The sequence below is a fragment of the Pseudomonas frederiksbergensis genome, from assembly GCF_000802155.2.
GTDB classification, from domain to species: Bacteria; Pseudomonadota; Gammaproteobacteria; order Pseudomonadales; family Pseudomonadaceae; genus Aquipseudomonas; species Aquipseudomonas frederiksbergensis_A.
The window spans coordinates 1-114,739 of sequence record NZ_JQGJ02000002.1; the positions used below are offsets into that span (position 1 = coordinate 1).

The 114,739-nt window shown below is 62.8% G+C and carries 101 protein-coding genes and 1 pseudogene (1 of these 102 cut by a window edge); 62 read left to right on the forward strand and 40 right to left on the reverse strand.

All coding sequences use genetic code 11. The features are described 5' to 3' along the window. The 7 genes from JZ00_RS03110 to JZ00_RS03140 all read left to right on the forward strand — a co-directional run. A partial coding sequence (locus JZ00_RS03110; protein ID WP_039588296.1) for a type VI secretion IcmF C-terminal domain-containing protein occupies positions 1-445 on the forward strand: 445 nt, incomplete at its 5' end. After that, the gene (gene tssA / locus JZ00_RS03115) at positions 442-2,028 is read left to right on the forward strand and encodes a type VI secretion system protein TssA (RefSeq protein ID WP_039588297.1); all 1,587 of its coding nucleotides are present in this window, start codon (positions 442-444) and stop codon (positions 2,026-2,028) included. The genes JZ00_RS03110 and tssA, both read left to right, overlap by 4 nt. 22 nt (positions 2,029-2,050) lie before the next feature. After that, positions 2,051-3,820, forward strand: coding sequence for a type VI secretion system baseplate subunit TssF (gene tssF / locus JZ00_RS03120; RefSeq protein WP_039588298.1), 1,770 nt, complete (start codon positions 2,051-2,053; stop codon positions 3,818-3,820). Beyond that, positions 3,784-4,881: a type VI secretion system baseplate subunit TssG gene (gene tssG, locus JZ00_RS03125; RefSeq protein ID WP_039588299.1), complete on the forward strand. Its 1,098-nt coding sequence runs from the start codon at positions 3,784-3,786 to the stop codon at positions 4,879-4,881. The genes tssF and tssG overlap by 37 nt, the downstream gene beginning before the upstream one ends. Next, positions 4,862-5,398, forward strand: a complete 537-nt coding sequence (gene tssJ / locus JZ00_RS03130) for a type VI secretion system lipoprotein TssJ (protein WP_039588300.1) — start codon at positions 4,862-4,864, stop codon at positions 5,396-5,398. Before tssG ends, tssJ begins: the two co-directional genes overlap by 20 nt. A gap of 3 nt (positions 5,399-5,401) precedes the next feature. Beyond that, positions 5,402-5,848 (forward strand): type VI secretion system baseplate subunit TssE, encoded by a 447-nt coding sequence (tssE, locus tag JZ00_RS03135; RefSeq protein ID WP_039588301.1) that lies wholly within the window; start codon positions 5,402-5,404, stop codon positions 5,846-5,848. 107 nt (positions 5,849-5,955) lie between these two features. Next, positions 5,956-6,768 (forward strand): oxidoreductase, encoded by an 813-nt coding sequence (locus tag JZ00_RS03140; protein ID WP_039588302.1) that lies wholly within the window; start codon positions 5,956-5,958, stop codon positions 6,766-6,768. Between the two features lie 9 nt (positions 6,769-6,777). On the opposite strand, the gene JZ00_RS03145 is transcribed toward JZ00_RS03140, so the two are convergent. The 6 genes from JZ00_RS03145 to JZ00_RS03170 form a co-directional block, all read right to left on the reverse strand. Continuing rightward, positions 6,778-8,034 carry an NAD(P)/FAD-dependent oxidoreductase gene (locus JZ00_RS03145; RefSeq protein ID WP_039588303.1) on the reverse strand — a complete coding sequence of 419 codons (1,257 nt, stop codon included), beginning with the start codon at positions 8,032-8,034 and terminating at the stop codon, positions 6,778-6,780. Then, on the reverse strand, positions 8,031-8,267 hold the full coding sequence (locus JZ00_RS03150; protein ID WP_039588304.1) for a 2Fe-2S iron-sulfur cluster-binding protein: 237 nt from the start codon (positions 8,265-8,267) through the stop codon (positions 8,031-8,033). Before JZ00_RS03150 ends, JZ00_RS03145 begins: the two co-directional genes overlap by 4 nt. Then, complete coding sequence (locus JZ00_RS03155) at positions 8,260-9,375, reverse strand: NAD(P)/FAD-dependent oxidoreductase (protein ID WP_039588305.1); 1,116 nt, start codon at positions 9,373-9,375, stop codon at positions 8,260-8,262. The genes JZ00_RS03150 and JZ00_RS03155 overlap by 8 nt, the downstream gene beginning before the upstream one ends. Beyond that, a complete protein-coding gene (locus JZ00_RS03160) occupies positions 9,372-10,304 on the reverse strand; it encodes a 4-hydroxyproline epimerase (protein WP_039588307.1) in 933 nt (310 codons plus the stop codon). The genes JZ00_RS03155 and JZ00_RS03160 overlap by 4 nt, the downstream gene beginning before the upstream one ends. 109 nt (positions 10,305-10,413) lie before the next feature. Further along, positions 10,414-11,085: a GntR family transcriptional regulator gene (locus JZ00_RS03165; RefSeq protein ID WP_039588308.1), complete on the reverse strand. Its 672-nt coding sequence runs from the start codon at positions 11,083-11,085 to the stop codon at positions 10,414-10,416. A 91-nt stretch (positions 11,086-11,176) separates the two neighbouring features. Further along, entirely contained in the window at positions 11,177-12,343 is a 1,167-nt protein-coding gene (locus JZ00_RS03170; protein ID WP_039588310.1) for an MFS transporter, read from the reverse strand. A 132-nt stretch (positions 12,344-12,475) separates the two neighbouring features. Between JZ00_RS03170 and JZ00_RS03175 the strand changes: the two genes are divergently transcribed. Together JZ00_RS03175 and JZ00_RS03180 are read left to right on the forward strand one after the other, a co-directional pair. Beyond that, a complete protein-coding gene (locus tag JZ00_RS03175; protein WP_039588311.1) occupies positions 12,476-13,870 on the forward strand; it encodes an aminotransferase-like domain-containing protein in 1,395 nt (464 codons plus the stop codon). A 100-nt stretch (positions 13,871-13,970) separates the two neighbouring features. Next, complete coding sequence (locus JZ00_RS03180; RefSeq protein ID WP_039588312.1) at positions 13,971-16,103, forward strand: TonB-dependent siderophore receptor; 2,133 nt, start codon at positions 13,971-13,973, stop codon at positions 16,101-16,103. A gap of 56 nt (positions 16,104-16,159) precedes the next feature. On the opposite strand, the gene JZ00_RS03185 is transcribed toward JZ00_RS03180, so the two are convergent. Next, the gene (locus tag JZ00_RS03185) at positions 16,160-16,894 is read right to left on the reverse strand and encodes an SDR family NAD(P)-dependent oxidoreductase (protein WP_039588314.1); all 735 of its coding nucleotides are present in this window, start codon (positions 16,892-16,894) and stop codon (positions 16,160-16,162) included. Between the two features lie 238 nt (positions 16,895-17,132). Beyond that, on the reverse strand, positions 17,133-17,339 hold the full coding sequence (locus tag JZ00_RS03190) for a tautomerase family protein (RefSeq protein WP_039588315.1): 207 nt from the start codon (positions 17,337-17,339) through the stop codon (positions 17,133-17,135). 125 nt (positions 17,340-17,464) lie between these two features. On the opposite strand from JZ00_RS03190, the gene JZ00_RS03195 reads away from it, so the two are divergent. After that, on the forward strand, positions 17,465-18,388 hold the full coding sequence (locus JZ00_RS03195; RefSeq protein WP_039588316.1) for a LysR family transcriptional regulator: 924 nt from the start codon (positions 17,465-17,467) through the stop codon (positions 18,386-18,388). Positions 18,389-18,462: 74 nt separating this feature from the next. On the opposite strand, the gene JZ00_RS03200 is transcribed toward JZ00_RS03195, so the two are convergent. Next, a complete protein-coding gene (locus tag JZ00_RS03200; RefSeq protein ID WP_039588317.1) occupies positions 18,463-18,894 on the reverse strand; it encodes a nuclear transport factor 2 family protein in 432 nt (143 codons plus the stop codon). A gap of 114 nt (positions 18,895-19,008) precedes the next feature. Between JZ00_RS03200 and JZ00_RS03205 the strand changes: the two are divergent. After that, positions 19,009-19,689: pseudogene (locus JZ00_RS03205) on the forward strand (ADP-ribosylglycohydrolase family protein); the annotation flags it as partial. A 63-nt stretch (positions 19,690-19,752) separates the two neighbouring features. Here the strand turns inward: JZ00_RS03205 and JZ00_RS03210 are convergent. Beyond that, positions 19,753-20,649, reverse strand: a complete 897-nt coding sequence (locus JZ00_RS03210; RefSeq protein WP_039588318.1) for a LysR family transcriptional regulator — start codon at positions 20,647-20,649, stop codon at positions 19,753-19,755. A 96-nt stretch (positions 20,650-20,745) separates the two neighbouring features. Between JZ00_RS03210 and JZ00_RS03215 the strand changes: the two genes are divergently transcribed. The 4 genes from JZ00_RS03215 (at position 20,746) to nahK (ending at position 27,397) form a co-directional block, all read left to right on the forward strand. After that, the gene (locus tag JZ00_RS03215) at positions 20,746-22,020 is read left to right on the forward strand and encodes a glucarate dehydratase family protein (RefSeq protein ID WP_039588319.1); all 1,275 of its coding nucleotides are present in this window, start codon (positions 20,746-20,748) and stop codon (positions 22,018-22,020) included. Positions 22,021-22,278: 258 nt separating this feature from the next. Then, positions 22,279-23,463 (forward strand): porin, encoded by a 1,185-nt coding sequence (locus JZ00_RS03220; protein WP_039588320.1) that lies wholly within the window; start codon positions 22,279-22,281, stop codon positions 23,461-23,463. A gap of 198 nt (positions 23,464-23,661) precedes the next feature. Continuing rightward, a complete protein-coding gene (gene nosP / locus JZ00_RS03225) occupies positions 23,662-24,825 on the forward strand; it encodes a nitric oxide-sensing protein NosP (protein ID WP_039588321.1) in 1,164 nt (387 codons plus the stop codon). Continuing rightward, positions 24,755-27,397: a hybrid sensor histidine kinase/response regulator NahK/ErcS' gene (gene nahK / locus JZ00_RS03230; protein ID WP_082112028.1), complete on the forward strand. Its 2,643-nt coding sequence runs from the start codon at positions 24,755-24,757 to the stop codon at positions 27,395-27,397. The genes nosP and nahK overlap by 71 nt, the downstream gene beginning before the upstream one ends. A gap of 79 nt (positions 27,398-27,476) precedes the next feature. Here the strand turns inward: nahK and JZ00_RS03235 are convergent, their stop codons facing one another. From JZ00_RS03235 to JZ00_RS03260, 6 genes are all read right to left on the reverse strand, one after another. Continuing rightward, positions 27,477-28,142, reverse strand: a complete 666-nt coding sequence (locus JZ00_RS03235) for a response regulator transcription factor (protein WP_039588789.1) — start codon at positions 28,140-28,142, stop codon at positions 27,477-27,479. Between the two features lie 53 nt (positions 28,143-28,195). Further along, the gene (locus tag JZ00_RS03240) at positions 28,196-28,729 is read right to left on the reverse strand and encodes a PQQ-dependent catabolism-associated CXXCW motif protein (RefSeq protein ID WP_039588323.1); all 534 of its coding nucleotides are present in this window, start codon (positions 28,727-28,729) and stop codon (positions 28,196-28,198) included. A 145-nt stretch (positions 28,730-28,874) separates the two neighbouring features. Beyond that, positions 28,875-29,666 (reverse strand): ABC transporter permease, encoded by a 792-nt coding sequence (locus tag JZ00_RS03245; protein ID WP_039588324.1) that lies wholly within the window; start codon positions 29,664-29,666, stop codon positions 28,875-28,877. Continuing rightward, positions 29,663-30,394, reverse strand: a complete 732-nt coding sequence (locus JZ00_RS03250) for an ABC transporter ATP-binding protein (RefSeq protein WP_039588325.1) — start codon at positions 30,392-30,394, stop codon at positions 29,663-29,665. The genes JZ00_RS03245 and JZ00_RS03250 overlap by 4 nt, the downstream gene beginning before the upstream one ends. Continuing rightward, positions 30,391-31,380 (reverse strand): YVTN family beta-propeller repeat protein, encoded by a 990-nt coding sequence (locus JZ00_RS03255; RefSeq protein WP_039588327.1) that lies wholly within the window; start codon positions 31,378-31,380, stop codon positions 30,391-30,393. Before JZ00_RS03255 ends, JZ00_RS03250 begins: the two co-directional genes overlap by 4 nt. A gap of 26 nt (positions 31,381-31,406) precedes the next feature. Beyond that, positions 31,407-32,573, reverse strand: a complete 1,167-nt coding sequence (locus JZ00_RS03260; RefSeq protein ID WP_039588328.1) for an ABC transporter substrate-binding protein — start codon at positions 32,571-32,573, stop codon at positions 31,407-31,409. Positions 32,574-32,936: 363 nt separating this feature from the next. Between JZ00_RS03260 and JZ00_RS03270 the strand changes: the two genes are divergently transcribed. Both JZ00_RS03270 and JZ00_RS03275 read left to right on the forward strand, forming a co-directional pair. Continuing rightward, entirely contained in the window at positions 32,937-34,193 is a 1,257-nt protein-coding gene (locus tag JZ00_RS03270; RefSeq protein ID WP_039588331.1) for a HAMP domain-containing sensor histidine kinase, read from the forward strand. Further along, positions 34,190-34,828, forward strand: a complete 639-nt coding sequence (locus tag JZ00_RS03275) for a response regulator (RefSeq protein WP_039588333.1) — start codon at positions 34,190-34,192, stop codon at positions 34,826-34,828. The genes JZ00_RS03270 and JZ00_RS03275 overlap by 4 nt, the downstream gene beginning before the upstream one ends. 62 nt (positions 34,829-34,890) lie before the next feature. Here JZ00_RS03275 and JZ00_RS03280 read toward each other — a convergent pair whose 3' ends face one another. Further along, positions 34,891-35,535 carry a pentapeptide repeat-containing protein gene (locus JZ00_RS03280; RefSeq protein WP_039588334.1) on the reverse strand — a complete coding sequence of 215 codons (645 nt, stop codon included), beginning with the start codon at positions 35,533-35,535 and terminating at the stop codon, positions 34,891-34,893. Between the two features lie 145 nt (positions 35,536-35,680). Next, entirely contained in the window at positions 35,681-37,537 is a 1,857-nt protein-coding gene (gene exaA, locus JZ00_RS03285) for a quinoprotein ethanol dehydrogenase (protein WP_039588335.1), read from the reverse strand. A 251-nt stretch (positions 37,538-37,788) separates the two neighbouring features. Here exaA and pedF point away from each other — a divergent pair, with 251 nt between their 5' ends. The 10 genes from pedF to mqo all read left to right on the forward strand — a co-directional run bounded on the left by pedF (position 37,789) and on the right by mqo (position 49,425). Further along, positions 37,789-38,250, forward strand: a complete 462-nt coding sequence (gene pedF / locus JZ00_RS03290; protein ID WP_039588337.1) for a cytochrome c-550 PedF — start codon at positions 37,789-37,791, stop codon at positions 38,248-38,250. A 5-nt stretch (positions 38,251-38,255) separates the two neighbouring features. Next, positions 38,256-39,131, forward strand: a complete 876-nt coding sequence (locus JZ00_RS03295; protein ID WP_039588338.1) for a substrate-binding periplasmic protein — start codon at positions 38,256-38,258, stop codon at positions 39,129-39,131. Positions 39,132-39,140: 9 nt separating this feature from the next. Continuing rightward, positions 39,141-39,896 carry a quinoprotein dehydrogenase-associated SoxYZ-like carrier gene (locus tag JZ00_RS03300; RefSeq protein ID WP_039588339.1) on the forward strand — a complete coding sequence of 252 codons (756 nt, stop codon included), beginning with the start codon at positions 39,141-39,143 and terminating at the stop codon, positions 39,894-39,896. A 16-nt stretch (positions 39,897-39,912) separates the two neighbouring features. After that, complete coding sequence (locus tag JZ00_RS03305; RefSeq protein ID WP_039588340.1) at positions 39,913-40,851, forward strand: quinoprotein relay system zinc metallohydrolase 1; 939 nt, start codon at positions 39,913-39,915, stop codon at positions 40,849-40,851. A gap of 163 nt (positions 40,852-41,014) precedes the next feature. Then, positions 41,015-42,790, forward strand: coding sequence for a PQQ-dependent methanol/ethanol family dehydrogenase (locus JZ00_RS03310; RefSeq protein WP_039588341.1), 1,776 nt, complete (start codon positions 41,015-41,017; stop codon positions 42,788-42,790). A 268-nt stretch (positions 42,791-43,058) separates the two neighbouring features. Continuing rightward, on the forward strand, positions 43,059-44,579 hold the full coding sequence (gene exaC / locus JZ00_RS03315) for an acetaldehyde dehydrogenase ExaC (protein ID WP_030138944.1): 1,521 nt from the start codon (positions 43,059-43,061) through the stop codon (positions 44,577-44,579). Positions 44,580-44,716: 137 nt separating this feature from the next. Beyond that, on the forward strand, positions 44,717-44,788 hold the full coding sequence (pqqA, locus tag JZ00_RS29875) for a pyrroloquinoline quinone precursor peptide PqqA (RefSeq protein ID WP_003243383.1): 72 nt from the start codon (positions 44,717-44,719) through the stop codon (positions 44,786-44,788). A 129-nt stretch (positions 44,789-44,917) separates the two neighbouring features. Next, the gene (ercA, locus tag JZ00_RS03320; RefSeq protein ID WP_152668403.1) at positions 44,918-46,075 is read left to right on the forward strand and encodes an alcohol dehydrogenase-like regulatory protein ErcA; all 1,158 of its coding nucleotides are present in this window, start codon (positions 44,918-44,920) and stop codon (positions 46,073-46,075) included. After that, the gene (locus JZ00_RS03325; RefSeq protein WP_039588345.1) at positions 46,059-47,429 is read left to right on the forward strand and encodes an ATP-binding response regulator; all 1,371 of its coding nucleotides are present in this window, start codon (positions 46,059-46,061) and stop codon (positions 47,427-47,429) included. Before ercA ends, JZ00_RS03325 begins: the two co-directional genes overlap by 17 nt. A gap of 352 nt (positions 47,430-47,781) precedes the next feature. After that, positions 47,782-49,425, forward strand: coding sequence for a malate dehydrogenase (quinone) (gene mqo / locus JZ00_RS03330; protein ID WP_039588346.1), 1,644 nt, complete (start codon positions 47,782-47,784; stop codon positions 49,423-49,425). A gap of 73 nt (positions 49,426-49,498) precedes the next feature. On the opposite strand, the gene JZ00_RS03335 is transcribed toward mqo, so the two are convergent. Continuing rightward, the gene (locus JZ00_RS03335) at positions 49,499-49,948 is read right to left on the reverse strand and encodes an Rrf2 family transcriptional regulator (protein ID WP_039588347.1); all 450 of its coding nucleotides are present in this window, start codon (positions 49,946-49,948) and stop codon (positions 49,499-49,501) included. 133 nt (positions 49,949-50,081) lie between these two features. Between JZ00_RS03335 and JZ00_RS03340 the strand changes: the two genes are divergently transcribed. Continuing rightward, positions 50,082-50,981: an NAD(P)/FAD-dependent oxidoreductase gene (locus tag JZ00_RS03340; RefSeq protein ID WP_039588348.1), complete on the forward strand. Its 900-nt coding sequence runs from the start codon at positions 50,082-50,084 to the stop codon at positions 50,979-50,981. 3 nt (positions 50,982-50,984) lie between these two features. Here the strand turns inward: JZ00_RS03340 and JZ00_RS03345 are convergent, their stop codons facing one another. From JZ00_RS03345 to JZ00_RS03355, 3 genes are read right to left on the reverse strand one after another with little or no spacing between them, the layout of a single operon-like run. Then, the gene (locus tag JZ00_RS03345) at positions 50,985-52,292 is read right to left on the reverse strand and encodes a CitMHS family transporter (protein ID WP_039588349.1); all 1,308 of its coding nucleotides are present in this window, start codon (positions 52,290-52,292) and stop codon (positions 50,985-50,987) included. A gap of 51 nt (positions 52,293-52,343) precedes the next feature. Then, positions 52,344-52,667 (reverse strand): AtuA-related protein, encoded by a 324-nt coding sequence (locus tag JZ00_RS03350; protein WP_196304774.1) that lies wholly within the window; start codon positions 52,665-52,667, stop codon positions 52,344-52,346. Beyond that, on the reverse strand, positions 52,667-54,016 hold the full coding sequence (locus JZ00_RS03355) for an acyclic terpene utilization AtuA family protein (RefSeq protein WP_039588351.1): 1,350 nt from the start codon (positions 54,014-54,016) through the stop codon (positions 52,667-52,669). Before JZ00_RS03355 ends, JZ00_RS03350 begins: the two co-directional genes overlap by 1 nt. 101 nt (positions 54,017-54,117) lie before the next feature. Here JZ00_RS03355 and JZ00_RS03360 point away from each other — a divergent pair, with 101 nt between their 5' ends. Then, a complete protein-coding gene (locus JZ00_RS03360; RefSeq protein ID WP_039588353.1) occupies positions 54,118-54,984 on the forward strand; it encodes a LysR family transcriptional regulator in 867 nt (288 codons plus the stop codon). A gap of 38 nt (positions 54,985-55,022) precedes the next feature. Here JZ00_RS03360 and JZ00_RS03365 read toward each other — a convergent pair whose 3' ends face one another. Continuing rightward, entirely contained in the window at positions 55,023-55,874 is an 852-nt protein-coding gene (locus JZ00_RS03365) for a CAP domain-containing protein (protein WP_039588354.1), read from the reverse strand. Between the two features lie 195 nt (positions 55,875-56,069). Continuing rightward, positions 56,070-56,843: an L-iditol 2-dehydrogenase gene (locus JZ00_RS03370; RefSeq protein WP_039588355.1), complete on the reverse strand. Its 774-nt coding sequence runs from the start codon at positions 56,841-56,843 to the stop codon at positions 56,070-56,072. Between the two features lie 213 nt (positions 56,844-57,056). Between JZ00_RS03370 and JZ00_RS03375 the strand changes: the two genes are divergently transcribed. Beyond that, on the forward strand, positions 57,057-58,001 hold the full coding sequence (locus JZ00_RS03375; RefSeq protein WP_045156068.1) for an AraC family transcriptional regulator: 945 nt from the start codon (positions 57,057-57,059) through the stop codon (positions 57,999-58,001). A gap of 48 nt (positions 58,002-58,049) precedes the next feature. Here JZ00_RS03375 and JZ00_RS03380 read toward each other — a convergent pair whose 3' ends face one another. After that, entirely contained in the window at positions 58,050-59,822 is a 1,773-nt protein-coding gene (locus JZ00_RS03380; RefSeq protein WP_039588356.1) for a sigma-54-dependent Fis family transcriptional regulator, read from the reverse strand. Positions 59,823-60,106: 284 nt separating this feature from the next. On the opposite strand from JZ00_RS03380, the gene JZ00_RS03385 reads away from it, so the two are divergent. The 6 genes from JZ00_RS03385 (at position 60,107) to JZ00_RS03410 (ending at position 69,153) form a co-directional block, all read left to right on the forward strand. Beyond that, positions 60,107-61,579 carry a benzaldehyde dehydrogenase gene (locus tag JZ00_RS03385; RefSeq protein ID WP_039588358.1) on the forward strand — a complete coding sequence of 491 codons (1,473 nt, stop codon included), beginning with the start codon at positions 60,107-60,109 and terminating at the stop codon, positions 61,577-61,579. A 70-nt stretch (positions 61,580-61,649) separates the two neighbouring features. Beyond that, positions 61,650-62,417: a coniferyl-alcohol dehydrogenase gene (locus JZ00_RS03390; protein ID WP_039588360.1), complete on the forward strand. Its 768-nt coding sequence runs from the start codon at positions 61,650-61,652 to the stop codon at positions 62,415-62,417. Positions 62,418-62,481: 64 nt separating this feature from the next. Further along, positions 62,482-64,131: a DUF1302 domain-containing protein gene (locus JZ00_RS03395; RefSeq protein ID WP_039588361.1), complete on the forward strand. Its 1,650-nt coding sequence runs from the start codon at positions 62,482-62,484 to the stop codon at positions 64,129-64,131. A gap of 15 nt (positions 64,132-64,146) precedes the next feature. Further along, positions 64,147-65,508 carry a DUF1329 domain-containing protein gene (locus JZ00_RS03400; protein WP_039588363.1) on the forward strand — a complete coding sequence of 454 codons (1,362 nt, stop codon included), beginning with the start codon at positions 64,147-64,149 and terminating at the stop codon, positions 65,506-65,508. Positions 65,509-65,576: 68 nt separating this feature from the next. After that, on the forward strand, positions 65,577-66,680 hold the full coding sequence (locus JZ00_RS03405) for a WD40/YVTN/BNR-like repeat-containing protein (RefSeq protein ID WP_039588364.1): 1,104 nt from the start codon (positions 65,577-65,579) through the stop codon (positions 66,678-66,680). Positions 66,681-66,732: 52 nt separating this feature from the next. Next, the gene (locus JZ00_RS03410) at positions 66,733-69,153 is read left to right on the forward strand and encodes an efflux RND transporter permease subunit (RefSeq protein WP_039588365.1); all 2,421 of its coding nucleotides are present in this window, start codon (positions 66,733-66,735) and stop codon (positions 69,151-69,153) included. A 63-nt stretch (positions 69,154-69,216) separates the two neighbouring features. Here JZ00_RS03410 and mhpT read toward each other — a convergent pair whose 3' ends face one another. After that, the gene (gene mhpT, locus JZ00_RS03415) at positions 69,217-70,443 is read right to left on the reverse strand and encodes a 3-(3-hydroxy-phenyl)propionate transporter MhpT (RefSeq protein ID WP_039588366.1); all 1,227 of its coding nucleotides are present in this window, start codon (positions 70,441-70,443) and stop codon (positions 69,217-69,219) included. 313 nt (positions 70,444-70,756) lie between these two features. On the opposite strand from mhpT, the gene JZ00_RS03420 reads away from it, so the two are divergent. Further along, positions 70,757-72,061, forward strand: a complete 1,305-nt coding sequence (locus JZ00_RS03420; RefSeq protein ID WP_039588367.1) for an OprD family porin — start codon at positions 70,757-70,759, stop codon at positions 72,059-72,061. A 75-nt stretch (positions 72,062-72,136) separates the two neighbouring features. On the opposite strand, the gene JZ00_RS03425 is transcribed toward JZ00_RS03420, so the two are convergent. Further along, a complete protein-coding gene (locus JZ00_RS03425; protein WP_039588368.1) occupies positions 72,137-72,625 on the reverse strand; it encodes a MarR family winged helix-turn-helix transcriptional regulator in 489 nt (162 codons plus the stop codon). Positions 72,626-72,838: 213 nt separating this feature from the next. On the opposite strand from JZ00_RS03425, the gene JZ00_RS03430 reads away from it, so the two are divergent. The 4 genes from JZ00_RS03430 to JZ00_RS03445 all read left to right on the forward strand — a co-directional run bounded on the left by JZ00_RS03430 (position 72,839) and on the right by JZ00_RS03445 (position 78,057). Next, positions 72,839-73,669 carry a p-hydroxycinnamoyl CoA hydratase/lyase gene (locus JZ00_RS03430; RefSeq protein ID WP_039588369.1) on the forward strand — a complete coding sequence of 277 codons (831 nt, stop codon included), beginning with the start codon at positions 72,839-72,841 and terminating at the stop codon, positions 73,667-73,669. An 87-nt stretch (positions 73,670-73,756) separates the two neighbouring features. Continuing rightward, positions 73,757-75,205, forward strand: a complete 1,449-nt coding sequence (locus JZ00_RS03435) for an aldehyde dehydrogenase (protein WP_039588370.1) — start codon at positions 73,757-73,759, stop codon at positions 75,203-75,205. Positions 75,206-75,348: 143 nt separating this feature from the next. Next, a complete protein-coding gene (locus JZ00_RS03440) occupies positions 75,349-77,226 on the forward strand; it encodes a feruloyl-CoA synthase (protein ID WP_039588371.1) in 1,878 nt (625 codons plus the stop codon). 117 nt (positions 77,227-77,343) lie between these two features. Beyond that, on the forward strand, positions 77,344-78,057 hold the full coding sequence (locus tag JZ00_RS03445) for a GntR family transcriptional regulator (protein WP_039588372.1): 714 nt from the start codon (positions 77,344-77,346) through the stop codon (positions 78,055-78,057). Positions 78,058-78,088: 31 nt separating this feature from the next. On the opposite strand, the gene JZ00_RS03450 is transcribed toward JZ00_RS03445, so the two are convergent. The 3 genes from JZ00_RS03450 to JZ00_RS03460 form a co-directional block, all read right to left on the reverse strand. After that, positions 78,089-79,039, reverse strand: coding sequence for a PDR/VanB family oxidoreductase (locus tag JZ00_RS03450; protein ID WP_039588373.1), 951 nt, complete (start codon positions 79,037-79,039; stop codon positions 78,089-78,091). After that, positions 79,036-80,121: an aromatic ring-hydroxylating oxygenase subunit alpha gene (locus tag JZ00_RS03455; RefSeq protein WP_039588374.1), complete on the reverse strand. Its 1,086-nt coding sequence runs from the start codon at positions 80,119-80,121 to the stop codon at positions 79,036-79,038. The genes JZ00_RS03450 and JZ00_RS03455 overlap by 4 nt, the downstream gene beginning before the upstream one ends. Before the next feature lie 126 nt (positions 80,122-80,247). Further along, on the reverse strand, positions 80,248-81,153 hold the full coding sequence (locus JZ00_RS03460) for a LysR substrate-binding domain-containing protein (protein WP_039588375.1): 906 nt from the start codon (positions 81,151-81,153) through the stop codon (positions 80,248-80,250). Between the two features lie 156 nt (positions 81,154-81,309). On the opposite strand from JZ00_RS03460, the gene JZ00_RS03465 reads away from it, so the two are divergent. The 9 genes from JZ00_RS03465 (at position 81,310) to JZ00_RS03505 (ending at position 87,967) form a co-directional block, all read left to right on the forward strand. After that, positions 81,310-82,434: an NAD(P)/FAD-dependent oxidoreductase gene (locus JZ00_RS03465; RefSeq protein WP_039588376.1), complete on the forward strand. Its 1,125-nt coding sequence runs from the start codon at positions 81,310-81,312 to the stop codon at positions 82,432-82,434. Next, positions 82,424-82,753 carry a (2Fe-2S)-binding protein gene (locus tag JZ00_RS03470; protein WP_039588377.1) on the forward strand — a complete coding sequence of 110 codons (330 nt, stop codon included), beginning with the start codon at positions 82,424-82,426 and terminating at the stop codon, positions 82,751-82,753. The genes JZ00_RS03465 and JZ00_RS03470 overlap by 11 nt, the downstream gene beginning before the upstream one ends. Continuing rightward, positions 82,746-84,119, forward strand: a complete 1,374-nt coding sequence (locus JZ00_RS03475; protein ID WP_082112029.1) for an FAD/NAD(P)-dependent oxidoreductase — start codon at positions 82,746-82,748, stop codon at positions 84,117-84,119. Before JZ00_RS03470 ends, JZ00_RS03475 begins: the two co-directional genes overlap by 8 nt. After that, positions 84,116-84,466 (forward strand): RidA family protein, encoded by a 351-nt coding sequence (locus JZ00_RS03480; RefSeq protein ID WP_039588379.1) that lies wholly within the window; start codon positions 84,116-84,118, stop codon positions 84,464-84,466. Before JZ00_RS03475 ends, JZ00_RS03480 begins: the two co-directional genes overlap by 4 nt. A 159-nt stretch (positions 84,467-84,625) precedes the next feature. Next, positions 84,626-85,402, forward strand: coding sequence for an ABC transporter substrate-binding protein (locus JZ00_RS03485; protein ID WP_039588791.1), 777 nt, complete (start codon positions 84,626-84,628; stop codon positions 85,400-85,402). Between the two features lie 65 nt (positions 85,403-85,467). Continuing rightward, positions 85,468-85,893 (forward strand): GlcG/HbpS family heme-binding protein, encoded by a 426-nt coding sequence (locus JZ00_RS03490; protein WP_039588380.1) that lies wholly within the window; start codon positions 85,468-85,470, stop codon positions 85,891-85,893. 101 nt (positions 85,894-85,994) lie between these two features. Then, positions 85,995-86,831, forward strand: a complete 837-nt coding sequence (locus tag JZ00_RS03495; RefSeq protein ID WP_039588381.1) for an AraC family transcriptional regulator — start codon at positions 85,995-85,997, stop codon at positions 86,829-86,831. A gap of 54 nt (positions 86,832-86,885) precedes the next feature. Beyond that, entirely contained in the window at positions 86,886-87,488 is a 603-nt protein-coding gene (locus tag JZ00_RS03500) for a LysE family translocator (protein WP_039588382.1), read from the forward strand. Between the two features lie 152 nt (positions 87,489-87,640). Next, positions 87,641-87,967, forward strand: coding sequence for a four-helix bundle copper-binding protein (locus JZ00_RS03505; protein ID WP_039588383.1), 327 nt, complete (start codon positions 87,641-87,643; stop codon positions 87,965-87,967). Positions 87,968-88,031: 64 nt separating this feature from the next. Here the strand turns inward: JZ00_RS03505 and JZ00_RS03510 are convergent, their stop codons facing one another. From JZ00_RS03510 to JZ00_RS03520, 3 genes are all read right to left on the reverse strand, one after another. Further along, positions 88,032-89,483 (reverse strand): MFS transporter, encoded by a 1,452-nt coding sequence (locus JZ00_RS03510; RefSeq protein ID WP_046509009.1) that lies wholly within the window; start codon positions 89,481-89,483, stop codon positions 88,032-88,034. A gap of 147 nt (positions 89,484-89,630) precedes the next feature. Beyond that, entirely contained in the window at positions 89,631-90,584 is a 954-nt protein-coding gene (locus tag JZ00_RS03515; RefSeq protein WP_039588384.1) for a class I SAM-dependent methyltransferase, read from the reverse strand. A 108-nt stretch (positions 90,585-90,692) separates the two neighbouring features. Further along, positions 90,693-91,373 (reverse strand): murein L,D-transpeptidase catalytic domain family protein, encoded by a 681-nt coding sequence (locus JZ00_RS03520; RefSeq protein WP_039588793.1) that lies wholly within the window; start codon positions 91,371-91,373, stop codon positions 90,693-90,695. A 162-nt stretch (positions 91,374-91,535) separates the two neighbouring features. Here JZ00_RS03520 and JZ00_RS03525 point away from each other — a divergent pair, with 162 nt between their 5' ends. Next, positions 91,536-93,098 (forward strand): L,D-transpeptidase family protein, encoded by a 1,563-nt coding sequence (locus JZ00_RS03525; RefSeq protein WP_039588385.1) that lies wholly within the window; start codon positions 91,536-91,538, stop codon positions 93,096-93,098. A 12-nt stretch (positions 93,099-93,110) separates the two neighbouring features. On the opposite strand, the gene JZ00_RS03530 is transcribed toward JZ00_RS03525, so the two are convergent. After that, positions 93,111-93,743, reverse strand: a complete 633-nt coding sequence (locus JZ00_RS03530) for an NAD(P)H-dependent oxidoreductase (protein WP_039588386.1) — start codon at positions 93,741-93,743, stop codon at positions 93,111-93,113. An 86-nt stretch (positions 93,744-93,829) separates the two neighbouring features. Between JZ00_RS03530 and JZ00_RS03535 the strand changes: the two genes are divergently transcribed. From JZ00_RS03535 to JZ00_RS03545, 3 genes are all read left to right on the forward strand, one after another. After that, positions 93,830-94,459: a TetR/AcrR family transcriptional regulator gene (locus tag JZ00_RS03535; RefSeq protein ID WP_039588387.1), complete on the forward strand. Its 630-nt coding sequence runs from the start codon at positions 93,830-93,832 to the stop codon at positions 94,457-94,459. Positions 94,460-94,606: 147 nt separating this feature from the next. Next, positions 94,607-96,133 carry an alpha-amylase family glycosyl hydrolase gene (locus JZ00_RS03540; RefSeq protein WP_039588388.1) on the forward strand — a complete coding sequence of 509 codons (1,527 nt, stop codon included), beginning with the start codon at positions 94,607-94,609 and terminating at the stop codon, positions 96,131-96,133. 10 nt (positions 96,134-96,143) lie between these two features. Next, positions 96,144-97,751, forward strand: a complete 1,608-nt coding sequence (locus tag JZ00_RS03545; protein WP_039588390.1) for an alpha-amylase family protein — start codon at positions 96,144-96,146, stop codon at positions 97,749-97,751. Here JZ00_RS03545 and JZ00_RS03550 read toward each other — a convergent pair. Beyond that, complete coding sequence (locus JZ00_RS03550) at positions 97,740-98,723, reverse strand: SDR family oxidoreductase (protein WP_039588391.1); 984 nt, start codon at positions 98,721-98,723, stop codon at positions 97,740-97,742. The genes JZ00_RS03545 and JZ00_RS03550 overlap by 12 nt on opposite strands. Before the next feature lie 29 nt (positions 98,724-98,752). Then, positions 98,753-99,166: a CBS domain-containing protein gene (locus tag JZ00_RS03555; RefSeq protein WP_039588392.1), complete on the reverse strand. Its 414-nt coding sequence runs from the start codon at positions 99,164-99,166 to the stop codon at positions 98,753-98,755. Positions 99,167-99,714: 548 nt separating this feature from the next. Here JZ00_RS03555 and nirB point away from each other — a divergent pair. The 3 genes from nirB (at position 99,715) to JZ00_RS03570 (ending at position 103,182) form a co-directional block, all read left to right on the forward strand. Beyond that, entirely contained in the window at positions 99,715-102,276 is a 2,562-nt protein-coding gene (gene nirB / locus JZ00_RS03560) for a nitrite reductase large subunit NirB (RefSeq protein ID WP_039588393.1), read from the forward strand. Further along, positions 102,276-102,647 carry a nitrite reductase small subunit NirD gene (gene nirD, locus JZ00_RS03565; RefSeq protein ID WP_039588394.1) on the forward strand — a complete coding sequence of 124 codons (372 nt, stop codon included), beginning with the start codon at positions 102,276-102,278 and terminating at the stop codon, positions 102,645-102,647. Before nirB ends, nirD begins: the two co-directional genes overlap by 1 nt. Before the next feature lie 94 nt (positions 102,648-102,741). Further along, a complete protein-coding gene (locus tag JZ00_RS03570; protein ID WP_039588396.1) occupies positions 102,742-103,182 on the forward strand; it encodes a CBS domain-containing protein in 441 nt (146 codons plus the stop codon). 12 nt (positions 103,183-103,194) lie between these two features. Here the strand turns inward: JZ00_RS03570 and JZ00_RS03575 are convergent, their stop codons facing one another. Both JZ00_RS03575 and JZ00_RS03580 read right to left on the reverse strand, forming a co-directional pair. After that, a complete protein-coding gene (locus JZ00_RS03575) occupies positions 103,195-104,232 on the reverse strand; it encodes an AraC family transcriptional regulator (protein ID WP_039588397.1) in 1,038 nt (345 codons plus the stop codon). 9 nt (positions 104,233-104,241) lie between these two features. Further along, positions 104,242-105,156, reverse strand: coding sequence for a GGDEF domain-containing protein (locus JZ00_RS03580; protein WP_039588398.1), 915 nt, complete (start codon positions 105,154-105,156; stop codon positions 104,242-104,244). Positions 105,157-105,598: 442 nt separating this feature from the next. Between JZ00_RS03580 and JZ00_RS03585 the strand changes: the two genes are divergently transcribed. The 5 genes from JZ00_RS03585 (at position 105,599) to JZ00_RS03605 (ending at position 112,128) form a co-directional block, all read left to right on the forward strand. Further along, positions 105,599-108,121, forward strand: a complete 2,523-nt coding sequence (locus JZ00_RS03585; protein ID WP_039588399.1) for a TonB-dependent receptor — start codon at positions 105,599-105,601, stop codon at positions 108,119-108,121. A 103-nt stretch (positions 108,122-108,224) separates the two neighbouring features. Further along, the gene (locus JZ00_RS03590) at positions 108,225-110,090 is read left to right on the forward strand and encodes a phytase (protein WP_046509206.1); all 1,866 of its coding nucleotides are present in this window, start codon (positions 108,225-108,227) and stop codon (positions 110,088-110,090) included. 64 nt (positions 110,091-110,154) lie between these two features. Beyond that, the gene (gene tolQ, locus JZ00_RS03595) at positions 110,155-110,862 is read left to right on the forward strand and encodes a protein TolQ (RefSeq protein WP_039588403.1); all 708 of its coding nucleotides are present in this window, start codon (positions 110,155-110,157) and stop codon (positions 110,860-110,862) included. A 13-nt stretch (positions 110,863-110,875) separates the two neighbouring features. Further along, positions 110,876-111,322, forward strand: a complete 447-nt coding sequence (gene tolR / locus JZ00_RS03600; protein ID WP_039588404.1) for a protein TolR — start codon at positions 110,876-110,878, stop codon at positions 111,320-111,322. Beyond that, positions 111,319-112,128, forward strand: a complete 810-nt coding sequence (locus tag JZ00_RS03605; RefSeq protein ID WP_039588405.1) for an energy transducer TonB — start codon at positions 111,319-111,321, stop codon at positions 112,126-112,128. The genes tolR and JZ00_RS03605 overlap by 4 nt, the downstream gene beginning before the upstream one ends. On the opposite strand, the gene JZ00_RS03610 is transcribed toward JZ00_RS03605, so the two are convergent. Beyond that, entirely contained in the window at positions 112,121-112,597 is a 477-nt protein-coding gene (locus tag JZ00_RS03610; protein WP_039588406.1) for a response regulator, read from the reverse strand. The two genes, JZ00_RS03605 and JZ00_RS03610, sit on opposite strands and share 8 nt — an antisense overlap. Continuing rightward, positions 112,594-114,739 carry the 3' portion of an ATP-binding protein gene (locus JZ00_RS03615; protein WP_039588407.1) on the reverse strand. It continues 167 nt past the right edge of the window, so 2,146 of the gene's 2,313 nt are visible here — the last part of the coding sequence; its start codon lies off the right edge, out of view; the stop codon is at positions 112,594-112,596. The genes JZ00_RS03610 and JZ00_RS03615 overlap by 4 nt, the downstream gene beginning before the upstream one ends.

Genomic DNA, 114,739 nt, shown 5'->3' on the forward strand with positions numbered 1-114,739 from the left:
GTTGAGCTTCGAACTGAGTGGCAAAGGTGTGCGCGATGTGGTGCAGACCACGTTCATCCTCAATGGCGAAAAACATGAGTACTTCAACCAGAAGGAACGCTGGCAGCGCTTCGGCTGGCCGGGGCGCAGCGATTATCCCGGGGTCAGCCTGACCTGGACCAGCGTCCACACCGGCGAGCGACTGTTCGCCGACTACGCCGGCACCTGGGGGCTGATCCGCTTGCTGGAACAGGCCAAGTTCACGCCGCTGGACGATGGCGACAGCCGCTATCGCATGGTGCTCAAGGCCCCCGATGGCCTGGGCCTGACCTGGCACCTGCGCACCGAACTGGATGCCGGGCCGATGACGTTGCTCAAGTTACGCGGGTTTACGTTGCCGGGGCGGATATTTCTCACCGAGAACGGGGCAGCGGCGTCCTATACGCACAACGAGGCTTTCGAATGAGTCTGCAAAGCTTGATCACTCGTTGCCTGGGGCCACGCGACGCGGTAGCGATTGCCCGTGGACAGGCCGCACGCTGGCAAACTTGGTTGCAACCCATCAGCGAGGCCTCACCCGTCGGGGAAGATCCCGGCTATGACGATGACTTCCAGCGCATGCGTGAAGAAGTCGACAAGTTGTCCGGTGCCGATGCCGAGCAAGTGGCGCAGTTGGCCGAGAAGCTGCTGACCCGGACCTGCAAGGATCTGCGCGTGGCCACCTATTACGTGTGGGCGCGTTTGCACGGCGACGGAGAGGCGGGGCTGGCCGATGGCCTGGGCCTGCTGGCGGCGTTGGTGGAGCGGTTCGCCGATAGCGTGCTGCCGGTGCGCCCCAACAGTCGCAAGGTGGCATTGCAATGGCTGGCCGGTGGCAAGGTGCTGGACACCCTGTCGCTGTATCCGGAGGTGGTCAAGGCTGAAGCTGAGCGAACTGCGGCGGCGCTGGCCTGGCTGGAGCGAGGGCTGGACGCGTGGCCGGAAGATCAACGTCCTTGTCTCGCGGCTTTGCACGCCGCGCTGTCCGCGCGTCTGGCTCAATCCGGCGGTGTGGAAGCGGTGGTCCCGCAGAACGCGGCGAGCCAGGAGTCGAGTGCCCTGGCGGGAGCGTCGACGGTGCCCGCCATCAAGTCCGGTCGGGATCTGTTGGACCATGGACGGGCCCTGGCCGGTTATCTGCGCGATCAGCCCCAGGGCTGGCTGGCGGCCCATCGATTGATGAAAAGCCTGCGCTGGGACACGGTGCACCAGGCGCCACCCCAGGACGCCGCCGGCAAGACCCGGCTGATGCCGCCGAGGCCTGACTATCGGGCGCAGCTCAAGCGTTTGTATCTGCAGCAGGGTTGGAGCCAGTTGCTCGACCAGGTGGAACGGATCTATGCCGAAGGCGTAAATCATTTCTGGCTGGATTTGCAGTGGTACGTGTACCAGGCCTTGAGGCAGCAACCTGCGCCCCAGAGCGACTGGGCCGACGTGACCCAGCGAGACCTGGGCATGTTCCTTGATCGCTTGCCTGGACTGGAACTGCTGTGCTGGAACGACGGTACGCCCTTCGCCGATGAGACCACCCGTGAATGGATCGCCCAGCACGCCAGCGGCAACCGAGCAGGGCAATGGTCACCCGCTCCAGCGTCGGCGCCGGGCATCGGCGATGCCGACATGTTGTCGTGGGAAGGCGAAGCCCTGGCGCAGGCCGACAGGGAAGGGGTCGAGCAAGCGTTGGCCTGGCTGGCGGCGCGGCCGGACATCCAGGGTGGGCGCCAACGTTGGCTGCTGCGTTTGCTGATGGCGCGGGTAGCCGAACAGTTCGGCAGGACGGACCTGGCCATTCACTCGCTGGAGGCACTGGACGCCGCCGCCCAACACCACGACCTGCGTGGGTGGGAGCCCGATCTGTATTTCGAGGTAAAGGCTCGCCTGCTCAAGCTGCTGCGCCTGAAAGCCCAGCGCAATGACACCGATAAACCGGCCCTTGCCCGACGCATGGAAACCTTGCTGGCGGCGCTGGTGGCCATCGATCCGGTACGTGCCGCAGTGCTCTGCGGATGACAATCATCGAACAGGATTCTTTATGGACATGGACAATCTGACACTGCGCTATTTCGACGCCGAGATGCGCTACCTGCGCGAGGCTGGCAAAGAATTCGCCGAAGCGTTCCCGGACCGGGCGGCGCATCTCAACCTGGACAAGCCAGGCGCGCAGGATCCTTACGTGGAACGCTTGTTCGAGGGCTTTGCGTTCCTGATGGGGCGCCTGCGGGAAAAGCTCGACGATGATCTGCCGGAGCTGACCGAAGGCCTCGTGAGTCTGTTGTGGCCGCATTACCTGCGGACCATCCCGTCGCTGTCGATCGTCGAACTGGTGCCTGATCTTGCGCAGATAAAGCGCAGCGAACGAATCGCCAAGGGGTTCGAGATCCTGTCGCAACCCATCGGCCCCCAGCGCACCCGGTGTCGCTATACCACTACGCAAGACGTGACGTTGCAGCCGCTGGCGGTGACTTGCGTGGAACGTGACCATGAACCCGATGGCCGCTCGCTGCTGCGCTTGCGCTTTGCCCGTAGCGAATCCGTCCCTTGGGCGCAGATCGACCTGAGTTGCCTGCCGTTGTACTTGAATGCCGATGCACCGCTGGCCAGCGCCTTGCATCAAGCCCTGACCTTGAACAAGCAGACGATGTACGTGCGCATGGCAGGGCAGTCTGGCCGCCTGAACGTGGACGGCCATTTCGCGGCCAAGGGGTTTGCCGACGAAGATCGGCTGTGGCCCAAGGGCGACAGTGCCTTCAGCGGTTATCAGCTGCTGCTGGAGTATTTTACGTTCCGTGAAAAATTCATGTTCGTCACCCTTTGCGGATTGGACCAACTGACGATTGAATCCAATGCACCCTGGTTCGATCTTGAAGTGGTGCTGCGCGAACCCTGGCCTCATGCCTTCGACTTGGGCGTCGAACACATCCGCCTGCATGCCGTGCCAGTGATCAATCTGTTTGTGCTGGAGGCCGACCCGCTGGAGCTCGACCCTTTGCAAACCGATTACCTGCTACGTCCCATGCGTTTGCAAGATGGCCATCTGGAGATCTATTCCGTGGACCAGGTCACCGCATCGAAGGAAACCGAGCGCCTGGACTACGTGCCATTCACCAGCTTTCGCCACAAGGGCGGCATGCTGCGCGACGAAGCTCCGGAACGTTATTTCCACACTCGCTTGAAGCGGGCCGCCAATGGCTTGCATGACACCTGGCTGATCCTGGGCGGCGAAGGCTTCGACGAGGATCGCCTGCAGACCCTTGAACGCCTGTCATTGAGCCTCACCGGTACCCACGGCCAACTGCCGCGCAAGGCGTTGCAGGGCGCGGTACTCGATACGACGGTGCAGTCGACCCAGCTCGGCCTGCGGGTGCGTAATCTATGTGCCCCGACGTTGCCATGCTATCCGCCCAATCGTGACCGCTTTCATTGGCGCATTCTCAGCCACCTGGGCTCCAATTTCTTGCCGATGCTCGACAGTGCCGAGGTGCTGCGCGGGACGTTGGCGTTGTACGACTGGGCAGGCAGCGAGCTGAACCGGCGCCGCCTGGCGGCGATCGTCGAGGTCAAGCATCACCTGGTCCAGCGTTTCGAAAAGGGCTTCCTGATGCGTGGCGTGGACATCGAGATCACGCTGGATGCCAGCGGGTTTTCAGGGGAGGGCGATATCAGTCTGTTCGGTGAGATGCTCAACCGCTTCTTTGCGCTCTACGCGGACATCCACTTGTACACCCAGCTCACGCTGGTTCTTCAACCTACTGGAGCGTGCCTGCGATGGAGCGAGAACCACAGCCAGCGTATTCCCGGTTGAACGCCGATGATTTGCTGGATACGTTGCAGGAGCGGGTGGCCGAGGCCAGCGTGTACCGTTTTTGCCAGTTGCTGGAACAAGCGTTGCCCAACCAACCGCTGCTGGGCAGCACCGCGCGCCCGGCCGATGATCCGGTGCGTTTTCGACCCGATCCCGGCATGGGCTTTCCAGCGGGCGAGCTGAAAGGGATCGAGTTCGATCAGCAGAACCCGCGGCGTCCGGCGACGGTACGCACGCGCGTGCTGGGGTTGTACGGCGTCGACTCGCCGATGCCGACGGCGTTCGTGGATGACATCGCTCAACGCCGTGAAGGCCATGAAGCCCTGGAAGCTTTCCTGGACATTTTCAATCACCGGATCTTCACCCAGTTCTACCGGATCTGGCGCAAGTATTCCTACCCAGCCACTTTCGCGGCAGGCGGCACCGATGCGACGTCGCAATGCCTGCTGGGCCTGATCGGATTGGGTATTCCCGGAACCGCGCGGCACGTGGCTACGCCGATGTCGCGTTTCCTCGCGTTGCTCAGCGTCATGCGCCTGCCGACCCGCAACGCAGAAGGCATCGAGGCGCTGGTCAAGTTGCTGGCGACCCACACCCAAGCGCGAGTCAGCCCGCACTGGCCGCAAAAGATTGCCTTGCCGCAGCCGGCGAGTCTTCACCCGTCCCGCCCAGTAGGTTTGTCGGTGGGTACGCCGCTGGGCAGTGTCGGAAGAGACGTCAACAGCCAGTTGCGCCTGGTGCTGTCCACCAATGACGCTCGGGAGGCCAACGATTGGTTGCCCGGCGCAGCGCTGCACCGCGACTTGCTCGTACTGCTGCGCGTATACCTGGGGTGGCGTTGCAGTGCGACGCTCCAATTGACGGTCGCGGTGAGCAGCCTGCCGCCGGCAGTCCTGGGAAACCCCAGAATACGTCTAGGCATGACCGGTGTGCTGGGTTTGGGAACAGACAGCTGGCAGGCGAAAGAACACGACACGATCACCATCAATCTAGGTCGGTACCAAGGCCTCTCGACCCATTCTCGGAACAGGGAAACACAGCATGTCTCGTACTCTTTTTAATGTTTTGACACTGATGGCGATGGCCTTGGCGCTGGGCGGGTGTGGCTTGACCCAGACCGTCACGCAAGGCACCGCGTCCGCCGCCGAGAGTGTTTTTCATAGGCAGGTGAAAACCCTGCATCTGGATTTCAACGCGCGCGCGACACTGAACACCGACACTGCGGACATGAGCGCCTTGTCGCTGCCGACCCTGGTCCGGGTGTATCAGCTGCGCGACAGCAAAGCGCTGGACTTGGCCACCTACGAGGGCTTGATGAGCGGTGACGAGGGGCTGCTCGGCGGTGCATTGCTGGACAAGCGTGCCGTGGTGGTGAAACCCGGGGCAGGAGCGCAGTTGAGCGTACCGATGGACCCGCAGGCGCGGGTGGTTGCGCTAGTGGCCTTGTTTCGCAGTCCTGACGCCCAATTGGACACCTGGCGCTTGATGCTGACGCGCGATGACCTGGACCCGGATCGGGCCCGGCTCATCGAGATGCGTGACAACCAACTGACCTTGCGTCCCTTGGCGAAGGAGTGAGCCATGACTGAGCCCAACCCGTCGCTTTACGAAATGCTGTTGCAAAATTTTGCCGGTGAGCTGGATTTGCATCGGGTCAGCGAACAGGACTGGCACACACTGTCGGTCCTGGACAATCTGCAACGCATCCTCAATTGCAGGGCGGGAACGCTCAGTCATCTGCCTGACTACGGGCTGCCCGACATGGGGACGGTTTTGCAAGGGTTGCCTGCGACGGCCCACACCTTGATGAGGACGATGACCAATACCTTGCTCAAATACGAACCACGGCTGGCGGAGCTTTCCATCGAGCTGCTGCCGCAGGCCATGCCGGGGCATCTGGAGTGTGCCCTGGACGGACGATTGAAAGGAGGGCGGCGGGTGGTTTTCGGCACGACCTTGGGTCCGGAGGGCAAAGTCCTGGTGCGACATCTGGCGCAACAGAATTACCTGTCGATGCCCCTCAATTAGATGTCGATCAAAATCAAAACCGTTGACGGCAATGATTACGGTCATCATCATAGAGTCCCCCGACACGCATCGATGCCGGGTCCGACCCAACTGCCGAGGAAAATTTCATGACAACTCACAAGCCCGTAGCGTTGGTCACCGGCGCTTCGTCCGGTATCGGCGAAGCGATCGCCAAGGCGCTCGTGACGGCCGGCTATCAGGTATACGGCACCAGCCGGCGCGGGACCCGGGCCGATCACCAGACCTATGCGATGCTGGCGCTTGACGTGACCGATGACGCCTCCGTCGAAGCGGCCGTCGCGCAATTGTTGCGGTTGGAAGGGCGTATCGACTTGCTGGTCAACAATGCCGGTTTCGGGCTTGCTCCGGCCGCGGCGGAAGAGAGCTCGATCGAGCAGGCCAAGGCGATCTTCGATACCAATTTCCTCGGTATTGTGCGAATGACGCGCGCCGTTGTGCCTCACATGCGGCGCCAGGGCGTGGGTCGCATCATCAATATCGGTTCGATCCTGGGTGTCGTCTCCGTACCCTATGTGGCGCTCTATGTGGCCAGCAAACACGCGGTGGACGGGTATTCGCAGGCCTTGGACCATGAGCTGCGGACCCATGGCGTCCGGGTCGTTGTCATCGAACCCGGGTATACCAAGACAGCCTTCGAAAGCAACAGCCTTGAGGCTGATGCCAAGCTGGACCTGTACGAAGAGATTCGTGTGAAGGTCACCAAGGTCGTCAATCAAGCAATGGCGACAGCCGAGGGCCCCGATGTCGTCGCTGACGTGGTGCTCAAGGCCGCTCGCGCCGACCGTCCGAAGTTGCGTTACACCGCGGGAAAGGCCGCCGCCCAATTGCAGTTCATGCGCCGCTTCGCGCCCGCGGGTGTCTTGGATACGGGGATCCGCAAGGCGATGCAAATCGCATGAGCCCGCCCATCAGGGAGATGAGATGTCTCCCAGGCTCAGCAACGTTTCGATCCGCGCCGGACTGAAGGGTGGGCGAGGAATGGGCGGCGTCCAGCCAAACAAGTGTTCCAACGCAGCGCCGCAGACCCGGCCTTGGCAGGCGCCCATACCGCAGCGGCTGGCGAGCTTCGCCTCGCGCCAGTCGGCATGGCCACTCAATGCCTCGTAGGCCACGTCCTCGCAACGACAAACGACCGTATCGCCCTGGGGCAGGCCTTTCAAACGAGCGTCGAGGGCGAAGGCGTCGTTCAGCGCCCGGGCAAACCCCTGCCATCGCCCGCGACGCGTCCACAGGCGCTCGGCTGCCGCTGTATCACCGACGGCGGCGTGGCCGGCGATGGCGCCTTCCACCAAGGCCAGTTCGCTGCCGCCGAAACCGGTGCATTCACCCGCGGCGTAATGATCGCGGCGAGTGGTGGCCTGCCAGGCGTCGACTGCCAGGGCCTGGCCAGCGAGTTCGCAACCCAACGCCTGGCCCAACTGGGTATTGGGAATGAGACCGAAGCCGCAGGCCAACCGGTCGCAAGCCAATTCCACCGTCTGGCCTTGCTGCAGCAGGCGCACGCCTTCGAGCGTGTCCCGTCCCAGGGCCTCCAACACATGAGTGCCGGTGCGGTAACGGGCATCGAACAGGCTGAGCGCCTGCCATGATTTGCCCGGCCAGCGTGGCAGTTGCATGGCAAAACCCATGACGGCGGTGCGCCTGGCCTGCTCGGCGATGCGCAATACTTGGGCTCCGTGATGCCGCGCCGTGGCAGCGCTGGCCAGCAGCAGGGGGCCGCTGCCGGCAATCACCAGGCGTTCGCCGCGCACCGGCAGGCCGCCCTTGATCAGCACTTGCAAGCCACCGGCACCGGTGACGCCGGGCAGCGTCCAGCCGGGAAAGGGCAGCAGCAGTTCCCGGGCGCCGGTGCACAGGATCAAGCGGTCGTAACTGATCAGCCAACCCTGCTCGGCGTTTTCCACCAGCAAGGTCTTATCGGCAGCGCTGGCAATCACCCGGGTTGCCGTGTGACAGTGCACGTTGGCGCAGGCAAGCAAACGCTCGCGCATTCGTCGCGCCTCGACAGGCAAGTGGGCCTGTGGTCCGGCGCGCCAGATCTGTCCGCCGGGAGTCGGGTTGTCATCGAGCAACACGATGCGCACGCCGCTGTTCGCTGCAGCCAGGGCGGCGGCCATGCCGGCGGGGCCACCACCGATGATGAGAAGGTCGACGAATTCGGTCATGGTCGGGTGTCCACGTGCATGCCGTCGCGGCACAAGGTCTGGCAGGCCAGGCGCCGTCGGCCATCGATCATCACCCGGCATTCCTGGCAAACGCCCATGCCGCACAAAGGCGCGCGGCGCTGGCCGGTCACCGAGGTGCGACTGCAGCCATCGGCGCCCATGGCCAATGCCGCCGCTACGCTGGTGCCATTGACGACAGACAGCGCGCGGCCATCGACAAACAAATCAGGCATGGACCGGTGCTCCCAAAAAACGCTGCGGCAGATAGGGTTTTGCGGCCAGCGGCGCGGTTTCGTTGAACAGTTGCGCGACCAGCAGGTCGGCCGTTGCTGGCGCAGTCGTGACGCCAAGCCCTTCATGACCCACCGCCAGCCACAAACCCTTGCGCTGCGGATGTTGCCCCACCAGCGGCAAGCCGTCGGGACTCGCCGCGCGAAAACCGGTCCAGGCGCGAATGCCGTTGAGGTCCGCCAGCCCTGGCATGTAGTCCACGGCGCGCTTGAGCATTTTTGCCAGCATCCAACCTTCCACTTGCGGATCGACGTTGCCGAACTGCCGCGAAGCGCCGATGAACAGCTGTCCGGTCGGGCGCGGTTGGATGTTGCACGCCACCGACGGTCCGCTGGCGTTATGAGCGCTGGTGACGTAACCCAGCTCAACCAGGGTGTGGACGACAGTGGCGGGGTAGCGATCGGTGATCAACAGGTGGCCCTTCTTGGGTTCTATCGGCAGCTCCGGGCACAGCTCGGTGGCTTGGATGCCATTGGCGAGCACCACCGCTTCGGCGCTGAGCCAACGGCCATCGGCGAGGCGTACGCGGTCGCCGTCCACTTCGCTGACTTGCGCGTGTTGTTGACGAATATTGGTGTGATCGAGCATCCAGCGGGCGGCCGCTGGCGCGTAGAGAATACCGTCGCCCTTGATCAGCAGCCCACCTTCCAGGCCCGCCCGCAATTCCGGCTCGCGCTGCTGCAAGGTGGCGCGGCCAATCAGTTCGCAGGGCTCATCATGGGCCATCAGGTTCAGGTATTTGCTATGGGCGACAGTCATCTCCTCGGCATTGGCCGCCAGCCATAAAGTGCCGTTGTTGCGCCAGGCACAAGCATCGGGCAGCGCAGGCGCCAACTCCCTCCAGCGCCGCAAGGAATATTGACTCAGGGCCAGCTCCGCCGGGTTGTCGTCGAGCACCAGTAAATGCCCCATGCCGGCCGCCGTGGCGCCGTGCCATCCAGCGTCCAGCACCAGCACCCGCAAACCACGCCGTGCCAGGGCCTGGGCGCAGGCCGCGCCAATGATGCCAGCGCCGATGACGATCACGTCTGCGGCATGGCCTTCGTTCACGGGCGAATGCCCCAGGCGAAAGGATCGTCCGGCTCGATAATCAGTGTGCTCTCGGCGCTGATATAGGCCCGGCCGCGAATCGTCGGCACGATGCGCTCGCCCGATCGCTCATACGATCCTTCGAATTCACTGCCGATGACACTGGCCTGGCGCCAGACCTCCCCAGGTTGCAACTTGCCATCGGCCGCCAGGCACGCCAGTTTGGCGCTGGTCCCGGTGCCGCAAGGAGAGCGGTCATAGGCCTTGCCGGGGCAGAGCACGAAATTTCGGCTGTCGGCCTGGGGATCGTCGGCGAACAGCTCGATATGATCGATCAGCCCGCCGTCCTCGCCGCGAAAGCCTTGCTGCTCCAGGGCCTGCTGTACAGCGAAGGTATAAGCGGTCAATGCGTCGAGGTTGTCGCCCGCCACGCGCTGGCCGTGATCGGCGATCAGGAAGAACCAATTGCCGCCCCACGCCACATCGCCGGTCACCGGGCCGATGCCCGGCACCTCCAGGCGCAGGGCCTGGCGATATCGGTAGGCCGGCACGTTGCGCACACTGACCGAGCGATCTTCATGGAGCGTCGCCTGTACCGTGCCTACCGGCGTCTCGATACCATGCACGCCGGGACCGATTCGTCCCAGATGAGCCAACGATGCAACCAGGCCGATGGTGCCGTGGCCGCACATGCCCAGGTAGCCGCTGTTATTGAAAAAGATCACCCCGGCACAGGCGGCCGGGTCCACCGGTTCGCACAGCAACGCGCCCACCAGCACATCGCTGCCGCGAGGCTCCAACACGCTAGCGGTGCGCCAGGCGTCGTGTTGTTCGGCCAGGCGCTGCCTGCGCTCGGCCATGCTGCCCTGGCCCAGGTCGGGGAAACCGTCGGTCACCAGCCGGGTCGGTTCGCCGCCGGTGTGGGAGTCGATCACGGTGATGCGTTTCATGGCGCCACGTCCGTTCAGATGAGTGGACACAAGCGTGGCGCGCGCCGGGGGCTGTCGGCTTGATGGATTTAGCTGCTGTCGGTGACGAAATCAGCACAGCGCCATGGCGTCACCGGCTCGTCGGCAAGAACTCGAACAGCGTCTTGCAGACCCCGGCGATATGCTCGTCCAACAGTTTCACCGCACGCTCCACGTCCCCGGCGCGGCAGGCGTCGAGGATTTCACGGTGTTCATGATCGGCGCGCTCCTTGCCGGCCGACAGGCTCATTTGCATGCGCAGGTAACGCTCGAGTTTGTCGTGGACCGAGCGGATCAGGCTCACCATGAAGGGCCGCTGCGCGGGTTCGTAGAGGCAGGCATGCAACTGCCAGTTCAGCTCGGCCCAGCGACCGACGTCGTCCTCACCGATGAATTCCCGGCAAATGCTGTCGGCCCGGGTGAAGGTCGCTTCGGTCATGTTGGGAATTGCCAGGCGCAGCACCTTGTCCTCGAGCAGCATCCGCACCTCGAACATCTGCGCCAGCTCCGCCTCGGAGATCCGCGTGACCATCGCCCCGCGATTGCGCTGGAACATCACCAGGCCCTCGGCCTCCAGGCGCTTGAGCGCTTCACGCACGGGGATCTTGCTGACGTTGAACTGCCGGGCGATGTCGTCCTGGCGAATCGGCTCGTCCTCGGCGAAGTGCCCGGCCACGATGGCGTCGCGCAGGTGCCGAGTGATGATTTCCGAGGTGGATGGGGTGTTGCCCAGGTCGGGCAGGTTGAACTTGGATAAAGTCACGGCGGCGGTCGTTTGGCTAAGGTGGGGATATGGTATACGACCCGGCTATCGCGATGTCGAGTGACGTCTGCCGTTGTGGCGAGGGGATTCGTCAGCTGGGGGAAGGTTGGGCGACAAAGGCCTCTGTCCGGACGATGCGCACCCCGGTAATCGTTGCGCCTGCCAACAGTGCCAGGCCAAACACCGTCAGCGCCACGTCAGCGCCGAATTGGTCGGCCAACCACCCGGTCACGACGACCGGGATACTGAATCCAACATAGGCGAACAGGAAGAACCCGGCGCTGACCCGGGCTTTTTGCGCACCGGCCATGGCCGTGATTGCTGACAGTCCGCCCAGGTACAGAAAGCCGTAGCATGCACTGCTGGCGCCCAGCGCCCCGAGCAGCACGGCGGGCAGCGAACCCCGGCTTGCGCCCCAGGCGAGCAACGCATAGCTCAAAGGCAAGACGAGCAGGCCCAACCCCGTGGCCCTGGCCGGTTGCATGCGTTTCACCCAGGGCTGGAAGATCAATCCGCAACTGATGACGGTAAATGTCGACAGGCCGGACCAGCGCTGCAAGCCATGGGCAGCAAGCACCGAAGGCAGGATGGCGATGACCAGCCCCGACGTCGCCCAGGCCAGCAACATGGAGAAGCTGTAGGGCAGGCTGCCAGCGGGAAACAACGGCAGGCGCAACAGCGGCGCGTGGCTGAATCTCGGGGCAGGGTCCGGCAGCCGCGCCACCACGATCATCGCTAGGGCAGCCAACCCCAGCTGCAACCAGAAACTGCCTGGCGTAACGCTGTGATGGGCGAACAGGAAAAGGCTGGTCAGCGCCGCGCCCAGGCCAAACCCCAGGGAGGTGCTGGCCGTGACTCGGTTGGCCGGCGCCCGTGCGTCGCCGGTCGGCATCAGTTCCACCATGTAGGCGGTGGATGTCGCCGAGGCCAACCCGGTGCCGACGCCCATCATCAGGCGCGCCACGCCCAGCGCCGTCAGGTTCGGCCAGATCGAAGTGATCACCGTCGCCAGCATCGACAGGCAAAGCGCCGCCAGGATCAACGGTTTGCGACCCACGCGGTCGGCCAGTCCGCCGAACGCCAGCAACACCGGCAATACGCCCAGGACATAACCGGAAAACGCCACCGCCGTGGCGCCTGCGCCGTAACCGGAAAGCTGCGCATAGGTGGTGTAAAGCGGCGCCTGGAGGTTGACCGCCAGGGTGATCAGGCAAAGACCAAAGGCCAGTCCCCATGAATGTCGCTGCTGTGCGTCCAAGAGTGTTCCTTGCAAGTGAGAGTCTGGACGGACTATCAATGCCGCACCGCAGGCAAACAAGGAACAGAGCGGGGTCTTTTATGCTTAACTGTTCGCTCGAAATTCGAGAACACTTAGCCGAGATCCCGCGCCATGGACCTGAACATCGATCGAAACGCCACGGGATCCGTGGTCCGGCAACTGGTCGCCAGTGTCACCGAATGGATCCACAGCCATGGCATTCGTGCGGGCGCGCGCATGCCTTCGATCCGCCAACTGGCGACGGAAAACGGCCTGAGCCTGTCGAGCGTGATCAAGGCGTATGACCAGTTGGTCGCCGGCGGCGTCCTGGAGTCCCGGCATGGCTCGGGCTTTTTCGTGGCACAGCAGATGTCCCAGGCGTCGGCACCGCAGGCCGAGGATGAAGCAACCGCCTGGCCCTTGTTCGATAACGCATCGACCCAACTCAAGCTGGGGTGCGGTTGGCTGCCAGACGCGTGGCGCGACGACACCGACCTGGGCCAGGCGATCCGCCAGGTGGTGCGCAGCGACAATCAGGCGCTGTTCAACTACAGCACGCCGTTGGGCTCGGCTGATCTGCGCTCGCAGATCCAGAAACGCCTGGGCCTGATCGACATTCATGTCGACCTGCGCCAGATCATCACCACTCAGGGCGCCAGCCATGGCTTGGACCTGCTGGTGCGCACGTTGCTCAAGCCGGGCGACCTGGTTTTGGTGGAAAGCCCCGGCTACTACAACCTGTTCAACCTGCTGGAGCTGCACGGGGTCAAGACCCTGGCCGTGCCGAGGACTGCCCAAGGCCCTGACATCGCCCATCTGGAACGGCTGCTCGATGGGCACAAGCCGGCGTATTTCTTCATCAACAGCATGTACCAGAACCCCACTGGCACCAGCCTCGCGCCGAGCGTTGCCTATCGCCTGTTGCAACTGGCGACGTTGCACGACTTTCGCCTCATCGAAGACGATATTTACGCCGATTTCCAGAACGGCCCGACATCGCGCCTGGCGTCCCTCGACGCTTTGGATCGGGTGATCTACCTGGCGAGCTTCTCCAAGACCTTGTCCAGTTCGTTGCGCATCGGCTACGTCGTCGCGCAACCGGAAATCATCAAGCGCCTGGCGCACATCAAAATGGTCACCGGCATCGGCTGTTCACTGCTTTCGGAAAATGTCGTGGCAACCTTGTTGGCGAACGGCGCGTATCGCAAGCTGATCCAACGCCTGCGCGGGCGCCTGAACAAGCAGATGGCGAGCACGTTGCGCCTGCTTGATCCCAACCACTGGGAAGTGTTTGCCGAGCCCAGTGGAGGCTTGTTCGTGTGGGCGCGGCCTCGGCACGTAGCGTCCGAGCGGGTCCGGCAGATCGCCGAGCAGTTGCAAATCCAATTGTCCCAGGGCTCGACGTTCTTGCCGGAGGGGGAGGCATGCGACTGGTTGCGGCTGAACGTGGCGTACAGCCAGGACGTTCGGGCCCAGACTTTTTTCAGGCAAATCGAACAAGCATCAAAATTGGAACGGCAGTGCTAATGGGAATAAATGTCAAATAGGAATGAGTTGCTGTATCTTTCGCGACACATTCTTGCCGGCCTCCCTGGGAACGGCGTTCTTTCATTAGGATTGTGTGTCGATGCGTCGGATACTCGTTTCACTGTGTGTGCTCCAGGCTTATTCCATTTCCACCTGGGCAGAAGAACCCAGTTCCACGGCGAAGGCGCCGCTGGAGTTGCAAGCCACCGATATCGTTGGCACCTCGGACTTCGAGACGGCACAGGGTCCGGTGAAGGGCTACCACGCCACCCGTTCCGCCAGCGCCACGCGCACCGACACCGCCATTCATGAAACGCCGCAGTCGATCTCGGTCGTGTCCCGCGACGTCGTCGAAGACCTCAGCGCCACGCGCCTGCAAGATGCCCTGGATTATGCTGGCGGCGTCGGCAGGGGGAACAATTTCGGCGGCCAGGGGCTGACCACGTTTACCGTGCGCGGCTTCACCACCGGAGAGTTCTACCGCAACGGGTTTCCAATCAACCGCGGCTACCCGAACATGCCTGATGCCAACACCATCGAGCGCCTGGAGGTCTTGCGTGGGCCGGCAACCATGCTCTATGGCCGTGGCGACCCGGGCGGCACCTTCAACGTGGTGTCCAAGCAACCGTTGGCCGAGCGCACGGTGACCCTGGGCAGCCAGATCAGCGACCAGGGGATGCGTCGCGGCACCCTGGATGCGTCCGGCCCGCTGGATGATGAAGGCCGCCTGGCTTATCGCTTGAATGTGGTGGGCGAGGGCGGCGACACGTTTCGTGATCATGTCGAGACCGAACGTTATGGCGTCGCCCCTGTGGTCACCTGGCAAGTCAACGACACCACGCGCCTGACGTTCGAGGGCGATTTCATGCGCAACAATGCGCCGCTGGACCGTGGCCTGACGCACTACGCCGGCCAACGTGGCACCGCGTCGCGCGATACGTTCTTCGGCGAAAAGGACGCCGGCAAACTGCACAACGACAACAACATGCTGCAGGTGCGTTTCGAGCACATGCTCAACGACGACTGGACCCTGGCCGGTGGTACCCAGTGGCTCGACGGCACGTTGCAGGGCAACGCGGTGGAAGGCAATGGCATCGCCGCCGATGGGCGCACCCTGGGCCGTAACTTCAACTACCGCAAGTTGGAATGGACCGACCGTGATACCCAGCTCAACCTCACCGGGCATTTCTCCACGGGCGGGTTCGAGCACACGCTGCTGACCGGGATCGAGTACGAAGATTACGACTACAAGTCCATCATCCGGCGTTCCGCCGCCGGCACCGGCGCGTATCCGATCGACATCTTCGATCCGGTGTATGGCCAGCCACGCCCGGCGTTGACCCGCACGCCGACCCATGACGAGGAAAACCTCAAGACCTTCGGCGTGTTTATCCAGGACCAGGTGGCGTTGACCGAGCGGCTGAAGGTGCTGGCGGGCGCGCGTTTCGAGCGGTTCGAGCATGAGTACGAGACCTTCGTCCCCCAGGCGCGCCCCGGCAGCCGGAACTGGGACGTTACCGATAATGCGGCCACCCCGCGCCTGGGCGTGATCTACGACCTGACCGACACCGTGGCCGTCTACGCCAACACCGCCCGCTCGTTCAAACCGAACAACGGCGCCAGCCGCGAGGGCGGGGGATTCAAGCCCGAAGAAGGCAAATCCTACGAGGTGGGCGTCAAGTGGGAGGCGCTGGATCGCCAGTTGAGCGTCGATGCGGCGGTCTACCAGATCGAAAAACGCAACGTCTTGACCCCCGATCCACTGGACTCGACGTTCAACGTTGCCGCTGGCGAAGTGCGCAGCCGTGGTTTCGACTTGAACGTGGCGGGCAACCTGACGCCGGAGTGGCGCGTGATCGGCGGCTACGCCTATGTGGATGCCGAAGTGACCAAGGACGCCAGCATCCCCACCGGGACGCGTTTGCTCAACGTGCCGAAGAACACCGTCAGCCTGCTGAACGTCTATGAGTTCCAGGACGGCGGTCTCAAGGGGCTGGGCTTGGGCCTGGGCGCCAGGTACGTGGATGAGCGGGCCGGCAACACCGCAGCCACCACCTTCACCATGGACGACTACACGGTGGTCGACTTGCTCGGCTACTACAAGGTCAACGAGCGCATCCGCCTCAATCTGGACTTGAAGAACCTGTTTGACGCCGATTACGAAGAAGGCGCGTTTGGTGGCGTCTACGCTTACCCGGGCGCACCGCGGACGGTGCAGGCGGGCATCTCCTAAACGCTGTAGATTCAAGGCTGCATGAAAACCCCGAAGGTCTTGCCTTCGGGGTTTTTTTACCACTTGCCGGTGCTCATCCCGCCGTCCACCGGCAGGATCGCCCCGGTGGTGAAGTCGGCTGCCGCCAGGTACAACACGGCGTCGGCGATCTCATCGATGGTGCCGACCCGGCCGGCCGGGGCCAGATTGTTGAGGAAGTCGCGGTGCGCCGGGTCATGCATCGGTGTGTCGATGATGCCGGGTGCTACGGCGTTGACCTTGATGTTGTGGGGCGACAGTTCCAGTGCCAAGGCGCGGGTCATCTGGTTGACGCCGCCCTTGATCAACACGGGCAGCGCCGCCGGCACCTGGATGTTCGGTTGCAGGGCCACCGAGGCGGAGATGTTGATGATGAAACCTTGCTGGCGGCTGATCATGTGCGCGGCAGCTGCCTGGCTGGCATAGACGAGACCCTTGAGGTTGGTGTCGAGCAGCGATTCCAGGTCCTGCGGGCTGTATTCGACAAAGGGTTTGGGCAGGAAGAAACCGGCGTTATTGACCAACCCATCCACCGCGCCGAATGCCGCGATGGCTTTGTCGACAAGGGCGGTAGATGTCGCTGGATCGGCAATGTCGCCGGCCACGCCGATGAAGCTCGCTGGATGGCCCAATTGGCCGGCGGCATCGTCCAGGCCGGATTGGGAGCGGGCATTGCCCACCACGTTGTAACCGCGCGCCAGGAACGCCTTGACCAGGCCAAGGCCGATCCCGCTGGAAGCGCCGGTGATGATGACGGTTTTCTGATTGCTCATGATGTTGACTCCTGATCACGTTGAGTTGGAACCGCTGCGCCTGTCTGGGCGTTGGTTGTGATCAGGGTATTGATGCGCTTGGGTTTGATAAATGGGGGTTCTGGTACTTGAGTTGATACTCGGTGTAATCAATTATCGGAGCCCGCGCAGCTTCCTGTGGGAGCCTGCTCGCTCCCACAGGTTTATCAAGCGCATTAAAAAGCCCGGTCATTGAGGCCGGGCTCGGTAAGGTGAAGCCTTATTCCTTGGGTTTACTTCGATACTCGGTTGTCGTCATGCCCGCATAACCCCAGTTATCGGTGTCGACTTCCTCGATCACGATATGGGTCAGGTGCGGGTCCTTGCCCAACACGCGTCGCAAGGTTTCGGTGATTTCGCTAATGACCTGGGCTTTCTGCTCGCGGGTAACGCCATCGCGGGTAATACGCACATTGACGAAAGGCATGCTGCACTCCGGTGGGTGACATTTGCGCAGGAGAAGCCCGCGCAATCGAGGACGACTGTATTTATACGCCACGGCCTGATAAACAGGCATCGGGAATCTTCAGTTGATACGCGGTGTAATGAATCATGAAGCGTCACTTCGAAGACTTGCAGTTAGGCAGTATCGAACTGTTCTGCCTGGCGGCCGAGGCGGGCAGTTTCACGGCGGCGGCGCAGGTAGCGGGCGTTACCCCAGCGGCGGTGAGCCGTTCGATCTTTCGTTTGGAAGAGCGCCTCGGTTCGCGGCTGTTTGTGCGCACCACCCGCAGCATCCGCCTGACCGAGGCCGGCAGGACCTTTTTCGAGCAATGTCGTCAGGCGCTGACGCAACTGGTCGAGGCGCAACAGGAAGTCATGGGCGCGCAATCGGTGCCGTCCGGACAATTGCGCATCAGCGTGCCCACCACCTACGGCCATCACCGCATCCTGCCGTTGCTGCCGACATTTCGCGCGCAATACCCGCAGGTCACCGTTGATGTTCACCTGAGCAACCGCAATATCGACTTTGTTGCCGAGGGCTATGACCTGGCGATACGAGTGCGCGCCCAGCCGGATTCGTCGATGATCGCCCGGTTGCTCGAAGACGCGAAACTGGTGGTGGTCGCTTCCCCGGATTACCTGCGAAGAGTCGGCACGCCGCAAACCCTGGAAGACCTCGACCTGCATGAGTGCATCCAATTCGAACTGCCCAGCAGCGGTCGTCGTATCTCTTGGTTGTTCAATGTCGAGGGCAAGGAGAAAGAGGTGTTCGGGCAGGGCGGGTATTGCTGCTCCGACGATGTGCTGGGCGGAGTGACGCTGGCCAAGCATGGCGCCGGGCTATTCCAGACCTACCGATTCATTGTCGAACAGGAATTGGCGGACGGGCGATTGGTGGAAGTGCTGGCGCCGTTCGCGGGGCGCTCGCGTCCGTTTACGCTGCTGTATCCCCATGGGCGGTACGTGCCGCAGCGGGTACGGGCGTTTGTGGATTTCCTGTTGGAACACCGGCAACAGTGGGCGGCGGAGTGAAGTAAAGACCTGCCTCGACTGGATTCCCGTGGCGAGGGAGCTTGCTCCCTCGCCAATGAGGTTCTGTCCGAGTGTTAGAACCGGAACGCCTGACGCCCGATCAACAGCCATTTGCCGTTCTGTTTCTGCCAGATCTGGAAATTCTCGATTTCGGTCGGGACCACTTCGGTGCCCTTGAGCGCTTGGGCGGAGAAGTGGTTGCGCACCATGGCTACGTCGCCTGAGACGGTGATTTTCTGGTTCTTCATTTCCAGGGTCTTGAACGCGCTCTTACCGGTCTCGATGTCGGCTATGAAAGCTTTCTTGTCCTGGATATTGCCGCTGGAGTGGCCGTAGGTCAGGTTCTCGGCGGCCAAGGCCTGAAGCTGGGGAATGTCTTTGTGCAGCATGGCCTGGGTCAGGTGGTCGACTGCTTCGGCCACTTCCTTCTCGGCCGGTGCGGGGGCGGCTGCGACGTAGCCGCTGAAGAGGCAAACGAAACCGATCAGCAACGATGCTTTTTTCATGGGTTTTTTTCCTTGTTTTTGTAGGTATCTGGAGTTCGAGCATCTAGCTCGTCTGTCATCGTACAACTTGTCGTGGTGCGCGGGAATAGCCAAGTGGACGTGGGCCATGAATATGCGGCTGACCAAATGGGCCGATACCTCAACTGGTGGCATTGGGGTTACCTGAGTTCCACGGGTGCTTGCTTTGACATCGGCATGACCGTTCGCGACGCACTGGAGCGCTATCAGTCACATCGAGACCCATTCGCGGGTAGCACCCATCCTCAAACGGCTGGCAATGGCTCGCTCATGCGACTGGCACCGGTTGTGCTGTTCTTTTATCCGGATCGCAACCGTATCCGTGAGTTCGCCGCGCTGAGTTCGCGCACGACTCACGGGGCAACGGAGGCGGTGGAGTGTTGCCAGGTGTTGGCCGATGTCATCGGTAACGCATTGAACGGTGACTCAAAGATGGACGTGTTGCGTGTGTCGTCCGAGCAACTGACCGAGGCCAAGGTAATCGCGCTCGCCCAAGGCCAGTATCAGGGAAAAGCCCGCAGTGAGGTGTCGGGCACCGGCTATTCGGTCGAGTCTCTGGAGGCGGCGTTGTGGTGTTTTTTCCATACGGACAGTTTCGCTGAAGCAGTGCTGGCCGCGACGAACCTGGGCGACGACGCTGATACCACCGCCGCCATTGTCGGGCAGTTGGCCGGGGCGTTTTATGGAGTACAGGCTATTCCCTCCGATTGGTTGCAGAAGTTGTGGATGCGACAGGAGATTGAAACCATCGCCGATGCGCTTCATCTCAAGGACTGAATTGCTTTTCGAATCCTTGCCTAGTGCGGAGTCAGTCGGTAGCGCAAGCCTCTGGCTCCGTTTTCACATTCCCTCCCGAACCGCCCCGCGAATCCCCTCCAGCAACATCGAAAACGCCGGGTTGTCGTTGTCCTGACGCCATACCAGATGCAGTTCGCTCTGCACCCCTTCGCCCAAGTCGATCTCACGAAACACCACCTGTCGGAACGCCACGCTGGTCGCACAACGCGGCACCAGTGCCAGGCCCATGCCCGCGTTGACCAGCGCCAGGATGGTCAGCGAGGAGCCTAGCCATTGCACGAACTGCGGGGCGACCCGGGCCGAGCGCAGCATGCCGGTGAGCAGTTCGTTGAAGGGCGGGTAGGCGGAGTGGGCGTACATCAGGAACGGCTGTCCGTCGAGATCCTGCACGCCGACGGTCTCGGCGTTGGCCAGCGGATGGTCCGCAGGTACCGCCAGGACAAACGGTTCGCGCACCAGGCATTCGGTGACGTAGCCGGTTTCCAGCAGGGGCGAGCGGACGATGCCCAGGTCGATACGCCGGGCGCGCAGGGCTTCGTGTTGCTGGTAGGTGTTCATTTCCGACAGGACGATTTTGACTTGTGGTTGCTTGAGCCGTGCCTCGGCGATGACCTTGGGCAAGAACTCATACACTGCGCTGCCGACGAAGCTGATGGTGACCGAGCCGATGTCGCCCTGGGCAAAACGCTTGGCGGCCTCGGCGGCCTGCTGCGCTTGTTGCAGCAGGTTCTGCGCTTCGATGAAAAACGCTCGGCCGGCGGCAGTGAGGGCAACGCTGCGGGTGCTTCGGGTGAACAGTTCGACACCCAGGTGATGCTCCAGCAATTGGATCTGTCGGCTCAAGGGCGGTTGGGTCATGTTCAGGCGTTCGGCGGCGCGACGGAAGTTGAGTTCAGTCGCCACGGTGGTGAAGCAGCGCAGTTGGGCCAGCTCAAACATTGATTCAATCCAGGTATCAATCAAGTGCCAAGTTAGATTAGACGGTAACAATCGACGGCGTCCATCATCGGCGCGGAAAACTTCCGGAGCCTTTGCATGAAGATCAAACGCGTCACTGTGACCCCCATCGCTTTTCGCGACCCTCCATTGCTTAACGCCAGCGGCATCCATGAGCCTTTCGCGCTGCGCTCGATCATCGAGATCGAAAGCGACAATGGCTACATCGGCCTCGGTGAGAGCTACGGCGATGCGCCGGCCCTGGCGATCCAACAGCAGGTCAAGGATCAGTTGGTCGGCATGGATCCGTTCAACCTCAACCAACTGCGGACCATTGTCCAGGCCACCGTGGCGGCCCATAAGCCGGCCAGCGTTGCCGGAGCCGAGTTGGCGCCGGGTTCACACGCGAGCAAAGCCGTCAGCAATGCCTATTCGGCATTCGAGGTGGCCTGCCTGGACCTGCAGGCCCATTACCTGAACGTACCGCTGGTGGATTTGCTGGGCGGTGCGATTCGCGATGAAGTGCCATTCAGCGCCTACCTGTTTTTCAAGTACGCCGAGCACATCGATTCGCCGTACCCGGCGGACAATTGGGGCGAAGCGCTGAACGAACAACAGATCGTCGCACAGGCGCGGCGGATGATCGAGGAATACGGGTTCAAGAGCATCAAGCTCAAGGCCGGCACCTTCGAACCGGAGCATGAGGTGGCCTGCATCAAGGCGCTGAAGAAGGCTTTCCCTGGCTTCCCATTGCGTATCGACCCCAACGGTAATTGGTCGCTGGAAACCTCGATCCGCATGGCCGAGCTGCTCGGGGATGACCTGCAGTATTACGAAGACCCGACGCCTGGGCTGGAGGGCATGGCCGAGCTGCACAGGCGCACGGGCCTGCCACTGGCGACCAATATGGTGGTCACCGATTTCGACGAGTTGCGCCGCAGCGTGGCCCAGGACAGCGTGCAGATTGTCCTGGCTGATCACCATTATTGGGGCGGGCTGCGCGATACCCAGGTGTTGGCGAAAATGTGCGACACCTTTGGCCTTGGCGTGTCGATGCATTCCAATTCGCACTTGGGCATCAGCCTCATGGCCATGGCTCACGTGGCGGCGTCGGTGCCGAACCTGGATTACGCCTGCGACACCCATTACCCCTGGCAGGAGCCGGATGAAGAAGTGATCAAGGGTGGCAAGCTGCCGTTTATCGACGGCTGCGTGAAGATCACCCGGGCGCCGGGCCTGGGGCTGGAGCTGGACCGCGATCAGTTGGGCAAGCTGCATGAGCAGTTCCTCAGCTGCGGCATTCGCCAGCGCGATGACGTGCGGCAGATGCGGCGCTACAAGCCGGATTGGAAGACCGTTAAGCCGCGGTTCTGAGGAGACCGCGAGGGGCCTGCGCAGCAGGCCCAAACCAGCAACTCAGTTTGACTGCCCAATGGGTTGATCCTCCTGACCCACCCACCGGCCCACACCCAAAGTACCGCGCCCGGCGGCATCGGGGTCTTACTTCGAAACTGCCGCGCCGGGCCGGCGCTGCCAAAGCAGCCGACAATCACCTCCAAGGCAGCGTATGACGCGCCCGGGTGCCTTTCGATAATCGCCTCCGACATCCCGTCCCCTGTTGCGGAGCGCGCCATGCACAACAATAAGAATACCTGCCTGCGTTTTTTGCCTGCGTTCATCGCCGGCCTCTCGACCCTCGGCTCGATGCCTTGGGCCCAAGCCGAAATCATGCTGTACGACAAGGACCAGACGACTTTTTCCACCGACGGCTATATCAACGCTTTCTACGTCAACAGTGACGTCGACCGCGCCGGGGAACAGTTCGACCGGCGCCAGTCGCGCGTCAAGATGGGGTTCTTGCCCAACTACCTGGGCTTCAACATGGGCAAGCAGGTCGATGACCTCAAGCTCGGCGCCCGGGCCTCGTTCTGGGTGACCATCAACGACAGTGAAACCAACGGCACCGACACCGCGATCGACGTACGGCAGTTCTACGGCACCGTTGCCAACCCGGAGTGGGGCGAGGTGCTGATCGGCAAGGACTTCGGCCTGTTCGCCCGCTCCAACATCCTGCTCGATGAGTTGCTGGCCGGTTATGGCCAGGTCAGCGACACCCTGGGCCTGGTGGACGGTGGCGGCGTGTCGTTCGGCAATATCGGCAGCGGTTATCCGTACCCGTTCCCGACGTCGCAGATCACCTATCGCACCCCCATCATGGACGGGTTGCGCGTGGCAGTGGGCATCATGGACCCGGTGGACACCAACGACAGCAGCGCCACCGGCAAGGCCTACCAGGAAAACCCGCGCACCGAGAGCGAAGTCACCTACCAGTTCGACCTGGGTGGGGCGAAGATCTACAGCTGGCTGAACGGCAGCTACCAGACCTCCGACAACACCGATTCCAGCGTCGAGTCCGTCACCTCCAAAGGGCTGGGTTATGGGGTCCAGGCGAAGATGGGCGGGCTGTCGCTCACCGGCTCCGGTTTCCAGGCCAAGGGCATCAACCCGTTCTTCACCAACAATGCCGGCGAAGCCACGTTGCGCAACGTCGACAGTACGGGCTATCTGCTGCAGGGCTCCTACAAACTGGGCAAGAATCGCCTGGCGCTGTCCTACGGCAAGACCGAGGACGACGGCAACGGCGTGGTCGGCAGCGGCGCCGACTATGAGACGCGTGGAGTCGCGCTGTTCCACGACATCAATGACAACCTCAAGCTCGTGGCCGAGTACAACCAGTTCGAAATCAACGGCCATGACACCAGCGCGCAGGACGAAGACACCGACACCTTCGCGGTGGGGGCGGTGTTGACCTGGTAAGGACGCAGCGGCCCCGCCCCAACGGCGGTCCGGAGCAAATCCTGGGTTTTTTCGTGGCGGCCCCAACCGTGCGCATCGCGGCGGGGGGCGCCACGGTTCTCATCCCATGGAAGCGTCCACCCGCTACCCAAGTAGCATTCGTGGGCCCGACGCGGATTCGTACACTCAAGCCTCTATCACGCACCGTCGGAGGCGCAGATGCAGCAGGCCCAGAGCGAGGGTGTGGTCAGCGCCATGTCCCAGGCAACAGATGTCGAGCAAGTGGCCCAGGAACTGGCGCGACAGTTGTTGCACCCGTACCTGGGGTTCGTGCTGTTTTTCTGCTCCGCCGAATACGATTTGCCTGGCCTGGCCAAGGCGCTGTCCCAGAGCTTCGGCGGGATTCGCCTGGTGGGCTGCACCAGCGCCGGGGAAATCACCCCGCAAGGCTATGGCCGCAATTGCGTGACAGCGGTGGGGTTCGATCACCGGCATTTTTCCATCGCTGCCGAGCTGATCGGCGAGATGGAGCACTTCTGCCTGATCGATGCCCAGCAGATGGTCGAGCGCCTGGCGAGCGGCTGTCGCAGCAACGCCTTGGCGCCGATCAAGGGCCACAGTTTTGCCTTGACCCTGCTCGATGGCTTGTCCAGCCGCGAGGAAATGGTGCTGGCGGCGTTGAGCGCGGCACTGGGCGACATCCCGCATTTCGGCGGCTCGGCCGGAGATGACAACTACCTGACCCATACCCACGTCTACTTCGAAGGCCAGTTCCACAGCGGCGCTGCCGTGGTGGTGCTGATCAACACCTGGTTGGAATTCGAGGTGTTCACCACCCATCACATCTTGCCCCGGCAAGAAAAACTGGTGGTCACCGGCGCCGACAGCGCCTCGCGGCGGGTCTACGAGCTCAACGCCGAGCCTGCCGCCGAGGAATACGCGCGACACATCGGCGTGCCGGTGAGCGCGCTGGATTACCGGGTCTTCGCCGCCCATCCACTGGCGGTGCGGATCAACGACCAGTACTACGTGCGCGCCATTCAGCAGGTCCACTCGGACCTGAGCCTGAGTTTCTATTGCGCGGTCGAGAACGGCATCGTCCTCACCGCCATGAGCCCGGGGCCGTTGCTGCACAACCTGCAAAACCTGTTCGACGGGTTGCAGGCCCGCCTCGGGGATTTGCTGCTGACCCTCGGCTGCGACTGTTTCCTGCGGCGCCTGGAGCTGGAGGATCGCGATGGCCTGGAACAGATTGGCCAGTTCCTGCGGGAGCATCGGGTGATGGGGTTCAACACCTATGGAGAACAGTTCAATGGCATGCACATCAACCAGACGTTCACCGGAGTTGCCATTGCCCGCCATCGCGTCCCCGGCCATCGCTGAGCTGCAGGCGCAGCTCGCCGCCTTGCAACACGAAAACCACAAGCTGCGGCGCATCAACGACGCGCTGATCGAGCGGGTGGAATCCGGCGTGACTCGTGGCAACGACCCGTACGCAGCCTTCCAGCATTCGGTGGTGCTGGCCGAGCAGGTGCGTGAGCGTACCGATGCGTTGAACCAGGCCATGGCCGAACTCAAGGCCGGCAACCATTTGCTGGGGGAAGCGCGGCTGCGGGCGGAGACGGCCCATCGGCACTTGATCGATGCGATCGAGAGCATTTCCGATGCATTCGTGCTGTTTGACGAACAACAACGGATCGTCTTGTTCAACAGCCGTTTCAAGGCGTTCTGGGCCCACAGTCGGGTGCGGATCATCGCGGGGATGCGTCTTGCCGAGGTCAAGCGCCTGATGACCACCAACGGTTTGTTCAGCGAAGAAACCCGCGGCCAGCCTGACGAGCCGGTGCTGTATCGCTTGCAGAACGGGCGTTGGCTGCAGGTCAGCGAGCGGCCGACCCAGGAAGGCGGGCGGGTGATCCTGTTCACCGACATCACCGACGTCAAACTCAGTGAAACCGTGCGCCGCGAGCAAGCTGTCGCGCAGAAATCCCATCTGTTGCAGCGCGCCGTGGACAACCTGTCCCAGGGCGTGGCGATGGTCAACGCCCAGGGTGTGCTCGAGCTGTGGAACCGGCGCTTCCTGGAACTCAGCGGACTGGCGCCGGTGGCGGCCCATCGGCCGTTCAACGAGGTGATCGCCGACAGCGAGTTGCAACTGCTGACGCCGGCCAGTCGCGATGGCAATGGCCGGCTGATCCAGGAATGCGAGCAGCGCCTCAGCGATGGCCGGGTGCTGGAGATCCGCACCCATCCGCTGCCTACCGGCGGCTACGTCAACACTTTCACGGACATCACCGAGCGCTACCAGCACGCCGAGGCGTTGAGCGAGAGCGAGCGCTGGATTCGGCTGATCACCGACCATGTGCCGGCGCTGATCGCCTACCTCAATGCCGATCTGGTCTACGAGTTCACCAACAAGGTCTACGAGCAGTGGTATTGCTGGCCACGCGGCGTGATGCTCGGCCAGAGCCTGCGCGAAGCCCACAGCGAACAGCATTATCAGCGCCTGGAAGCGTACGTGGCACGGGCGTTGGCGGGCGAGAGCGTGACGTTCGAGTTCGCCGAGACCAACATCAACAACCAGGAGCGCTACATGTTGCGCTCCTATGTGCCGAACCGCTTGGCCAACGGCGAAGTGGTGGGGATCTTCGTGCTTATCCGCGACATCACCGAACGCCGTCGCACCGCCGAGGCGCTCCACCAGGCCTATCAGAACCTGGAACATCGGGTGCAGGAGCGCACCGCCGAACTGACCACCCTCAACGATCAGTTGCTGCGTGAGATCGACGAGCGCAGCCGGGTGGAGTTGCGCTTGCGCGAAGCCAAGCGCGAGGCCGAACGCGCTAACCTGTCGAAAACCAAATTTCTCGCGGCGGTCAGCCATGACCTGCTGCAACCGTTGAACGCGGCGCGGCTGTTCACCAGTGCCTTGCTCGAACGCCGCGAGCCGGTGGCGAACGCGCAACTGGTGCGCAACGTAAGCAACTCGCTGCAGGACGTGGAAAATCTGTTAGGCACGTTGGTGGACATTTCCAAGCTCGATGCCGGCGTGATCAAGGCCGATGTCGCGCCGTTCGCCTTGAGTGAGCTGCTCGATAACCTGGCGGCCGAATATTGCCAAGTGGCGCGCAGCGAAGGCCTCGAGTTGCGATTTGTGCCTTGCTCGGTGCTGGTGCGCAGCGATATCCAATTGTTGGCGCGGATCCTGCGCAACTTGCTGAGCAACGCGATCCGCTATACGCCGAAGGGCCGGGTGGTGTTGGGATGCCGTCGCCGCGGCAGTCGTGTGTCGATTGAAGTCTGGGATTCCGGCATCGGCATCGCCCAGGATCGCCTGGAAGAGATTTTCCAGGAGTTCAAGCGCGGTGACGTGCAACGCCCGGATCAGGACCGTGGCCTGGGCCTGGGTTTGGCGATTGTCGAGAAAATCGCCGGGATCCTTGGGCACCGGATCCAGGTTCGTTCATGGCCGGGCAGGGGCTCGGTGTTCGCCGTCGAAGTCCCTCTCAGCGCTACCGCGCCCAAGCCATTGCCTTGCCTGGAGATGAGCGAGCCGATGCTCGAACGCCTGCGCGGGGCAAGGGTCTGGGTGTTGGATAACGACGCGGCGATCTGCGCCGGCATGCGCACTTTGCTGGAAGGTTGGGGCTGCCGGGTCGTGACGGCGCTGTCGGAGCAGGACCTGGCGCGGCAGGTGGACGGCTACCGCGCCGACGCCGATCTGCTGATCGCCGATTATCATCTGGATCACGACCAGAACGGTGTGGATGCCGTGGCGCGGATCAACGCCTGCCGCCCTTCACCGATCCCGGCGCTGATGATCACCGCCAACTACAGCAACGAGCTCAAGCAGCAGATCCGCGAACGTGGGCATACGCTGATGCACAAGCCGGTGCGGCCGATGAAGCTCAAGATTGCGATGAGTCATCTGTTGGGCCAAGCAACCAGCGGTTGAGTCGAGCCGCTTTTCGTGGCGAGGGAGCAAGCTTCCTCGCCACAGGGGTGTTCACCCTGTCCCCGTAGCGTCCAGCCGTTCAACGCCGCAAGTACGCCCCGAAATCGATATCTCCGGCACTGAGAATCGCCTGCACCCGGTTGTGCACGTTGAGCTTGCGCAGGATTGCCGAGACGTGGGCCTTGACCGTGGTTTCGGCGATGTCCAGCGTGTAGGCGATCTGCTTGTTCGATTCGCCCTTGGTCATGCGTTCGAGCACCAGCAGTTGCTTGCGGGTCAGGGCCTGGAGCAGTTCGGGCGGGAACGCCGGGGTTTCGTTCAGGCGCCGGCCCGTCGGGCTTTTCTGGGTGCGGATGATGTCCGGCGGCAGGTACACGTTGCCATTGAGGATCTGCTCGATGGCGTCGGTCATTTGCGAGCGCGGCGACGACTTGGTGATGAAGCCCACCGCGCCATAGGTGATGGCCTGCAGGACGATTTGCTTGTCCTGTTCGGCGGAAACGATCACCACCGGGATGGTCGGCGCTTCGTTGCGCAGGTTGATCAAGCCATTGAGGCCGTGCATGCCGGGCATGTTCAGGTCCAGCAGGATCAGGTCCAGGTCGTCGTGTTCGCGGGTCAGTGCGAGGGCACTGTCCAGGTCGGCGGTTTCCATCACTTCGCTACCGGCGAAACCGTCGCTGATGACGTTGTGGATGGCTTCGCGAAACAGTGGGTGATCGTCGGCTATCAGGATTTTATACATGGCCATTCACCTCGTTATTGTCGTATTGGGGCAGTTGCACGCAAGTCGCTGCATCAGGGAAAAGGTTCGGGGCGGGCGGCTTGCAGGGGCAGGTTGGCCGCCTCCCAGGCATCGAGGCCGTCGCGGTACCAATACACCTCTTTATAGCCCATGGACGCGGCGCGTTTTACCGCGTTCCAGCTCAACCAGCAATCGGAGCGGCAGTAAAAGACCAATGGTTGATCCAGGCGTCCGGCGGTGGCCTTGCGCAGGTGAAAGGTGAAGTAATCCTGCCAGCTCGGTTCGAGCTCGCCATCGCCCGTATTGGCCAGCCACAGGCTGCCGGGAAGGTTGGCGTGGGGCTCGGTGTCGATGAAACGGCCCTGGACCCAGGGGCGCCGGTAGACGTCGATCAACACCGGGGCGGGTTTCTGCCCGAGCAAGCGCTGCAGGGCTTCGGTGTCGAGGGTTTGCGCGCCTTCGGCGCAGGCGGGTGTCGGGCTGCGGTATTGGGTAATGCGATAGCCCTGCGCAGAAAACAGCGTAGTGTCGGCCTGCGCGACATTCAGCGACAGGCCCAGCATGACGATCGCCAGCAAACGGGGCATGGGATTTATCCTTTTTGTTATGCGCCCATTACATGCCAGGGTGGAAGTCTTGTGAATGCGACCATAGACAGGAAAACCGGTACTAAAGTAGTAATTTGCGTCAGCGATCACACCGATCACCTGTGGGACCGTGTGTGTGGGCTGCTCAATTGGCCTTGCGCAACGCCGCATGCTGTGGATTGAACGTCCACACTGCCAGCAGCGCGAACACCAGCGTCAACCCTACGCACACGGCCATCGCCAGCGCGTTGAGCTGTCCATACAGCGCGAACCGCACCAGCTCCACGCCTTGGGTGAACGGGTTCACCGCGCACAGCCAATACAACCAGGGGCTGGCTTCGAGCATTTTCCACAGCGGGTACAGTGCCGAAGACAGGAAAAACATCGGAAAGATGACGAAATTCATCACCCCGGCGAAATTTTCCAACTGCCGGATCGCATTGGACAACAACAGGCCCAGGGCGCTGAGCATCAACGCCACCAACAGCAGGGCCGGCAATGCCAGCAGCAGGCCCATGGCCGGCGGCTGGACGCCGTAGAGCCAGGCGATGGCGAGAAAGGCGTAGACCTGCAACAGCGAGATCAGCGAGGTCGCAAGCAATTTGCTCGCCAGCAGGAAGGCACGGGGCAGGGGGCTGGTCAGGAGCACGCGCATGCTGCCCATTTCCCGGTCGTAGACCATCGACAGCGAGCCCTGCATGCCGTTGAACAACAGGATCATGCAGGCCAGCCCCGGCACGATGTACACCTCGTAGGGGATGTAGGTGTCGTAGGGCGCGATGATGGCGATGCCCAGCGCCGCCCGGAACCCGGCGGCGAACACCAGCAGCCACAGGAGCGGTCGGACCAGGGCGCTGAGCAACCGCGTGCGCTGCAAGACGAAGCGTAGCCATTCGCGCATCACGATGCCGCTGAAACAATGCCAATACGCGCTCATGCGGCGGCTCCCGAGGCGGTCAGACGATGGAAGGCCGAGCCGAGGTTGCCGCCGTGCTCCAGGCTGACGTCTTCTGCGCGACCGCTGGCGACCAGTCGCCCCTGATGCACGATCAGCAAGTCATCGCTGGGCTGCACTTCATCGAGCAGATGAGTGGTCCAGAACACGCTGATGCCCTGTTCCCGGCACAGCTGCCGGATGTGCTGTCCCAGGGCCTGGCGGCTGGCCGGATCGAGGCCGACGCTCGGCTCGTCCAGCAGCAACAGGCGCGGTTCATGGAGCAGCGCTCGGGCGATTTCGACCCGGCGCCGGTGCCCGCCATTGAGGTTGCGCACCGGCTCGTGGCGCCTTTGCGTCAACTGTTGGCGGGCCAGCTCGGCGTCGATCCGCGCGCTGCCCTGGCGCCGTGACATGCCATGCAGGGCAAGGTGATAACGCAGGTTCTGCTCAATGCTGAGGTCAAGGTCGAGGGTGCTTTGCTGGAACACCACGCCCAACTGGCGCAAGGCCTGGCGCGGTGACGCGCGCAGCGACTGGCCGCCGACGTGGATCTCGCCGCGCTGCACGTCGTACAGGCGCGTTAGCAGGGCGATCAGCGTCGACTTGCCAGCGCCGTTCGGACCGAGGAGTGCGGCGAAGTGTCCGGCGGGTACGCTGAAGTTGATCTGGCGCAAAGCTTCCCGGGCACCGTAGGCGAAGCTCAGGTCGCTGACCTCCAAGGCGTTCATGGCGTCACCACCACGCCCCACGGATAACGTCCCACCTTCACTGACTTCAGCACCTTGCGGCTCTGCACGTCGATCACCGAGACATCGCCGCTCACGCCATTGGTCGCCAGCAATTGTTTCTGGTCCGGGGTGAACGCCAGTTGCCAGACGCGCCGGCCCACCAGCAGGTAATCCAGCACTTCGAAGGTCCTGGCATCGATGACCGCCACATGGTTGGCCGGGCCCAGGGCAACAAACGCGAGCTTGCCGTCGGCGCTGAGCTTGATCCCCACCGGCTGGACTTTGTCCGGGTGCACGCCCTTGATCTTAAACGTCAGCGTCTTCAAGACTTGGCGGGTGGCGACGTCGAGAATCGTCAACGTCCCGCCGATTTCCGCCGAGGCCCAGAGCTGCGTGCCGTCGCGATTGAACTCGACGAAGCGTGGCCGTTGGTCCACCAGGGTGTTGTCCGCCAATGTCTGGGTACTGGTGTCGATCCAGTGCAGCATGTTGGTGGTTTCACTGGTATTGACCGCCCACTTGCCATCGGGGCTGACCGCCATGCCTTCGGGCTCGACGCCGACGCCGATCTGGCCGAGTACTTCGGAGGTCTGGGTGTCGATTACCGTGACCAAGGCATCGTCCTCGTTGGACACGTAGAGCCAGCGATCATTGGGATGCAGGGCGAATTGCTCCGGGTCCTTGCCGGAAGGCAACTCCTTGACGATTTTGCGGGTGGCGACGTCCATCACCTGGACGCGGTCCGAATCGCTGGCGCAGATGTACAGCAGCCGATTGTCATGGGACAGCAACAGGCCCCGGGGACGTTGGCCTACCGCCAAGGTATCGATGACTTCCAGGCTCTGCAGGTCGATCAGGCTGAGGCTGTTGTCTTTTTCGTTGGAGACCCAGGCGATGCTGGCAGCAGCGGGACCGGCAAGGAGCAGCGAGGCGCCCAGGGCGAGGGCTTGGCACAGCAGAGCCGGGTTTAGCAGGGGGCGGCGCATGGCGTTTTCCTTATTGTTGTTATCGATCAGGGGTAGCGACAGCTCACTTCGGGTCGGTCGAAGCCCAGGCTGTCCATTTCGTTGGAGGGGTGCAGGAAGCCGTCCTGGGGCGAGGTGCTGACCAGTGCCCGCGGCTGGACCAGGGGAATCGGCTGGCGCAACTGGCCATTCCAGGGGCGATAGCTGAGCTTGCGACCCTTGAATCCGTCCAATGGCAACTGGTCGCCGAGGGCCAGTTGGCGGATGGCGAACGGGTCGTCCTGGCGCAGTTTGCTGACGGCGGCGGCGATGCTGCGCACAGCGATCCAGGCGGCAAAGTCGCGGTCGTTCATCCAGCGGCCAGCCAAGGCTTCGAAGCGCTTTTGCAACTGCGCTGCACCGTAGGTCTCGACGGTCTTGTGCCAACCGGTGGGCGTCAGCCCCTGGGTGCCCGCGACCGGGCGCGGAAACCAGGTCTGGTAGGGCACGTATTCGCCGAAGTCGCCGCGCTCATCGGCCACCAGCACCACGTCGTATTCGGCGGTCTGGGTGAAGAGCGGCATGTCGGCCTGGGCGCTGCGGCGCTGGTCGTTGTCGAACTGCCAGGGTTTTTCGGCAACGATCTTCATGCCGAAGCGTTTCATCGCCCGGCGCAACGCGGCGGCGTAGGCCTGGTCTTCCGGTGTCTGGCCGACGATCAGCAAGGCCCGCTGCCATTTGCGCACGACACTGAATTGGACCAAGGCATCGGCGAGGGTCGCGCGGTCGGGCAGCGTGTGCAGCACGTTGCCCAGGCAGTCGCTGGTGCGCAGGTTGTCGTCGGGGCTGCCGGCGTTGAACAACAGGCTGTCGGGGAGGGCGGCGCTGAGCTGGCGAAGGCTGGCGGCAGGCGCATTCACCACGAACAGGCGCAGACCTTGCTCATGCTGGGCGCGGGCGGCCTGGAGCAGCGCTTCGGGGCTGTCGACGGTGGCGCTGTCGAGGCGGTAGTCGTGCTTGAGAAAGCGTCCGGTGCTGTTGCTGTCGATGATCGCCAGCTCGGCCCCGCGTAGCCCGGCGTCGGTGGGCTCGGCGATGACATTGGACAACAGCGGGCCTGGATCGGGACGGTAACCGAGGTAGCCGATGCGCACTTGCAATGGCACGGTATCGCCTGCCTGGGCGGTTGCCGCGGCCAACAGGTAAACCAGGGCGTAACTGACAAGCCGGCGCATGACGTCCTCCATTGCAGGTAGCGCCAGCATAGGAAGGCCCCGGCCCTGGGGAAATATGCAGAAAGTACCGCCGGGGCAGTACCAAGGTAGTAGCTCGGTCCGGGCGCCGGGGTTTTAGGATGCTTCCAATCGTCATTGATCAGGGAGCGAACAGGTCATGCGGATTTTCAAGACGCTGCTGTTGCCGTTATTGCTGATCCTGAGCTTGATTGGAGTGGATCGACCCAAAGTGTCCCCTGTGGGGACGCGCCTGCTCGCGAAAGCAGTGGTTCAGCCGGCCTTGATATTGGACGTGCCGCCGTTTTCGCGAGCAGGCGCGCTCCCACAGGGGGCCGGCGTGCTTCGTAGGTTGGAGCACTGACCATGTCAGCCTTCTGGCGAATCAACCTCTGGGTCTCAGCGTTCTTTGCCCTGGTCACCCTGGCCTGTGCAACGCTGCTGCTGCACCAGGCCACGGCCGATGTGACACGCGAACTGCAATCGGCCGAGTCGGTGGTGCATTACCTGCGCGAGACCGCCCAGCGCGATCCGGCCAGCCTTCAATCGCGGCTCACCGGCAGCCTGCGTCACGTGCGGGTGCGTTGGTTGGCCGCCGCAGAGCATTCGCCGGCCCAGGAGCCCGGCTTGAACGCCTGGCTGGGGCGTCGACTCTTGCACGACGGTCCTGTCGCCCAGGTCGTTGAATTGCAGGACGGTCGTCGAGCCTGGATCGCCGTTGACCCCGGGGATGAAGTGGATGAAATCCTCGATTCCCTGGTGCAACTGCTCGGTGTTTGCGCGATGGCCTGGCTGCTCAGCCTGCTGGCAATTCGTTGGGCGGTGCGCCGGGGCATGCGCTTGCTGGACGATTTGCTGCGGGCGCTGCACCAGGTGTCCGCGGGCGACCTGCACGTGAATCTGCGGACCGAAGGCCTTTCGGAAGCCCAGCAACTGGCGGAGCATTTCAATCGGATGACTGCCGCCCTGGCCCAGACCCGGGCGGACAATGCCCGGCTGACCCAGGCGTTGCTGGCGGTACAAGAGCAGGAACGCAGATCCCTTGCGCAAACCTTGCACGACGATCTGGGCCAATATGTGGCGGGCATTCGAGCGCGGGCCTGTCTGCTGCGGCTGGTAATCCATCAGCCGCCGGCGCTGGAGCAGACCGCCAGCGAGTTGGAAGAACACTGTGACCATTTGCAGCAAGGCTTTCGCGCCTTGGTCAACGACTTGTACCCCGTCGTGCTCCAGCATTTGCCGTTGGGCGAGGCCATCGAGTTGTTGGCCCGGCAATGGCAGGACAGCCACGGCATCGCCTGCCAGTTGCGGGTCGATGGCGCGATACCGCCATTGGCCGGGTCGGACAAAGCCCACCTGTACCGCCTGTTGCAGGAAGCGCTGACCAACATCGCCCGGCATGCCGACGCCAGCCAGGTGCGGATCCGCATGCAGCACCGCGCCGGTCGCCTGCGGCTATGGGTGCGCGATAACGGACGCGGTGCCAAGCAGCCCGCCCGGCCCGGCGTGGGCTTGCATTCGATGGCCGAACGGGCTCGCAGCCTCGGCGGTGAGCTGCGGGTCATGAGCCGGCCCGGCGCGGGTTGGGCGCTGGACTTGAACATTCCCCTGGAGGCGTCATGAACATTTTGTTGGTGGATGACCACGCCGTGGTCCGGCAAGGCTACGCCAGCCTGTTGCGGGCACTGATGCCGGAGCTGCAGGTTCGCGAAGCCGCTTCGGGCGAAGAGGCATTGAGCCAGGTGCAGGAGCAACTGCCAAACCTGGTGATCATGGACTTCGGCCTGCCGGGCATCAGCGGGCTGGAAACCACCCGGCGCCTGCGCCAACGCTTGCCGCAACTGCGGGTGCTGTTCTTCAGCATGCACGACGAATTGCCGTTGGTGCGCCAGGCGCTGGAGGCGGGCGCGGCGGGCTATCTGACCAAGAACTCGGCACCGCAGGTATTGGTGGAGGCGGTGCGGCGGGTGCTGGCCGGCCACGCCTACATCGAGCAGGCCCTGGCCACTCAGTTGGCCTGCGCAACCAACCGCCACGACAGCGATCCGCGCCTGCAATCAATGACCCAGCGGGAGTTGGAAATCTTCGTCATGCTCGCCAAGGGCACCCCCGCGCGGACCATTGCCGAACAGCTGTGCATCAGCGCCAAGACCGTGTCCAACCACCTGACGTTGCTCAAGAGCAAATTGCAGGTCAGTTCCCACGCCGAGTTGGTGCATTTGGGAATTGATATGGGGGTGGTGCGGGTGGCGGGGTGAAACCAGGCGATGAAGATAAATTGCGGTGAGGGGGATTTATCCCCTCGCCACGGGTAATGTGTTCAGCGCTCCCAAGACGTTGGGCACCCGACACACCCCTGCATATTCGCATCCTGGAAATTCCCGTAATGCTGGCGCGAACCCGTCAGGTTGGCCTGTTCCAGATTGCTTTCACCCAACTTGACCTCTTGCAGGTTGGCATCGCGCAAATCGGCGCCCTTGAGGTCGGCCTTGCTCAGCCAAGCCATTTCCAGGTCGGCGGCTTGAAGGTTGGCGTCGTGCAGACGGGCGCCGGACAAGCGGGCGAACTGGAGATAGGCCGCTGTCAAATCAGCGCGCTGAAATTGCGCACCCTGGGCAAACAGGCCCCAGCCCTGGATCGCCTTCAGCGTGGCACCGCTGAAGTCCGCCAGGCGCAGGTTGCTTTGTTGCAGGCTGGCGCGACTCAGGTTGGCGCCCTGTAGCTGGGCTTTTTCCAGATTGGCCAGGTCCAGTCGCGCGTGGCGCAGGTCGGCATCGCGCAGATCCGCGCCGGCGAGGTTCATCTTGCGCAGGTCCTGGTTGGCCAGTTGTGCGCCGCGCAGGTTGGCGCCGGGGCATTGGCTGGATTCGGCGATGGTGCAGCCGTTGATTGTCAGCGGGATATCAGTGTCGTCGGCATGGGCAACGGCGCCGATGAACAGAAATAGCAATGGCAGTGACTTCATGGCATGAACTCAGGCAAGTGTTGGAGCGGGCTTGCTCCGGGCGGCGATCCGACGAAGACGTCGGCACAGTCAGAATCCCTATCAACTGAACCACCGCTTTCACGAGCAAGCCCGCTCCAACTGGGGATGGGGTACAAGTCAGGGGTTATTTCTGCGCCGTCGCCTTATCCCAACTCGGGATCTTGAACACCCAGAACGACCCGCCCTGGGCCACCGGCTTGGTCAGTTCGGCCATGTCGCCGCCCCACAACGGCACGGCGCCGCCATAGCCGACGGTCACGCCGATGTACTGCTCGCCGTCCTGCTCCCACGTAACCGGCGGGGAGACGATGCCGCTGCCGGTCTGGAACTTCCACAGCTCCTTGCCGGTTTTCGCATCGAAGGCCTTGAAGAAGCCGTCACCGGTGCCGGTGAACACCAGGTTGCCCTTGGTTGCCAGCACGCCGGCCCACAATGGCAGTGGTTCCTTGTGCTCCCACACCACTTTGCCGGTGGTGGGGTTCATCGCCCGCAAACTGCCGACGTGATCGTCATACATACGCTTGATGCGGAAGCCCATGCCCAGGTAGGCCGAGCCTTTCTTGTAACTGACTTCCTCGGTCCAGTATTCCTCTTTCCACTGGTTGCCCGGTACGTAGAAAAGCCCGGTGTCCTGGCTGTAGGCCATGGGGTTCCAGTTCTTGCCACCGAGGAACGGCGGCGAGACTTCCACCGGTTTGCCCTTGGTTTCACCGGGCAGAGGCTTGGCCGGACGCTGGCCCGGGTTTTCCACCGGGCGGCCGGTCTTCAAGTCGATGTGGCTGGCCCAGGTGATGTTATCGACGAAGGGAAAGGCGTTCTGCAGCTTGCCGTTGTTGCGGTCCACCACGTAGAAGAAGCCGTTGCGGTCGGCGTGGGCGGTAGCCTTGACGACTTTGCCGTCCTTGTCCTTGTAGTCGAACAGCACCAGTTCGTTGTTGCCGGAGAAGTCCCAGGCATCGTTGGGCGTGTGCTGGTAGAACCATTTCACTTCACCCGTGCTTGGATTGACGCCCACCTGGCCCGAGGTATAGAGGCTGTCGTAGTCATGGGGATTGCCGTCCTTGGCCGTGCGCGCCCAGGTGTTCCAGGGGCCCGGGTTACCCGCGCCGACGATGATGGTGTTGGTCTCCGGGTCGAAGCTGGCGCTCTGCCAAGGCGCGCCGCCGCCGTGGCTCCAGGCCTCGACCTTGCCGGTCTCGGTGGTCTTGTCGTCAGGCCATGAGGGCGCCTTGACGTCGCCGGTCGGCGTGCTGTCCTTGCCATTTAGACGGCCCATGTGGCCTTCGACGAACGGGCGCATCCAGACTTCCTCGCCGGTGTCCGGGTCACGGGCGAACAACTGCCCGACGACACCGAACTCGTCGCCGGAACTGCCGTGGATCAGCAGGACTCTGCCGCTGGTCTTGTCCTTGATCAGCACCGGGGCGCCGGTCATGGTGTAGCCGCCGGCGTGGTCACCGAACTTCTTGTTCCACACCACTTTGCCGGTGTTCTTGTCCAGGGCGACAACCCGGGCGTCGAGCGTGCCGAAATAGATCTTGTCGCCGTAGATGGCCGCGCCGCGATTGACCACGTCGCAGCACGGGCGAATGTTGTCCGGCAGCCGGTGGTTGTAGGTCCACAAGCGCTTGCCGGTCTTGGCGTCGAGGGCGAACACCCGCGAATACGAGCCGGTGACGTAGACCACGCCGTCGCTGACGATGGCCTGGGACTCCTGGCCGCGCTGTTTTTCGTCGCCGAATGAATAGGACCAGGCCGGGGTCAGTTTGAACACGTTTTTGTCGTTGACCTGGGCCAGCGGGCTCCAGCGCTGGGCGTTCGTGCCCATGCCGTATTGCAGCACGTCCTTGGTGGTCAGGTGGTCGTTGGCAATGTCTTCCCAGCTAACGGCAGCGTTGGCCTGCGGGCCCAGGGACAGGCTGCCGGCCAGCAGCAAGGCAACGGTCAGGGAGGAGAGGGCAGGGAGCGTTTTTATTGTCATGGTGGGATTTCCCAGTGAGGTTTTGGCCTGACTAGGGTCGGTCTCATCACCCACGACCGATACGGAAAAAGTCCCGCCCTTGCCGGGAAGACTTCCCAAACCGCCTGTCTTTGCGACTTGCGTCGGATGGCCTGCTACCAAGGAACTAGACCCCGGCCACCAAAGCAGCATTCGGCTGGTGGCAAGCGGTTCCTAAGATGACGGCACGGCCTCTGCGAAGAGGTCTTGCGTGCAATTTCGAGGGCATAACAATGACAACAAAACGCAACGCCATCATCGCTACCGCATTGCTGATGGGGCTGACCGGCGCAGGCTCCGCGTGGGCCCATGGCAACGTGGTGCCCCAGGCAGTGGAAACCAAGGGACTGACCCCGATCAAGGACACCAACCTGCCATTGGATGCCGATGGCTGGGCCGCACAGAACCCCTATCGCAATTCTCCTGAGCGGGACAAAGCCGTGGAAATCGGCGCCTCGGCCTATAACCAGAACTGCGCGGCCTGCCATGGCCTGGAAGCCAAGTCCGGCGGGATCGCCCCGGACCTGCGCATGCTCGACGCCGCCGAAGCCGGTGACGAATGGTTCGTTGAACGCGTGCGCCACGGCGCGGTGCGCGACGGCCGCGTGTATATGCCGAAAATGGCCGATTACCTGAGCCAGGAAGCGCTTTGGGCGGTGCGGACCTATCTGGACAGCGTACACGTCGAGGAGTGATTGCCATGCGCCTGTTCGCGTGGGTGATGTGTAGCCTGCTGCTTTGTGGCCAGGCGGCGCAGGCGCAGGTCCGCAGTTACGACCAGATGATCGCCGACGGCGAATTGAAGGTGGCGGTCTACAAGGATTTCGCCCCGTACAGTTTCGAAGACCAGGGCGAGCCCCGGGGCGTCGATGTGGAATTGGCGCAGGCGCTGGCCAAGGCCATGGGCGTGCGGCTGAAATTGATGTGGGCACCACCCGGTGAAAAGCTCGACGATGACCTGCGCGACTACATCTGGCGCAGCAGTCCGCTGCACGACGGGCAACTGGCCGACCTGATGATGCGCGTTCCGTACGACCACGACTATGTGCAACGGCGCAACGACATCGGTGAGCTGGAAAATGCCCAGGTCGTGATGTTCGGGCCGTATCAGCAGGAGTGCTGGCAGGTGGCGTATGACCGCCGCCGACTGGATTCGGTGGGCAGTGTCGCGGTGTTCCAGCAACACCCGATCGGCGTCGAAGTCGACAGCGTGCCGTCGTTCTACCTGACCTCGGTGTTCAACGGCATGCTCAGTGCCAAGACTCGCCACTACCCCTCCGTCGCCAAGGCCTTCGGGGCGATGCAGGCTGGGGCAGTCGACGCTGTCATGGCGATGCGCGGGGAGGTCGATTGGCAGGTCCATGAAGCGGCGGATCCGCAATGGGCCCTCGCTGAGAACGCCTACCCGAACATGGGCAAGCAACGCTGGGACATTGGCATGGCGGTGCATGAGAGCAACCGTCAGTTGGCCTATGCCGTGGAAGAGGCGCTGGAGGGCTTGATACGCGATGGCAGCCTCAAGGCGCTGTATGCCCGCTATGGCCTGCGCTACGAAGTACCCGAAATGTACCAATAGGAGCGCGGGATGAACTGGCGAGCGTTTGGCCTGCTGTTGGGGTGCCTGCCGTTGATGGCGAGTGCCGTCGAGCCGGGAAAGGACCCGGTGCCGTCGGTAATGTGGGCCTTTTACCACAAACAGTTGCTGGCGGACGCGCCGTTCGTGTTCGACGAGCGGGTGCGTCTGTTGGCGCCACCCTTCGCCGAAGACGCGCGCCAGGTGCCGCTGGAAATCGATGCCCGGGCGTTCGCCGGCGATGTCGTGCGGATACTGGCCTGGGCCGAACTCAACCCGCTGCCCAGGATTGTCGATTTCCAGCCTTCGGAGCGGGTGCTGCCGTGGTTGTCGATCCGTATTCGTATCGAACAGGCCACGCCGTTGCGCGCCGCCGTGCAGACTCGCGACGGCCTGTGGCACGTTGGCTCGACCGTGATCGACGCGGCAGGTGGCGGTTGCACCGCGCCCAGCGTGGTGCGTACCCAAGCGGGTTGGGAGGAGCACCTGGGCGAGGTGTTGGGCGGGCGTTACCCGCGTGGGGATTCGAATCGCCTGCGCTTGCAGATCGCCCATCCCATGGACAACGGCCTGGTGAGCGGCATCCCTGAATTCTTCATCAACCAGGCGCAACTGTTCGACGCCGACGGCAAGCTGCTGGCGCGCCTGGAGCTATTTCCGGCGGTGAGCGAAAACCCCAACCTGGGCTTCGACATCCGAGGCTCGGGCCAGACCCGCCTGGTGCTGCGTGACAACAGCGGCAACCAGTTCGACGCGGCCATACCCTGACCACAAGGAGCGCGCCATGCGCTGGTTGCTGCTGATCTGTCTTGGGCTGTGCCTGCCGGCGTGGTCCGCCACCGATTACTCCCTCAAGCCGCGGCAGATCGCCGAGGGCACCTGGTTGCTGGAAGGCAGCACGGAAAATTTCGCCAAGGCCAACGGTGGCAATATCGTCAACACGGCGTTCATCGTTACCGACGCCGGTGTGGTAGTCATCGACACCGGGCCGTCGAAGCGTTATGGCGAAGCGCTGCGCCAGGCCATCGCGGCGACCACCGACAAACCGGTGATCCAGGTGCTGCTGACCCATCATCATCCCGATCACGTATTGGGCAACCAGGCCTTCAGCGACGTGCCCATTGGGGCGTTGCCCGGCACCGTCGACCTGCTGCGACAGCAGGGCGATGCGCTGGCGGAAAACATGTACCGGTTGGTAGGCGATTGGATGCGCGGCACCGAGGTGGTGCTGCCGACCCAGGCGCTGAACCCCGGGACGCTGAAGGTGGGCGACCATTCGATGCGCCTGCTGGCGTTGGCCGGCCATACCGGGGCGGACCTGGCGATCCTGGACGAAACCACCGGCGTGCTGTTTGCCGGCGACCTGGTATTTTATGAGCGCGCCCTGACGACCCCGAACAGCCCCGGCCTTGAGGTCTGGCTCAAGGACTTGGACACCCTCCAGGCGCTGCCCTGGAAGCAAATCGTCCCCGGCCACGGCCCGGTGGCGACCGACGCCCGGCCGTTTTCGCAAATGCACGACTACCTTGGCTGGCTCGACCAACTGATGCGCGACGGCGCCGCCCGCGGCGACGACATGGCCGAGATGATCCGCAGCCCCATCCCCGAGCGCTTCGCCGGGATCAGCTTGAGCCGGTATGAGTTGATTCGCAGTGTCAGTCATCTCTATCCGCGTTATGAGCGGGCGGGGATGAAGCGGGTGGACACCCACGATCCTGACTGAACACATCTGCCTCGCCACGGGGGGATTCGCTTACTTCCACATGTACCAAGGAACTAGAAAACTCAACACAGCGGGCAATTGTTGGCGGCGGCCCCTGGCCCAAGAATCTGTGGCAGACCGGGAAAATTTCCCGGGTATAACAATAACCGCAGAGGTAGCCGCCATGATTCATCCCGCACGTCGCCAGCCCTTCGCCGTGAACCTGCTGCTCAGTGCCATGCTGCTGTCCGGTTCGGCCTTGGCCGCCGTGACCGATCAGGAAATTCTCCAGGACCCGAAGAACCCGCAACAGATCGTCACCAACGGCCTAGGTGTCCAGGGCCAGCGCTACAGCCCGCTCGATGCCCTCAATGTCGATAACGTCAAGGACCTGCGACCGGTCTGGGCGTTTTCCTTCGGCGGTGAGAAGCAGCGCGGCCAGCAGGCCCAGCCGATGATCAAGGACGGGGTGATGTACCTCACAGGGTCCTATTCGCGAGTGTTCGCGGTGGACGCACGCACCGGCAAGAAACTCTGGCAGTACGATGCACGACTACCCGATGACATCCGTCCTTGCTGCGACGTGATCAACCGGGGCGTGGCCTTGTATGGCGACCTGGTGTTCTTCGGCACCCTCGACGCCAAGCTGGTGGCGTTGAACAAGGACACCGGCAAAGTGGTGTGGAGCAAGAAAGTCGCCGACCACAAGGAAGGCTACTCCATCAGTGCCGCGCCCATGGTCGTGAATGGCAAGCTCATTACCGGGGTGGCCGGGGGGGAGTTCGGCGTGGTCGGCCAGATCAGCGCGTTCGATCCAAAAAATGGCGCGTTGCTGTGGACCCGGCCGACCGTGGAAGGCCACATGGGCTACGTCTACAAGGACGGCAAGGCGGTGGAGAACGGCATTTCCGGCGGCGAAGCCGGCAAGACCTGGCCGGGTGACCTCTGGAAAACCGGCGGCGCGGCGCCTTGGCTGGGCGGCTACTACGACCCGGAAACCAACCTGCTGCTGTTCGGCACCGGCAACCCGGCCCCGTGGAACTCCCACCTGCGTCCTGGCGACAACCTCTATTCGTCCTCGCGCCTGGCCCTGAACCCGGACGACGGCACGATCAAGTGGCACTTCCAGAGCACACCCCACGACGGCTGGGACTATGACGGTGTCAACGAGCTGATCTCGTTCAACTACAAGGAAGGCGGCAAGGACATCAAGGCCGCAGCGACCGCCGACCGTAACGGCTTCTTCTACGTGCTCGACCGTACCAACGGCAAGTTCATCCGCGGCTTCCCATTCGTCGACAAGATCACTTGGGCCAGCGGCCTGGACAAGGACGGGCGGCCAATCTACGTCGACTCCAGCCGTCCGGGTGCGCCGGGCAGCGAAGCCAAGGGCAGCTCGGTATTCGTCGCCCCGGCATTCCTCGGTGCGAAAAACTGGATGCCGATGGCCTACAACCAGGACACCGGCCTGTTCTACGTGCCGTCCAACGAATGGGGCATGGACATCTGGAACGAAGGCATCGCCTACAAGAAGGGCGCGGCATTCCTCGGGGCCGGGTTCACCATCAAGCCGCTGAACGAGGACTACATCGGCGTGCTGCGGGCCATCGACCCCAAGACCGGCAAGGAGGTCTGGCGCCACAAGAACTTCGCGCCGCTGTGGGGCGGGGTCCTGACCACCAAGGGCAACCTGGTATTCACCGGTACACCTGAAGGGTTCCTGCAGGCATTCAACGCCAAGACCGGGGAAAAGGTCTGGGAATTCCAGACAGGCTCCGGCGTGCTCGGCTCGCCGATCACCTGGGAAATGGACGGCGAGCAGTACGTCTCGGTGGTTTCCGGCTGGGGCGGCGCGGTGCCGCTGTGGGGCGGCGAGGTGGCCAAGCGCGTGAAGGACTTCAACCAGGGCGGCATGCTGTGGACCTTCAAGTTGCCGAAAGAGCTGGTGGCCAAGCGCTAAAAGCTTGTCGAAAACCGTGGCGAGGGAGCTTGCTCCCGCTCGGCTGCGAAGCAGTCGCCAAAAGCGGGGAGTGCTGCGCACTCCAGCGGGAGCAAGCTCCCTCGCCACAAGGGCCTGCGCTGGCCTTGAACTTGCTCCTGTCGCTTGAAATCTACGACCAAATAACGAGAGAGCCCCTGCCAATGACGCATTCGTCCACCGCACGGGGCTCTCTACCATCGGCCTATCGCCTGTCCCGCGACAGGCATCGACCAGGCAGAGGCCCATCATGATCTACGCACAACCCGGAACCCCAGGCGCCGTCGTTTCCTTTAAACCGCGCTATGGCAATTTCATTGGCGGCGAGTTCGTCGCGCCGGTCAACGGCGAGTACTTCACCAACACGTCGCCGGTCAATGGCGAAGTCATCGGCGAATTCCCGCGCTCCAGCGCCGCCGACATCGACAAGGCCCTGGACGCGGCCCATGCCGCCGCCGATGCGTGGGGCAAGACTTCGGTGCAGGACCGTTCCCTGGTGTTGCTGAAAATCGCCGACCGCATCGAGCAGAACCTGGAAATCCTCGCGGTCAGCGAGACCTGGGACAACGGCAAGGCCGTGCGTGAAACCCTGAACGCCGACGTACCGCTGTCAGCCGACCATTTCCGTTACTTTGCCGGCTGCATTCGCGCGCAAGAGGGCGGGGCTGCCGAGATCAACGAGTTGACAACGGCCTATCATTTCCATGAGCCGCTGGGCGTGGTCGGGCAGATCATCCCCTGGAACTTCCCGCTGCTGATGGCCGCCTGGAAACTCGCCCCGGCCCTGGCCGCCGGCAACTGCATCGTGCTCAAGCCGGCGGAACAGACGCCGCTGTCGATCACGGTATTCATCGAGCTGATCGCCGACCTGCTGCCAGCCGGCGTGTTGAACATCGTCCACGGCTTTGGCCGCGAGGCCGGTGAAGCGCTGGCCACCAGCAAGCGCATCGCCAAGATCGCCTTCACCGGCTCGACCCCGGTGGGCTCGCACATCATGAAATGCGCCGCCGAGAACATCATCCCGTCCACCGTGGAACTGGGCGGCAAGTCGCCGAACATCTTCTTCGAAGACATCATGCAGGCCGAGCCGGCATTCATCGAGAAGGCCGCCGAGGGCCTGGTGCTCGCGTTTTTCAACCAGGGCGAAGTCTGCACCTGCCCATCCCGTGCCCTGGTCCAGGAATCGATCTACGCGCCGTTCATGGCCGAAGTCATGAAGAAGATCGCCAAGATCAAGCGCGGCAACCCACTGGACACCGAGACCATGGTTGGCGCCCAGGCGTCCCAGCAGCAGTACGACAAGATTCTTTCGTACCTGGACATCGCCCGGGAAGAGGGCGCCGAGTTGCTCACCGGTGGCGCGGCGGAGCGCCTTGAAGGGGATCTGTCGAGCGGCTATTACATCCAGCCAACCCTGCTCAAGGGCCACAACAAGATGCGCGTGTTCCAGGAAGAAATCTTTGGCCCGGTGGTGGGCGTGACCACCTTCAAGGACGAAGCCGAAGCCCTGGCGATCGCCAACGACACCGAGTTCGGCCTCGGTGCCGGCCTCTGGACCCGCGACATCAACCGCGCCTACCGCATGGGCCGGGCGATCAAGGCCGGTCGCGTGTGGACCAACTGCTACCACCTGTACCCGGCCCACGCTGCGTTCGGTGGGTACAAGAAGTCCGGCGTCGGTCGCGAGACCCACAAGATGATGCTCGACCATTACCAGCAGACCAAGAATTTGCTGGTGAGCTATGACGTGAATCCGTTGGGGTTCTTCTGACCCCTGGGCATTCACCGAGTGGCTCCTGTAGTACCAACGCACCCCAGCCATCGCTTCGAAAGTAGCATTCGGGCCCTGATCGCCCCGTGTATTAATGAACCTGCCGGAATCGCCCGGTACAAGAAGAGGAAAGACCCATGTGGACTAAACCCGCGTACACCGACCTGCGTATCGGCTTTGAAGTGACGATGTACTTCGCCAACCGATGAGTGCCGGCCCGGCCTGATGCATTCGGGCCGGGCTACCCATTGGTCGGATTGCATTCACGGCGGGATGCTTTAGGCTCAACGTATCCCACGACAATAACAACAGGCTTACCGATGAGCCCCCCTGGAAAAATGAGCCTCAGTCCGCTGCGCAAGTTCGTCTCCCCTGAAATCATGTTCGGTGCCGGCTGTCGGCACAATGTCGGCAACTACGCCAAGACCTTCGGCGCCCGCAAGGTGCTGGTGGTGACCGATCCCGGGGTCATCGCCGCCGGTTGGGTCGGCGATATCGAAGCCAGCCTGCAAGCCCAGGGCATCGATTACTGCATCTATAGCGACGTCTCGCCCAACCCACGGGTCGAGGAAGTCATGCTCGGAGCCGAGACCTACCGCGAGAACCATTGCGATGTAATCGTCGCGGTCGGTGGCGGCAGCCCCATGGACTGCGGCAAGGCGATCGGGATCGTGGTCGCCCATGGCCGCAGCATTCTTGAGTTCGAAGGCGTGGATATGCTGAAAGTACCCAGCCCGCCGTTGATCCTGATTCCCACTACCGCCGGCACGTCGGCCGACGTCTCCCAGTTCGTCATCATCTCGAACCAGCAAGAACGCATGAAGTTCTCCATCGTCAGCAAGGCGGCGGTGCCGGACGTGTCGTTGATCGACCCGGAAACGACCCTGAGCATGGACCCGTTCCTGTCCGCCTGTACCGGCATCGACGCGCTGGTGCATGCCATTGAGGCGTTCGTCTCCACCGGCCACGGGCCGTTGACCGATCCCCATGCTCTGGAGGCGATGCGCCTGATCAACAACAACCTGGTGCAGATGATCGCCAACCCGGCGGACGTCGCGCTGCGGGAGAAGATCATGCTCGGCAGCATGCAGGCCGGGTTGGCATTCTCCAACGCGATCCTCGGCGCGGTGCATGCGATGTCCCACAGCTTGGGCGGCTTCCTCGACTTGCCCCATGGCTTGTGCAACGCGGTGTTGGTGGAGCATGTGGTGGCGTTCAACTACACCTCGGCGCCGGACCGCTTCAAAGTTATCGCCGAGACCCTGGGCATCGATTGCCGTGGGCTCAACCATCGGCAGATCCGCACCCGGCTGGTGGAACACCTGATCGCCCTCAAGCGCACCATCGGTTTCCACGAAACCCTCGGGCTGCATGGCGTGAGCACCTCGGACATTCCGTTCCTGTCGCAACACGCGATGCATGACCCGTGCATCCTTACCAACCCTCGGGAGTCGAGCCAGCGGGATGTCGAGGTCGTCTATGGCGAAGCCCTCTGAGGAGCAACAAAAAGCCCTGGCCGGCTTGCTGGGGTTGGGCAATCACTCGACACGCAAGAGCCATTACCCGGAATTGGCGGCGCGCCTCGATGAGCTGGAGCAGGCCCGACAACACTTGCAACAGCTCAATGATCAACTGGAGCAGCGGGTGGCCGAACGCACCGATGCGCTGCTGGAGGCCAACCACAACCTGCAACAGCAGATCGCCCAGCGCGAGTTGATCGAACAACAGTTGCGCGATGCCCGTGACGCCGCCCAGGCCGCCAACCGCAGCAAGGACAAATACCTGGCCGCCGCCAGCCATGACCTGCTGCAACCGTTGAACGCCGCACGCCTGCTGATCGCGACCTTACGCGAGCGGCAACTGCCCAGTGCGGAGCATGTGCTGGTGGAGCGGACTCATCAGGCGCTCGAAGGCGCTGAAGATCTGCTCACCGACCTCCTGGACATCTCGCGCCTGGATCAAGCCGCTGTCAGGCCGGACCTGGCGCCTTATCGGGTGGATGAGCTATTGGCGCCGCTGGTGTCCGAATTCCAGTCGGTGGCCGGTGCCGCGGGCCTGGACTTGCGCGTGCGGTTTGCCGACGACGCGGTACTGACGGATTTGCGATTGCTCACGCGGATCCTGCGCAACCTGCTCAGCAATGCCTGTCGCTACACTGACCAGGGCGGCATCCTGCTGGCGGCCCGGCGACGGGGAGGGCGGTTGCGCCTGGAAGTCTGGGACACGGGACGCGGCATTGCTGCCGATAGCCTGGAGTCGATTTTCCTGGAGTTCAACCAGCTGGACGTCGGCCGTGCGGCGGATCGCAAGGGCGTGGGCCTGGGGCTGGCAATCGTTGAGCGCATCGCCCATATCCTCGGCTATCGGGTGCAGGTGCGCTCGCGACCGGGACGCGGCTCGGTGTTCAGCATCGAAGTGCCGCTGTCCGCCGAACGGCCGCTGCCCATGTCCCAGGTTCCGGTGCAGGCAGTGGCCGGCAATCCGCTGCCGGGGCGACGGCTGCTGGTGATCGACAACGAAGTGAGCATCCTGCAGAGCATGGCGGCGCTGCTGGAGCAGTGGGGCTGCGAGGTGCTGACCGCCACCGACGAAGCGGCTGCCCTCGACGTCCTTCAAGGCCGCGCCCCGGAACTGGTCCTGGCGGACTTCCACCTTGACCATGGCGTGGTCGGCTGCGAAGTGGTCAAGCATCTGCGCGAGCATTTCCAACAGGCGATCCCCGCCGTGATCATCACTGCCGACCGCAGCGACCAATGCCGCCGGGCCCTGCGCAAGCTGAACGCGCCGCTGCTGAACAAACCGGTGAAACCAGGCAAGTTGCGGGCGGTATTGAGCCAGTTGCTCGGCTAGCCAAGTTTCACACAGCCTCCACAAGGTTCATTTGTCGGCGTTTTTACCTTGAATGTAAAAATGCGCTTCGGTCTGCTTATTTCCTTAGGTAAACTCCCCCCGCTGCGACAATCGGGCACGGTCACTCCGGGCCCGCTCCAGACCGTTTTGCAGTGTCCCTCACCCAGCTGAAGCCAAGACCTACAAGAAGTCAGCGCCGGAGAGACATAAATGTGAGGCCGATACGCTCGGCCCTGTAGGTCCATCCTCCAGTCCACTCGATACCCGCCCGTCGGCAAAGCCGGAATGGGGTGCGGTTCATGCTTGAACGGAATTGGAGGACGGAATGGCGTTCCATCCTAGGGATACACACATGTTGAAGAAAACACACACGGCGCTCTTGGGCCTGGCGATGGCGATGGGTCTTGCGACCACGCACGCCGCCGAGCCGAAAAAAGTGGATGTCTTGCTCATTGGTGGCGGCATCATGAGTTCGACCCTCGGTATCTGGCTCAATGAGCTGGAGCCGGGCTGGACCATGGAAATGGTCGAGCGCCTGGACGGTGTTGCCGAAGAAAGCTCCAATGGCTGGAACAACGCCGGTACCGGTCACTCCGCGTTGGCCGAGTTGAACTACACCCCGGAAGACAAGAACGGCAAGGTCGACATCTCCAAGGCAATCGAAATCAACGAAGCCTTCCAGATTTCCCGTCAGTTCTGGTCCTGGCAGGTCAAGAACGGCGTGCTGAAGAACCCGCGCTCGTTCATCAACTCCACGCCGCACATGAGTTTCCTGTGGGGCGACGACAACATCGCGTTCCTGAAGAAGCGCTACGACGCACTCCAGGCCAGCCCGCTGTTCGCCGGCATGCAGTACTCCGAAGATCCGGCCCAGATCAGCAAGTGGGTTCCGCTGATGATGCAAGGGCGCGACCCGAGCCAGAAAGTCGCGGCGACCTGGAGCCCGCTGGGTACCGACGTGAACTTCGGCGAGATCACTCGTCAGTTCGCGGCTTACCTGCAATCCAAGCCGAACTTCTCCCTCAAGCTGTCCAGCGAAGTGCAAGACATCACCCGCAACGAAGACGGCAGCTGGCGCGTTTCGTACAAGAACCTCAAAGACGGTACCGAAACCGAGACCGACGCCAAGTTCGTGTTCATCGGCGCCGGTGGCGGTGCCTTGCACCTGCTGCAGAAGTCCGACATTCCGGAAGCCCGTGAATACGCCGGTTTCCCGGTGGGTGGCTCGTTCCTCGTGACCGAAAACCCGACCATCGCCCAACTGCACCTGGCCAAGGCCTACGGCAAGGCTTCGGTGGGCGCGCCGCCGATGTCGGTTCCACACCTGGACACTCGCGTGCTCGACGGCAAGCGCGTGATCCTGTTTGGCCCGTTCGCCACGTTCTCCACCAAGTTCCTGAAGAACGGCTCGTACTTTGACCTGCTGACCAGCACCACGACCCACAACGTGTGGCCGATGACCAAGGTCGGTATCGAACAGTACCCGCTGGTGGAATACCTCGCCGGTCAACTGATGCTGTCGGACGAAGACCGCTTCAACGCTCTGAAGGAATACTTCCCGGACGCCAAGCAGGAAGACTGGCGCCTGTGGCAAGCCGGCCAGCGTGTGCAGATCATCAAGCGTGACGAAGAGAAGGGCGGCGTGCTGAAACTCGGCACCGAAGTCGTCGCTTCCCAGGACGGCAGCATTGCCGGTCTGCTGGGCGCCTCGCCAGGTGCTTCGACTGCCGCGCCGATCATGCTGACCGTGCTTGAGAAAGTCTTCAAGGACAAGGTAGCCACCCCGGCCTGGCAGGAAAAACTGCGCCAGATCGTACCGAGCTACGGCACCAAGCTGAACGAAAGCCCTGAGCGTGTTGCGCAGGAATGGGCCTATACCAGTGAAGTGCTGCAACTGGATCCGCCACCGGCCATCGGCAAGGCTGGGACCGCTGTAGCGCCGGCACAACCGGCTGCTGCTCGGGAAGCCAATCCAGCGGCCGACATGGCGCTGTAAACCGGACGCTGTCTGGCCTGGTACAAAAACGCCGCTCAAATGAGCGGCGTTTTTTTATGTGTGCTCCCGCGGATTAGAGGTGACGTTCAACCTTGGGCCCACTGCGAAACCGCACATCAAAGTCCTCGGCCAACTGGGCCAACGTAATACTGCCCAGACGCTTGAGCAACAACGCCTGGGCTTCATCGAACGCATCCGTCAGCGCCGCATTCACCGCCTGTTCCACCAGGCATTGCGGATGATCGGTGGACAGGCCGATGGCAAAGATCGACGTGCTGCCCAACGCCTGATGAATGTCCAGCAGCGTCATCTCCGCCAACGGTTTAGCCAGGCTCCAGCCGCCGCGATGGCCTTTCTCCGAAGTGACGTAACCCTGTTCCTTGAGCAACGCCATGGTTCGGCGCACCACCACAGGGTTGGTGCCCAGCATTTGGGCGAGGGTGTCGGAGGTGGTCGATTGCTGGTGGCGATCCATATGAATCAAGACGTGCAGCATGCGCGATAGGCGGGTGTCGTTTCTCATGGGCGGGTCCGAAGGTGAATCTGCGCCGAGTATCGCCTGTAATTGCAAAAGTTACGAGACTGTTGACAGGCGCTTTTCAAGAAACTTACGATGTTTCGAGAAAGCCCACGCCTTCCAAACATGGAGATCGCCCATGGAACACGACGTCATCATTGCTGGCGGCAGCTACGCCGGCTTGTCCGCAGGTCTGCAATTGGCCCGCGCCCGCCAGAAGGTGCTGGTGATCGACGCAGGCCAGCGTCGCAATCGGTTTGCGGCTACTTCCCATGGTTTTCTCGGGCAGGACGGTCGCGCCCCAGGCGACATTGCCAGTGACGCCCGCGCTCAACTCATGGCTTACCGAACCGTGGAATGGTTGTCGGATAGCGCGATCCACGCCACCCGCGACGCGGACGGCTTTGTCGTCGAGACGGCCCACGGACAACGCTACCGTGCCAAACGCCTGCTGCTGGCGACCGGCGTGATCGATGAGTTGCCCGATGTGCCAGGGCTGACGGAGCGCTGGGGGAAAAGTGTTTTTCATTGCCCGTACTGCCACGGCTATGAATTGGAGCAAGGGCCGATTGGCGTGCTGGCGACGTCACCGATGTCGCTGCACCATGCCTTGATGCTGCCCGACTGGGGCCCGACCACTTTTTTCACCAATGGCGTGTTCGAGCCCGACCTTGAGCAACGGCAAAGCCTGGCGCAACGTGGTGTAACCCTGGTGCCGGAACGCGTCCAACGTCTAGAAGGCGAACGGGCCAACGTGGTGTTGGTGGACGGGCGGGTGATCGCCGTTGACGGACTGTTTGTCTTGCCGCATACCCGCGTTTCCAGTTCACTCGCCAGCTCCCTGGGTTGCAACTTTGAAGAGGGTCCGCTCGGCGCGTTCATTCAGGCCGACCCGATGACTCGTGAAACCAGCATTCCCGGGGTATTCGCCTGCGGCGACGCGGCGATGCCGTTCGGCTCGGTCGCGCTGGCCGTTGGCGATGGGGTGAGGGCGGGCTCGGGGGTGCATCGGTCGTTGATCTTCCAGGCCCACCCTTGACGTTCAGACTTGTACCGCGCCGGTTGCGACGGCGAAAGCGAGCATCACCAGGCTGACGCCCCAGGCCCAGAAAAACGTATAGGCCATGTGCTTGCGCAGTTCCACGCCGGACAGCGCAAGCGCCAGGTAAACGCTGGGCACTACCGGGCTAATGGAGAACCCGGTGTTTTCACCGATCAACATGGCCCGGGCGACGGCTTCAAGGGGAACGCCGGCTGCGGCGGCCACGTCCTTGATCACCGGCAGGAGCGCGAAGTAATACGCGTCCGGCGAAAAGATCATGCCCAGGGGCACGCCGAAGAAACCAACGATCACGTGCAGGTATTGGGCAGAACCCGCAGGCAGGATATCGATCAACGCCAAGGCCATGCCGTCGGACATCTTCGCGCCGGAGAGCACACCCAGCAGGACGGCCGCGGCCATCATCACCAGGACCATTTGCAGCGCATCGGACGCATGCGCCTTGAGGCGTTCGGCCTGGGCGTCCAGGGACGGGAAATTGAGCGGCAGGGCGATGCCCAGTCCCACCATGAAACAGGCGTACAAGGGGAAAATGCCTGTGAACAGGCACACCAGGATTGCCGCGGTGAGCCCGACGTTCAGCCAGTAGCGCAACTCCCGGGGAGAGAGGCTGAATTCGCGGCTTTGCGTTTGCAGATCGTCCATGTCGTACGTCGCGGCGGCGCCCAGCGACATCGGTTGGCGACGTTGGGCGCGCAGGCCCAGGATCGTCGCCACCCCGAGCATGCACACCAGGCCCACCATCTGCACTGGCAGCAAGCCCAGCCACAGCTCCGTGGCGTCCAGGCCCGACACCGCGGCGGCGCGGGCGGTCGTGCCGCCCCAAGGCACCATGTTGATGACGCCAGCCGTGGTGCCGACCAGGCACAGCAGCATCGCCGGGCTCATGTTCAGGCGTTTGTACAAGGGCAGCAACGCCGGGATGGTCAGCAAGAACGTGGCGGCGCCGACACCGTCGAGGTGCACCACCGAGGTCACCAGTACCGTCACCACCGCCACGGCCAGTGGCTTGCCGCCCGTGCTGCGGATCAGCAGGTTGACCAAGGGATCGAACAGCCCCCGGTCACGCATGATGCCAAAGAACAGGATGGCAAACAGAAACAGCGCGGCGGTCGGGGCCACCGTGATCAGGCCCGCCTTGATGAACTCGCCGATCTGGCCAAGATTGAAGCCGGCCAGCAGGCAAACGACCACGGGGAGGGTGGTGAACGCCACCACCGGGCTGATCCTGCGCAGCAATATCAATCCGATGATGGCCAACATCATCAGGAAACCCAGGGTTGTAATCATGTTGCAGCCTCTCTTTTTATTGTTGTCGGTGAGTTTGGGGCGATGGACCGGTCAGTCCTGCGGACCTGGCAGGCGCAAGGCCAATAGCAGGTAACTCAGGCTCTTGCCGTGGCGGTCCAGGCCGCAACTGCGGTTCACGCCGCCCTCCAGGGCATCCTCGAGGACGAAATTCAGCGCGTTCAGGTTCGGCAGTTCATAGCGGTGCACCTTGGAGGGGCTTCGCGTGGCGAATTGCTCGGCGACCCGGTCGCAGGTCAGCTCCTGCAGCATCCAGGCGTAGTGGGCCGCGTCGTGAGGAAATACCGCAATGCTGAGAATGTTGCCCTTGTCGCCGGCACGGGCGTGAGCGAAATCGGCGAGGGTGACGAGGTTCATCAGTACCACTCCAGGGTTGTGTGGATTTCATCGCGCGGCAACAGGAAACTTCGCGTGGTGACGGCCTCGACGAGGTGGCGGCGCACACCACCGCCACCTGCCGGCCCGTTGGTGTAGAGCGATTCCACCTCGGCCAACAGCGCTTCCACCAGCGGCCGGTCGGTGTGGGTCAGGCCGATGCGCACGCGCACGTCTTCCAGGGCCGGCGCCTGGGCCAATTGCTGTTGCAGGTACAGGCCGCCCTGATCGTTGAACAGGCTGGCGACGCCGGAAAGGTCGATCCAGGGCTGCACCCCTGGCGCCAATCGGTCGAAACGTTCCAGCAGGATTTCTCGCGCCAGTGCCGCACGCGCCAAGGCGCCGGGGCCGGCATAGGATATTTCCGCTTCGCCAAACCAGAGGCCGCGTACACCCGCCAAGCCCTTGAGGGTATCGGGGTGTGGATGGCCAAGCAGGCCGCTGATCTCGACGCGGTCTGCGCCCAAGTCCTGCACGCGCGCTTCGCCCAGATCCAGTACAACGTCGGGCGTCAGGTAGCGTCGAGGATCGTGTACTTCATAAAGAAGCTGTTCCTTCACGGTTTGCTCGCTGACCCGGCCTCCGCTGTGGCGGGTCTTGCCGATAATCAGGCGGCCGTCCTCGTGGATCTCGGCAATCGGACAGCCGAGATTGGCCGGGTCTGGAATGTCTTTCATGCCGGGGTGGGCAAAATAGCCACCGGTGACCTGTGTGCAGCACTCCAACAAGTGTCCAGCCGCCGTCGCCACCGCGATTTTCTGCCAATCATCGGCTTTCCAACCCAGCCCATGGCGGATCGCACCGACGGCCAGCGAGGGGTCGGCGACACGGCCGCACAGGACGATGCCGGCACCATCGTTCAACGCCTGGACGATACCGTCGGCGCCGGTGTAGACGTTTACGGATACAGGCTGTTCCTGCGGATCGGACGACAGCCATCGTGCGTAGCGCGCAGGTGTTTCGTCCAAGAGGTCGTCACCCAGCACGCAAGCGATCTTCAGCCCAGGGAAACGACCCGCCAGGGCGTGGCGCAATCGCTGGGCGGCTGCCCTCGGATTGGCGGCGCCGCCGTTGGTGATGATCGGGATCCCGGCTTCGATGCACAGGTCCAGCATGGGCTCGAGAAAATCGAAAAGCCGGGCGGAATAACCGGCCTGTGGGTCGAGACGCTTGCGCAATTGCGCTTCGGCCAGGGTCCGCTCCGCCAACAGCTCCAGCATGATGTAGCGCTGGCCGCTGCGTTGTGCCAGGTCCTGGGCCAGGCGCAGGGCGGCGTCAGGCCGGTCATTGGCGAAACCGGCGCCACACCCGACGAGAATTGTTTTTGTCATGTCCGTTTTCCACTGAAGGGTGGCCCTATAGTGGAGACGCTGGATTGTTCTGTGAATTTTAAAGGTAGAATCAATTGATCCATTAATTTTATGAGCGGGCCATGAACGTCTCCTTCCGCCAGCTTCGCGCCTTCATCCTGATCGCTGAAACCTCCAGTTTTACCCGCACGGCTGAACAACTGCACCTGTCCCAGCCGGCGCTGAGCTACAGCATCCGCAAACTGGAGGAGAGCATGGGTTTGCAGTTGCTCGCGCGTAACACCCGCAGTGTCGAGTTGACGCCCGCCGGTGAGCATTTCCTGCCCCAGGCCCGGCGTATGCTGCGGGACATGGACGACGCCGTGCGCGATGCCCGCGACACCCTCAGCCTGATCCGCGGCACGCTCCGGCTGGCGGCGCTGCCTACCGCTGCCGCGTCATTCCTGCCAGTGGTTATCGCCTCGTTCCAGCGTGAGCACCCAGGCGTGAAGGTGCATCTTCTGGATGGTCGCGCCGGGGAAATCATGGGTTGGGTGCAGGGCGGCGAGGTGGACGCCGGCATCAGTTCGTTGCCGGACGACTTGTCTGGCTTGAGCTTCGAGCGCCTGCTGGATGACAACCTGGTCCTGCTCAGCCACAAGGATCATCACCGCGACTGGAAACAGCAGCCCTATATCGCCCTGACGCCGGACACCAGCATCCGGCCTTTGGCCGATGCGGCATTGCGCTATTTAAACGTTGACCCAGCGCCAGCCTGGGAAGTGGCGCACATGAGCACGGCCACGGCGCTGGTCCGCGAGGGGCTGGGGTTTTCCTTGCTGCCGGCCAGTTGCACGGCGGTGTTCAACATCGGTGAACAGTGTGCGATCACCGCCATCGACCAACCGGCGAAACGCTCGATTGGCTTGCTGCAGCGCAAGCCGGTGGCTCCGTCGCCGTCGTTAAGCCAGTTCATGGGGCATGTGCGGCGGGTATTGCGCCAGGAATGAAGGCCCATGCGCGGCCTTCGCGAGCCCGCCCAGCACCGTCACTGAGTGCCAAACATCGCCGTCCAATAAATCCCCGCATCGCTCTTCGGGTCCACCGCATACCCAGCCCCCAGTTCGCGAAATTGCGGATTCATCAGGTTGGCGCAGTGCCCCGGGCTCGCCAGCCAGCCGTCCACCACCTTCAGTGCCGTGTCTTGCCCGGCGGCGATGTTTTCGCCGATGGCCTGCGCGAGGTAGCCCGCCAGCTCGGCGCGGTCGCCCGGCATGCGCCCGTCACGGTCCCTGTGATCGAAGAAGTTGTTATTGGCCATGGCGCGGGTGTGATTGACAGCGGCCAGGGCCAGGGTGGCGTTCCAGGCCAGTGGCGTCGTGGCGGTGAAGGCCTCGGTCCCGCAACGGCGCGGCTGCGCACGGGCGCTGTTGATCAGCTTGAGCAGTTTCTGGCCTTCGGCCTGCCAGTCACCGAGGCGCGCGGACAACAGTGGGCGGGCGAGCACAATACGCCATTCACGGTCCAGGCGGCTGACGCCGATGTCGACAAACTGCGGGTCCAGCACGACTTGGCAGAAGCTTTCTTGTACGGCTTTCATCGCGGCCTGGGCGTCGCGAGGTCCGGAAAGGCTGATGGCTTGCACATTGACCATCGGATAGGCCGCCCGGGCCAAGGCCTGTTGAAGATCGCCGATGCCATTGGCCGACAGGATCAACCGCGAATCCATCGCCAGCGGAGGCAACTCCAGGGACGCCTGGCCGGCGCAGCTTTGGGACTGGCTGCGGTAGAGGTTGATGGACTCGACCAGTTGCGTCTCTTCGGTGGCTGCGGCGCTGGCGGCAAAAGCCAGTCCCAGCGACAGCGCGGCAAGGCGCATGACGGAAAAAATGGCACGCATGTAAATCTCCCTTGAGCGGACGGCGCCTATGATGCGCAATTTTTGCCCCGCTGGGGCAACGGTATTCACGCTCTCTTGAAATCCCGTGCAACGGCACCGTTTGGTACCGTTTGGGATGATCCTCAAGTAGTCGGATCAATTTTCAAGCGAATAGGTCCATTTTCGTCGTCTCAAGGCCATAAAACTTCGAGCGCATCAGCTCATCCAGTTGCCTCCGTCGACGTTATAGGTCTGGGCCACCACGTATTCGCTTTCCGCCGAGGCCAGGAAAATCGCCATGCCGACCAGGTCCTGCGCCGTGCCCATCCGGCCATACGGGACCTGCCGTCCGACGAGACGTTTCTTTTCTCCCAATGGCAGGTTCTCGTGACGGGCGAACAGCGCGTCGACGCCGTCCCAGTGTTCGCCATCCACCACGCCGGGTGCGATGGCGTTGACGTTGATCCGGTGCTTGATCAAATCCAGCCCAGCGGACTGGGTCAGGCTGATCACGGCGGCCTTGGACGCACAATAGACCGCCACCAAGGCCTCGCCACGCCGGCCGGCCTGGCTCGCCATGTTGATGATCTTGCCGCCATGGCCCTGGGCAATCATCTGCCGCGCGGCGGCCTGCAAGGTGAACAGCGTGCCGGCGACGTTGATGGAAAACAGCCGCTCGAAGCTCTGTCGCGTGATCTCGACAATGGGCGCCAGGTCGAACAAGGCCGCGTTATTGATCAGGATATCCAGCTTGCCCGCACGGGCCACGACGGCCTCGATGGCGCTGTCGATCGATGCCTGGTCAGTCACGTCCATCCTGATCGCGTAGGCCCTGTCGCCCAGTTCAGTGGCGGTGGCTTGGGCGCGCTCGGGGTCGATATCGGCAATGGCAACCGTCGCGCCTTCATGAATGTAGGCCTCGGCGAACGTCCGGCCGATACCGCGGGCAGCGCCGGTCACCAGCGCGCTTTTTCCTTCCAGTCGTTTCATGGGGCTATTCCTGTTGTTGTAGGGCCAAATCGATTACAGCAGCGCCCGTGAAGGCTTACAAACGCAGGGAGGATTGCGCGCCGATACTTTTTTAACGCCGTCCAGAACGGCCGGCGGGTGTTAAAAAAGTACCGGTGGGCGGCCGGCACCGAGGCTGGCGAACCGCCGCGTGCTCGGCGTATGGTGCCAGCAGTCACGATAAAGAGGCGCGACATGCCTGATCACCGAACGCTCCTGTACGACCATCGGCCGGCCGAGCTGGAAGTCATCCTGCCCGAGCCCGAGCACAGTTTTCGCTGGTATGAGCACGACTATCCCTATTCGCTGGCGCGTTGGAACCATCATCCCGAGTTTGAAATCCACCTGATTCGACAGGGCAGCGGGCGGTTGCTGGTCGGTGACTACATGGGCCCGTTCGGGCCCGGTCATGTAGCGATGATCGGACCGGACCTGCCCCACGACTGGATCGGCGATGTTGCCCCCGGCGAATATCTGGCGGGGCGCGATGTGGTGTTGCAGTTCGATGGTGCCGTGCTGTTGTCGTTGCGCCGGACGCTGCCGGAACTGGGGGATTTGCAGCGATTATTCGAGCGGGCCCGACGTGGCCTGGCTTTTAGCGGCGGCACCGCGCGGCGTGCCGCGCAATTGCTTGAAGCGATCGGGCCGGCCCGGGGCCTGGCGCGACTGGCGCTGTTTCTCCAACTGCTCGACACGCTTGGCCGCGCCAGCGACAGCGAGGCCTCTTGCCTGGCAAGCCCTTGCTACGCGCCAGCCCTCGATGCGCGAAGCTCGGAGCGCATTCAGAAAGCCTTCGACTACCTGCATGCCGAACTCACCGGCGACTTGCGCGTGTCGGTGATCGCCCGGCAACTGGGCATGAGTGAACCTGGGTTCTCGCGCTTCTTCAAACGCATCACCGGGCATGGATTCATCGACCTGATGCGCAAGCTCCGGGTCCAGCGTGCCTGCCGGTTGTTGTCCCAAAGCGAAATGGCGGTGACTGACATCTGTTTTGAAGTCGGCTACAACAACCTGTCTAACTTCAATCGGCATTTTCGCGTCGAAATGAACCAGACGCCCAGCGACTACCGCCGCAGCCTCAGTGCCGACTCGCCTACGGACAGTGTTCCTGTGATGCAAGAGAAAACGCCGCCGTGATAGGCGGAATAGGCTTGGGGGGTATGACTCACCCAAACGGGTTTGTGTCTAGTCAGCCACATCGTGCCGGTGCTTTTTCAACCGATACGCGAACTGTGCTCGGCTCAGCCCCAGGGAGCGGGCGGCCGCCGCGAGGTTGCCGCTGGTGAGCTGCAACGCTTCGTTGATCAGCCGGGACTCCAGGCCATCGATGGTGAAATCCGCACCGGCCTGGCTCAGGGACAGCAGCAGCGGCGCGCTGGACGTCCCATCGCTTTGTGCCACGGCCGACGGCGAGAGTCCGCCATTGCCGTCGAGGGAATAGGCATCGGCGGGCAGTCGTTCATCGCGAAACAGGTGCATCAAGTCGATGGCCTGGCCTTCTTCGCTGGCGATCAAGCCCCGTTCGATGATGTTTTGCAGTTCTCTGACATTGCCGGGGAAGTCGTAGCGCAGCAGGACTTTCAGGGCGCGCATGGTAAGGCCCACCGACGTGCGGCCATATTCCAGGCAAAACCGCCTGAGGAAGGCGTTGATCAGCAGCGGTATGTCATCGCGGCGCTCGCGCAGGGGCGGAAGGGCGATGGGGTAGACGTTGAGTCGGTAGAACAGGTCTTCGCGAAAATCACCTTGCGCCACGGCTTTGCGCAGGTCGAGGTTTGTGGCCGCGACGACTCGCACATCGACCTTGATGCCATGGCCGCCACCGACTCGCTCGATTTCCCGCTCCTGCAATGCGCGCAGCAGCTTGCCTTGGCCGGCCAGGCTGAGGCAGGTGATTTCGTCGAGGAACAGGGTGCCGCCATGAGCCCGTTCGAAGCGGCCGGGACGTGAATGAGTGGCGCCGGTATAGGCGCCGCGCTCGACGCCGAACAGCTCGGCTTCGATCAGGTTATCCGGTATGGCTGCGCAATTGAGTGCAATAAAAGGCCCTTCGCGGCGCCGGCTGAGCTGATGCAACTGACGGGCGAACATTTCCTTGCCCACGCCAGACTCGCCGGTGACCAGTACGGTGGCCGGTGTCAGGGCAACCCGCTGCAAGGCCAACGTCGCCGCGTTGAATGCCGCGCTGGCGCCGATCAGCGGTTGTTCGCTGTCAGGCAGTGGATCGCTGGCAGCCATAGGGTTGGGCCTAGGGCTAGAAGGCAGGGCCGCGGGCGGCTGTGAGGCATTGAGGTAGCTCAGGTCACGCTCGATGTCGCCCCATTGCTCGGCGGTCTTGCCGACGACACGGCAGCGCTCATGCCCCATGCCCCGGCATTCCACTTCGCGAAAGACCACCAGTTGCCCGAACAACCCGCTGACGAAGCCGATCGCATAGCCCAGCTCGGTCCAGCACACCGGATCCTGCCCGGTGCCATAGGCGGCGACATGCTCATCCGCTTCGCAGGAGTGATGCCAGAGAAATTCCCCTTCGTAGAACCCCGATTCCGCATCGAACTTGAAGTGAAGCGGCTCGACCTTGGTCATGCCTTCGAGGGTATGCAGGTGCGTGCCTGCGCGAAATACCGCCGCGGCGTCGGCGTGGGGCCAGCGTTCACGAATCAGCCGCGCGTCCCGGGCGCCGGAGCAATAGCCGGTGCGGGTGAGCATGCCCCGGGCTTGCTCCAGCCCTTGGCGCTCGATGATCTCGCGGCGCAACGCGCCGAAGGATGAGCTGTGCAACAGCAACATGCGCTGGTCGTTGAGCCAGATACGCCCGTCGTCAGGAGAGAAGAACAGACAATTCGTCAGTTCCGCCGGGGTCGGCGAGCTGCTGTCGCTCAGCTCCTTACTGTCGCCCCGCGGACGAAAAGGCTCGGTCGTAGACCGCTCTGGCAGCGGACAGTGGGGATTATTCATTGTTATTGCCCCTGATGGCGGTAGTCGAAATGAGCACCTGGCTAGATAGTTATTAAGCATAACTTTGTCAAATGAACAAGTGGCGAACGGCCAGCGGTCAGGCCGGCGGATACACCACCGCCGCCTGGTCAGTCGAAGAACATTGACCCAGAGCCTTGGCCCACGTTTGTGCGGGCTGACGGGCGAAACCGGCACACGGCTTGCTCAGCCACTCGTACGGCGTTTTCGCCAGCGTCGGCAAGGCGTGGCAAACGATGACAACAACAACGAGCCGGGAGCTTTAAATGTCTGCATCCGAAAACCACCTGCTAGCCCAGGTGACTGCGTGCGAATGTGTCTTCAATGGGGATTGGGTGCCTGCCTCGGGCCCATTGCGGTCGATCATCGAGCCGGCCACTGGCGAGTTATTGATGCGCAGTGCCACGGCCGACGCCGCCGATATCGCCAAGGCCAGTCGCGATGCCGCCCTGGCGCAACCCGCCTGGGCGGCCCTCGGTCCACGGGAACGGGCCGCGATCTTTCGCAAGGCGGCCGATGTCGCCGAGCGCTCTTTCGCGGAACTGGCGTTGTATGTCGCCCGTGAAACCGGTGCGGCGCTGTTCAAGGGCCAGCATGAGGTGCGCGAAGCGATCGTGCTGCTGCATCAAGCGGCGGGCATGCTGTCCCAGGCCCACGGGGCAGTGCTGCCCAGCGCGGCGGGGCGCCTGTCTTATGCGCGGCGCCTGCCCCACGGCGTGATCGGGGTGATCTCGCCCTTCAATTTTCCCCTGGTGTTGTCCATGCGTTCCGTGGCGCCGGCCCTCGCAGCGGGTAACGCGGTAGTGCTCAAGCCGGATCCGCAGACTCCGGTCAGTGGCGGTTTTCTCATTGCCCGGCTGTTCGAGGCGGCGGGCTTGCCCAAGGGCTTGCTACAGGTGTTGCCCGGAGCGGCGGACGCTGGTGAAGCGCTGTGCCGCGATCCCAACGTGAAGATGATTGCTTTCACCGGATCGACCGGTGCCGGCCGCAAAGTGGCTGAAGTGGCGGGGCGAAACCTGAAAAAGGTCGCGTTGGAACTGGGCGGCAAGAACCCGCTGATCATCCTTGAAGACGCCGATCTGGACCTCGCTGCGCGGAACGCCGCCTGGGGCGCATGGCTGCACCAAGGGCAGATTTGCATGGCCACCGGATTGATTCTCGCCCATGAGTCCATCGCCCCGGCGCTGACCCGCAAATTGGTGGAAAAGGCCCGCGCCTTGAGCGTGGGCAACGCCGCCCGCGAGGAGGCGGCGCTAGGGCCGCTGATCAATCAGCGGCAGTTGCAACGCGTGCACGAGATCGTCAGCGACAGCGTACGCGCCGGCGCGACCCTTGAAGCGGGCGGTGAATACGATCGTTTGTTCTATCGACCGACTGTACTCAGCGGCGTGAAGCCGGGCATGCGTGCCTTCGAGGATGAAGTCTTTGGGCCCGTGGCGACTGTCGTCAGTTTCGCCAGCGACGAGGAAGCCATCGAATTGGCCAATCGCACCGAATACGGCCTGTCGGCGGCAATTATTTCGCCGTCGGTGGGAAGAGCCATGGCCATGGGGGAGCGGCTTGAGTGCGGCATGTTGCACATCAATGACCAGACCGTCGCCGACGAGTGCGTCAACCCGTTCGGCGGGCGCGGCGCCTCGGGCAATGGCGGCAGTGTCGGCGGTCCGTCGGATTGGGATGAATACACCCAGTGGCAGTGGGTGACGGTCAAGGCTACCGCGCCGATCTACCCGTTCTGACAGGCGGTTTTCTACAGGGGCCATGAGCCGAGGCCCCTGCGAGCGGACAAAAACAATAAGAGGACTCAACATGAAACTCGACAACAAGATTGTGCTGGTGACCGGCGTCTCGTCGGGCATCGGCGCCGCCACGGCGAGCCTGCTGCGTGCCCACGGCGCAAAGGTGATTGGTGTGGACCTCAAGGCGCCGCACATGACCCTGGACGGTTTTGTCCAGGGCGATCTGAGCAGCGCCGAAAACATCGACCGGCTGCTGCCGCAGCTACCCGCACGGTTCGACAGCCTGTGCAACATTGCCGGGGTGCCGGGCACCGCAAACCCGCAACTGCTGGCGCGGGTCAACTACTTTGGATTGCGCCACTTGAGCCAGGCGTTGCTGCCACGCATCAACGCGGGCGGCAGCATCGTCAACATCGCCTCGATCCTCGGTGCCGAGTGGCCGTTGCGCCTGGAACAGCACAAGGCGCTGGCAGGCATCGACGGTTTTGCCGCCGGACAAACCTGGCTGGCCGAACACCCCGTACCGGCCCCGACCTGCTACCAATACTTCAAGGAAGCCTTGATCGTCTGGACCTACGTCCAGGCCCAACCCTGGTTCCTGGAGCATTCGGTGCGGATGAACAGTGTCGCGCCAGGCCCGGTCTTCACACCCATCCTCGACGACTTCGTGAGCATGCTCGGGGAGGCGCGGACCCAGGCCGATGCCCATCGCATGAAACGTCCGGCGTATGCCGATGAGGTGGCGGCGGTGATCGCTTTCCTGTGCGCCGACGAGTCGCGCTGGATCAACGGCGTCAACCTGCCAGTGGATGGTGGATTGGCGTCCACCTACGTCTGAAGGGCTTATCCGTAGAACGCGGCGCAAGCCGCTATCCGAAAAATAACAATAAAGAGAAACCTCCATGGATAACCTCAAAGATTGCTTTGGTTTCAAGCAGTGCGCCCTGTTCCTGGCGTTATGCAGCACCGGTGCGATGGTCGAGACGGTCGAGGCCATGCAAATGGACCTGGGCGATTCCGACTGGAAACTGCGCTGGGACAACACCATCAAGTACAGCCAGGCCTGGCGGCTGCACGGCCAGGACAGCCGCTTGACCAACGCGCCCACCGCCAACGGCCTGTACCCCTCGATCCAGGGCCAGGGCGATAAAAACTTCAGCAGCGGCCTGGTCTCCAATCGCCTGGACCTGTTCTCCGAAATGGACCTCAGCCGGCAAAACTACGGACTGCGGGTCAGCGGCGCGGCCTGGTACGACGATATCTACAACCAGGACACCGACAGCAGCGAACAACCGCACTTTCTCAGCAAAACCCGCGAGCTCCATGGTCGCGACGCGGAGATTCTCGACGCGTTCGTGTTTTTGCGCGGTGACCTCGGTGACGACTCCCAAGGCGTGGCGCGGCTGGGACGGCACAGTCTGATCTATGGCGAAAGCCTGTTCTACGGCGGCAACGGCATCGCCAACGCCCAGGGCCCGACCGATGTGGTCAAGCTGCTCAGCGTGCCGGGTACTCAATTCAAGGAAATCCTGCGCCCGGTCAATCAGATCTCCGGGCAATTGCAGATCAACCCACAGCTGTCGGTGGGCGCCTACTACCAGTTCGAGTGGGAGCGTTCCAACCTGCCCGGCGCCGGCAGCTACTTGAGCGATGCCGATGCCATCGGGTACGGCAGTGGTCCGCTGCGCGAGGTGTTCGGCAACGACACGGTAAATGGCGGCGACCTGAAACCGCGAAACTCGGGGCAGGGCGGTATGCAGATCCGCTTCAAGCCAAGCGGCACCGAGCTGGAACTGGGGTTCTACGCGGCCCAGTACCATGACAAAGCCCCAATCGGCTTGTACGCCTATCTGGACGGGCCGGCCGCCGCAGCCAGCGAGTTGCCGATCCTGGGCTCCTATCGCCAGGTCTACGCCGAAGACATCAAGACCGCCGGCGTCAGCTTCTCCACCGCCTACGGTCCGTTCAACTTTGCCGGTGAAACGTCGGTGCGCTGGAACGCGCCGCTGGTGAGCAACCTGCAAGTGGTGACCCCCGGCATGGTGGCCGACGGTGGCGACAATGAGTTGTTCGCCAGGGGCAAGACCGCCCACGCCAACCTGTCGGCGATTTACTTGCTGTCGCCCAACGCGTTTTGGGATGGCGGCTCGGCCCTGGCCGAACTGGCCTGGAACCGCACCCTGAGCGTGACCAAGAACCCTGCCGCGCTGGACTCAAACACCACCCGCGATGCGACGGCGCTGCGGGTTCTGATGGAACCCGCGTACTTCCAGATCATCGACGGGATCGACCTGACCGTGCCCATCGGGATGGGGATCGTGCTCGATGGGCGCTCATCGGCGGTCAACAAATCCGGTTTCGGCAATACCCATTCCGGCGACTGGAGCGTCGGGCTCAAAGCCACCTATCTACAGCGCTGGGATGTCGGCCTCAATTACGTGAATTTCTTCGGCGCCCCGAAAGCCGGGCTGCGCGAGGACGGCAATTTCAGTTATGGGCAATCGCTGGCCGATCGCGATTTCGTCTCGCTCTACGTGAAAACCTCATTCTAATAAGGTGGATTCGCCATGCAGAACACAACTTTCCTGAACACCTGCCTGCTGACCCTTGCGCTGACCGGCATGAGCCTGGCGCAAGCGGCGGTATCGCCTGAACAGGCCGCGCGCTTGAAAACCGACCTGACCCCCCTGGGTGGCGAGCGCGCCGGCAATGCCGATGGCAGCATTCCGGCCTGGCAGGGCGGCTACACTCAGGTCGCGCCCGGTTATAAACCAGGCGACAAGCGCCCCGATCCTTTCGCCGGTGAGAAACCGTTGTATTCGATCAAGGCATCGAACATGGAGCAGTACGCCGGCGAACTGGCCGAAGGCACCAAGCTGTTGCTCAAGAAATACCCGGACTATCGCCTGGACGTGTACCCGACCCATCGCTCGGCGGCTGCGCCCCAGTGGGTGTATGACAACACCAGCAAGAACGCCACACGCGCCACCCTGGACGTGGGCAGCGAGAAGGTCTCCAACGCTTATGGCGGCATCCCGTTCCCGATTCCGGAAAACGGTGCGCAGGTGTTGTGGAACTATCGGTTGTCCTGGCAGGGCGGCGACACCATCAGCTCGCCTTTCGACACTTGGCTGATGACCGCCGGCGGCAAGAAAGTCCAGGCGACCCGAGCCCAGTACACCTACCAGTTTCCGTACTACGTCGAGGGCGGCAGCCTGGAAAATTATTCGGGCAAGTACCTGCTGGGCAAGCTCTTCACCGAGTTGCCGTCATCCAAGGCTGGCGAAGGCCTGATGACCCATTGGGACCTGGATCCGGGCAATCGGGCGGCCTGGCAGTACCTGGTCGGCCAACGCCGGGTTCGCCGCGCGCCCAACATTGCCTATGACACGCCTGACTTCGTGACCTCCGGCGTCGGTCTGTTCGACGAAGCGTTCATGCTGTTTGGCCCGACCGATCGTTATGACCTCAAGCTGGTGGGCAAGAAGGAGCTGCTCGTCGCCTACAACAACAACCGCGCCGCCCTGGCCAAGAGCGACGACCTGGTCAAGGCTAACTTCCTCAATCCTGATCTGGTGCGCTGGGAAAAACATCGGGTCTGGGTGGTCGAGGCCACGCTCAAATCCGGCAAGCGCCACGTCGTGCCGCGTCGCACTTACTACGTCGACGAGGACTCCTGGCAGATCCTGATGGCCGACGGTTATGACGCCCAGGGCAAGCTCGGCCGGCAAATGTATTCGTTGACGCTGCTGGCACCGGATCTGCCGGCCCTCACCGCGCAGGTGATGTGGGGCAGCTACAACCTCGATACCGGCGCCTATTTCCTCAACTCATCGAGCAACGACCTGACGGTCCAGTACCAAAAAGTCGCGAAGCCTTCGGCGTCCTATTTCACGCCGGATGCCATGGCCAACGAAAACATGCGCTGAACCTTGGCGACCGTGGCGAGGAGCGGTTTCGTCGCGGTCGCCGGCGACTTTCCAGGCGGAATAACGATATGAACGTTGAAAAAATCTTTGCGAGCCGTGCTCCGTCAAGGGCGATCTGCGCCTTGGTGCTGTGTCTGTTGGCGAGCGCGTCCTTGCCTGTGCAGGCGACGACATTGGCGGTGCTGCAGCTGCCGGCACTGCCGACCACCAAGGCCCAGCGTGCGGTATTGCTTGGGCTGGCCCGGGCCGGCGAGCGCCTTGTGGCGGTTGGCGAGCGCGGGATCGTGCTGCTTTCCGATGACGCCGGAACGAGTTGGCGCCAGGCCAAGGTGCCGGTCAGCGTCAGCCTGACGGCGGTGCAATTCGTCGACGCCGAGCAGGGCTGGGCGGTCGGTCACCTGGGCGTGGTGCTGCATACGCAGGACGGCGGCGAAACCTGGCAAAAGCAACTCGACGGCGAGCGTGCCATTGCCCTGGCGGTGCAGATCGCCGAGCGTGATGCCCAGCTACCTGGCGGTGCCACCCACTTGGAGCAGGCAAGGCGCATGCTGGCTGATGGACCGGACAAACCGTTTCTCGACCTGTATTTCAGGGATCACCTGCACGGCTACGTCGTCGGCGCCTACAACCAGATCTACCGCACCGATGATGGCGGGCGGAGCTGGCAGCCGTGGATGCAGCACCTGGACAACCCCCAGGGCTTGAACCTGTATGGCATCCGCGCCGTGGGCAACGATCTGCTGTTGGTGGGGGAGCGCGGCCTGCTGTTGCGTTCGACCGATGCCGGGCAGTCGTTCCAGGCTTTGGAGTCACCTTATGAAGGCAGCTTTTTTGGCCTGCTCGGCACCCGCGACGGGGCCTTGGTTGCCTATGGGCTGCGTGGAAACGCCTGGTGGTCCGACGATCGTGGCGACAGTTGGCACCGCCTACACACCGGGACCGAATCGACGCTGGCGAGCGCCCTGGAACTGCGCGACGGCGGCCTGCTGTTGGCCAGCCAGAGCGGCGAGCTTCTCTTCAGTCATGACCACGGTCGCAGCTTCGACAAACGCCAGAGCCGCAGCGGCGGGACTGTCGCAGCCGTGCAACAGGCGGTCGACGGCAGCCTGGCCAGTGTCGGCTTGAGCGGCGTGGCGGCTGACCAGGATCCGCGCGCCTGGGGCAAACCATGAAACTTCACGGTGTAGCGCTATCGGGCCGCGGCTCGTGCAACAGGAGTCAAACTTGAAAGACGACAAAACCCAAACCGTGATCGGCCGCCAGGAAGACTTCGACCGGACGTCAGGTAACTTCGCCGAGCGGGCGATCTTCAACCATCGACCCCTGGTAGTCCTGCTGTGCCTGCTGGTGACCTTGGTGCTCGGTTGGCAAGCCACGCGCATCGGCATCAATGCCAGCTACGAGAAAACCATTCCCACCGGCCATCCCTACGTCGCCAACTTTCTGGAAAACCGCAGTGAGTTGAGCGGCCTGGGCAACTCGCTGCGCATCGCCGTGGAGATCAGGCAGGGCAGTATCTTCACCATGGATTACCTCGACACCCTGGCCAAGCTCAATGACGAGCTCTATCTGCTGCCAGGTGTCGACCGTCCTTACATGAAGTCGCTGTGGACGCCGACCACGCGCTGGACCGCCGTGACCGAAGAAGGTCTGGACGGCGGTACGGTGATCCCTGACGACTACGATGGCTCGGCCGCCAGTATCGAACAGGTGCGGACCAACGTGGCCCGCTCCGGGGAGGTCGGCCAATTGGTCGCCGGCAACTTCAAATCCAGCGTGATCTTCGTGCCGCTGCTGGAAATCAATCCGCAGACGGGCAAGGCGCTGGACTATGGCGAGTTTTCCCGACAATTGGAGGCGTTGCGGGACAAGTACCAGACCGACGACTTGCGCATCCATATCACCGGCTTCACCAAGATCGTCGGCGATCTGATCGAGGGGATGACCCAGGTCCTGCTGTTCTTCGTGGTGGCGGTACTGGTGACGGTATTGGTGCTCTTCGCTTACACCCGTTGTGCACGCAGCACCCTGGTGGTGGTGGTTTGTTCGCTGGCGGCGGTGCTTTGGCAACTGGGCCTGCTGGCCTTGCTCGGTTATGAGCTGGACCCATATTCGGCGCTGGTGCCGTTTCTGGTGTTCGCCATTGGCATGAGCCATGGTGCGCAAAAGATGAACGGCATCATGCAGGACATCGGTCGCGGCACACATCGGGTGGTCGCTGCGCGCTACACCTTTCGCCGATTGTTCGCCGCGGGCATCACCGCCTTGCTGTGTGATGCGGTGGGCTTCGCCGTGCTGCTGCTGATCGACATCCGGGTGATCCAGGACCTGGCGATCACCGCCAGTCTCGGTGTCGCCGTGCTGATCTTCACCAACCTGATCCTGCTGCCGATCCTGCTCAGCTACATCGGCGTCAGCCCCGCGGCGGCGCAACGCAGCCTGAGTGCGGAAACCACCGAACAGCAGGCGCAGATCAAGCATCCGCTATGGCGTGCGCTCGATCTTTTCACCCAACGACGCTGGGCCATTGGTGCCATGTTGACGGGCTTGCTGCTGGCCGCGTTTGGGTTTGCCGTGAGCCTGCACCTGAAGATCGGTGACCTGGACCCCGGCGCCCCGGAGCTGCGTGCCGACTCGCGCTACAACCGCGATGCACTGTTCATGACGCAAAACTATGCGGCGAGCTCGGACATCTTCGTGGTCATGATCAAGACCCCGGAAGACCAATGCACCCGTTACGCCAGCCTGTCGGCGGTGGATGCGCTGGCGTGGCGACTGGAGCAATTACCCGGTGTGGAATCGACCAACTCGATGGCGGCGCTGAGCAAGATCGCCACGGCCGGTTATAACGAGGGCAACTTCAAATGGTATGAACTGATCCCCAATGACGGTGCGCTGGGGGCCGTGCAAACCCGCGCGCCGCGAGAGCTGTTCAACCAGGGGTGTTCGATGCTGTCGCTGTACGTCTACCTGGCCGATCACAAGGCTGACACCTTGAACCGGGTGGTGGAGGCCAGCGAGCAGTTTATCGCCGGGCATCAACTGCCGGAGGTCAAGTTCATGCTGGCGGCCGGCAGCGCGGGAATCGAGGCGGCGACCAACATCGTCGTGAAGAAATCCATGGGCGAGATGCTGTTCTGGGTCTACGGTGCGGTCAGCCTGTTGTGCCTGCTGACTTTCCGCAGCTGGCGCGCGACGCTGTGCGCGATGCTGCCGCTGATGCTCACCTCGATCCTGTGCGAGGCGCTGATGGTGGGGTTGGGCATGGGCGTGAAAGTTGCCACGCTACCGGTCATTGCGCTGGGCGTGGGCATTGGCGTTGATTACGCGCTGTATGTGTTGAGCGTGATCCTCGCCCGGATGCGCGCCGGCGACACACTGGCCCAGGCGTATTACCAGTCGCTGCTGTTCACCGGCAAAGTGGTGTTGCTGACGGGTATGACGCTGGCTGTGGCGGTGTCGACCTGGGCTTTCTCGCCGATCAAGTTCCAAGCCGACATGGGCATCCTGCTGGCCTTCATGTTCCTGGTGAACATGCTCGGCGCGCTGATCCTGTTGCCGGCGCTGGCGTGGTGGTTGCTGCCGCAGGAGGTCTTCGCAAAAAAGCCTGGGCTGAGCCGGCGGGAGCGGTGGGTGAGGGGATGAAGTGGTAAACCCCGTGGGTGCGAGCCTGCTCGCGCCCACAGGGGGGGCCGGGTGGACAGTAGGTCAGGATTTCTGTGCAACCGGTCCTGCCGTGTTCATCCGGGCCCCGTCAGAACGGCGAATCACGCTGAGGATGGCCAATGTCGCAACCACCAATCCGGGGGATGTCGCCAGCAGTACCGCTGTGGTACCGCCTCCGGCCGCAAGGATCTGGCCGGCCGCCAACGGGCCGGCCACCGAGCCCAGGCGTCCGATGGCCACGGCGGCACCGACACCGGTTGCCCGCACGGCCGTAGGGTAGGAGGGCGGCGCCGAGGCATAGAGCACCAACTGCGCGGCCATCACAAACAACCCGGCGGCGAACCCGGCAAGGCCCATCGGTACGATGCCCACCGACAAACCGACCCCGGCCAGCGCGCTCAACAGCCCGGCATAGACGAACAGTACGACCTTGATGGCGTTGTAGCGGTCCAGCAGCAGGCCACCAATCAACGAACCCAGGGCGCCGCCGATGTTGAACAGCATCTGCACCAGGCCGGCCTGGGGTTTGCTGAAGCCCTGTTCCAGCAGCAACGAAGGCAGCCAGTTGAGCAGCATGTACATCACCGTCAAGGTGAAAAAATAGCTCAGCCACAGGCCCAGCGTAGTCAGGCCCCGGCCTTCACCGAACAGCGCCTGGCCGGTCGAACCGCGGGTTTCACCACCCACCTGCTGGACTTGCTTGAAAGCGCTGGACTCCGGCAGCCACAGCAACATCAGCGGCACTACGAGCAAGGGCGCCAGGCCGCCGATGAGAAACGTCATTTGCCAATGTTCGCCAAAGGCCATCGCAACCACCGCCGCCAACGCGCCTCCCAGCGGAACACCGGCATACATCACGCTGATGGCCGTGCCTCGGCGTTGCTCGCCTACCGCTTCGGCACACAGGGCGATGAGGTTGGGCAGGGCGGCGCCCAGGCCGAGCCCGGTCATGAAACGCACCAACAGCAGGCTGGAGAATTGTTCGACATAAGCGGTGCCGAGGGAAAACACGCCGAACAGCAGGACGGCGGCGATCAGGATTTTCTTGCGGCCGATGCGATCGGCGATCCAGCCGCCGAAGAACGCACCCGGCAGCAGGCCGATGATCCCTGCGCTGAATACCCAACCCATCATTTTCGGGTCCAGGGCAAATGTCTGCCGCAGGCCGGCAGCGGCAGTCCCGGCGGATTGGAGATCAAATCCCTCGATCAGCGCGACGATGAAACACAAGGCGATGGTCAGCGTCGCTCGACGCGGCGGATGGTTCATGGCGAATCCTCTTATTGTTTTTGTCAGGACTGCGGTTCAGATGAAAACCGGCAGGTGCGATTAAGATTAACAAAGCTAACTAAAAAATGAATCGCGGCTTTTCCGCAGAAAAAATCTGCCAGTTCGCTTGAAAAATCAGATGCTTGCCTATCGAAAGCGGAATAACTGGAAAACTGGTTAAAAATATTAACGTTCGATTATCGGTCACTTCGCATTGACGAAGCCCCCTGGCCATTTCCATTCTCTGTCCGCGCGGCCCGTCATCCGGGTACCCGCCTCGATAGAAAACAACAACAAAAAATGGAAATCGAACATGTCGAACGTTATCCGGGACGTCCATGCCCCCGTTGCTTTGCCGATCCTCCAGCTGTGCGCCTGGGTCGGGCTGGGCTTATGTTCCACCGCGTCATGGGCCGAAGGCTTCGTCGAAGACAGCCACGGCACGCTGACCCTGCGCAACTACTATATGGATCGTGACTACAAAGACGGCGGTGCCAAGACCGCCGCCAGGGAGTGGGCACAGGGCATATTCATGAACGTGGAGTCGGGGTTCACCCCGGGGACGGTCGGGTTCGGGCTTGATGCACGGGGGTTGCTCGGCATCAAGCTCGACTCATCGCCAGACCGCAGCGGCACCGAGCTGCTGCCGGTGTCCAGTAGCGACAAGCGTGCGGCGGACGAGTACTCGCGTCTTGGCCTGACCGGCAAACTGCGTATCGCCCAGACCACCGTGAAAACCGGCGACGTGTCGATCTTCCTGCCGTTTGCCTTCGCCAGCCCGTCGCGCCTGCTGCCCCAGACGTTTCGCGGGACGACGCTCAGTTCCAAGGACATCGAAGGCTTGACGCTCAACACCGGTTATATCGACCGTATCGCCCGGCGCGATTCCACCGATTACCAACCCATGGCCATCGCCTCGCCCAATCGCCGTTTCAACGGCGCGGCGACCACGTCCCATATGGCGTACGTGGGAGGCGATTACCAGGTCAACAAAGACCTCGGCTTGCGCGTCTACCACGCCGAGGTGGCTGACCTGTACCAACAGAACACCTTCGCACTGCTGCACAACATGCCATTGGGCGGTGGCGTGCTGACTACCGACCTGCGCAGCTTCTTCAGCGACGACGACGGCGCCGCCAAGGCCGGCAAGGTGGACAATCGCAACGTCTCGGCACTGGTGGGTTATCGCTTCGGCGGCCATCGCGTGAGCCTGGGCTACATGCATTCCAGTGGTGATACCGCGACCCCGTATGTGTCTGGCACCGAGCTGATGGGCTTGAGCGAAATGACCATGAGTTCGGACTTCCTCAACGCCAAGGAGCGTACCTGGCAAGCGATCCACGACTATGACTTCGCGGCCGTGGGCGTGCCTGGCCTGCGAACCCGGTTGCGCTACGTGCGGGGCGATCACATCGAGCTGGCGGCTCTCAACGCCGAAGACCGCAAGGAGCGTGAGTTCCAGATGGAGCTGGGCTATGTGATCCAGAGCGGTCCGCTGAAGAACGTTGGGCTGCTGGCGCGCAAATCGATCTACCGCAATGACTTCCCCGGCACGGCGGCGTTTCGCGACGAGAACCAGACGCGGTTCCTGGTGACGTATAGCGTGCCGATTTGGTGAAGTAGTGAAGGGCGATGCAGAGCTTCTGCGGCGAGGGGATTTATCCCCTCGCCGCAAAGGCAGCCGCCAACCTGGCTACTGGTAAACCTTCTTCAACAACCGCAGCAGGTCCTCGCGCTCGGCGGCGGAAAGCGCGGCGGTGGAATCCAGATCACTTTCTTTGGCGATCTGCTTGAGTTCCTTGAGCAGTGTCTCGCCGGCCTTGCTCAGGAAAATCCCATAGGAGCGTTTGTCCGGCTTGCAGCGCACCCGCACGGCCAAGGCGCGGCTTTCCAGTTTGTTCAACAACGGCACCACTTGCGGAGGCTCGATGGCCAGCGCCTTGGCCAGGTCGGCCTGCATCAGGCCAGGGTTCTGGTCGATGATCGCCAGGGCCGAGAATTGGGCGGGCCGCAGGTCGTGAACGGCGAGACGGCCGATCAGGTTCTGGAACAGTTTCAACTGGGCGCGGCGCAAGGCGTAACCGATCAGGTCATCCAGGGCGGAATCCAACGGTGCCTGCGTGTCGTTACCGTCGGCAGGTGCGCCGGCGGCGGTTTCGGCAAGCTTGGAAGACTTGGCCATCGAAAGGAGCATCCTCAAGGTCAGTGATTAACAAGGCTATCCAGTTTGCCGAGGTTGCAAGGCGATGGCTACGTCCCTTCGCACATTTGTCGTCTGGGAGCGTTTACCGAGGCTCTGAAAATACTAGGTAAATCGATTAATAGTTAATTGACATAACTAATATTCAGGGTTAGTTTTTGATCATCTTCAGCCAAGAACAAGAGAGCACGCGCCATGAGCAATTACGAAGGTCGCTGGACCACGGTCAAGGTCGAGATCGACGATGGCATCGCCTGGGTCATCCTTAATCGCCCGGAAAAACGCAACGCCATGAGTCCCACCCTCAACCGCGAAATGGTTGATGTGCTGGAAACCCTTGAGCAAGACCCTGCTGCTGGCGTGCTGGTGCTCACCGGCGCCGGGGAAGCCTGGACTGCCGGCATGGATCTCAAGGAATACTTCCGCGAAGTGGACGCCGGGCCGGAAATCCTCCAGGAGAAAATTCGCCGCGAAGCCTCCCAATGGCAATGGAAACTGCTGCGCATGTACACCAAGCCGACCATCGCGATGGTCAACGGCTGGTGTTTCGGTGGCGGTTTCAGCCCGCTGGTGGCGTGTGACTTGGCGATCTGCGCCGACGAAGCCACCTTCGGTCTCTCTGAAATCAACTGGGGCATCCCACCTGGCAACCTGGTCAGCAAAGCCATGGCCGACACCGTGGGCCACCGCCAATCGCTGTACTACATCATGACTGGCAAGACCTTCGGCGGGCAGAAAGCCGCCGAGATGGGCCTGGTCAACGAAAGCGTGCCCTTGGCGCAACTGCGCGAAGTCACCGTGGAGCTGGCGCGCAACCTGCTCGAGAAGAACCCGGTGGTGTTGCGTGCGGCCAAGCATGGTTTCAAGCGCTGCCGCGAGCTGACCTGGGAGCAGAACGAGGATTACCTCTACGCCAAGCTGGACCAGTCGCGGCTGCTCGACACCGAAGGGGGCCGCGAGCAGGGGATGAAGCAGTTCCTCGACGACAAGAGCATCAAGCCGGGCCTGCAAGCCTACAAGCGTTGAAAAAACAGGGCGCCCGGGAGCTGTTCGCCCACGGCGCCCGGCGCTACTGTGAATGCATTCCGATAAAGACAATAAAGAGGAATCACCATGCTGGACGTGCCCCTGTTGATCGGCGGCCAGTCGTGCCCGGCCCGTGACGGCCGGACCTTCGAGCGCTGCAACCCGGTGACCGGTGAAGCGGTGTCTCGCGTGGCCGCCGCCACGTTGGAAGATGCCGACGCCGCTGTGGCGGCCGCACAAGCCGCTTTCCCTGCCTGGGCCGCGTTGGCGCCCAACGAACGTCGCACCCGCCTGCTGCGCGCCGCCGAGCAATTGCAGGCCCGCAGCGGCGAATTCATTGCCGCTGCCGGCGAAACCGGCGCCATGGCCAACTGGTACGGTTTCAATGTGCATCTGGCCGCGAACATGCTGCGCGAAGCCGCGTCCATGACCACTCAAATCAATGGCGAAGTCATTCCTTCGGACGTGCCGGGTAGTTTCGCTATGGCCTTGCGCCAGCCGTGCGGTGTGGTGTTGGGAATCGCGCCGTGGAATGCTCCGGTGATCCTCGCCACTCGCGCCATCGCCATGCCGCTGGCCTGCGGCAACACGGTCGTGCTCAAGGCGTCGGAAATCAGCCCGGCGGTGCACCGTTTGATCGGCCAGGTGTTGCAGGACGCGGGCCTGGGTGACGGCGTCGTCAACGTCATTTGCAACGTCCCGGCGGATGCCCCCGCGATCGTCGAGCGGTTGATCGCCAACCCGGCGGTGCGGCGGGTCAATTTCACCGGCTCGACCCATGTTGGCCGGATTGTCGGCGAACTGTCGGCCCGCCACCTCAAGCCGGCATTGCTGGAGCTGGGCGGCAAGGCGCCGTTACTGGTGCTGGACGATGCCGACCTGGATGCGGCGGTGCAAGCGGCGGCATTCGGCGCTTACTTCAACCAGGGCCAGATCTGCATGTCCACCGAGCGCTTGATCGTCGACGCGAGCATCGCCGATGCCTTCATCGAGCGGCTCACGAAGAAGATCGCCACCTTGCGCGCCGGTGACCCCGGGGCCAGTGATTCGGTGCTGGGTTCGTTGGTGGACGCCAGCGCCGGCCAGCGCATCAAGGGCCTGATCGACGATGCCCTGGCCAAAGGCGCGAAGTTGGTCGCGGGCGGGCAGTTGGATGGCAGCATCCTGCAGCCGACCTTGCTCGACGGTGTTACGCCGGACATGCGCCTATATCGCGAGGAATCCTTCGGGCCGGTGGCGGTGCTGCTGCGCGGCGAGGGTGACGAAGCATTGCTGCGCCTGGCCAATGATTCGGAGTTCGGATTGTCGGCGGCGATCTTCAGTCGCGACACCGGCCGTGCGCTGGCCCTGGCCCAGCGAGTCGAGTCCGGAATCTGCCACATCAACGGCCCGACCGTGCACGACGAAGCGCAAATGCCCTTCGGCGGCGTCAAGTCCAGCGGTTACGGCAGCTTTGGCGGCAAGGCGTCCATCGAGCATTTCACCCAGTTGCGCTGGGTGACGATGCAGAACGGCCCCCGGCACTACCCGATCTGAAAACCGTCGCATTGTGGGCGGTGTTCCGCGAAAGCCATCGCCCGATGCAGGCCAGACCTAACAATGACAAGGCCGCAGCCAGGTGCTGCCACGTTCCGCTCGCCCTGCGCGACCCGAGCGTGCCTTGATGGAGGAGATGTACCGTGAGTTCCGAGTTCAGATCATCCTCCCGGCCCGAGCCTGTGCGTTATCGCCAGGTGTCGATCGGTCACCCCGCCGTTGAAGTGAAGGAAGAGCAGGGCATCCTGCACATGCGCTCCCTGGAGCCCTTGGCCCCGTTGCCGTCACGCCTGCTGGATCGCCTCGTGCACTGGGCCGAGGTGCGGCCGAACCAGACCTTTGTCGCTGCGCGGGAAAACGAGGGCGACTGGCGTCATGTCAGTTACGCCGAGATGCTCGCCAGCGTAAGGGCCATCGCCCAGGGTTTGTTGAGCTATGGATTATCGGCGGAGAAACCCTTGGCGCTGCTCTCGGGCAACGACATCGAGCATTTGCAGATGGCCCTGGGCGCGATGTACGCCGGGATTCCCTATTGTCCGGTGTCGCCGGCCTATTCGTTGCTGTCCCAGGACTTCGCCAAGCTGCGGCATGTCTGTGATCTGTTGAGGCCAGGGCTGGTGTTCGTCAGCGATGCCGCGCCGTTCGAACGGGCAGTCAATGCCGTGTTGCCGGCGGATATTCCCTTGGTCACCGTGCGTGGAGACATACCGGGTCGGGCCAGGACAAGCTTCGCCAGCCTGCTCGCACAGCCGGCTGGTATCGAGGCCGACCGCGCATTCGCTGCGACCGGGCCCGACAGCATTGCCAAGTTTCTCTTCACCTCCGGCTCCACCAAGTTGCCCAAGGCGGTGATCACCACCCAGCGGATGCTCTGCGCCAACCAGCAGATGCTGTTGCAAACCTTCCCGGTGTTCGGCGAAGAGCCTCCGGTGCTGGTGGATTGGCTGCCGTGGAACCACACCTTTGGTGGCAGCCACAACGTCGGCATCGTGCTGTACAACGGCGGCACGTTTTATCTGGACGATGGCAAGCCCACCGTCCAGGGTTTTGCGCAAACCCTGCGCAATCTCAAGGAAGTTTCTCCCACGGCCTACCTGACCGTGCCCAAGGGTTGGGAAGAGTTGGTGAGCGCCCTGGAACAGGATGCGGACTTGCGCGAACGCTTTTTCAAGCGCATCAGCCTGTTTTTCTTCGCCGCGGCGGGCCTTTCCCAAAGCACGTGGGATCGGCTCGACAAAGTCGCCGAGCAACATTGCGGCGAACGGATCCGCATGATGGCCGGCCTGGGCATGACTGAAGCTTCGCCATCCTGCACCTTCACCACCGGACCGCTGTCCATGGCCGGCTACATCGGTTTGCCGGCGCCCGGCTGCGAAGTGCGGCTGGTGCCGGTGGACGGCAAGTTCGAAGGACGCTTTCGCGGGCCGCACATCATGCCCGGCTACTGGCGCTCGCCGCAGCAGACCGCCGAGGTGTTCGACGACGCGGGCTTCTATTGCTCGGGCGATGCCATCAAGCTCGCCGATCCCGCCAACCCACAACTGGGGTTGATGTTCGACGGGCGCATCGCCGAGGACTTCAAGCTGTCCTCAGGCGTGTTTGTCAGTGTCGGGCCGTTGCGCAACCGCGCGGTGCTCGAAGGCACGCCTTACGTCCAGGACCTGGTGGTGACCGCGCCGGATCGTCCGCACCTGGGCGCGCTGGTGTTCCCGCGCCTGCATGATTGCCGCCGACTCTCGGGCCTGGGCCCGGACGCCAGCGACGCCGAGGTACTGGCGAGCCCGCCGGTGCGCCAATGGTTCGCCGATTGGTTGCGGCGGCTGAACCGCGATGCGAACGGCAACGCCAGTCGTGTGGAATGGATCGCGCTGTTGGACGAACCCGCGTCCATCGACCGTGGTGAAATCACCGACAAAGGCTCGATCAACCAGCGCGCGGTATTGCAATGGCGCGCGGCCAAGGTCGAGGCGCTGTATCGGGGAGAAGACCCAACGGTCCTGCGCGCTGGATCGGCCGGCTGATAGCGCTTTTTGTGGCAACGGGCTTGCTCGCGAAACCCTCCGCTTTCGCGCGCACGCTCGCTCCCGGATATGATTGCAACTACTATGGCGGCTCTCTCTTCCCTGGATATCCCCTGAATGAGTAAGCCCGGCCAAACGGTGCTGGTCGCGTTGCGTCGAATGATCGCTTCAGGCGAACTGGCGGCCGGCGAGCGCCTGATGGAGATTCCCACCGCGCAGTTGTTCGGCGTCTCGCGCATGCCGGTGCGCATGGCGTTTCGCACCCTGGAGCAGGAAGGGCTGCTGGTGCGTTTTGGCGGGCGTGGTTTCCAGGTGCGCTCCGTCAGTGCCGATGAAATTGCCGGTGCGGTGGAAGTCCGTGGCGTGCTCGAAGGGCTGGCGGCGCGGCAAACGGCCGAACGGGGACTGTCCGAAGAGGCTCGTCGCGCGCTCGAACTGTGTCTGGTGCAAGGCGACGAACTGTTCGCCAAGGGCTATGTGACCGAAGAAGACCTGGAGGTCTACCACGACCTCAACATGCGCTTTCACCACGTGATCGTCGAAGGCAGCCACAACCCGGCCATCGCCGACGCCCTGGCGCGCAACGATCATCTGCCATTTGCCTCTGTCACCGCCCTGGCGGTCGATCGCCAGAACATGGCCGGCGAGTACCGCCGTTTCAACTACGCCCACATGCAGCATCACTCGGTATTCGATGCACTGGTCAATCGCCAGGGCGCCCGTGCCGAGGCGATCATGCGTGAGCATGCCAACGCCACCCTGCGCTACGCCGAAGTGTTTGGCTCGACATTGGCGGATGAGCGGATGAAGGTGATCCTGCGATCTGACTAAGGCGTACATATCCTGTCGGAGGCTGCCGGGCTCAGAGATCCAACACCAACAACGGCGTCCTGGACCTCGAACAGCACGGCGTGAACTGGTCGTTGCAGGCTTGCTCGGCCTCGGTCAGGAACATGTCCCGATGGTCCGGCACACCTTCCAGCACACGGGTCAGGCACGTGCCGCATATGCCTTGTTCGCACGAAATCGGAACCTCGACGCCGTGACTTTCCAAGACTTGGACCACGCTCATGTCCGCCGGTACTTCGAATACCTGACCACTGCGGGCAAGCTTCACCGAAAAGCGGCCATCGGCGCTGGTGTCGGCGGGGGCGGCGGCGAAGTATTCGCGGTGCAAGTTGGATTCCTGCCAGCCTTGGGCCTTGGCGGTGTCGAGGATGTGTTGCATGAAACCACCGGGTCCACACACGTATAAGTGCTGATCCTGGTCGGACGAGGCCAATACCCGCGCGGCATCCAGCGCCGTGGCGGGTTCTTCATCGAAGTGCAAAAACACCCGGTCGGCATAAGGCGATTGCTGCAAACGCTCCACAAAAGCCGCGCGATCCCTGGACCGGGCGCAGTAATGCAAGGCAAACGCAGCGCCGCTCTGGGCCAGGTGTTCGGCCATGCACAGGATCGGCGTGATGCCGATACCGCCCGCAAACAGCAGGCTGCGGCTAGCCTGCGGGGCAAGCGTAAAGAGGTTGCGTGGTTCGCTGATGAGCAGGCGCATGCCTGGCTGGATCTGCTCATGCAGGCTGCGCGAGCCTCCCCGTGAAGCGGGATCCCTGAGCACGCCGATGAGGTAGCGATGCCGCTCCTCGGGGTGATTGCACAATGAATATTGACGAACCAGCCCATCGGGCAAATGCACATCGATATGGGCACCGGCTGTAAAGGCCGGGAGTGGTTGGCCATCGACCGACGCCAGCTCGTAGCTGCAGATGTCCAGGGCTTCGTCGTTGCGCGCCGTGACGTGGACTTCGATCATGGCCGTTGCTCCGCGTGTTGCGGCTGGCGCGTGCTGGCAATCAACGCGGCCTCTTGCTCGCGTTCCCGGGCGATCCAACGCTCCAGCACCCGCCGCGATTGCACGCCGCCGGCGTCGATATTGAGCTTGAGCAGGTTGCGTTGTGGATGGTCCAGCAGGTTGCGCTGCTGGCGTTCGAGCATCTCCAGGTCTTCACTGAAAATCTTGCCCTGGCCTTCGCGGATGCTGGCGGTGAGTGCTTCGTCCCGGGGTTGGAAGTGCCGGGCCATGCCCCAGAAGTACCAGATGGACGTCTCGGTTTCCGGAGTGATGAAATCCACCACGATGCTCGACGCCTTGTACTGCGGCGCGGCGTGATAACCGCCGTGGCCGCAATGGGCCACGCCAACTTCGATCAGCACATGGCTGGGGGGGGTGAAGCGGCAGATTTGCCAGCGATCCACCGGCACATCATCGGCCAGGTTGTTGCCCCGCAGCGCCATGCGCCAGAACGGTGGGGCCATGATGTTCTCCATGTGCCGGGCGGTCACGACTTCGTCGCCTTCGACCGTGGTCACCGGGGGCGCCTCGTCAATTTCCTTCTGACCGATGCTCGACGCATGAACATAGGTTTCGTGGGTCAGGTCCATCAGGTTATCGATCATCAGGCGATAGTCGCAGTGGATGTGGAACAAGCCGCCGCCATACGCCCATTCGTCACTTTGCGCCCATTCCAAATGCGGGATCAGCGCCGGGTCGGCCTGCGCCTGTTCACCCGGCCAGACCCAGATAAAGCCGTGGCGTTCCTGCACGGCGAAGGTCTTGTTGCAGGGAAACCCGCGCACTCGTTGGCCGGGCATTTCGACGGTCCTGCCATCGCCACCCATCACCAGGCCGTGATAGCCACACACCAGGTTGCCATTGTCGACGTAACCCAGCGAGAGCGGGGCGCCACGGTGCGGGCAGAAATCCTCGACCGCCGCGACCTCGCCGCCATGCCCGCGGTAGAAAACCATTTTCTCGCCACAGATCTGTCGACCCAGCGGCTTGTCGGCGATTTCATCAGGCGTGCAGGCAACGTACCAGGTGTTCTTGGGGTACATGAGCGGATCTCCAGGCTGGTTTTGTTTTTATCTGTGGATCCATTAACTCTCTTAACTAATTTGCTTGTCAACGGTTTTGGTGGATCTGCTGATGACTGGCCACAACCAATGGATCCATTGGGTGGGCTAAAAGCGATAAGCCGCCGGCACCTGCACCTCGATGAACCGCTGCATGTGCTCCAGGAAACAGGCCTGCAATTTCGACAAGGGGCCCTGGATCGGCAGCAGCATGCTGAAGTCCATTTCGATCGCCGGCTCGAAGGCGCGAAAGACGATGCCGTCGCCCCGGTATTCGACCGCACTGATGGCGTCCACCAGCGCAACGCCAAGGCCCTGCTCGACGAAGGTGCACATGGGCTGGGAGAGCTGCGTCTCCAGCCGCAGCTCACGTTCCACGCCATGAGCGGCGAAGATCGCGTCGATGTGTTGGCGAGAGCCGATGGACTGCGGATAGGAAATGAACCGCTCGCCTTGCAGGTCTTCCGGGAAGACCGTCGCGCGATCCACCAGGCGATGGCCGGCGGGCAGGGCGCAGAGCATCCGCGTCGCCAGCAGTTTTTCGGCGCGGGGACTCGGATAGGTGTTGGGCAGCACGATCAAGCCCAAGTCGCAGCGTTGGCCCACCACCAGGTCCACGACTTCCCGGGAAGATTGCACCACCAGGGAAATCTGCACCTGGTCATGCTCGGCCATGAACGCAGCGATGGCTCGCGGCAGGAACGACAAGCCCATCGCCGGCGCACAGGCGATGTGCAGCGATCCGCGCTTGAGGTTGCGGATGTCCTGGGCGGTACGCGCGATGCGCTCAACGCCTAACAGCGAGCGCTGCACCTCTTGATACAGCGTCATGGCTTCGGCGGTGGGTTGCAGCCGGCCCTTGATGCGGTCGAACAGGCTGAAACCGATGTCTTCTTCCAGGCTGGCGATCAGCCGGGTCGCGGCGGGCTGGGAGATGTGCAGCATTTCGGCGGCGCGGGTCACTGTCTGTCCCAGGATCACTGCGCGAAAGGCTTCCAGCTGGCGAAGGTTCATAAGCTTAGCTATCCATAACAAAAAGACATGGGATGTCCAAAATAAAGCATTTTTCATGGCCGTGTCAGCGTCCTAGGATTTGCTCCATCAACTCATCAAGCCGAAATGTCGGGGCATCTACCGAGACATGACGGCTATGCAGAGCACAGAGCAGCCATGCAAAAAACTGATGTCATCATCGTGGGCGGTGGCCTGGTGGGTATGTCCATCGCTTATGGCCTGGCCTTGCTCGGACGCCAGGTGAGCGTGCTCGACGAGGGAGACGACGCCATTCGTGCCGCCCGGGGCAACTTCGGTTTGCTGTGGGTGCAGGGTAAGGGCTATGGGATGAGCCCCTATGCGCAATGGACCCGTGATTCGGTGGCGCTGTGGCCACGGTTTGCTGCCGCGCTGCACGCCGATACCGGGATCGATATCCATCTGCGCCAGGCGGGTGGTTTCCAACTGTGCCTGAGCGATGCGGAAATGGCCGAGGAGGCGGCGCGCCTGGGCTGGCTGCGCGAAGCCCTTGACGGTGATTACCCCTACGAGCTGCTGGATCCGGTGCAACTGCGCAATCGCCTGCCCGGCATCGGGCCCGATGTCGTGGGCGGTTGCTTCTCGCCCATGGACGGCCATGTGAACCCGTTGAAGCTGCTGCGCTCCCTTTACGCGGCATGCCAGGCCCGTGGTGTGAAGGTGATCAATGGTCACCGCGTCGAGGCGATCGAACCCGATGCCAGCGGATTTCGATTACAGGCCGGCGATCAACGCTGGTCGGCCCGGCAGGTGGTCCTGGCCGCGGGCCTGGGCAACCGGAGCTTGGGCGAACAGGTTGGCCTGGATGTACCGGTGCAACCGAACCGTGGGCAGATCCTGGTGACCGAACGCCTCCAGCCCTTCCTGGAATACCCCACCACTTACGTGCGCCAGACCGATGAAGGCACGGTGCAACTGGGCGATTCCCACGAGTCGGCCGGTTTCGACGATGGCACCGGCAGCCGGGTCATGGCCGCCATTGCCCGGCGGGCCGTGCAGTGTTTCCCACTGCTGGGTGACGTACGGCTGGTGCGGGCCTGGGGGGCGTTGCGGGTGATGAGCGCCGACGGGTTTCCGATCTACGAAATGTCCCAAGTCTGCCCGGGGTTGTCGGTTGTGAGCTGCCACAGCGGTGTGACGTTGGCCGCCGTTCATGCCCTGCGCCTGGCCCCCTGGATCGCTGGTGACTTCGACGACCCCGCCGTGAAGCCATTCGGCCTGCACCGCTTCAATTCCTCCATGGAGATGCGCCATGTCGGCTGACCGCCTTTTCCGGCCTTTGGCCGCCGCGCAGCACAACGTATTGATCGAATTCGACGGCCAGCCGTTGAGCGTGCCGGCCCACGTGTCCCTGGCAGCGGCGTTGCTCGCCAGCGGCGTGCGCCATACCCGCGAAAGCGCGATCAGCGGCCGGCCCGCGGCGCCATATTGCATGATGGGCGTGTGCTTCGAATGCCTGGTGCAGGTCGACGACCAGGCAAGCGTCCAATCCTGCCTGGTGCCCGTGCGTGCGGGCATGCGCGTGCGCCGTCAGTGTGGCGCTGCCGCCCTGATGCCGGTTGGGGAGGCGAATGATGAGTAACGTTGCGATCGACCTGATCATCATCGGTGCCGGCCCGGCCGGCATGAGCGCGGCGCTCGAAGCCCGCTCCCAGGGGCTGTCCGTGGTGGTGCTGGATGAGCAGGCCAGTCCCGGCGGGCAGATTTATCGCCAGGTCCTTCAAGCCGATGGTCGCAGCCGTGCCGTGCTGGGCGAGGACTACTACGCGGGCGCTGAACTGGCGGCGGATTTCATGGGCTGTGGCGCACGCTATCTACCCAACGCGGCGATCTGGCAGGTAACGCCGCAGCGTGAGGTCCACTACCTGGTCGAAGGCCAGGCACGCATTCTCCAGGGGCGACATTTGTTGATTGCCACGGGCGCCCTCGAACGTCCGATGCCGATCCCCGGCTGGACCTTGCCCGGCGTCATGACCGCCGGCGCGGGGCAAATCCTGCTCAAAAGCTCGGCGATGGTGCCGGCGGGTCCGGTGGTCCTGGCAGGCTGCGGTCCGCTGCTTTATTTGCTGGCGGTGCAGTACCTGCGGGCGGGTATCGTCATCGACGCGCTCGTCGATACCAGCCACCGACGTGATTTGCTCAAGGCCTGGCGTGCGATTCCTGGCGCGTTGCAGGGTTGGCGCGACTTGCTCAAGGGCGCGAGGCTCTTGGTTGAATTGAAGCGTGCCGGCATCCGCCATTTTCGCGGTGCCGCTCACCTGCGCATCGAGGGCGCGGATCGGGCCAGGGCCTTGAGCTTCGACAGCGAGGGGCAGCATCACCGGGTGCCCGCCGAGTTGATTCTGTTGCACCAGGGCGTGGTCCCGCATACACAGATCAGCCGCTCGCTGCGCCTGGAACATGACTGGAGCGCGTCGCAGTTGTGCTGGGTCCCGCGCCGCAATGGTTTTGGTGAAAGCAGCGCCGCTGGGATCTTCATCGCCGGTGACGGTGGGGCCATTGGTGGCGCCCAGGTTGCGCGGCTTGAAGGGCAACTGGCGGCGCTGGCCATCGCCGGACGTCACGGGCAGGCACATGGCGTCCGGAAGGCGCTGCGCCGCGCTCGCGCCGCGCGGCCGTTGATCGATGCCCTTTATCGGCCTCCGGCAGAGCACTGCGTTCCCGCCGACGACGTCATGGTCTGCCGCTGCGAAGAGGTCAGCGCTGGTGATATCCGCCGCTACGTCGACCTCGGCTGCCTGGGGCCCAACCAGACCAAGGCTTTCGGCCGCTGCGGCATGGGGCCGTGCCAGGGCCGCCAGTGCGGCTTGAGTGTTACCCAGATCATCGCCGCCCATCGTCGCGTGCCGCCCGCCGAGGTGGGCTACTACCGCATTCGTCCGCCCCTCAAACCCATCACGCTGGCGCAACTGGCCGGCGAACGCCACTCACCGGAGGAACTGTCATGAACATCCAACGTATCGAAAGCAACCCACGCTTGAGCCGCAGCGTCGTGCACAACGGCGTGGCCTGGCTCAGCGGCATCGTCGCCGCCGACTGCAGCCAGGACATCGGCGGCCAAACGCGCCAAGTGCTGCAACGGGTCGACGAATTGCTCGCCGCGTCGGGCACAGACAGGCGTCGCCTGCTTAGTGTGCAGATCTGGATGAAAGACATGGGCCGTGACTTTGCCCAAATGAATGCGCTGTGGAGTGAGTGGGTCGACGTCGCGAACACCCCGGCGCGCGCCACCGCACAAGTGGCTTTCGATGATCCGCAGATCCTGCTGGAGCTCATCGTCACCGCGGCGGTATAGCACCGGCATAGCACCGCCGGACCGCTGTTCTGCCGTTACCGGGCAAGACGACCACCAGAGCCGTCGCCTGCGCTTGTTCACGTTGCTGCTGCCATAACGGACGACTTTTCGCCGAGCGTCCGAACTCAATAACATCGCATCCGGAGCTAATGAATGAACATCAAACGCATCGCACTCAAGCTGGGTTTCGTCTCGTTGCTGGCGCTCGGCGCCAACCTGCACGCTGCGGAAAACTCATTGCGCATCGGCATCGAAGCGGCGTATCCGCCGTTCGCCTCGAAAACCCCGGACAACGCCATCGTTGGATTTGACTACGATATCGGCCAGGCCCTGTGCGCCGAGATGAAGGTTCGCTGCGACTGGAAAGAGCAGGAGTTCGACGGTTTGATCCCGGCGCTCAAGGTGAAGAAGGTCGACGCGGTGATTTCCTCCATGTCGATCACCCCGGAGCGGATGAAATCGGTCGACTTTACCGACCGCTACTACCGTATCCCGGCGCGCCTGGTGTTCCGCAAGGGCAGCGGCATCAACGAAATCCCCGCACAGCTCAAGGGCAAGCGGATCGGCGTGCAGCGGGCCACCAACTTCGATCGCTACGTCACTGACAAATTTGTCCCGGCCGGCGCCGAGGTAATCCGCTATGGTTCGCAGAATGAGATTTTTCTCGACCTGTTGGGCGGTCGCCTGGACGCGACGATGGCCAGCTCCGTGGTAATCGACGAAAGCTTGCTCAAGCGTCCGGAAGGCAAGGATTTTGAATTTGTCGGGCCGAATTTCGTCGAAGAACAATACTTCGGCACCGGCATTGGCATCGCCGTGCGCAAGAACGACCCGTTGGCGAGCCGCTTCAACCAGGCCCTGGCAACCCTTCGCGCCAATGGCACCTACGACCGGATTCGCCAGAAGTATTTCGATTTCGATATCTACGGCGAATAATCAGGCACTTTCCATGGCCAGCGGGTGCCGCCCCTGGCCTCATGTTCCATGACACGGAGTGATTCATGAAAACCAAAGCGGTACTCACGGAGCAGGACGTTGCCCAGCTGCTGGTCGCTGCCAAGGAACTGGCTCACCAGCGCCAATGGGCCGTATCGATCTGCGTGGTAGACGATGGCGGGCATCCCCTGGGGCTGTTGCGCCTGGACGATGCCTCGCCGTTGTCGACCTACATCGCCACCGAAAAAGCCCGCACCGCGGCCATGGGGCGGCGTGACAGCAAGGCCTTTGAAGACATGATCAACGGTGGTCGCCTGGCCTTCCTGAGCGCTCCGCACCTGCAAGGCATGCTTGAGGGCGGCGTGACGATCCGCCACGATGGCCAGTGCATCGGCGCCATCGGGGTTTCCGGCGTGAAGGCTGAAGAGGATGCGGAACTGGCGCGGTTGGCGGTGGAAACCGTGCTGCCGGTGATTACGCCGGATGCGTGATGCGGGGCACCCGATGAGCCCCCTCAATCTGCACAAATCTTCCAGACAGGCGCTTGGGCAGCAGTTAATCTGCCAGAGCACATCGACTAGACGGGTAAGGCATGACAGCGCGCAATTGGATCGATCTCAAGCAGGACGCCTCGTCCGGTATCGAGACCGTGCGCGCGCATTTCGAGGGCCATGCCTACGATCCGCATTGGCACGATGCCTACCTGGTGGGCGTGACGGAGCAGGGGGTGCAGCAGTTCCATTGCCGCCGCCAGCAACATAACAGCACGCCGGGCAAAGTGTTCCTGCTCGAGCCCGGCGAGCTGCATGACGGAAACGCACCTCACGAACAGGGCTTTACCTACCGCACCTTGTACCTCGAACCACACTGGCTGGAGCGCGAGCTGCGCTCGCTGTTCGAAGAAGCACCGGACAACGCCCAATTGGGTTTCGCCGCCACTCTGAATGACGACGTACAACTGGCGCGCGCCACCGCCACGGCCTTCCAGAGCCTGCATGAGCAGGACATCCTGATCGTCCGCCAGACCGCACTTGACACGCTGCTGTCCAACCTCACCCAACACCTGCACTGGCGTGCGCGGATCAATCCCGACCCGCGGCTGCCGCTGGTTGCACAGCAGGCCCGCGACTACCTGCACAGCCACCTGAGCGAAGACATCGGCCTGGGCGATTTGGCGCGGGCTACCGGTGTCGATCGCTTTCGCCTGAGCCGCGCATTCAAGGCCGCTTTCGGCCTGGCGCCCCATGCTTACCTGATCCAACTGCGCCTGGCCCGGGCGCGGCGCTTGCTGGCCCGTGGCGAAAGTGCCGTGGCGGTGGCCGCCATGCTTGGTTTTGCCGACCAGAGTCACCTGGGCCGCTGGTTCCAGCGTGCCTATCGCATGAGCCCCGCGGACTACCGCAAGCGCTGCTCAATTGTTCCAGACTGAGCATGTCAGCATCGGGATGATCGGTCCTACGATCACCCACCGAGAAATTGCTCCATGGACCAGTTGCTGCCGTTTGCCCTGTTTGCCTTTGTCGCCTCCATCACCCCTGGGCCGACCAATATCCTGGTGCTGAGCCACAGCTCGCGCTTCGGCCTGGCGACCACCTGGCCGATCATCCTCGGCGCTTGCGCGGCCGCTGCGTTGTTGGTGCTGTTGGTGGGCACTGGGCTGGGGGATGTATTGGCCCGGCATGCGACCATCCAAACGGCATTGTCCTGGGCCGGCATCGCCTGGCTGAGCTGGATGGCCTGGCAGATTTTCAGCGCACCGGCCGAAGCCATCGACCCGGACCGACCGGTTGAAGGCCCGCGGCTTGGCCTGGCCGGAGCTGCCGGATTGCAACTGGTGAACCCGAAGACGTGGATGATGGCCTTGGCGGTGGTCAGCGTATTCGCCGGTGCCGGGGCGGACCGTACGGCGCAGGTGCTCTGGCTGTCCCTTGCATTTTTCGCGATTTCCATTCCTTGCATGACCGCCTGGGCCTACCTGGGGCGCGGCGCCGCAAGGTTCTGCCGTTCCGCCGTGGCGATGGGGCGCTTCAACCGTGTCATGGCGGTGTTGCTGCTGGTGTCGGCGTGGTTGACGTTGCTGGTATAGCCCTGCACCGCAGCAGGAGTCGCGGTATTTCCTGGCTGACGAAAATGTAATTTTTCTTTCGAAACCCCAGGCGCGCGCGGCGAGTCGCACTCTTATACCTGCCCTGAAAAGGCGGTATGCCATTTTCTCGACCTTCGAAAAAGGAGAGTGCCATGAACCAACGTTATCAAGCCTGCATCGACGAATGCCTGGCCTGCGCCATGACCTGTGAGGCCTGCGCCAGCGCTTGCCTGCAAGAAGAAAACGTCCAGATGATGGCGCGTTGCATCGAGCTGGACCGCGACTGCGCCGACCTGTGCCGCCTGGCGGCGACATTGATGCAGCGTGACAGTCGGGTCGCCGCCGATCTTTGTATTGTCTGCGCGAGCATCTGCCGAGCCTGTGGCGAGGAGTGTGCTGGGCACGAAGCGGGTCATTGCCAGGATTGTGCCAAGGCATGCCGGTCCTGTGCCGAGGCGTGTGAAAGGATGGCTGCCTGAGATTGAACTGGACCGGCTTAAACGACAGGCATCGTTTGATGCCTGTCGTTAAAGCCCTGGGCTTTCAAGGGGCCGGATGGGCGGCGGAGTCGACTTTCGCCTGCTGTCCCATCGCGGTGCTTCGCAGCAGAAATCGCGCCAGTATCGCCGCAGCCAGCGCAAACATCGCACCGATCAGGAACGCCACCTGATACCCATCATTGAGTGCCACCAGCGGCGCAAGCTCGGGCGCGGCCGTCTTGGTCCGGTACGCGGCTATGCTTGCCAGCACCGCCAGGCCCACCGACCCGCCCATCATGAACGACGTGTTGACCACGCCTGAGGCCAGGCCGGAATCCTTGGGTTCCACTTCGCTCATCGCAGCCAGCAACATCGGGTTGAACGCCATTCCCGCCCCCAAGCCCAGTAGCAACATGCCCGGCAGGATGTCGCCGATGAATTGGCCGTCCAGCGGTGCCCGTGCAAACAACGCCAGGCCGATGGCGGCGAGTAACAGGCCCAGCGCCAGCGGCGTCCGGATGCCGTAGCGCATCACCAGTCGCGCCGACAGGCCCAGGGAGAAAATCGCCATGATCACGTTGGCCGGCAGGAACGATAATCCTACCTGCATCGGCGTATAGCCCAGCACTAACTGCATGTAGAGCGCCGACAGGAAAAACCAGGCGAACATCGACGCGGCCCAGAGCACTGCGAGCAGGTTGGCGGTGCGCAGGTTATGCAGGCGAAACAGGCCCATCGGGATCAAGGGATGGACAATCCGGCGTTCGATGACGATGAAGCCCAGCATCAACAAGGCCGAGGCTGCCAGCAGGCCCAGCGTGTGGAGAGACGTCCAGCCTTGTTCGTTGCCATTGACCACGGCATACACCGCGACCATCAGCGAAACCGTCGCAGTCACGGCGCCGGCAACGTCCAGCTGCCCACTGCCTTCGGCGTGCACGGCCGGCAACAATTTCAGGGACAGGGCCAAGACGACCAGGCCTACAGGCAGGTTGACCAGGAAGATCCAATGCCAGCTCAGCAGGTCAGTGAGCAAACCACCCAGCAACACGCCAATGCTGCCGCCCGCCGCGCAGACGAAACTGTAAACGCCCATTGCCCGCGCGCGTTCGCCAGGCTCGGTGAACAGATCCATGATCAACGACAAGGCCACCGCCGTGACCACCGCTCCGCCAAGCCCCTGGATGGCCCGGGCGATGATGAGCCAGGCTTGCGACGGCGCCATGCCGCAGGCCAGCGATGCGAGCGTGAACGCCGCCAAGCCAAGGGTGAACAGGCGCCGATGGCCATACAGGTCGCCCAGGCGGCCACCCAGCAGCAGGAAGCCGCCAAAGGTCAATAAATAGGCGTTGACGATCCACGCCAGGTCGGCGTCGTCGAATTGCAGGCTGTCCTTGATCGACGGCAGGGCGACGTTGACCACCGTTCCGTCGAGCACGATCATCAGCACGCCCAGGCACAAGACGATCAAGGCACGCCAGCGCTGGCGCGGGTCAGGGGGAGGTGATTGCGACATGGTTCTTCGATCCTTGAACAGTCCGGTTTCGGGGCTGCCGCAAGCGCGACCCAATCGGTTCGCGTTGCTGGCGCCGCGAGACAGTCTAGTCGCGAGACGATTCGCCAAGTAGAGGAAATTTGTAATTCTCAGGGAGCGCGCACAAGGCTATCCAAGAGCCGGGTCCTGGCGTTTGAACACCAGGGCCTTGAGGCCACAGGCCGGATCGGCGTCTGGAAATTCCGGAGGATTTTCCAACCGCGCTTCGAATGTCAGCCCAGGCGCTTCACGCATGACGCCGTCGATGAGGAAGTCCGGTCCGGTGGCCGGGTCGTTGCTGCAGGCCAGGACCGTGCCGTGGGCGCTCAGCAGCTCCGGCAGGCGGCGCAGTACGCGCTGGTAATCCTTGGTCAGCAGGAAGCTGCCTTTCTGGAAAGTGGGCGGATCGATGATGACAAGATCGTAGGGGCCGCTGTTGATGACCTTGCCCCAGGACTTGAACAAGTCGTGGCCGAGGAAAGTCACTTGGCCCAAGTCATGGCCATTCAAACGATGATTGTCGCGCCCACGGCTCAAGGCCGCGCGAGACATGTCCAGGTTGACCACGTGCTGCGCACCGCCGGCGATGGCCGCCACGGAAAAGCCGCAGGTGTAGGCGAACAGGTTAAGCACGCGCTTGCCACCGGCATTGGTCCGCACCCAGTCGCGCCCGTAGCGCATGTCGAGGAACAGGCCGTTGTTCTGCTTTTTGCCCAGGTCGATCCGGTAGCGCAGGCCACCTTCGGTCAGCGTCCATTCATCGATCGGCTCGCCCACCAGCCATTGGGTGAGACTGTCGGGCAAGTATCGATGCTGCAAGGCCAGGGTTTGTGCACCGCTGTGTTGCCAGGTGGGCGAGGCGGCCAGGGCTTGGAGCATCGACAGTAAATCCTTCAGTTGCGCCGCCTCCGGCTCCTTGAACAACGCGACCAGCACTACACCTTGCAGCCAGTCGACGGTGACCTGTTCCAGGCCCGGCCAGCAGCGCCCGCGCCCGTGGAACAGGCGACGGGTTTCGTTTGGTGCCGATGCCAGCGCCGTCAACAAGTGGCTGTGCAAGGTTTGGAGGGCTTGAGGGTTCATCAGGAAAAAACGCCAGCGACTCGAAAGGCCGGCATTTTAACCACCGGCGAACCTGGTGCAATCCCTTGATAGCGCAGCGTGGGGGACTCCCTCGTCACAAAGGTGCTGCTAGCCGCCGCTCGTCGCCAGGATGCTCGCCACTTGTTGCGGCTGGCAATTGAGATAGGCCGAGCGCTTGAGCCACGCCGGGTCGGGGTACCAGGAAAACATGAACTGCCCGCCCTTGAGCTTGTCGATCACTTGCCGCGCCACTTGCGGACGCACGGCGGGACAGCCCAGGCTGCGGCCGATGCGACCCTGGCGCACACTCCACAGCGGATTCACGTAATCGGCAGCGTGGATCACGATCGCCCGGTCCCGGGCCAGGTCGTTGAACCCAGGTTCCAAGCCATCCATGCGCAGCGAATAGCCGTGGGCGCCCTGGTAGCTTTCCTGGGTGCGGAACAAGCCCAGGCTGGACTGATAGCTGCCCAGGCGATTGGAGAATTGCGTGGCGAAGTTTTCCCCGGATTTCTGCCCATGGGCCACCAGATCGCGCAAGACCAGCTTCTTTTGACGCAGATCGAAGATCCACAGCCGACGGGCCGTGGACGGTTGCGAATAGTCGATCACGGCCAGGTGGCGGGCTTGTCGAGCGCCGTTGGCAACTGCGCACTGCATCGCACTCAGGGCACTTTTCAGCGCTTGGGGATTGAGTTCCGGCGCGGCGTGGGCGAGGCTGTTGTAAAGAGGCTGGGGCTTGGATTTTTCGGCCAACGCCGGGCTGCACAGAATGCCGAGGCCCGTCATGACCAGACAGAGTCGACGCAAGAAGGCCGATACCGGTGAAGGCCGCTTGCGATGGCGTTCGTTTGCGGCATCCCGTCCGGTTTTGTTTGTCTGCATGATGGCGGGTCGTACCTGTCGCAAAATTCACCGTCAACGAGACGGCCATGGATTGGAGTAAAGCAGTTGTTTAAAAAGCCCGCATGTTACCTGAGCCTTTTATTGCTCGTTGCGCCATTGGTCGCTACGGCCGAGGACGGCGATCCGGGGCAGGCGCAAACCACGCTGGCGCAGTTATCTGCCAACTGCCCTGAACTGGCTGCGAGCGTCGATTTTCCGACGGTCATGAGCCTGCAGTCGCTGTACCAGCAAAACGCAGGCCAGGCGATCTGGGCGGACGATGAGCGGTTACAGGCCTTGCTGCTCCAATTGCAACAATTGGCGGATGACGGGCTGGATCCGAACCGCTACCCCTTGCCGGGCGAAGGCGCCTACGCCAATGCCGCCTGTACCGACATCGCTATCAGCCAACGCTACCTGCATGCCCTGCATGACTTGCGTTTCGGCTATCTGCCACAGAACCGCCTGGAGTCGATCTGGAAAGCCAATCCCCAGTTGCCGGACCGTCAAGCCATGGTGCTGCATTTCGCCATCGCGGGCCTGCAAGACCCGGCCGAGGCTTTCGAACTGGCCCGGCCGAGCCTGACGCTCTATCGCAACCTGCGCGAGCTCTACGCCCGGCAACGGCAGCAACCCCTGGCGGACTGGCAGTCGGTGCCCGGCGGCCCGCTCTTGCAACCCGACAAGCGCGACGCCCGCGTACCGGCGCTCGCCCGGCGCTTGTTCAACGAAGGCTACCTGAGCGTGCCGCCACTCGACGCCGACGAGCACTACAGCCCGAGCCTCGTGGAGGCGATGAAGAGTTTCCAACTTCATCATTCGCTGCAAGCCGATGGGGTAGTGGGGCCCTGGACCGTCACCGAGCTCAACATTAGCCCAGCCATGCGTCGCGAGCAGTTGCGCATCAACCTTGAACGCATGCGCTGGCTGGCACAGGACCTGGAGCCCGATAGCGTGCTGGTCAACGTGGCGGCGGCGCAACTGACGGTTTACCAGGGCGGCGCGCCCGTGTGGCAAACCCGCACCCAGGTGGGGCGTGCCGAACGCCAGACGCCGTTGATCAAATCGCGCATCACCCGCCTGACCCTCAACCCCTCGTGGACGATCCCGCCGACCATCATGCGCGAGGACAAACTCCCCGAGATTCGCCGCGACCCGGAGTTCCTGGCGCGGCATAACCTGCGGGTCATCGATCGGGATGGCTTGCCGCTGGCAGTGGAGAATATCGACTGGGAACACCCCGGCGATCTCATGCTGCGCCAGGACCCTGGTTCGAAGAATCCCTTGGGTAAATTGGTCGTGCGCTTTCCCAACCCATTTTCCGTGTACCTGCATGACACGCCCAGCCAGGCGTTGTTCAGCAAAAGTCCTCGGGCCTTCAGCTCTGGCTGTGTGCGCATCGAGCAGGTCATGCATATGCGGGACCTGCTCCTAACCTCGGCAGAACGCAAGCGGACCGACACGCTGCTGGCCAGCGAACTGACCCATGAGTTCAGGCTGGCCAAGCCCGTGCCGATCCTGCTGGGCTATTGGACAGTGCAAGCGGACAGCCAGGGTCGGGCGGTGTATATCCCGGATATCTACCAACGCGATGTCGCCCTGTCGGCCGCTGACCGCCGTGCGCTCTGACTGCCGGGTCTTTCAGGCGCACTCGACTTCGGCTTCCATGCGGGCTGGCTCGCCGGCTGTCGAGAACAACCGCTGACCGAGGGCATGTGCCGTTTCCAGGTGGAGTTTCGGATCGAGGCTCTCCGATTCAAGCAATCTGTCGGAGCTCACCACGCGGGCGCCGCAGTATCCAAAAATCCCATGTTCGATTTGCGTGACCATCGCCTGGTCGTAGCCATGACGTTCAAAACTGCCAGCATCGGCGCCGCCGACGGCCACCAGATGAACCCGCAGGCGCTGGAGCTTCTGAACAAACGGTTGATCGGGTATGAAGTCGAACGCCCAGCCATTGGAAAATACCCGGTCGATCCAGCCTTTGAGCAGTGCCGGCATCGACCACCAATAAATCGGGTAGACGACGACCAACGCGTCGGCACGGTCAATTCGGGCCTGCTCGGCCAGGACATCGGCGGCCGGAGCTGCTTCGCGGTGATGAACCGCCGCGTCGGCAAAATCAAAACGCGGGTCGAACCCCTCGGCAGCGAGGTCGGCTATCTCGAAGGTATGCGCCGGATTGGCTTGAACGACCCCGTTGCCAATGGCTTGGGCAAGCGAATGGGTCAGAGAATCGGGGTTATGGTGAGCAACGACGATAAGGGCATGCATGTTGAAATTCCTTCTGGTGTCGCACAGTGTCAAGCGGGTATGCTTGGTTAAGTTACTGAACGTAAGTTACTACTGGTAAAGTTAGCATGTCAACCCATGAAGAAAATACGCGGCCCGATGCCGCGCCCCGTCGGCGTCTGTCGCACTTCGATCGGCATCGGCAATTGCTGGAGGTCGCCTGGCGCATGGTTCGCGAAGAAGGTAGCGAAGCGCTGACCCTGGCGCGCCTGGCGGATCAGGCTGGCGTGACCAAACCCATCGTCTACAACCACTTCATAACCCGGTCGGGGCTATTGGCCGCGCTTTATCAAGATTTCGATGTCCGCCAGACTGCCTTGATGGAGGCCGCGATTGACGCCAGTGAACCGGACCTGCAAAGCCGCGCGCAGGTGACAGCCGACTCCTTCGTGGAGTGCGTCCTGCTCCAAGGAAGGGAGATCCCAGGTGTCATCGCGGCCTTGAGCGGTTCACCCGAACTTGAGCGCATGAAGAGGGAATGTGAACGCAGTTTCCTGGAAAAATGTCGCTCGGTGCTTGAGCCCTTCGCCGGGACCGGGCACCTTTCCCAAGCGAGCCTGCGGGCGATGCTGGGGGCGGCGGAGGCCTTGTCCGACGCGGCGGCCAATGGGGAAATCAGCGCCCAGGAGGCCAAGCGCGAATTGTTCGTGATCATCGTTGCGATGGTCGAGCGCGCTGCTGGGAAAGCTTCAAGCTGAACCACCGCCATCGCTCCAACAGATTTCCCAACAAGAAAAACGAACCCCAGGCACCTTTTCCGGTTCTTAACTGATGTCCCTCGACAACAGGGGCATCAGGCGGGGCCGCGGTCTTGCCCACCAAACACTGCGATCAGAGGAGGCGACATGCCCAACTCCTTCCATTCGCCCTGGTGGAAGAACGCTGTGATCTACCAGGTTTATCCTCGCTCCTTTGCCGATGCCAACGGCGATGGCATTGGCGATCTTCCCGGTTTGACCGCACGCCTGGACCATTTGCAACGCCTGGGCGTCGACGCGTTATGGCTGTCGCCGGTGTACCGCTCGCCGATGTGTGACGCCGGCTATGACATTTGTGATTACACCGACGTCGATCCGCTGTTCGGCAACCTGTCTGACCTCGACACCTTGATTGCCAAGGCCCATGAACGCGGGTTGAAGGTGCTGCTCGACTTCGTGCCGAACCACACGTCCGACCAGCACCCCTGGTTCATCGAGTCGCGTTCCAGCCGCGACAATCCCAAGCGCGACTGGTACATCTGGCGCGACCAGCCCAACAATTGGCGGGCGTCGATCGATGGCGGCAGCGCCTGGACCTGGGACGAAAACAGCCAGCAGTACTACCTGCACTTTTTCCTGCCGCAACAACCGGATCTCAATTGGCACAACCCCGAAGTGGTGGCTGCCATGCATGAGGTTCTGCATTTCTGGCTGGAGCGCGGCGTGGACGGGTTTCGCGTCGACGTGGTGCATTGTGTCGGCAAAGACCAGGGTTTCGCCGACGACCCGCGCTGCATGGCCGGCGAAACCATGGTGAAGATCAATGACCAGCCCTACAGCCATGAAGTGCTGCGCGGATTGCGCCGCCTCGTTGACAGCTATCCCGGCGAGCGGGTGCTGATCGGCGAAGTGAACATTCGCTCCACGGCGCAGGTGGCGGCTTATTATGGCGCCAGTGACGAGCTGCACATGTCGTTCAATTTCCCTCCGCTGGACGCCCCTTGGGACCCGGTGGTGTTTCGCATGTGCATCCGCGAAGTGGAAAACGACCTCGGCCCCTTGCAGGCCTGGCCGACCTGGGTGCTGTCCAACCACGACAACAGCCGCCACCGCAGTCGCTACGGCGGCTCGCTGCGCCGGGCCCGGGCTGCGGCGGTGATGTTGCTGACGCTGCGCGGCACGCCTTTCATCTATCAAGGCGAAGAACTGGGGTTGGAAGATACCCAAGTGACCGCCCAGACGCGCATCGATCCTGGCGGGCGTGATGGCAGCCGGGCACCGTTGCCATGGACTGCACAAGCGCCACACGGTTGGTCGGGACAGGCGCCGTGGTTGCCGTTCGCCGCGAACGCCGACGTACTGTCGGTGGAGGCCCAGGAGAGGGCCGACGATTCGGTACTGGCGCTCTACCGACGTTTGCTGGCCTGCCGTCGCAACAGCCTGGCGCTGCGCCTGGGCGGCTGGGAAGAACTGCCGTCACACCCGCAAGTGCTCGCTTATCGTCGCCATTGCGAGGGGGACGAGCGCCTGGTTTGCATCAACTTTGCCGACAGCGAACACACCTTCCCCCTGGCCGACCCCTGGCGCGTGGAAGTCGCCAGCGACGGGGCGGATGAAGGCCAGCCGTTCAGCGGTCGACTGGCCGCGGAGCAGGCCGTGATCCTGTGTCGATAAGGAGTCACTGATGAACGCCAATTGGCACCGAAATACCTTGATCTATCAGATCGATCCTTCCTTGTTCTACGACAGCAACGGCGATGGCCGTGGCGACTTGAAGGGCATCATCCAGCAACTCGATTACCTGCAAGCGTTGGGCGTCGGTGCGCTCTGGCTGATGCCGCTGTATCGGTCGCCGTTCAAGGACGCCGGTTACGACGTCAGCGATTTCATGGCGCTGGACCCGCGCTTTGGCAGCGAAGAAGACTTGCGCCAGTTGATCGTGCAGGCCGGTCAGCGCGGCATTCGCGTCATCCTTGAACTGGTCGTGCAGCACACCAGTGACCAGCATCCCTGGTTCCTCCGGGCGCGGCGGGACAAGGACAGCGTCTATCGCGATTACTACCTGTGGTCCGACACGCCGGTGGACGACGGCAATCAGCCGATTTTTCCATCAGTGGAAGACAGCATCTGGCGCTGGGACGAACAGGCCGGCCAGTACTATCGTCATCTGTTCTACCGGCATGAGCCGGACCTCAACCTGGCGAACCCGCGCGTGGTCGAGGAAATCGAGCGCATCATGGTCCATTGGCTGGAGCTGGGCATCGCCGGCTTTCGCCTCGATGCGGCCTCGCATTTGGTCGAGCAGGCCGGAGGCGGCGATGAAGAGCAGGGCGTCTGGGTGCTCGACCGGTTCTACCAATGCATGACCGGCATCAACCCCGAAGGCGTCTTGATGGGCGAAGTGGACGTCGAGCCCGAGCGCTACAGCCATTACTTCGGTACGGGCGAACGCTTGGGCCTGGTTCTGGATTTCTGGGTGAACAATCATCTGTTCCTGGCGTTGGCCCGTGGCGAAGCCGAGCCGTTGCAGCGGGCCATCACCCGCCGGCCCGCGCCACCGGACGGCGCGAACTATGCCGTGTGGCTGCGCAATCACGACGAGCTCGACCTGGAGCGCTTGAGTGAGCAGGAGCGAGAGGAAGTGATGCAGGCGTTCGCCCCGGAGCCAGACATGCGCCTGTACGGCCGCGGCATCCGTCGACGCCTGGCGCCGATGCTCAACGGCGACGTGCGGCGCCAGGCACTGGCCCAGGCAGTGTTGTTGTCGCTGCCGGGGACGCCGATCGTGCGCTACGGCGAAGAAATCGGCATGGGCGACGACCTGTCCCGCCCCGAGCGCCTGTCGGTGCGCACGCCCATGCAGTGGAGCAACGAAGCCAATGCCGGGTTTTCCTCGGCCCAACGCCTGGCCGCCCCGGTAATCGATGAAGGGCCCTTTGCCTACACGCGATTGAATGTGGAAGAGCAGCAGGATGACCCCGATTCGCTGTTGGCTCGGGCCCGTCGATTGTTGTTGGCACGGACCCGGTTGAACGAAGTCGGCGATGGCCAGGCACGGCTGTTGACGGTCGATCATCCGGCGGTGTTCGCCATCGCGCATGAGTGCGAAGCCACCTCGGTGATGCTGGCGAACCTTGGCACGGAAACGGTCAGCGTGCAGTTGCGCGAACTGGATTTGCAGGGATACGAGCAAGTGCTCTCGGACAGTCCGTATCCAGCCACGGCCCCTTCGAAGCTGACGCTGAACGGTTACGGTTATCGATGGTTCCGACGCGCAGGCTCAGAAGAGTAGCAGCACGACCGCCAGCAACCCGCCGGTGGCCAACAGCAAGGCTGACACCTGTGTCGAGCTGAGCGCCAGCGCAGCGTCCCGCGAGCGACCGTTGAATCGCCCGCGGGTACGGTGCCCAGACTCCTGCGACTCGAACAGATTGTCCTGGCGCTGACTGTCGTCGTCCTCGTTGGTCATCTGCCCCGACCAGGCGTTACGGGCCAACAGCCGATCGAGCAGCCCAGGCATCAGGCACGTTCCGACAATGGCCTTGAGCGTGGCCGAACCCAGCCATAATTCCCGGGGCGTGCGCTTGACCACGCTGAGGATCGCCCGCGCGGCTACGTCCGGATCATGAATCGGCGGCACCGGTTGCGGGCGCTTGCCCAGCTTGTTGCGCGCCCAATCGAACTGCGGCGTGTTGATCGCCGGCAGTTGCACCATGCACACCTTGATGTTGCTGTGCTCGTGGAGCAGCTCGCAGCGCAATGAATCGGTGAACCCGCGCACCGCGAACTTGGCCCCGCAATAGGCGGCTTGCAGCGGAATGGCGCGATAGGCCAGCGCCGAACCGACTTGGATGATCACTCCACGGTTGCGTCGTCCCATCAGGTCCAGTGCGGCGAGCGTGCCGTGTACGGTGCCCAGGTACGTCACCTTCGTGACGCGATGGACTTCCTCGGCGGTCAACTGGCGGATCGGCGAAAACACCGTGACCATCGCACAGTTGATCCACACGTCGACAGGTCCCAGTTGGCGTTCCATCCGCTGCGCCGCTTCGAAGACCGCATCGGCGTCGGCAACGTCGACGCTGATCGCCAGGCACGTCGCACCCAATTGCTCCAGTTCTTGCGCCGTGTCCGCCAGGGCTCGTTCGCTCCGGGCCAGCAACCCGACGCGATAGCCGGCGGCGGCAAATCGGTGCGCGGTCGCACGCCCAACGCCGGCGCTGGAACCGCTGATCACGGCAACCGGTGGGGTTCGCTCATCCATTGCGCTCGCTCCGCAGCTCCTTTGGCGAATCAGTGAGGTTGCGCGACACCGCGCAGCAAGTTGGCGCTGACTTTGTCGGCGTTACAGCTGGCAACGTTGGCCAGGGATACCATGCCAACCAGTCGTTTATCGCGGTTGACCACGGGCAGGCGGCGTTTTTCGATCTGGGCCATGTTCTTGGCGACGTGGTCGATTTCTTCGTCATCGAAGCAATAGCGCACCTCATCGCTCATGATCCGGCTGACCGGGGTATCCATGTTCATACCTTCGGCCATGGCTCGAACCACCAGGTCGCGGTCGGTCACCATCCCCGCCATGCGGTCATTCTGATTGATCACCAGCGCGCCGATATCGGCCTGGCGCATGATCTGCGCAACCTCGCGCAGAGGGGTGTCGGGAGAGATCGTGCGGACTTCCCGACTCATGATTTCATTGATTTTCATCGTTGAATCTCCTTCGTTTCGGGTTGAACAGCAAGCCACTGCCTGGCGTCGCGAGTCGCTTGTGCGGCCACCTGACGGGCTCCTCACTTATTGTGAAAATCGGGCTTGGCGATGGTTCAGGATTTTTGCCGATGGGGTTGTTCAGGTGCACTTTTATGAAGCCGCAGGTGGGCTGCCGCACCATCGCAAGGCAGATGGTAGTGCTTGGCCGGCGCCGGTCAGCTTGAGGTGACTTGGCGGGCCTCTTAGCGGGCAAGCCCGCTCCCACAGGGGATTGGCGGTGACTATCGGGTTGTGGATCGGCTGCGGATAGGTGTTGGCACGCTCGCTGCAAGACCTTGCACAGGCCCACCGTGAACACAATCGAGTGGGCAGCCCCGTCGGTCAACGAAGATCGAGCGCCAGCAGGCCGGGGGATAACGGTAGATCAGGGCGCAGTCGCCGGGTCGATACCGCACAGAACAGGCAAAGACGCCTGGAACCGCAAGGTTTCAGGCGTCTTTTTTTTGCTTTCAAAAAACCGTGATGGGCTTTTGTCGGGTGCTTTTATGAATTCCAACGTTGCTTCCCTGAACAAGCTGCAAACGCTGATCGTGATCGGCAATGGCATGGTCGGCCACCACTGCGTCGAGCAACTGATCGAGCGCGGTGCCCTCAACCATTACCGTGTGCATGTCTTCAGCGAAGAGCCAATGCGGGCCTACGACCGCGTGCATCTGTCCGAGTATTTCTCCGGTCGGGATGCCGAATCGCTGGCCTTGGGCGAAGCCTCGTTGTACCAGACCCCTGGTGTCACGCTGCATCTGGGCGTACCGGTACTGGAAATCGACCGCCAGGCGCGCGAAGTGGTTACCGCCCGGGAGCGCATCCACTACGACAAGCTGGTGCTCGCCACCGGTTCCTACCCGTTCGTGCCGCCCATCCAGGGCGCCGAGGGCGATTCGTGCCTGGTCTACCGCACCCTCGAAGACCTTGATTCCATTCGCGCGGCGGCGAGCAATGCCCGTCGTGGCGTGGTCGTCGGTGGCGGCCTGCTGGGCCTGGAAGCGGCCAATGCCCTCAAGACGCTGGGCCTGGAAGCCCACGTGGTGGAATTCGCTCCACGGCTGATGCCGGTGCAACTGGATGAGCAGGGCGGGCTGGCCCTCAAGGCGCGCATCGAGAAACTGGGCGTCGGCGTGCATCTGTCCAAGGGCACCCAATCCATTGGCGCGGGCGAGCATTACCGTTATCGAATGAACTTCGGCAATGATGATTTCCTCGAAACCGACCTGATCGTGTTTTCCGCCGGTATCCGCGCCCAGGATGCCTTGGCTCGTCAATGCGAGCTGCAGATCGGCCCGCGCGGCGGCGTGGTGATCGACGATCATTGCCAGAGCAGCGACCCGGACATCTACGCCATCGGCGAATGCGCGGCGTGGAATGGCAGCATCTTCGGCCTGGTCGCGCCGGGCTACCAGATGGCCCGCAACGTCGCGGCGCGCCTGTGTGGCGAAGCCAGCGAGGCCTTCACCGGCGCGGACATGTCCACCAAGCTCAAATTGCTCGGCGTGGACGTCGGTTCCATCGGCGACGCGCACGGCAACACGCCGGGCTCGCGCAGCTTCCAGTTCATCGACGAAACCAGCGCCAGCTACCGTCGCCTAGTGATCGATGCGGACGGAAAACGCGTGATTGGCGCTGTCCTGGTCGGCGACAACAGTTACTACGACACCCTACTGCAGTACATGCAGAACGGCATCGCCTTGCCCAAGGACGCCGCCAGCCTGATCCTGCCGTCGTCCGAAGGCGCCCCGACACTGGGCCCGGCGGCATTGCCCGAGGCGGCGACCATTTGCTCGTGCCACAACGTCACCAAGGGCTCGATATGCTCGGCCATCGACGGCGGCTGCACCGATCTCGGCCAGCTCAAGTGCGACACCAAGGCCGGCACCGGTTGTGGCGGTTGCGCTGCGCTGGTCAAGCAAGTGTTCGAGCACGAACTGATTGCCCGCGGCGTCAGCGTCGACAAGAGCCTGTGCGAACACTTCGCCTACACCCGCCAGGAGCTGTATGCCCTGGTGCGGGTGGAAGGCATCATCAGTTTCGAAGAATTGCTCGCCAAACACGGTCGCGGCCACACCGGTTGCGATTTGTGCAAGCCCGCGGTGGGGTCGATCCTGGCGTCGTGCTGGAACCAGCCGATCATGGACCCGCACCTGGTGCCGTTGCAGGACACCAACGACACGTTCATGGCGAACATGCAGAAAAACGGTACCTATTCGGTGGTGCCGCGCATCGCCGGTGGGGAAATCACCGCCGACAAGTTGATCGCCATCGGCGTTGTCGCGAAAAAATACGACCTCTACACCAAGATCACCGGCGGCCAGCGCATCGACTTGTTCGGCGCGCAGTTGCACCAGTTGCCGGACATCTGGGCCGAACTGATCGAAGCCGGGTTCGAAACCGGCCACGCCTACGGCAAATCCACGCGCACGGTGAAATCCTGCGTTGGCAGCACCTGGTGCCGCTACGGCGTGCAGGACAGCGTGCAAATGGCCCTGACCATCGAGGACCGCTACAAAGGCCTGCGCTCGCCGCACAAGCTCAAGTTCGCGGTATCGGGTTGCACCCGCGAGTGCGCTGAGGCGCAGAGCAAGGACGTTGGCGTTATCGCCACCGAAAAGGGCTGGAACCTCTACGTGGCCGGCAACGGCGGCATGCGTCCGCGTCACGCCGAACTGTTCGCCACCGACCTGGACGATGCGACGCTGATCCGCTACATCGACCGCTTCCTGATGTTCTACATCCGCACCGCCGACAAACTGCAACGCACCTCGGTGTGGCGCGAAAGCCTGGAAGGGGGCCTGGATTATCTCAAGGACGTGATCATTCACGACAGCCTGGGCCTGGGCGCCGAGCTTGAAGCGCAGATGCAGCTGGTGGTCGACCGCTACGAATGCGAATGGGCCAACGCCTTGAAGGACCCGGAGAAACTCAAGCGTTTCCGGACCTTCGTCAACGACAAGCGCGGCGATCCGGACGTCCACTTCGTCCGCGAGCGCGGCCAGCGTCGGCCGGTGCATGCCCATGAACTTCACCTGATTCCCGTCACCGAGGAGGTGCTCTGATGAGCCAGTCAAACGTCGTTCGTATCGCTCAGCAACCCGTGCAGTGGCGCGTCCTGTGCAGCCGAGAAGACCTGGTGCCCAACTCCGGCGTGGTCGCCTGGCACGACGGCAGCCAAGTGGCGCTGCTGTACTTGCCTGAGCATGCGGAGAAGCCCTTGTACGCCGTCGACAACCGCGACCCGAAGTCCGGCGCCAATGTCATCGGCCGCGGTTTGCTGGGCAATATCAAGGGTGAACTGGTGATTGCCTCGCCCATGTACAAGCAGCATTTCCGCCTGGAGGACGGCCATTGCCTGGAATACCCGGAGCAGCGCCTGCGGGTCTGGCCGGTGCGTTTGAATGGGGATGTGGTGGAGATTGGCGAGGACTGACCGTCGCAATTGTGGTCTTTCGGTGCCCTTGTGGCGAGGGAGCAAGCTCCCTCGCCACGACAGCGGTCACTTTTGTTTGAGATGGGGATTAGGAATGAAAACCGCCGCCCAATTGGTAAGACTCAAGAGCGTGCAGAACCAGCAGGTCCATAGCATCGCACCGGACCAGACCGTACTCGAAGCGCTGCAGATCATGGCCGAGAAAAATGTCGGTGCGCTGCCGGTCATCGAAGGCGGGCAGGTGGTCGGGGTTTTCAGCGAACGGGACTATGCGCGCAAGATGGTGCTCAAGGGCCGCTCATCGGTGGGCACTACGGTGCGCACCATCATGAGCACGCCAGTGATCACCGCCGACAGCCAGCAGAGCATCGACCGCTGCATGGAAGTCATGACCGACAGCCACCTGCGACACTTGCCTGTGCTGGATAACGGAGAACTGATTGGCCTGTTGTCCATTGGCGACCTGGTCAAGGAATCACTCGTGGAGCAGGCGGACCTGATCCGGCAATTGGAGCATTACATTCGCGGGCATTGAGCCGCGCGAATCCTATCCCAACGCCAGCAACTGCCGGATCAGCTTCGGCGTGCTGCCGGTCCAGCGCTTGAATGACCGGCGGAAGTTCGCCGTGTCGTTGAAGCTCAGGTATTGCGCCACTTCCTCGTTGCTGAAGCCCTTGACCTGATACAAGTACAACGCCACGTGCATGTGCACGCGGTCCACCTGTTGTTGGAACCCGGTGTGGTGCTTGTGCAACTTGCGCTTGAGCGTGGCCGGGCTCATGGCGAAGGCCTGTGCGGTCTGTTCCAGGCTCGGCGTCTGTTGCACGTGGGCATGCAAATAGTCGTAGAGGCAGTCGAGGAAGCTCGACGCGAAACCCAACTGGTCGATCTGTTCGCGGGCTTCGATCCGCGCGACTTGGCCGGCGGTTGCCGAGGTGTTGGGCCAGGGTTGGGCCAGGCAATGGCGGGGGAGGCGCATCATATCCAGCGGTCGGTTGAACTGGCTGTGTTCACCCAGGTGCACCCAATATTGTTCGACGTAACGCGGTTCGTCGTGACGAAAGCTGCATTGCCAGGGCAAGCGTTCACCGCTGAGCCAGGCACTCATCGCCACCATCGACGTCATGCTGGCTTCCAGCACGAAACGCCATTGCTCATTGGCGCCGCAGCTGTCCAACCAGTGGATATACGCGTAATGCTCGTCCAGTAGCAAACGAGGCGCGGCCAACGGGCTGAGCAGCAGCTGATAGTCGATCAGCGTGTCCAGCGCCTGATGCAGATTCTGGGCGTGACGCAAGGCATGGCTGGCCGGCCCGTAGTGGCCGGGCAAGAGGCGCTGGCCGAACAGGAAACTGCTGTCGCTGGCATCCAGCAGGCGCCGGCTGTTATCGATCAGGCCGAGAAACTGTTGCGGGCTGATGCGGCTTCGGCCCGCGAGGATATCGTCGTGGAACAGGCCGGTGCCGCGCAGCAGGCGATGACTGTCAATGTCCCGCGACAAGGCCAGGTCGATCAGCGCCGCCGGTTGGTAGTGCCCCGCAATGAAGCGGTGATCGGATTCGCACCAATGGGTCTTCAAGGTCATCGGCCGGCCTCAGGCGCTTTTCGCCAGCGTGTGCCGGGTTCGGGCCAGCGTCAGGTTCAGGCGTTTGAGCAAGGCTTCCGGGGATTCGTCGAACGCCATCACCACCGCCGTGCTGGCCGCCAGTTGCAAGCGCTCGCCGTGTTGCCGGGTCTTGTGGGCCAGGCTGCGCACCGCCTGTTCCAGCTCCTCGGCCTGGCGCAGGGCCTGGCTTTCACCGGTGTCGGGCAGCAGCACCACGAAGCGGTCACCGGCGAGGCGGCATACCAGGTCCTGGCGGCGCAGATTCATCACCAGCAACTGACTGACCGCTTGCAGCACGGCATCGCCTTCGCCGTGACCAAAACGCTGGTTGATGGCGGCGAAATTGTCGAGGTCCAAGGCCAGCAGCGACAGGGGCTGTTGGCGGCGCCGGCTGTCTTCCAGGCTGGCGGTCAGCTCGTGCTTGAGAAAATCCGCGCCGCCCAACGGCGTGAGCTTGTCGAACAGGCGGTGCTCGCGGAACAGTCGCTCGCGCTTTTCCATCTGCCCGTTGATCGCCAGTTGCTCGCGGTGCCAATGGTAAATGCCCAGTGTCAGCAGAATCATGCCCACCGGCATCGGTCCTGATTCGAGCCAATGATCCCAGGTGATGGTGTCGGGCAAGTGGATGAACTCATCGAGACTGTCGATCCACCAGGAAAAGAAAATGCACCCCAGGCCCAGGACGAGGTAGTTGGTCACTCGGCCGGCGGGGCGGCTTTTCAGGACCAGGCCCAGCCATACCAAGGCCAGCAGCGCCGAGCCACCTTCGCCGAGAATGTCCAGCCAGATCCATTGCGCCACAGGTTTGATCGAGCCGTTGGCCAAGTGCAGGATCAGCCCGAGGTTGGCCGCCAGCAGTAGCAGGGCGAGTTTGACGCGATGCGGGCGGAGCGTGGAAAACATGGCCGGAATCCTTTGCCAGAAGCGGAATGCGGCCCAGCACAGCAGATGAATGTGACAGGGCTGTGACGGTGGGTGATGGGGTGGGGGAGGTCGAATTAGCTCATCGGTTATTCGGATTTTTTTCGGCAACACCGCCCCGTGGCGAGGGAGCTTGCTCCCGCTCGGCTGCGCAGCAGGCGCAGATGGTCTGCCAGGACCGTGGTGCTTGGTTTCGGGGGCGCTGCGCACCCCAGCGGGAGCAAGCTCCCTCGCCACGGAGTTTCCGAGCGCGGTTCCAGTAGGTCACTTCAGCTCATTCAGGCTCGCCAGCCCCCCTTAAACAGCTGATTGCAGCCCCTCCAGCCAAGCCCTGTCACAGAACCGTCATTCCCCACCCCTAGCGTGCCCTCCCAGTTGCCGGGCCGTTGCCTGGCGGATTTTCTGATTCCTGGGGAGGACCACCATGCAGCACCGTACCAGCACCGCCGGGCTCGTCGGTTTTACGCTCACTGCCTTGGCCATGGCCGTGGCCAGCGAGCGCTTGAGCGCTGCCGAGCCATCGGCCACCGAGCACGTCGAGGTAGTCGGCCAGGCCGCCAGTATCGACCAGGCCCTCAAGGAGCAACGCAGCGCCGACAGCATCAAGAGTGTGGTGCACGCCGACGGCGTGGCACAGCTGCCGGATGAGAACGTCGCCGAAGCGGTCCAGCGCCTGCCGGGCATCAGCGTCGAACGCGACCAGGGCGAAGGCCGCTTCGTCAGCGTGCGCGGGCTGGGGCCGGACCTCAACAGCGTGACCATCAACAGCACGCTGGTGCCCGCCCCGGAAAGCGAGCGCCGCGCGGTCGCCCTCGACGTGTTGCCCTCGGAACTGGTGCAGTCGCTGTCAGTGATCAAGACCCTGACGCCGGACATGGACGCCAACTCATTGGGCGGTACGGTGGACGTCAAGAGCCTCTCGGCTTTTGATCATGAGGGACTGTTCTACACCGGCAGCAGCGAAGCCAGCTATGACAAGAACACTGCCCAGACCAGCCCGAGATTTTCCGGCGCCATCAGTGATCGTTTCAGCCTGGGCGACGGCATCGACAACTTCGGCGTCGCCGCCGCGCTGAGCTGGCAGAAGCGTGACTTCGGTTCGGACAACGTCGAAACCGGCGGCGCCTGGGACTTCGAGCAAGGCTCACGACTCGAAGAACTCGAACAGCGCGACTACGACATCCGTCGCGAGCGTGCTGGCGGCGGGCTGAATTTCGACTACAAGCCTGATGACTTCAGTAGCTATTACCTGCGCACGCTGTACAGCCGCTACAAGGACAGCGAAACCCGCAACGCCGCCAGTATTGCCTTCGACGACCCACAGGCGCCGGGCGAGATCGGCCCTGCCGAGGGTGAGCGCAAGCTCAAGCAGCGCGAAGAGACCCAGCAAATCCAATCCTATGTGCTGGGCGGCGAGCGCTTGTTCGGTCTCTGGACGCTGAGTGGCCAGGCGGGCTACAGCGAGTCCAGCGAGGACAGTCCCGGCCACATCGCCGGCGCCACGTTCCAGGGCATCGATGGCATTGACGGTGGTTTCTACGACAGTGGCAAGCCGCGGCCGATCGTTGGCCCAGGCTTCTACGATCCGGCCAACTTCAGCCTCGACAAGGTGGACTGGGAACGGCAGAAAACCACCGACACCGAGAAGAACCTGCGCCTGGACCTGGCCCGTGACTATGACGTGAAAGGCTACGCATCCCAGGTGAAATTCGGTGGCAAGGTCAGCCGGCGCGACAAGGACAACGATCTCGACGCCTGGGTGTACGAGGATTTCGATGACCTGGGGTTCACCGACGAGCAACTCAGTCTTGGCCAGTTCCAGAAGGGCAACGTCGACTACCGCCTGGGCCGGTTCGGCCCTGGGATCAGTGCCAGTGCCATCAAGCAATTGCTGGGAGGCCTCGATCGCGACGAGTTTTTCGACGAGCAGGAGTCGCGGGTCAACGACTTCAAGATGAGCGAAGACATCAACGCCGCGTACCTGATGAATACCGTCGACATCGACGATTGGCGCTTCATTGCCGGCATGCGCTACGAAGGCACCGAGTTCGAGGCCAAGGGCACCGGCGCCACCGACGGTGTCTTCACCGACACCGATACCCGACGCCAATACCACCATTGGCTACCCGGCCTGCACGCACGTTATCAGTTGGACAAGAACACCCAGGTGCGCGCGGCCTGGACCAAGTCCGTGGTGCGACCAACCTTCGGCCAACTGGCTCCGGGTTTTGTCATCGACGATGACGAGGCCACCTTCGGCAACCCGGACCTCAAGCCCCTGGAATCGAGCAATCTGGACCTGGGCATCGAACACTTCATGGGCCGCGCCGGCACCGTCTCGGCTTTCGTGTTCTACAAGGACATACAGAACTTCGTCTATAACACCGACCTGGCCGGCACCGGCGCCTGGACCGATTTCGCCGAAGCCCACAGTTTCGCCAACGGCGACAGTGCCAAGCTCTATGGCCTGGAACTGGCTTACTCGCAAAAATTCGATTGGCTGCCGGCGCCGTGGAACGGCCTGCTGCTGGGTGGCAACGCGACGTTCAGTCGATCCGATGCGCAAATCGAAGGGTTCGACCAGGCCAGTGGCACCCAGCGCAAGCGCAGCATTGACCTGCCAAACCAGTCGGATACGGTCGGCAACCTCATGTTGGGTTGGGAAAACGACAAGCTCAGCCTGCGCCTGTCGGCCAACTACAAATCGGCCTACCTGTACGAATTGGCCTCCATCAGCGACCGCGACCATGACCTGTATGTCGACGCCCAGACTTTCGTCGACTTCAGTGCCCGCTATTCGCTGACCAAGAACCTGCAAGTCAGCCTGGAAGCCCAGAACCTCACTGACGAGCCGTACTTCGTCTACACCGGCCACCGTTCCTACAACGGCCAATTCGAGGAATACGGCCCGACCTACAAGCTGGGGCTGACGTTTACCCATTTCTGAATAGACCCCGATTCCCCGTGGCAAGCACTTCGATTCTGGTTCCATGACAAGGATTTTTCCGTTGAACACAAAGCTGTCTTTACCCAAGCATTACGTGTTGGCAATGATCGCCTGCCTGCTGGCCAGCCATGCACAGGCCGCTCCGAGCCTGAAGCTGCAACCCTGGACACAGGACCTGTCAGCGAACGCCGTGGCGTTCCTGCCCGGCGAGGCGGCCGGGCGGTTGTTGGCCGGGCGTGATGGGTTGCTGCTGCTCGATGACCAAGGGCGCGAACTGGCGCGTTTCAACGGCGCATTCGATGGCCTGGATACCCGCGCCCTGGGCGCAAATGCGCTGGTGACCAGCCTCGACAGCAGTCGTCAGCAAGCGTTGCTGGTCAGCCTCGATCCGCAGAAGCGCCAGTGGGGCACACCGCTGTATCTGCCGACGCGGGATTTTCCGGTGAACGGCCTGTGCCTGTACCGGGACGAGGCGAGCAATCTGTTCGTCTTCCTGGTCGGTGAAGAAGGCCGGGGCGAGCAATGGCTGGTAGGCCATGGCGAGCAACTCAGCGAGACCGCGCAGCGGGTGCGTGGCCTGCCGCTGCCGCCGGATGCCACGACGTGCCAGGTACAGGACGACGCCAACCAATTGTTCGTCAATGAAGAGCGGGTGGGTTGGTGGGCGTATCCGGCCTCGTCCGAGGCCGAGTCCGTGCGAGTGCCGGCGGCGATGCGGGCACCGTTCGGTGACATCCGCCACTTGGCCGGCGCCATGGCTGTGCTGCCGGGGGGCTTGCTCGGGCTGGACCCGCAAGCGGGGCAGTTGAATGTGTACCAGCAGCAAGGCCAGGCATGGGTTGCCAAGGGCGGCCTGCCGCTAACGGGGCTGAAGGAGCCGGAAAGCCTCGCCGTGCGCCTGACAAAAAACGGCGCTCAACTGCTGCTGCGTGACGATGAAAACGGCCGTCTCTACCAAGGCGACATCAATTGGCAGCCCACGCCGGTGCCGTTGGCGCCGAGGTTGCCCAATGTCGCCGCCATCGCCCAGAGCGAGCCGGTGGCCCGCCAAGGTGATGCGGCGGATGACCCGGCCATCTGGGTCCACCCGACCACGCCCGCCATGAGTCGGGTATTGGGCACCAACAAGAAGCAAGGCCTGCTGGCTTACGACCTGCAAGGCAAGTTGCTGCAAGAGCTGCCGGTGGGACGCCTCAACAATGTCGATGTGCGCAGCGGCCTCAAGCTGGGTTCGCAAACCATCGACCTGGCCGTGGCCAGCAACCGTGACCGCAACAGCCTGAGCCTGTTCAGCATCGATCGCGCCAGCGGTGAGTTGCGCGAAGCCGGCGAGATCGCGACGCCGCTCAAGGAAATCTACGGGATCTGCCTGTTCCAGCCCGACAGCGGCGAGTTGTATGCCTTCGCCAATGGCAAGGATGGGCAATTCCTGCAGTACCGCTTGCACGCTGCGGACGGCTCGATCAACGGCGAGTTGGTGCGTCAGTTCAGCGTCGACAGCCAACCCGAAGGCTGCGTGGCCGACGATCAGCGCCAACGCTTGTTTCTCGGTGAGGAAGACGTCGGCGTCTGGACCGTCGATGCCCGTGCCGACCAACCGGCCACCCTGGGCAGCGTGATCAAGGTCGGTGCGCAACTGCACGCCGATGTCGAGGGCATCGCCTTGTATCAAAGCGCCGGCCACGACTACCTGGTGATCTCCAGCCAGGGCAACGACAGCTATGTGGTGCTCGATGCCCAGCCACCCTATGCCGTGCGCGGAGCGTTCAGGGTCGGGCTGAACGCGGCGGCGAACATCGACGGGGCTTCGGAAACCGACGGCCTGGAGGTGGTTTCGGCCAACCTCGGGGGACCTTGGAGCCAAGGCATGCTGGTAGTCCAGGACGGGCGCAAGCGCATGCCCGAGCAAGCCCAGAATTTCAAGTTCGTGCCGTGGACCGACGTGGCGAAAGCGCTAGGCCTGCCTTGAAGGGCGCCGTCATCAACCGGTCACGAACATTTCATGCAATAGCAGTCCAACAGGAGTTCAACCCATGCAAGCCACACTGGAACACATGACGATCTGGGGCTTGATCAGCGACGCGAGCCTGCTGGTCAAGGCGGTCATGCTCACGCTGTTATTGGCCTCGTTGCTGAGCTGGTACCTGATCATCCAGCGCAGCACCGTGCTGCAGCGCAGCGAGCGCCAATTCAACGGTTTTCTCCAGCGCTTTCGCAGTAGCGCTGATCTGCTGCCGCTGTACCGCGAAACCGCCCAGGCGCGCGCGGAGGACGGCGGCGTGCTGCCGGTTTTCCATGCCGGTTACCAGGCGTTCATCCAACTGAACCTGCCTTCGGGCAGCCCTGCGGTGGTGCTCGAAGGCGTCGAACGCTCGCTTTACGTGGCCATCAGCGAACAAGAAATCCAGCTGGAAAAGGGCCTGCAGTTTCTGGCCACTGTCGGCTCGGTCAGCCCTTACATCGGCCTGTTCGGCACCGTATGGGGAATCATGAACGCCTTCCTGGGCTTGTCCCAGGTGCAACAGGCCAGTCTTTCCACCGTGGCGCCGGGTATCGCCGAAGCGTTGATCGCCACGGCTATCGGCCTGTTTGCCGCGATCCCGGCGGTGGTTGCCTATAACCGCCTGGCTGCGCGCGGGCAGACGCTGCTGACCCGCTACTACGCCTTTGGCAACGAATTGCAGGCCCGCTTGCATCGCAAGTTGCACGGTGCCTCGGTGAACCTGGCGACGGCCGCTTGAAGGGAGAGGGCAGATGTTAGTCAAGCCGCAACGCAAGCACGGGCCCAAGGCCGAAATGAATGTGGTCCCCTACATCGACGTCATGCTGGTGTTGTTGGTGATCTTCATGGTCACCGCGCCGATGCTGACCCAAGGCGTGAAAATCGAGCTGCCCAAGGTCGCCAGCGAAGCCTTGGCCAACGATGGCCGGCAGCGGATCCTGACGTTGTCGGTGAAAGCCGAAGGCGGCTACTACTGGAACCTCGGCGGCGAACTGGACACTCAGCACCAGACCGACAGCGCGGTGGACCTGGAGCAGTTGCGCGTGAAGGTGGCGCAGGTCGTCGCCGAGCGCAGCGATACCCAGGTCTACATCCGGGCTGATGGCCATGCCGATTACGCCCGGGTCGTTGCCGCCATGGCGGCCTTGCAGCAGGGCGGGGTGAGCAACCTGGGCCTGGTGACCGAGGCTGAACGATGACGGCGATGATCATGCACGGTTCGTCCATGGGATGGCCGGTGCCGGGCCGCGAGGGCTTCTGGAGAAATGGCTTGGCGGCGGGCGGTGCCGTGGCGTTGCACGCCGCCGTCGTCGTACTGCTGGTGGCCGGTTGGACGGTGGAGAAACCGTCGGTGGAGGCGCCTCGGGTCCTGCGTACGCAACTGGTTATCCTGCCACCGGCCCCGGCTCCCCAGGCGCCCGCGCCCGTGGCGGCTGTCACACCGCAACCGGTCGAAGCGCCTGCGCCGCAGGTCGAGGCTACCCGCCCCAAACCGGTCGAGGCAACGCCTGATCCGCAGCTTCAAGCAAGGAAGCTGGAGCAGGCTGCCTTGGCTCGCAAACGGGTCGAGGAGCGCAAGCGCGAACAACAGGCCGATGAGCAACGGCAGCGCCAGGAAAGTGAACGTCGTCGGCACGAAGCGGAGCAGCAGGCTGCGGAACAACAGCGCCAGGCCCAACAGGCCGAGGCGCTCGCCCGGCAACGCCGTGCCGAACAGGCGCGCCTGGCCGCCGACAGCCGCAGCTATCTGCCCCTGAGCAAAGAGGCACCGGACTATCCGCAACGGGCGTTGGACAAAGGGCTGGAAGGTGATTGCACTGTGGAGTACAGCGTGACGCCGGATGGACGGATCGAGAACCCGAAGGTGCTCGATGGCTGCCACCCCTTATTCATCCGACCGTCCCTGGCGGCCGCCCAGACATTCCGCTACCAGCCGCGGATCGTCGACGGCAGGGCGGTCACGGTGCCGGCGGTGAGGAATACCTTTCACTACCGAATCAAATAGTCTGGCGGACATCGGCGGTGGGCCGGTGCTGGCGCAACAGCTCGATCTGTTTGGCGGGAATCAAGGTGCGCAACGATTTATAAAGCGCCCGGGTCTCCAGCAGGTTCCAGACGCGCAACATGGTTTCCAGCGCATCGAGGGGCTTGCTGATGAAGTCCCTCGCGCCCAATGCCAGGGCCCGCAGGCGGGTGTCGCGGGTGGCGTCGGCGGTCAAGACCAGGATCGGCAGGTAGTCATTGGCCGGGATCCGCCGGTTGAGTTGCTCCAGCACCGCGAAGCCGTCGAACACAGGCATGTGCAGGTCCAGGATGACCAGGTCCGGCTCGAAACTGTTGAACAGGTCCAGGGTGCGCAGCGGTTCGGTGCTGCTCAGTACATTGTGCAACCCTTCGCGGGCCAGCAGTTGTTCCATCAGGTCGAGGTTGGGGCGCTGATCGTCAATGATCAGGATGCGCAAATCGCGATTCATGCGGACTCCGGTAAATAACGTTCCAAGTGGCCAAGGAAGGCCTGGATATGAATGGGTTTGGTCAGGATCGCGGTGGCGCCTGCGTCGCGCAGGGCGCGGTGGGCCAGGTCGCTGGCATCGGCGGTGATCATCAGCACTGGCGTCGACGCCGTGGCTGGGGATTGGCGCAGGCGGCGAAGAACTTCCAGGCCTTCCAGGTCAGGCAAGGTCACGTCCAGCAAGATCAACTGTGGCGTGTGCTGGCGAGCCAGGTCCAGGCCCATCTGGCCTTGCATGCTCGACAACAGCTGGATGCCCGGACGGCGTTGCATCAGGGTTTCGATCAGGGCCAGGCTCGACAGGTTGTCTTCGATGCACAGCACCTTGGCGTCGAACTCGGTGCGCGGACGCGCCACTTCCAGTGCAACCATCGGCGGCAGATGAGACCCGGACACGTGGGCGCAGGGCAGTTGCAGGGTGAAGCAGCAACCTTGTCCCGGATCACTGCGCACTTGCAGGTGGCCTTGCATCATCTCCAGCAGGCTCTTGCTCAGGGAAAGTCCGAGTCCGGTGCCTTCGACCTGTGGATCGGCGCCAAGGCGTTCGAATGGCTTGAACAGGCGGCCCAACAGCTCGGGGGCGATGCCATGACCGGTGTCGCTGATGGCGATGCTGACGTGGGGGGCTTGGACAATGACCTCGATGCGCACCTCGCCGCCCGGCCGGTTGTATTTGATGGCGTTGGACAGCAGGTTCAACAACACCTGGACCAGGCGTTGGCGGTCGGCAAGCACGCCGCTGCCGTCGGGCAGCAAGGGAAGCTCGGCCAAATGGATACCGGCGTCGGCGGCCATTGGCGATACCAGGGTCAAGGCTTCGTGCAGCACCGCCGGCAGGCCGATCGGTTCGATGTTCAACGGCAGTCGACCCGCTTCGATCCGGGCGATGTCGAGCACCTCGTTGATCAACGCCAGCAAGTGCTGGCCCGCCCGGAGGATGTGACTGACCTGCGGGCGCTGGCCAGCGATGGAATCCATGTCCAGCAGTTGCGCGAAGCCCAGGATGGAGTTCAACGGCGTACGCAGTTCGTGGCTCATGCGTGACAGGAACTCACTCTTGGCGCGACTGGCGCTTTCGGCTTCCTCGCGGGCCGTGCGCAGGGCTATCTCGGCGGCACGCCGGTCGGTAATGTCGCGGGTGATCTTGGAGAAGCCGCGCAGGGCGCCGGTGCCGTCGTATTGGGCGGTGATCACCACGCTGGCCCAGAACCGACTGCCGTCCTTGCGGCATCGCCAGCCTTCTTCCATGTAGTGACCGTCGCGGGTGGCCTCGAGCAGGGCCATGTCCGGGTGCGCCGGGCATTCTTCGGCGAGGTAGAACAGCGAGAAATGCCGGCCAAGCACTTCCTGTTCGGTATAACCCTTGATCCGCTCGGCGCCGACATTCCACGTGATCACATGGCCCTGGGCGTCCAGGGCGAAAATCCCATAGTCCTTCACGCCGTCGATGATCAGTCGCAGGCGTTCTTCGTTATCGCGCAAGGCTCGCTCGCGCTCGGCCAGCAATTGCCCGGCCTCCACCAGGCGCGTGCCCAGTTGGCCGATTTCATCCCGCTCCGGTGGTTGTGGCAGCAGCGGTTGGCCCAACGCCAGGCGCTGGGCGTTGCCTTGTACCTTCTGGACCCTGGCAACGATGCCCTTGGACAGGAACAGCACCGCGACGATGGCGCCAAACAGCCCGCACACCGCCGCCAGCAGGGTCGCGAACAACAGGCGCATGCGCGTGGCCGAGGCGGCGGCGCTGCGCTCGGCGAGCAAGGCGTCTTCGCGGATGCGCATGGCGCTGATCTGTTCGCGCAACACATCCAGCACTTGTTTGTTTTCGATCAGGATGGCGGTAATGGTCGCGGTGTCATCGCCCTTGCCTGTGCGCAGGGCGACCAGCCCCTTGAGTTTTTCGCCGATCAGCGGCGTGATGGTCTTGAGATGCTCGCGCATCCTGGCGTCGCGGATGTTGTGATCCAGGCGTTGCAATGCGGCCTGGATCTTCGGTGTGGCCTGTTCATAGCCAGGCAGGAAATCTTCGCGACGGGTCAACAGATAGCCGCGCACGCTGGCGGCCGCTTCGGCCAGCAAGGTGTGCACCGCCTGGATGTCGCCCTGC

Bases quoted from the DNA above. Each gene is read 5' to 3' on its own strand.
- tssA (WP_039588297.1), top strand. From the start codon at position 442: ATGAGTCTGCAAAGCTTGATCACTCGTTGCCTGGGGCCACGCGACGCG.
- tssF (WP_039588298.1), top strand. From the start codon at position 2,051: ATGGACATGGACAATCTGACACTGCGCTATTTCGACGCCGAGATGCGC.
- tssG (WP_039588299.1), top strand. From the start codon at position 3,784: ATGGAGCGAGAACCACAGCCAGCGTATTCCCGGTTGAACGCCGATGAT.
- tssJ (WP_039588300.1), top strand. From the start codon at position 4,862: ATGTCTCGTACTCTTTTTAATGTTTTGACACTGATGGCGATGGCCTTG.
- tssE (WP_039588301.1), top strand. From the start codon at position 5,402: ATGACTGAGCCCAACCCGTCGCTTTACGAAATGCTGTTGCAAAATTTT.
- JZ00_RS03140 (WP_039588302.1), top strand. From the start codon at position 5,956: ATGACAACTCACAAGCCCGTAGCGTTGGTCACCGGCGCTTCGTCCGGT.
- JZ00_RS03145 (WP_039588303.1), bottom strand. From the start codon at position 8,034: ATGACCGAATTCGTCGACCTTCTCATCATCGGTGGTGGCCCCGCCGGC.
- JZ00_RS03150 (WP_039588304.1), bottom strand. From the start codon at position 8,267: ATGCCTGATTTGTTTGTCGATGGCCGCGCGCTGTCTGTCGTCAATGGC.
- JZ00_RS03160 (WP_039588307.1), bottom strand. From the start codon at position 10,304: ATGAAACGCATCACCGTGATCGACTCCCACACCGGCGGCGAACCGACC.
- JZ00_RS03175 (WP_039588311.1), top strand. From the start codon at position 12,476: ATGGACCTGAACATCGATCGAAACGCCACGGGATCCGTGGTCCGGCAA.
- JZ00_RS03180 (WP_039588312.1), top strand. From the start codon at position 13,971: ATGCGTCGGATACTCGTTTCACTGTGTGTGCTCCAGGCTTATTCCATT.
- JZ00_RS03185 (WP_039588314.1), bottom strand. From the start codon at position 16,894: ATGAGCAATCAGAAAACCGTCATCATCACCGGCGCTTCCAGCGGGATC.
- JZ00_RS03190 (WP_039588315.1), bottom strand. From the start codon at position 17,339: ATGCCTTTCGTCAATGTGCGTATTACCCGCGATGGCGTTACCCGCGAG.
- JZ00_RS03195 (WP_039588316.1), top strand. From the start codon at position 17,465: ATGAAGCGTCACTTCGAAGACTTGCAGTTAGGCAGTATCGAACTGTTC.
- JZ00_RS03200 (WP_039588317.1), bottom strand. From the start codon at position 18,894: ATGAAAAAAGCATCGTTGCTGATCGGTTTCGTTTGCCTCTTCAGCGGC.
- JZ00_RS03210 (WP_039588318.1), bottom strand. From the start codon at position 20,649: ATGTTTGAGCTGGCCCAACTGCGCTGCTTCACCACCGTGGCGACTGAA.
- JZ00_RS03215 (WP_039588319.1), top strand. From the start codon at position 20,746: ATGAAGATCAAACGCGTCACTGTGACCCCCATCGCTTTTCGCGACCCT.
- JZ00_RS03220 (WP_039588320.1), top strand. From the start codon at position 22,279: ATGCACAACAATAAGAATACCTGCCTGCGTTTTTTGCCTGCGTTCATC.
- nosP (WP_039588321.1), top strand. From the start codon at position 23,662: ATGCAGCAGGCCCAGAGCGAGGGTGTGGTCAGCGCCATGTCCCAGGCA.
- nahK (WP_082112028.1), top strand. From the start codon at position 24,755: ATGGCATGCACATCAACCAGACGTTCACCGGAGTTGCCATTGCCCGCC.
- JZ00_RS03235 (WP_039588789.1), bottom strand. From the start codon at position 28,142: ATGTATAAAATCCTGATAGCCGACGATCACCCACTGTTTCGCGAAGCC.
- JZ00_RS03240 (WP_039588323.1), bottom strand. From the start codon at position 28,729: ATGCCCCGTTTGCTGGCGATCGTCATGCTGGGCCTGTCGCTGAATGTC.
- JZ00_RS03245 (WP_039588324.1), bottom strand. From the start codon at position 29,666: ATGAGCGCGTATTGGCATTGTTTCAGCGGCATCGTGATGCGCGAATGG.
- JZ00_RS03250 (WP_039588325.1), bottom strand. From the start codon at position 30,394: ATGAACGCCTTGGAGGTCAGCGACCTGAGCTTCGCCTACGGTGCCCGG.
- JZ00_RS03255 (WP_039588327.1), bottom strand. From the start codon at position 31,380: ATGCGCCGCCCCCTGCTAAACCCGGCTCTGCTGTGCCAAGCCCTCGCC.
- JZ00_RS03260 (WP_039588328.1), bottom strand. From the start codon at position 32,573: ATGCGCCGGCTTGTCAGTTACGCCCTGGTTTACCTGTTGGCCGCGGCA.
- JZ00_RS03270 (WP_039588331.1), top strand. From the start codon at position 32,937: ATGTCAGCCTTCTGGCGAATCAACCTCTGGGTCTCAGCGTTCTTTGCC.
- JZ00_RS03275 (WP_039588333.1), top strand. From the start codon at position 34,190: ATGAACATTTTGTTGGTGGATGACCACGCCGTGGTCCGGCAAGGCTAC.
- JZ00_RS03280 (WP_039588334.1), bottom strand. From the start codon at position 35,535: ATGAAGTCACTGCCATTGCTATTTCTGTTCATCGGCGCCGTTGCCCAT.
- exaA (WP_039588335.1), bottom strand. From the start codon at position 37,537: ATGACAATAAAAACGCTCCCTGCCCTCTCCTCCCTGACCGTTGCCTTG.
- pedF (WP_039588337.1), top strand. From the start codon at position 37,789: ATGACAACAAAACGCAACGCCATCATCGCTACCGCATTGCTGATGGGG.
- JZ00_RS03295 (WP_039588338.1), top strand. From the start codon at position 38,256: ATGCGCCTGTTCGCGTGGGTGATGTGTAGCCTGCTGCTTTGTGGCCAG.
- JZ00_RS03300 (WP_039588339.1), top strand. From the start codon at position 39,141: ATGAACTGGCGAGCGTTTGGCCTGCTGTTGGGGTGCCTGCCGTTGATG.
- JZ00_RS03305 (WP_039588340.1), top strand. From the start codon at position 39,913: ATGCGCTGGTTGCTGCTGATCTGTCTTGGGCTGTGCCTGCCGGCGTGG.
- JZ00_RS03310 (WP_039588341.1), top strand. From the start codon at position 41,015: ATGATTCATCCCGCACGTCGCCAGCCCTTCGCCGTGAACCTGCTGCTC.
- exaC (WP_030138944.1), top strand. From the start codon at position 43,059: ATGATCTACGCACAACCCGGAACCCCAGGCGCCGTCGTTTCCTTTAAA.
- ercA (WP_152668403.1), top strand. From the start codon at position 44,918: ATGAGCCTCAGTCCGCTGCGCAAGTTCGTCTCCCCTGAAATCATGTTC.
- JZ00_RS03325 (WP_039588345.1), top strand. From the start codon at position 46,059: ATGGCGAAGCCCTCTGAGGAGCAACAAAAAGCCCTGGCCGGCTTGCTG.
- mqo (WP_039588346.1), top strand. From the start codon at position 47,782: ATGTTGAAGAAAACACACACGGCGCTCTTGGGCCTGGCGATGGCGATG.
- JZ00_RS03335 (WP_039588347.1), bottom strand. From the start codon at position 49,948: ATGAGAAACGACACCCGCCTATCGCGCATGCTGCACGTCTTGATTCAT.
- JZ00_RS03340 (WP_039588348.1), top strand. From the start codon at position 50,082: ATGGAACACGACGTCATCATTGCTGGCGGCAGCTACGCCGGCTTGTCC.
- JZ00_RS03345 (WP_039588349.1), bottom strand. From the start codon at position 52,292: ATGATTACAACCCTGGGTTTCCTGATGATGTTGGCCATCATCGGATTG.
- JZ00_RS03350 (WP_196304774.1), bottom strand. From the start codon at position 52,667: ATGAACCTCGTCACCCTCGCCGATTTCGCTCACGCCCGTGCCGGCGAC.
- JZ00_RS03355 (WP_039588351.1), bottom strand. From the start codon at position 54,016: ATGACAAAAACAATTCTCGTCGGGTGTGGCGCCGGTTTCGCCAATGAC.
- JZ00_RS03360 (WP_039588353.1), top strand. From the start codon at position 54,118: ATGAACGTCTCCTTCCGCCAGCTTCGCGCCTTCATCCTGATCGCTGAA.
- JZ00_RS03365 (WP_039588354.1), bottom strand. From the start codon at position 55,874: ATGCGTGCCATTTTTTCCGTCATGCGCCTTGCCGCGCTGTCGCTGGGA.
- JZ00_RS03370 (WP_039588355.1), bottom strand. From the start codon at position 56,843: ATGAAACGACTGGAAGGAAAAAGCGCGCTGGTGACCGGCGCTGCCCGC.
- JZ00_RS03375 (WP_045156068.1), top strand. From the start codon at position 57,057: ATGCCTGATCACCGAACGCTCCTGTACGACCATCGGCCGGCCGAGCTG.
- JZ00_RS03380 (WP_039588356.1), bottom strand. From the start codon at position 59,822: ATGAATAATCCCCACTGTCCGCTGCCAGAGCGGTCTACGACCGAGCCT.
- JZ00_RS03385 (WP_039588358.1), top strand. From the start codon at position 60,107: ATGTCTGCATCCGAAAACCACCTGCTAGCCCAGGTGACTGCGTGCGAA.
- JZ00_RS03390 (WP_039588360.1), top strand. From the start codon at position 61,650: ATGAAACTCGACAACAAGATTGTGCTGGTGACCGGCGTCTCGTCGGGC.
- JZ00_RS03395 (WP_039588361.1), top strand. From the start codon at position 62,482: ATGGATAACCTCAAAGATTGCTTTGGTTTCAAGCAGTGCGCCCTGTTC.
- JZ00_RS03400 (WP_039588363.1), top strand. From the start codon at position 64,147: ATGCAGAACACAACTTTCCTGAACACCTGCCTGCTGACCCTTGCGCTG.
- JZ00_RS03405 (WP_039588364.1), top strand. From the start codon at position 65,577: ATGAACGTTGAAAAAATCTTTGCGAGCCGTGCTCCGTCAAGGGCGATC.
- mhpT (WP_039588366.1), bottom strand. From the start codon at position 70,443: ATGAACCATCCGCCGCGTCGAGCGACGCTGACCATCGCCTTGTGTTTC.
- JZ00_RS03420 (WP_039588367.1), top strand. From the start codon at position 70,757: ATGTCGAACGTTATCCGGGACGTCCATGCCCCCGTTGCTTTGCCGATC.
- JZ00_RS03425 (WP_039588368.1), bottom strand. From the start codon at position 72,625: ATGGCCAAGTCTTCCAAGCTTGCCGAAACCGCCGCCGGCGCACCTGCC.
- JZ00_RS03430 (WP_039588369.1), top strand. From the start codon at position 72,839: ATGAGCAATTACGAAGGTCGCTGGACCACGGTCAAGGTCGAGATCGAC.
- JZ00_RS03435 (WP_039588370.1), top strand. From the start codon at position 73,757: ATGCTGGACGTGCCCCTGTTGATCGGCGGCCAGTCGTGCCCGGCCCGT.
- JZ00_RS03445 (WP_039588372.1), top strand. From the start codon at position 77,344: ATGAGTAAGCCCGGCCAAACGGTGCTGGTCGCGTTGCGTCGAATGATC.
- JZ00_RS03450 (WP_039588373.1), bottom strand. From the start codon at position 79,039: ATGATCGAAGTCCACGTCACGGCGCGCAACGACGAAGCCCTGGACATC.
- JZ00_RS03455 (WP_039588374.1), bottom strand. From the start codon at position 80,121: ATGTACCCCAAGAACACCTGGTACGTTGCCTGCACGCCTGATGAAATC.
- JZ00_RS03460 (WP_039588375.1), bottom strand. From the start codon at position 81,153: ATGAACCTTCGCCAGCTGGAAGCCTTTCGCGCAGTGATCCTGGGACAG.
- JZ00_RS03465 (WP_039588376.1), top strand. From the start codon at position 81,310: ATGCAAAAAACTGATGTCATCATCGTGGGCGGTGGCCTGGTGGGTATG.
- JZ00_RS03470 (WP_039588377.1), top strand. From the start codon at position 82,424: ATGTCGGCTGACCGCCTTTTCCGGCCTTTGGCCGCCGCGCAGCACAAC.
- JZ00_RS03475 (WP_082112029.1), top strand. From the start codon at position 82,746: ATGAGTAACGTTGCGATCGACCTGATCATCATCGGTGCCGGCCCGGCC.
- JZ00_RS03480 (WP_039588379.1), top strand. From the start codon at position 84,116: ATGAACATCCAACGTATCGAAAGCAACCCACGCTTGAGCCGCAGCGTC.
- JZ00_RS03490 (WP_039588380.1), top strand. From the start codon at position 85,468: ATGAAAACCAAAGCGGTACTCACGGAGCAGGACGTTGCCCAGCTGCTG.
- JZ00_RS03495 (WP_039588381.1), top strand. From the start codon at position 85,995: ATGACAGCGCGCAATTGGATCGATCTCAAGCAGGACGCCTCGTCCGGT.
- JZ00_RS03500 (WP_039588382.1), top strand. From the start codon at position 86,886: ATGGACCAGTTGCTGCCGTTTGCCCTGTTTGCCTTTGTCGCCTCCATC.
- JZ00_RS03505 (WP_039588383.1), top strand. From the start codon at position 87,641: ATGAACCAACGTTATCAAGCCTGCATCGACGAATGCCTGGCCTGCGCC.
- JZ00_RS03510 (WP_046509009.1), bottom strand. From the start codon at position 89,483: ATGTCGCAATCACCTCCCCCTGACCCGCGCCAGCGCTGGCGTGCCTTG.
- JZ00_RS03515 (WP_039588384.1), bottom strand. From the start codon at position 90,584: ATGAACCCTCAAGCCCTCCAAACCTTGCACAGCCACTTGTTGACGGCG.
- JZ00_RS03520 (WP_039588793.1), bottom strand. From the start codon at position 91,373: ATGACGGGCCTCGGCATTCTGTGCAGCCCGGCGTTGGCCGAAAAATCC.
- JZ00_RS03530 (WP_039588386.1), bottom strand. From the start codon at position 93,743: ATGCATGCCCTTATCGTCGTTGCTCACCATAACCCCGATTCTCTGACC.
- JZ00_RS03535 (WP_039588387.1), top strand. From the start codon at position 93,830: ATGTCAACCCATGAAGAAAATACGCGGCCCGATGCCGCGCCCCGTCGG.
- JZ00_RS03540 (WP_039588388.1), top strand. From the start codon at position 94,607: ATGCCCAACTCCTTCCATTCGCCCTGGTGGAAGAACGCTGTGATCTAC.
- JZ00_RS03545 (WP_039588390.1), top strand. From the start codon at position 96,144: ATGAACGCCAATTGGCACCGAAATACCTTGATCTATCAGATCGATCCT.
- JZ00_RS03550 (WP_039588391.1), bottom strand. From the start codon at position 98,723: ATGGATGAGCGAACCCCACCGGTTGCCGTGATCAGCGGTTCCAGCGCC.
- JZ00_RS03555 (WP_039588392.1), bottom strand. From the start codon at position 99,166: ATGAAAATCAATGAAATCATGAGTCGGGAAGTCCGCACGATCTCTCCC.
- nirB (WP_039588393.1), top strand. From the start codon at position 99,715: ATGAATTCCAACGTTGCTTCCCTGAACAAGCTGCAAACGCTGATCGTG.
- nirD (WP_039588394.1), top strand. From the start codon at position 102,276: ATGAGCCAGTCAAACGTCGTTCGTATCGCTCAGCAACCCGTGCAGTGG.
- JZ00_RS03570 (WP_039588396.1), top strand. From the start codon at position 102,742: ATGAAAACCGCCGCCCAATTGGTAAGACTCAAGAGCGTGCAGAACCAG.
- JZ00_RS03575 (WP_039588397.1), bottom strand. From the start codon at position 104,232: ATGACCTTGAAGACCCATTGGTGCGAATCCGATCACCGCTTCATTGCG.
- JZ00_RS03580 (WP_039588398.1), bottom strand. From the start codon at position 105,156: ATGTTTTCCACGCTCCGCCCGCATCGCGTCAAACTCGCCCTGCTACTG.
- JZ00_RS03585 (WP_039588399.1), top strand. From the start codon at position 105,599: ATGCAGCACCGTACCAGCACCGCCGGGCTCGTCGGTTTTACGCTCACT.
- JZ00_RS03590 (WP_046509206.1), top strand. From the start codon at position 108,225: ATGATCGCCTGCCTGCTGGCCAGCCATGCACAGGCCGCTCCGAGCCTG.
- tolQ (WP_039588403.1), top strand. From the start codon at position 110,155: ATGCAAGCCACACTGGAACACATGACGATCTGGGGCTTGATCAGCGAC.
- tolR (WP_039588404.1), top strand. From the start codon at position 110,876: ATGTTAGTCAAGCCGCAACGCAAGCACGGGCCCAAGGCCGAAATGAAT.
- JZ00_RS03605 (WP_039588405.1), top strand. From the start codon at position 111,319: ATGACGGCGATGATCATGCACGGTTCGTCCATGGGATGGCCGGTGCCG.
- JZ00_RS03610 (WP_039588406.1), bottom strand. From the start codon at position 112,597: ATGAATCGCGATTTGCGCATCCTGATCATTGACGATCAGCGCCCCAAC.